Genomic DNA, 110,935 nt, shown 5'->3' with positions numbered 1-110,935 from the left:
GTTTGGTTTCTTCGCTGGCCCCGTTTGGTTTCTTCGCTGGCCCCGTTTGGTTTCTTCGCTGGCCCCGTTTGGTTTCTTCGGGGTTTGCAGGGATCCACCACAATCGAGCCGCGAAATAAGACTAAGATTAGAAAGATAACCGTCCAACCACCACGAGGTCCCTCGAATGCCCCCACTCCAAAACCTGACCCGACGCTCTTTCGTCAAATCCTCCGTAGCACTTGGTACCGCATCTGCCATTCCCACCATTGTGCCTGCGACCGCAGTTGGACGCGACGGCGCGACTCCGCCGAGTGAAAGGATCACGCTGGGCGTGATCGGTATCGGGCCACGTTGCACTTACGATCTGACCGCCATGCTGGGGCTTGCCGATGTACAGTGCATCGCGATTGCGGATGTGCAACAGAGCCGACGTGACGCCGGGAAGAAACTCGTTGACGGGCACTATGGCAATCCATCGTGCAAGTTGTACCGTGACTTTCGCGAGCTACTTGATCGCCAAGACGTTGACACAGTGATCGTGGCGACCGGCGACCGTTGGCACGCACCTGCTTCGATCATGGCGGCGCAGGCGGGCAAGGATGTTTACAGCGAAAAACCATGCGGGTTGACGATCGCCAAGTGTCAGCAATTGTCCGATACGATCAAAGAAACCGGCCGAGTGTTCCAGGCCGGTACTCAGCGACGAAGTGTGCCAAACTTTCAGCAAGCGGTCGAGTTGGCTCATACCGGAAAGCTCGGCAAACTGCATACGTTGTACGCAACCATTTACGAGCCAGGAGTCGAGACGACGTGGCTACCTAGTCAGCCGACTCCCGCGAAAGAGGTTTGTGATTGGAACCTGTGGCTCGGCCCTGCGCCGTGGCGCCCTTACAACGAAAAGTATGTGCAAGGTCGCTGGCGAGGTTACTACGACTTCGACTCTGGTGCAAAGCTGCTCGACTGGGGCGCTCACACGTTAGATTTGTGTCAATGGGCAAACCAAGCGGACGATACGATGCCGATCAAGTATGTCCCAGGCCAAAATGACATTACCTGTCATTATGCCAACGGCGTCAAATTGGTACTGGAATTCTTAAAGACTCCGTTTGGCGAGCGTCCCGGCTGGGTCCAAGAACTGGGTACATGCCCAGTGCGTTTTGTTGGCGACAAAGGGTCGGTGGAAACTGGCGATAGTGGCGGGATCGTGGCGAAGCCGGAGTCGCTGAATAAGCAATTGGCGCCGCAGACAAAGAAAGTTCGGGGGCTCGATGTTTCAGCACACGCTCGCGATTTCTTTGATTGTGTTAAAACGCGAGGACAGACTGCCGCCAATGCCATGGTGATGCGTCGATCCCATATCGCCTGTCATGCTGCGTCCCTATCGTGGCTGTTGGGTCGCACGTTGCAGATCGACCCGAAGACGGAACGATTCATTGACGACGACGAAGCGAATAGTCTGCAAAGTCGCCCCGAACGAGACCCTTGGGCCTATGCATAGTGTTGGGCCCCTGCGCTGACACTCCACACATATCATCCTCCGCGACAAACGATTGATGGCCTGGTTCGCGATGGCAACCAGTTCCCACCTAGCCCGGATTATTCACGAGGGTGCAAACAAAAAGGGCCTTTCTGACGTCTAAGTGTTTAGCTAACAAGCACTTTCGACAAACCAAAAAGGCCCCTCATGAGCTTACAGTCTGCGCAGCAATTTGTCTTCGGTTTTTTTCAGAATCGTCCCATCCAATTTGAGCAAGTCCAGGAGAAGCTATCCTCCGACGGCGGGCTGCTCGCCTTCTCTCAATTGGACCAGAAACTGCGCTGGACCGAGACCTTTACCCACCTGATTTCCGATCCACGCAGTGATCCTCAACACACCGCGCTCTCCATCGTGCGGCAACGCATCTTCGGTATCATCGCCGGCTACGAAGATCAAAACGACCATGACTCCCTCCGAAGCGATCCGATCTTTAAACTGATCGCTGAGCAGTCTCCCGACGACGATGACTTGGCTAGCCAACCGACCATTTCAAGGCTCGAGAACACAGTCACTGCGGGAAACCTCCTTCAAATGGAAGATTGGTTCATCGATCGCTTCGTCGAGTCTTTCGAGCGAGAGCCGACAGAAATCACGCTGGACATTGACACCTTCGACGATCCCGCTCATGGCAATCAGCAACTGGTTCTCTTTCACGGCTTCTACAACCAGTACCAATATCAAGTTCGCGCGATCACTTGTGCCGAGAATGATATGATCGTGTTACCAAGTCTGCTGTTCGGTTCGGCACATGCAAGCTTGGGTGCCGCCGATGATTTGCAGCGTGTAATCGAGAAGATTCGCAAGCGGTTTCCCCGTGTAATGATCCACGTTCGAGCCGATTCGGGTTTCGCAGTTCCCCATATGTACGAAACGTTGGAGCGATGCGACAAGGTTCTTTACAGCATCGGTTACCAAATGAATTCCCGTGTCAAACGCGAAAGCGACGAGCTTTTGCAGCAAAGCGTGGCGGCGTTTCAAGCGACCGGCGAGGGGCAAAGGAATTTTCTGCTAATTGATTACCAAGCCAGGACTTGGTCACAATCACGAAGCATCGTGATCAAGTGCGAGGTGAATTCTCAAGGCACCAATCGACGAGCCGTGGTCACTAATCGTCCAGGCGCAAACGTGTGTCCTGGGGGCGTTTACGAGGAATACTCCGATCGGGGCGAGAGCGAAAATCGCAACAAGGAACTCAAGTGCGAGCTGTGCTGTGATCGCTTAAGTGATCATCGCTACATGGCGAACTTGTTTCGAGTGATGATGCATTCTCTGGCGGCGAACCTCTTGGTTCGGCTTCGTGCCATTGCCGAAATCAAACCGACGATGGAGGAGCCTGGCTGCGACGAAATACCTCTAGAGGCACAGAGGCCGTCTGTGAAACGCCGCCATCACACTCGCCGTCGCCGTCGGGATCCACTTGGTAAAGGCCACGCCTGCACCTGGCGAACTCACGTGATCAAGGTGGCCTGTCGCGTGGTTTTCAGCACACGCCGAGTACGCGTGCAAATCTCTTCAAGTTGGCCGTGGGCCAACCATCTCCGACGAGTGGCCGAAGCGTTGGCAGGGTACCGTCCATCGCTTCTACCTACGGACTAAGTCAGCCAATCGGATGCAAAGTTTCAATGGGGGAAAGGGGGCCTTGCGCCTTGTCGGCGTTCAGCAGCCACGGTTACACCAACTCAACCCAATTCAGTTGCCAATCACCCCGCGAAGCAGCGGCCGTGAATAATCCGGGCTAGGCGGTGTGTATCTCCAATCCAACGGCCGCTGGGTTAAAACAAATCCGAGTCGTTGTTTCGGTTGAGCACTAGGTTGTTGCGATGAACAACGTTCTCGTAAGGACGGGTTCCGAGGATTTCTTCGATGTAGTCGCTTGATTGTCCCAAGATGCGGCTCACTTCGCTTGAGGGATAATTGCACAAACCTCGGGCGATTTCGTGACCACTCGGGTCGACCAACGATACCACCGACCCTCGCTTGAAGGTCCCCGTCACATCTGTGATTCCCACGGCTAATAGACTGCCTCCTTTTTGGAACACCGCTTTCGATGCTCCCTCATCTAAGTGCAATGTTCCAGCCACCGGAGCCGTACCACCAATCCAGCGGCGACGTCCTTTGATCGATCTTTCATGCGGCAGGAACAAAGTACCGATTGGTTCGCCCGCAAAAATCTTGTCCAACACAGTGTCGTCGTGACCAGGGCCGATGATGGCGGTATGACCATGCGAGGTTGCAATCGTGACTGCCTCTAGCTTACTGGCCATTCCTCCTGTGCTCATGCTGCCGGTGTGATCCTCGGCGAGTGCCAAGATCGACTCATCAAGTGTCTCGACAACATGAATCCGCTCGCTGGTGGGCAAATTTGGCGGGCCATCGTATAGCCCATCCACGTCCGACAGAATAATCATCAACGTATCATTCATTAAACCAGCAACATGGGCGGCAAGCCGATCATTGTCACCAAACGTCGTCATCAATTCGGCAACCGCGACCGAGTCGTTTTCGTTAATCACGGCAATCGCGCCGAATTCGTGAAGTTGGGTTAGAGCATTGCGAACGTGCAAATACCCACTGCGCCGACGCAAATCCATTGCCGTCAAAAGAACCTGAGCCGCATGACGACCGCCAGCCGAAAGTCCCAATTCGTAGGCTTGGATGAGCGAGGCTTGTCCAATCGCGGCACATGCTTGTAATTGAGCCAGACCGGATGGGCGGCTTATTAGCCCCAACTTTCCAACACCAGCCCCCACCGCCCCGCTACTAACCATGACAACTTGGCGTCCGGAGTCGGCGATGCGGCACAGTTGTGCGGAAAGCGAATTAATACGATGTTGATCCAAACTGCCATCTGGGGCGGTCAAAACGCTGGTTCCGACTTTCACCACCACACATCGAGATCGATCGATCGCTGCTTTGCGGTGCTGGATTAGAGAAGTGTCAGATTCGGCCATACAAAAATAAATCCATGAAACGAGTCAAAACGCTCGTTTTAATGAGAGTCGGTTACGGTTTTCTTGCTGTCTTCTAAAATAAACAGCGAAGACAAATTGTGGTGGGGAATCGACGACCTTGGAAGCCCCGCGTACATTTCATGCAGCCTTCTTCATCTCTTTGCATCCAAAAACCTGCGAACCATCTGATATGAGCGAACTGCATCACGAGTGTGGTGTTACGGCCATTTACCATCTTTCCGGCCGTGGCCGAAGCCCGATGTGTACCTCCGATGGCCCCCGACACATCTCGCGTCTGCTGCCCCGGATGCTGCTAGACATCCAAAACCGCGGCCAATTAGCAGCGGGCATGACCACTTATGACCCCGACCGACCGTCATTGCTCCGAACGCTCAAAGATGTCGGAACCGTCACCGAAGTATTCCGGCTGAACCACCGCGCCAAATGCGAATCGTTAATGCGACAGCTTGCCGGGCGTGCCGCAATCGGCCACGTCCGCTACGCGACGTGCGGCCAGGACGACCGAAGCTATGCCCAACCGTTCGAACGAATGCATATCCACAAACGGAAATGGTTTAGCTTCTGCTTCAACGGCCAATTAGCCAACTACGGGCTACTCAAAGAACGCCTTCTTGCCGATGGCGATCACCACTTAACGCTCGATACCGACACCGAGATCATTTTGCATGAGTTCGGACGCTTGCTTAGCCAGAGTCAAGAGCGAATTGATTGGATCGACGTATTGCGGAAAACCACGGCGGAATTCGATGGTGCCTACAGCATTGCAGTTCTGACGGCCGAGGGAGAAATGATCGTCGCCCGTGACCCGCTTGGGATCAAACCGATGTGTTACGTCAACGATGGGCCGCTGTTTGCCGCGGCAAGCGAAAGCGTTGCCCTGTTGAACCTCGGATTCTCAGACGAACAAATTAAATCGCTTCCACCAGGCCACGCGATCATCATCGATCCCGAAGAAGGCTTTCGGATGGAGCGGTTTTCAGACCCCCAAACCCCATCGCATTGCTTTTTTGAGTGGATTTACTTTGCGAATGTCGCCAGTACGCTCGATGACCGCAGCGTTTACTTAAGCCGAACGCATTTGGGCGAAGAATTGGCTCGAGCCGAACGAGAACTTGGCCACGTTCCGCTTGACGACGAAGACACGATCATCGTTCCCGTACCCGATACTAGCAAAGCCGCCGCCGATGCGATGGCGTACAAATTGTCAATTCCGTGCCGCGAAGGATTGATCCGAAATCGATACGCCGGCCGGACGTTCATCGAAGGTGGTCGAGCACGAAAAGCAAAAGCCGCCACGAAATACACCCCACTTCGCGAAGTCCTGGAAGGGAAGCGCGTCATTTTAGTCGAAGATTCGATCGTCCGGAGCACCACCATGAATGTGCTACTGGACCGAATCCGCGAAGTGGGCGGGGCGAAAGAAATCCACGTCCGCGTCGCTTGCCCGCCGATCGTTGCGCCCTGCTTCTACGGGATCGACATGAGCACAATCGACCAATTGATCGCGCCAAAATACTTCGGCGTTAGCGGCGAATTGACGGACGAATCTCAACAGAAACTCGCCGACGATCTCGGAGCCGACACGCTGCGATACTTACCAGTCAGTGCGATTGCACGTGCGATCGGGTTGTCGGAAGATCATTTATGCCGAGCTTGTGTGACGGGAACCTACCCCACCGCTTGTGGGCAACATTTGTATCAAATCGCGTTGGATAATCGCGGCAGTAAGATTGATGCAAAACGAACCTATGAACAACTCGCTGCGGCGATGCAGCAAACTTGAGGTGGATTCGATGCAACCCTTCCACGTATATCTGTACGGCCCCAGCCAAGGGCCGATTGCGACGAGTTTTGAAGACGCCGCCGACCGTTTAGAGCAGGAACCTCGACTCCATTTCGAGCCTGATGGATCGTTCGTCTGGTCCCTCGATGCCAAAGAGCAGATCTACGGCATGCTTTATGACGCCCAGCAGCAACTTCAATATGTTGACTTGCAAGGGCATTGCCGGCTGGAAATCTGGCAACGGTTAATTGTCGCAATCGCGGGTGAATCTGCCGACAAATGTGAGGTCATGGTAATTCCGAGCAGGGAATTGAAAGACTTACAAGCCTTCGAGCGTTCCAAATGGGGACCTTTGGACTGAGCCACAGCGGCCCACATTCTTCTTCCTTCTGGTTTTTCCCCCGTAAATCATGGAAAAACCGTCACAAACGCGGCTTTCTTGCGAACTTTCCAGGAAATACGCCAGTCCAAATGGCATGTTTGGCACGCTGATTGCACCCTTTTAGACTTCGTCAACGGCGATGTTCGCCGAAATGACAACAAACAGCTCGCTAGGATGTTTTGGTTGCGCGAAAAAGCCAATCAAAGGCGAATTAAAAACCTTATCAGGAGGGATTCACCCGATGTTAACTGCTACTTTCAAAGAAAACGTCTCGGAATCGGCAACGATGGTTCAAAATGAGACTTGCGTATCAGACCTTGAGGTTTCTCGTCGCGTGATGGCGATCCGCTCGAAGTGGAGCGTTGCCGAACGTATCCGTCGCCGCCGCGAAGCTGAAAAGCGATTTGGCGATTTAATCGACGCGTTGGCTTGTAGCGAAGCGGCCTAACCAAGTCCCTCGCCACCTTCGGGTGGTGAGTCGACTGGTTCACCCGCAATTTCGCCACGATATCGGCATGCTTCGATAAAGGATTCTAGCAGCACAAAGGCTGCGACAGCGTCCATGCGTTTCTTCTTCTTGCTTCGAGTGTAGCCTGCTCCGGCCATGCGGTTTTTTGCGTCGGCCGTTGTGAATCGCTCGTCGAATAGCCGCACCGGCACTGCGGTCTCTTTCATCAACCACTGCGCGAATTCTCGGCACTGCTTGCTCTTCTCACTCTCTCCGCCATCCAAATGGATCGGTAATCCGACGACAAAGCCGACAACTCTCTCGGATTCCGTTAATCGACGGTAATAGCCACCGTCTTGTTGCCAATCGGTCGCTGGATGAACCTCGTACGGACTGGCCAAAATCCGGTCAGGGTCGCATATCGCGATCCCGATTCTTACGCTGCCGAAATCGACAGCCGCAATCCGGCCCGAGGTAGGAAAGTCGTTAGCAGCAAGTTCTTCACTCATAACCGTGTTTGAATCGAAGAAGCGAGAAAACGCAAGCGGCGGCCCTCTTTATTAACACTCGTTCTATGTATAATCGGGCTTCCTACCCTAAACCTCGGCGTTCCCGTCGACGCGATTTCCTACCTCCACCATGGATACTCCCATGCAAAAACTACTCTGTTTCGTTTTGCTACTTGCAGCTTTCCCCGTGACATCTTTTGCAGATGGCAAAACCGACGCCTGGGAACAGAAAAAAGCGAAAACCTTTAAGCCGATCACCGTTGAACAACAAAAGGCGATTGCTCAGGCCGCGCCAGCAAAAACGGCGGTCGAGCCGAAACAGCCTCGACGCGTTCTGGTTTTCTATCGCTGCGAGGGCTTTGTCCATTCCTCGATTCCTCACTGCAATTTAGCAATAGAACAACTCGGAAAAAAATCGGGAGCGTTCGAGGTCGACTTGGCCGACACATATGACGTGTTTACGGAAGAAAATCTGAAAAAGTACGACGCGATTCTGCTGAACAACACAACTCGGTTGCGTTTTGATTCTCCTGCGCAAGCAAACGCGATCATGGACTTCGTCGCCAATGGCAAAGGAATCGTTGGTATTCATGCCGCTAGCGACAACTTTGACATGTACCCCCAATGCCGCGATTTGATTGGCGGTATTTTCGCAGGACACCCTTGGGGTGCCGGTGGCACATGGGCATTCAAGCTCGACGACCCTGACCACGTCTTAAATCAAGCGTTTGAAGGCAACGGTTTTTGGCATCAGGATGAAATCTATCAATACAACCCCGAAACTTACCAAGGCCCAAAAGTGCTTCGGCTGTTGGTCAGTTTGGACATGTCCAAGGACGAAGTTTCCGGACGGATTAACGATGGCCCTCGCGAAGTCGCAGTGTCTTGGCTACGAACAGCTGGCGAAGGACGGTTGTTCTACACAAACTTTGGACACCGTGAAGAAACCTTTGCCAATCCCAAGATGCTTAAGCACATGCTAGACGGGATCCAATATGCACTTGGCGACTTACCAGCCGATGCAACGCCTACTGCGACGTCTTCGCAAAAGCAGCCCGCCCTCGCCCCTGCGAAACCGTAATCACTGCCACGACACCGAAATTCGCCCACGAAAAGGCTCGCTATGTGTTCATGGTTAGGTCGTTGGACTCTATTGGTGCTGCTATTGGTTTGCTCGATGCATTCGGTTGCATTTGGCAATGACAAGGACCGCAAACCCGTTCATTCCCAGCTATGGGGACAAACGGGCGAGCAATGGACACCCACCAGCCGGCTGCCCGATTTTTCGTACGCCGGCTACCATCGTGGCGAGCGTCCCTTGCCAAACACCAAGGCAGACGTGTCGGTAAAGGAATTCGGAGCCGTCGGTGACGGAAAATCGGATGACTCCGAAGCGTTTCAAAAAGCGATCGACGCTTCGGGTGGCAAAACGATTGCTGTTCCGCCCGGTGCGTATGTCATCACAAAAATGCTTTCGGTGAAACAATCATCGACCGTGTTACAAGGTGCCGGACCGGACCGGTCAATTTTGCGATTCGTTACGCCACTCAACGACATCAAACCCAATTGGGGAGCAACGACGACGGGCAGACGAACGAGCAACTATTCGTGGTCCGGAGGCTTCATTGCGGTATCCGGTTCGTTTCCGAGAAAGAAACTCGCCGAAGTGACGAAAGCAACGAAACGCGGTGATACGTCGCTAATCGTTTCAAGCGTGAAGCAGTTGAACGTAGGTGATTCTCTAAGGCTAACACTATCGGAAACCCACGACCAATCTTTGGCTAAGTATCTCTACAGCAATGATTCGGGGAAAATCGATAAGCTTGGCAATCGTGCATCCGTTACGTTTGTCGCTCGCGTGACCGCAATCGAAAAAGAGCTCAACAAAATCACGTTGGATCGTCCACTTCGTACGGACATTCAATTGCGTTGGAAACCAACAATCTATTCAGCAAGAAGTAGCGTCGAAGAAGCGGGCATCGAAGGGCTCGGTTTCGAGTTTCCACCCATTCCGTACGAAGGCCATTTTACCGAACTTGGTTTTAACGCGATTGCTCTAAGCGGAACGCGAAACTGTTGGCTACGAAACCTGCGAATTTTGAACGCGGATAGTGGAATATTCTTGCACGGTATCAACACAACCGCCGAAAATATCGTGTTCGAATCGCAACGTAAAGTCGAACCAAAGCGGAAAGCAACTGGACATCACGGTGTCACCCTCGGCGGACAAGACAATCTGCTAACGTCCTTTGATTTCCGAACGCGTTTCATGCATGACATCACCGTTACGCGAGGGTCGGCGGGCAATGTGGCTGCGAGTGGCCGTGGCATCGACCTCTGTTTTGACCACCATTGTCATGCCCCGCACGCCAATTTGTTCACATCCATCGATCTTGGAAAAGGGTCTCGCATGTTCCAATCAGGCGGAGGCGCGGCGCTTGGACGACACGCGGCATCGTGGACAACTTTTTGGGGTATTCAATCGGCGAAGCTACAATCATGGCCAAAAGATTGGGGACCGGACCAAATGAATATGGTTGGTGTCAAATCAACAGAACCGGCATCCGTCGGACAAGGCCGTTGGATCGAACCGATCAACCCGCAAGAACTAACACCAATGAATCTCTATCAAGCCCAATTGGAACGACGATTGGCGAAGGAATCGAAATGACACTGCGTCACCTATTGGCTCTAACAGCGTTTGCAGCAGCCACCTCGCTTGCGGCAGCCACGTCGGCTCGATGCGACGATAACGTACAACAATCGCTCGCAATCGAAACCAATTACGCTTGGAAAACAAACGACGGATCCGTTGCTCTGTTGGCACAAAAAACTCCGACGCAAAAAGACGAAATTGTTTGGCAGTTTCATTTTGGTGACACACTCACCAAACCATACTTTCACCCGCTTAACCTACCCGGTGGCAACACGCTGACATGGGCTTCACCCGACGATCACCCTTGGCACTACGGGCTTTGGTTTTCATGGAAATTCATCAACGGCGTGAACTATTGGGAAGAAGATCGAGCGACCGGAAAAAGCAATGGAACGACCGATTGGAACGATGTGCGTGTGCAACTCGACAGCGACCATTCTGCTCGTTTTGAAATGGATTTGACGTACCATGTTCCTGATCAAGCACCCGTACTGACCGAGCACCGAACCATTGAAATAGCACCGCCCAATTCGCTTGACGATTACACCATCGATTGGACGGCGACGTTCAAGTCATCAGCCGATGGGGTTGTCCTAGACCGGACTCCTTTGCCCGATCAACCCGGCGGTAAAGCCTACGGTGGCTACGCAGGTTTGTCGGTGCGTTTAGCACGCGATGCGGCCTTATTCAAAGCAAACGATAGCGAGGGGCACATTCAAGAACAACAGTCGCGCCATCGTTTTCGCGCTGATGCAGTCGACTATGCCGGATCGATCGGCGATTCGTCCGGTGGTATCGCGATCCTTTCTCACCCCGCGAATCTCAATTCACCGAGTCACTGGTACGTGATCCGCGATACGTCTGGCCCAATGACTTACTTTAGCCCCGCAGTGATTCAAGATGCACCACGTACTTTGGCCAAGAACGAATCATTCACGCTGCGATATCGCATCATCGTTCACTCGGGCCGTTTTGATGCTGCTGGCTTGAAAGAAATTTCGAGCGAATTTTCTCAAAAGTAGTCAACATTTCCATGTTTCTATCCGCCGCTTCTATCCACCGAAAATCGATCGGTAGATTGAACGGAGCAGCCAAGCGATTACCGCTAATAAAACGACGATCACCACCAGCACCAATCCGATCACCGGCCAAACGCTGCCGGTATGCTCGCCTTCGTCATAGTACTCTCGCATCAATTCCAAGTTGCGATAGTTGGCTTTGTAGAACAGGTCGAACACATTTCCAAGAACCGGAACAGCACCGACGATTGTATCCACCAGGACGTTCAAAAGCATGCGAACGACCAACCGTCCACTGGCCCCCTTCTTTGCCATCGTCGCGATTAAGAGACCGGATAACCCCATGCTCACAACATCGCCAAGACCGGGAATCAGCCCCATGATAAAATCGGCGCCGAAACGAACGCGCGTCCCTGGGATGCGAAAGTGGGTATCGAGCAACCGGCTAAAACTGTCGACCCATTTTAATTCAGGCGACGAATCCCGCTGATCCGGTGTCAAAACCGGCAAGTCCTCTTTCATTTTCCTCAAGGAATCTACCGCCGTTGGTTATGAGGTCACGTTCTGGGGAACCTTTTGCCTATTTTTGAGCCCGGCTCTTGAACCCAGCGCCATGGACACAATCTGCATCGAAACCCAAATCATTCTCTCACCTTTCGGCCGGGCGACGACCACCCTATCCGTCATTTTATTTGGCCGCCTGAGGTTTTGATCCCTACAATTCAAAACGCAGGTCACCTTTGGCGCGCCGCTTGCCTCTTTATAGATGCGAGGAAACGCAACTGTCATTTTGGCAGCTGCTTAATTCCTTCTTATTTGAGTGATTTGACATGGAAACCTTAACGGGAAATTTACTGGTAGCCTCGTCGCTAATGGACGATCCCGTGTTAGCACGCGGCGTCTGTTTGCTAGTCCATGATGACGAGGAAGCCGTGATCGGAGTCATGCTAAACCGCCCAATGCTGCCAAATCCAAAGGCATTAATGTCGATGCTCAGCCATCTTAGTGGGCAATTGGATGACGATGAAGCAAGTCCGTCGAGTGATTCGACGGAAAACCGGCTTGGAAGTGTGACAAAGAGCCAACATCACAGTTTTTCGCCGATGCCCGATCAGTATTCCCCAGCGGGATTGGTCCACTTTGGCGGGCCTCTGAGTGGTCCAATTGTTGCGATTCATCAATTGAGCGAATACGCCGAAGCAGAAACCGGCCATGGAATCTATGTTGCTGCCCAAAAACAGCATCTCGAAGGTTTGGTCAAGAAACAACCAGGGCCTTACCGATTGATCATTGGGCATCTAGGATGGGAGCCGGCACGGCTTCAAGGTGAAATGGACGCGGGACTGTGGCATCTCGTTCCAGCAACGGCCGAGGCGGTTTTTGAAAACTCCGACCAAATGTGGCCAAGACTGATTCGACGAGCCACATCGCGGTCCGTCGCACGATGGGTCGGCATCGAAGATCAAGCCGGCTCTGCGGAACTAAACTGAAAACCAACCTCACAACCAACACAGAGACACCATTCCAATGGGGCGACACGATGACGATGACGATGACGAAAAGAAGATTCCCTATCGAATTCAAAAGCGTCGTTTAGGCACCATTCGTTTTGTGAACCCCGAAGGTGAATTTGGCTTTATCGATGCCGAAGATTATCGCGAAGATGTCTTTTTCCATCGCAGCGTTTGGCAAGGCTGGGATCGCAATTCACAAGAACAAGAAATGCCATTCCAGGAAAACATGTGGGTCGAGTTCGAATTGGACGACGACCAATATGACAAGGATAAGCGACTGCGAGCCAAACTCGTTCGGCTCAGTCGGCGACCTGAGCACAAGAAGCTATCGGGCCGTGATGCTCCGCACTTGGTGATCAAGCACCATCCCAACGCCCGCAAGAAACGGCCTACTTGGCGAGGTTAGTTCTCTCGCAAGCTGTCAAAGTATTGCTGCGCATGTTCTCGCTCGGTTCGCGGAAGCGTTTGATTTTCGGTCGGATCACTCTGCTCATTGAGTGCTGCTTCGATCGATTGTTTCACGTCTTCTTGCGTGATCCCTTTTCGGTTTGGACCGTCTGCAAACCCAGCGATGATTGCTTTTCCCTTTTTCACTTGCCCGCGGACTTGGGTATCGTAAGTATTCGTATCGGTTTCACTTTCGGGGCGATCGCCCTTGCCGGATCCTTTGCCTAGCCCTTCGCCCGGAGGCCCATCGCCAAACCCGTTTCCTTGGCAACTCTTACAACCGCCACCACCACATTTTTCGCAACGCATTTGGCTCTTGGACTGCGAGAGTTCATCGAGTGCCGACTGCAAATCTTCGAGTTCCTCCATCTCTTGTTGCATGTCGCCAAGCTGATCGGCCATTTGTTCAAGTGCATCCGCCGCCTGTGATCCGTTCCCTTGTTGCATCGCTTGGGATGCTTTTCCCATCGCTTCGGCCATCTGCTGCATCCTTTGCATCTGGCCATCTTTTTGGCTCATTTGGTTTAACTTCTGCTGCATCTTCGCAGCGTCTTCGCCACGCCCTTCTCTGCGAGCTTGCTCAATTTTTCGTTCCAATTCCTTCTTGGCTTGCTCATGTTCTTTTACCGCATCTTCGAGCTGCTTTTTCATCTGCTCGACTTGCTTCTTGAGTTGTTCCTTTTCTTGATCAGACAATTTCCCATCGCGAATCTTGTTCGCTAGTTGTTTCACCATATCTTCCGCCTTTCCGAATTCGCCTTTTTCAATTGACTTGGCAACCTTGTCGGCGGGGCCTGATTGAAGTCCTTTCATTTGTGACATTGCTTTTCGCATGCTGTCGGGCGAACCGAGTTGCTCGCGGCGTTCTTCGAGCTCCTTCTTCAGATCATTCAGTGCAATCATCGCCTTTTTGCGATCCATGTTTTCACTTTTGGTGATTTTGTCGAGTTCACTTTCCATCTTTTCGAACATCACCTCCGCTTCCTTCAATCCTTCTGCCTCGGCTTTCCGACGTTGTTGCTGGATCCGTTTCTTCAGCTGCGATGCGACGGTTTTAACTTGATTGACCTCCGCCAAATCGGTCTCCTTCACAATCCCAGCATTCGAATTTTTTGCGGGTTCAACGAGCAACAGCACAATGGCAAGAACAGGAATCATTGCCACAGGCAACCAACCGAGCTTGGCAGGCCTAAGAGAAAATCGTTCGGCGACTTCGAGCTCGGCCGCCTTCGCCTCAGCGTCATTAACGAGCGCTACACCAAAGTCACTCTGGCGAGACTTTGGTTTCAAACTAAGCGAACTACTAAGTCGTTCGCGAAGGCCAAATCGATGGTCAACTTCCGCCGCGACGGATTCGACCGACGGAGCGGTCATGGCTGCAAACAACGCCGCTATGATCACCGCGACGACGACCGAGCCAGTTAACCAACTGTAGGTCCAGCTCTCGAAATTGATCTCCATCGACCGAATTGCCGGAATCGCAATAGCGATAATCGCGACCAGCGAGGCTGCGAATAGAGTCCAACACAGATTGCGGCCGAATTGGGCGAGCATTAAACGGCGACGGGCACTGCGGACGCGAGATTCAACTTGGTTCATGCTTATTTTTCACAGGTTTGGCGTTTTCGATACGCTCGATCAAGGCTTCCCATATTCGATAGTATAGAGCTAGCGAGGGGTTTAGAATGTAGATCACGTTGGTTTTCTCGGTAATTGTCGGTTATCCGAAAGAGCCCTTGCACCTGCGTTCGTTCCGTTTGAGATTCTATGACCTCCGCATCGCACCCATTTCCGGACCCTGATTCGAACCCAGATTCAGATGTCGTCATTTACGACGGCGAGTGCAATTTTTGCCGTTCGCAAGTGCGAAATCTTCAGCGATTGGACCGAATTGGCTCTCGTTTGTCGTACATCTCGCTGCACGATCCACGAGTCGCTGAGCGTTACCCAGATTTGCCTCATGACGATTTGATGAGCCGAATGTATGTGGTGGACACCAGGGGAAACCGGCATGGTGGGGCGGATGCTGTTCGATATTTGTCACGCCGCCTGCCACTGCTCTGGTTGGCTGCACCGGCGATGCACCTCCCCGGCACGGCAGCTCTATGGGGATGGCTCTACAACCAAGTCGCCAAGCGGCGATACAAGTTAGCTGGAAAAAACTGCGAGAACGGATCGTGTAACATTCACCAACGTTGAAAACAGGCGTGGTTACGTCTCTTTTTTCTGCGCATCGACCGGTTTTTCATCCACTAGCAAGCGAACCGATGGCGATTGTAAATCGTCAAACTGGCCTCGGCGGATCGACCAAACGCATGCGATCATGGCTGACGCACCGAGAGCCAAAGCAACAGGAAGTGCGACCATCAAGACACTCATGGTTTGGCCTCCGCATGGAGTGTGACTTGCGTTTCTTGGACTTTGGGCATCGCAAGCGTCATGGTTAAGACCGTTAGCGAACTGATGGGCATAAGGACTGCCGCGATCAACGGGCTAATCACGCCCGTCATCGCTAACAGTGCCGCAATGATATTGTACCCAATGGAGATAACAAAATTCTCGCGAATGCACCGTGACGTTCGCCGAGCGGTTTTGACCAACGTCACGATACCGCCAAGGTGGCTATTTCCGATCAAAATTGGCGCGGCGGCCAAACTGGCGTTCGCGCCGCCCCGCAATGCCACTCCTACATCAGCTGCGGCTAGCGCCGCCGCATCGTTGACGCCGTCGCCGACCATCACCACCGGACCGTGCCCCTTAGCCGCTTGAATGGCAGCAAGTTTTTGCTCCGGCGATTGATCACCCAACGCATGTTCAGCGGCAACCCCCAATTCGCTTGCTACGGATTGGACAATCGAAGGATGGTCGCCTGACAACATCGATACACTCCATCCGCCTCGGCGAAGTTGCCCTATCACATCCCTCGCTTCGCTACGGATCGGATCGCTTACGCCTAACACCGCCGCCACAGCACCGTCCTTCAGAATCACGATCGGCGTTGAACTTAGAGCAAGGATTTCGTCAATCTTCGATTGCTGGGTTTGCGAAGGAGCAACACCGGTTGGTGACAACACTTTCATGCCACCAATCATGTATCGCGATCCGTCAACGGTCCCTTCAACGCCAACGCCCACACGGTTGTTCACGTCCGTCGACGTTCGTGATTCGGCATTTTTTGATTTGGCATACTGAGCGACCGCACGTGCGATCGGGTGAGCGACGTTAGATTCAATCGCCGCGGTCGCCGCCAAAACATCATCATCCCCTAGCCAAGCGGTCATTTGCATACGTCCGGCCGTCAACGTGCCCGTCTTGTCGAAAAAGACAGTCCCTGGTTTTGCAAGTTGCTCCAACGACTCACCAGAACGAACCAAGATCCGGCGTTCTGCTAATCGTCCAACCGCCACGGCAATCGCTAGCGGAGTAGCAAGCGCCAAAGCACATGGACAAGCCACAATCAACAGCGCAACACTATGGTTCAGTGCAACCGATGGATCAATCCGCCACCACACAATCGCCGTCAACGCCGCCAATACCAAGATGACACTTACAAACCAACCACCAATACGGTTAGCCAACTGAACAATCGGCGTTTTGCTTGCCGCGGCAGCAGCGACCGATTGCGAAAGTTCTCCCAACCGAGTCGCTTCACCAATAGCCGTCGCCTTAACTCGAATGTCGGATTCAAGATTATCGGTTCCCGCTTCAACCTGATCCCCAACCGAAACCGAAATAGGACGACTCTCACCGGTCAGCAACGAACGATCGACAAACGAATCCCCCACAGTAATCGTCCCGTCAACCGGAATGCTCTCACCCGGCCCAACTTGAACCGTGTCATCAAGTTCAATTTCGCGAACAGGAACGCGCGTTAATACGCCTCCCTCGTCGACGCGAGTAGCGGCAGCGGGCGTTAGATTCAAAAGTGCCGCGATCGATCGGCCGGCGTGGTGCTGTTGCTGCAATTGAATCCATCGACCAATCAGCAAAAAGAAAACCAAGGTCGCAATTGAATCAAAGTAGATTTCCGATGTTGCGACAAACAACCCGTAAACACTGGCGAGCAATCCGGCCAATAACCCCAAAGCCACGGGCAGATCCATGTGGGGAATCCGCATCCGAAGCGATGCTAGGGCGCCACGAAAGAAAATGCGTCCGGGCACGAGCACCGCTAACGCCCCAAGACCGACACCGACATAGCGCAGCAATTCGCGTTGTGATACGTCGATTCCGGTAAACGCGCCCGCATAAAGAGCCACGGCAATCCACATCGCATTGGCGGCACAAAAACCCGCGATTGCGACATCCACCAACAGACGTCGGCTTTCTTGCTCACTCGCGTTTCGTTCGCTCGAAGTATCAAACGGGCCAACGCGGTAACCAATTTGGTGAAGCAATCGCGCCAGTTCGCTTAACCGCACCACCGAGGGGTCATAAACCAACTGCACCGACCGGGAATGCATCTGAACTTCCGCCGAATACCATCCAATCACGTGATTCGGCGTTTGTTCGATCAACCACGCGCAAGCGGCACAATGCAGTCCACCGATCGAGAGACGTACCTTGGCAAGTTGGACACCATTGGGGCCAACCACCATTTTCACGACCGAAGGGGCAAGTAGTTTCGGATCATCGAGGTCGTCAAACGTACTTTGCTTTTTGTCGGCGAAGGTTTCGGACGGCTCGCAAGCTCGCAACGAGTAAAAATCCTCGAGCCCCCAACCATGAATCAATTGCCATGCGCCGCGGCATCCATTACAGCAAAACGCAGGTTCGGATTCATCACGCGGTCGTGGTGCAGGCAATCCGCAATGGACACATTCGACAGTCTCGCCGGACTTGTTTTCCTGATCCTGTTCATGCGGATCATTTGGGGACATTTTTTTTTTCGACGCGGTATTCATTCCGCAGATTCGACCTCGGCGACGATGTCACCTGCCGTAGAGATTTCGTCCTCCAACTTTTGGACACACAAAGGACATGGGGGCTCCTCCTTGGAAAGCGATTCGCTGTCGACGTCGTCGGCACCTTCAGCGGCACAACATGGCAATGGTTCGTCTGTCAAATCGATCAGCGATGTTGGTGTAATTTCCTCAGCCAATTTCGGAGACACCAATGTCGACACGTCGACTGCGGCTCGACCGGTCACGGTATACAGTCCCGTCACGATCAGTAGCAGACTTGTAGCGATCGGCAGTGCACTGCGTAACTTGGGCGTCAACGATTGGATGCCGACCAACATTGTCGTCAACGCAGGAAGCGTTCCGATCCAAAACGCGAACATCACCACCATCGCCGTGACGACGCTGCCAGTTCCCGCTGCGACCAAAACGAAAAGGTAAAGCCATCCACATGGCAACCATGTGGTAATCAAGCCGCCCAAAAACGCCTTGCCATTGGCACCACGACGCTCGATCAACGGTTTGGCTTTTTGAAGCACTGAAGCCACCGTTGACGGCCCGCTCGATGGCGTCACGAAACCACTCAGCCTCGGATGCAAAAGTGCAAGCCGATAAAGTCCTACCAGAACCAACAAAATTCCTGCAACCTTGGCCGCGGCCGATTGAAAACCGACCATGTCACCACCGAAGGAAACAGCCGCGCCTAGAATACCGGCCGCGACTGCCGCAATCATGTAAGTGGCAAGCCGACCAAGATGGTATGAAGTGATCGTTGCTCGGCTTGCTCCACCACCGGTGACCCACAAAGCGAGCGGACCGCACATGCCAATACAGTGAAGACTGCCAATTAGACTGGCGACAAACACCGCCATCCCGAGAGTGAACACGGCTAGCTCCCTATGCGCACGGATGCGTCAGGCGTTTTTACCATCATGACTTGGGAATTTACAAACCGTTTTCCATTAGCGTCGGTCACATCAAGGTTGGCTTGCCAAAGTCCGTCCTGCGGCAAACAACCTGAAATTCCGAACGTTCCTTGGCTGCTTGGCGGCAACGTAATCTTGTCAATTTGAGATGCGCGCGAATGATGATAAAGCTCGAGCGTTCCCGATGCGATCGAAATGGGTGAACCGTCCCCATCTTTCAATTGCCCTTGAATCCCCGTTTTGTCTCCTTCTTGCATCGCCAGCAGCGTGAACTTCCACCCCAGTTCTCGCGACGCCGCTTCAGCCTCTTTTTGGTTATCCCAATGTAACGCTTTGTCGTAGTAGTCTGGCAGCACAGCGGCGGAGGGGTCGTTGGTTGCCAAAATGATTGCCACCACACCGACGATCACTTGCAGTGTCAGAAGTCCGACAACGAAGCCACCCCAGCGGAGAGCCGCCCTATGGTTCGCGATTCGATTCGATTCACTTTTCATCTTCGTGGTCCAAGGAGTTGCATTTTCAGTATTCGCTCGTTTCCTGCATCATCCGTAACCCGTACTTTCCCATTGGCGTTTCCTGATGGGCCAAATGTTTTCGTTGGGACTTCGACTCGAAACGGAAATCTCGCTTGCTCGTCGATGTCCAACTTCGGCTTTTCCGTGTCAACGTAATAAAGCGACGCCGATTCAGGCTCAATTATTTCGAATGTGTATTCGCGTGCTTCATTCGTGCGATTTACCAATCGCATTAGAAAACGGTTGCTAATGGTATTTTGGTCTTGGATCGTAAACGGACTTCCTTTGTCGCGAAGTGGACGAGCGTCAAATCCTGACATGTTCCACACAACAAGAAACAAAGCGATCCCAACCACTGCCAAGATTGCGGGATAGGCGATGGTCCGCAAACGTAGCAACTTTGGCGGATTCCCCGCCAAAGCGTCTTGAGAACTATAGCGAATCAAACCGGCTGGCTTGTTCACCTTGCTCATCACCGAATCACATGCATCGATGCACTGGGTGCAATTAATGCATTCCAGCTGCAATCCATCGCGGATATCGATCCCTGTCGGACAAACGACGACACATTGGTTACATGCAACGCAATCGCCCGCATCATCATTCTCGGTTCGTCGTCCCTTCTTCCTTGGTTCGCCCCGACCTGGATCGTAGGCCACAATCAAGCTTTGCCGGTCTAGCATCACCGACTGAAACCGGCCGTAGGGACATGCGATTAAACAAGTTTGTTCACGGAAATAGAGGAAATCGAACATCATCAGTCCCGTCATACCGAACATCACCAAGAAGGCAACCGGATGTTGGAACGGTGAACTTTGCATCCATTGGAATAACCGATCGGTGCCGACGAAGTAGGCGATGAAAGTATTGGCAAGCAAAGCGCAAAGCACCAAATAGACGCCCCATCGAGCAAATCGTCGCCAACCTTCGATTTTCTCTTTAGGCTTGCCACCTTTGCCTTTGGTTCCTTCGAACAATCGGTCGATCGGGCGGAACACATATTCCATGTAAACCGTTTGCGGACATGCCCAACCACACCACACGCGTCCGGTCAGCGCGGTAGCGAGCACAATCGACAATAACCCAAACAGCATCGCAAGCGCAAGCGGCAACGTGTCCGTCGCCAAAAACGTATAACCGAGTAAAGTAAAATGGCGCGCCGGGATATCGAGTAACACAGGCGGCAGGCCGCCAATCCGAATATGAGGCAAGACCACAAAAAAAACGAGCAATGCGTACGCGAACGCTCGCCGTCGTTTCCACCAAAAACCCTTTGCCAAACGAGGCCGAAGCCAACGGCGCGAACCATCTTTTTCAAGGGTGCTAAGGACATGCTCGGGAGCTTCGAGCATGGCAGAATGTTCAATATTTTCGCCCGCGTTTTCGCCAGCAATTGGCAAGTCACTTTGGGGCGGAGACGTACTCATGGGAATCGCTTCCTAGCCTAGGAGCGTGATGGATATTGTAGCCCGGTGGTCTTTCACCGAGAGTATCTCGCGCAGAGCGGACGACCACCCTGCTAGGACAGTAATGACCGCATATTAGGTCGTACCGTCACCCGATTCCTCGGATTCGGCATCATCACCTTCGGGAGTCTCGTCCTCCTCGACGGGTGCAGCAGGCCACGGCGCAATTTTGCGACCCTCAGGCTGCTTCGCTGTACCAGGCGTCGTGCCTCTTAGACTCGCTGCATAACTGGCTGCTAACACAAGTTCGTTGGTCGACAAACGGTTCTTCCAGGCCGGCATGGCACCGCCACCGGCTCCATTCTGAAGAACGGTCAGAATATCGCCAATGTCTTTGACATTCTTGTATTCCTCGTCCGTCAAATTCGGGCCGACAATCCCACCGCCATCCGCACCGTGACAGGACACGCAGTTGGTCTTAAAAACAGTCTGGCCGACTCGTAACCAGGACGGTTCATAAAGGAATTTCACGACCGTCTCGCGATCTTCCTTCAGCTCGCCAATTTCTTCGAATTGCAATCGAATGTTGGCAGCCATCGCGTTGTCATAACGATCGTGGACCGTCCGTCCTTCGGCACCACCGTGGTAGAACGCCCAATACGGCAATGCGAATGCGATCGACCCGATGAACATCCACTTCCACCATCCAGGAAGCGGATTATCGAACTCTTGGATGCCATCGTAGGCGTGGCCCGTCAACGGATCATCAGGAACGTGACCAACTACTTCTTTGTCAGTTTGTGGAGCATTCGTTTCGGCATTACTCTTCATTACGGGGTGTCTCCACAGCATCGGAAAGTGGGATTGCGGCAAATCGATCCGTCGCGTTGCGTGACAATCGAGTGGTTGCAAGGAACATTAAACCGAAAGCGAAACAGAACAAGATCAAGGCAAGTTCAGCACAATCGCTGTAGTCTATCCCACGGATTACGTCAGTTAACATGAAGGCTCGCTTCTTTGTTTCATCTTTGCGGAAGTCCCAGGGACCTCCATGTTTTTATCGTAGCGGAAGTCTTAGAGACATCCGATTGAAGTACCAAAGTCTCCGCGACTTCGGCTACGTTGTTTCTCAAACTAGCGGCTAGCGATTTCGGCTTCGAGCTCTGCCGCAGGCGTTTCCTCGGCAGGCGTTTCTTCTGCCACAGGGGCGGCGACCGGCTCAGGCGTGGCAAAAATGTCGATTCCCACTCGCTGTAAAAACGCAATCAACGCCACCGCCTGCGAGTTGAGCGTCATCACATCACTTCGCGACACGGGACCGCCTTGTGAAACAATGTCCGCAGCGATCTCTTCCGCTTGCTTTCGCGCCAGCGCCGGAGCTTCATCGAGTTCAAAGTCATAAGGTGCTCCAAGGGAACGAGCAGCCCAAACACGATCCTTAACACGCTCGAAATTGATTTCCGTTTCCAATAAATGGATGTAACTTGGCATCACACTGCCTGGCGAAACTTGTTCAGGATTCTCAAAGTGCAACCAATGCCAAAGACTACTTTGTTTGCCACCTTCACGGGCCAAGTCGGGACCAATTCGGCGGCTTCCCCATTGGAACGGATGATCGTAGATCGATTCGCCTGGCTTACTGTATTCGCCATATCGTTTGGTCTCGGCGACGAACGGCCGAATCATCTGCGAATGGCAGTTGTAGCAACCTTCGGCAACGAAAATATCACGTCCGGCGAGCTCGAGCGGTGTATATGGTTTCACCGTTGTGATGGTAGGAACATTGCTGCGGATCAAAAACGTCGGAATGATCTCAAACAAACTGGCGATAACCACCGCCAACGTGGCCAGAATCGTGAAACGAATGGGCAATCGCTCCCAACGTCGGTGCCAACCCATTCGCGACCAAACGTCCAATTTCCGAGCCGCATCGAGCACAGGCACCGAATCAAGATCGCTGCTCGAATCGATCGCCTCTTCTTCGTATTGGGCCGCCAATCGAGGCGACGAATAAACGGGCACTTCGTAAACCGCAGGACGTGTCAACCAAGTCATGAACCAGTTCACAGCCATCAGTAAAATCCCGCTGACAAACAAACCTCCACCGAGGACTCGCAACCACCACAGTGGGACGATTTTTTGAATCGTTTCAATGAAGTCCGGATAGACAAGGTTGCCCGTATCGTCCATCGCGCGCCACATCAAACCTTGCATAAGACCCGCGGCATAAATGGGGACGATATAGAGAAGAATGCCGATCGTTGCGATCCAGAAGTGCGCCGACGCGGCCTTGGTGCTCCAGAGTTTCGTTTGGAACAATCGCGGCATTAACCAGTAAAGCATCCCGAAGGACATCATCCCGTTCCACCCCAGTGCACCGGAGTGAACGTGAGCGATTGTCCAGTCAGTATAGTGGGTCAATCCGTTAACGCTTTTCACACTTAATACAGGGCCTTCAAACGTCGACATGCCGTAGAAGGTGACACCAACGACAAAGAATTTCAGAACCGGGTCGGTTGCTACTTTTTGCCAAGCGCCTCGCAGGGTCAGAAGTCCGTTGATCATCCCGCCCCAAGATGGCATCCAAAGCATCACGCTAAAAAGCATCCCGAGCGTCGACGCCCATTCGGGCAATGCCGTGTAATGCAAATGGTGAGGCCCCGCCCAGATGTAAATGAATACCAGAGACCAAAAGTGCAAAATCGAAAGTTTGTAACTAAAGACCGGACGATTGGCCGCCTTGGGCAGGAAATAATACATCAATCCAAGAAAGGGTGTCGTTAAGAAAAACGCCACCGCATTGTGGCCGTACCACCACTGCATAAATGCGTCTTGAACCCCTGCATAAACGGGATAGCTTTTTGCAAGGTTGATCGGAATAACCAAATTGTTGAATACATGCAGTACTGTCACAGTGACGATCGTCGCGATGTAAAACCACAACGCAACATACATGTGACGTTCGCGCCGGTTGATCAAGGTCATCAAGAAATTGCCACCAAAGAACCCAAGCCACACAACAGCGATTGCCAAGTCGATCGGCCATTCCAATTCGGCGTATTCTTTACTTTGGGTAATACCGAGCGGCAACGTAATCGCTGCAGCGACAATGATCGCCTGCCAACCCCAAAAATGCAGTCGGCTGAGCGTGTCGCTCCACATCCGGCATTTGCACAACCGCTGAGTGCTGTAGTAAACGGCCGCGAAAATGGCGTTCCCGGCAAAGGCAAAAATTGCGGCGTTGGTATGTAAAGGGCGAAGGCGTCCAAAACTGAGCCATTCCAAACCGCCCAACGCCTTCGGCATGACCAAAAGGACCGCGACAATCAACCCAGCAAGTGTCCCAACAGCAGCCCAAACAAGCGTGGCGGTGGCAAATTTGCGGACGATATCGTCGTCATAGGAATAGGTCTCGAGTTGTTCCTGTTGACGGGCCAGTTCAGAGCCAGAGGGCTCGTTGGATGGTGACAAATCGGAGGGGGTCTCGATTGACAACTTTTTCTTCCTTATTGGTCACAAATGAAAAGGTGTGAGCTAAGACCTGTAAGCTTATTGAATTTTTCAAGCCACGGGATCGAATGCACGCGCTAAAACCATCAGCAAAGACGAGTTCTTGATAAAAATGGGCGATTGCGACACTTTTTCCAATGCGGCGATATGTCGCATGCGGCAAAGTGGCCCCAATTAAATGGGGAATTTACGAAAAAACCCGCGAAACGCATAGCGGGTTTCGCCGCTAATCGGAGGTTCGATGCCGTAGAAGTGCGATCGCATATTCCACAAAACGGCACAACTTAGTGCGGATACGCCCACTGCGGGCAGTAAATGTCGACGTTTCCCTCTGACTGATTCCACTGGAAAGCGTTTCTTTGAGGAAAGCACCGACCGATATTGAGAACTTGTATTGATTTTGATCATTGTCGCATGAGCTCGGAAAGATACGAACGACTCAAGTGCCTGTTGACGATACCCCTCCTTCAACAGGCGACTTGGCGGTTGAAGCAGGAACTTTGACCTTCCGAAAAGCCACGACAACAAGATGGTTCAGGAAGGACAGAAGAATGAGACGGTTGGCTGTGGGATTCGTGGGGCTGATGGCTGCCTCGCTAATTTCTCCGAGTGCACAGGCACTCGATTGGTTTGGCTCACTTGGTTGTGACTCCGGATGTGACGCGTGTTGCGACGTTGCATGTTGCGATTCGGACATGGGCTGCTGTGACAGCAGTTGCGATTGTGGCTGTGATTCATGTGGACTCGGATGTGGCGCAACAAGTTGCCTCGACGATTTGTCGCCCTTGAATTGGGTCAAGCCAAGCGACCGCTGCTTCGACGACTTCATTAGCCCAATGATTGACTTTGTTCATTTCGAAGATCCACGAAACCTCACCGAACTTCGGCCGATTTTTGTTACGCACCAATTCCCAAACACGCTTGGGCCAGCGAACATTCCTGCGGGAGGCAGCATTCAACTTTTCGCACTTCAATTCCGCCTCGCTCTGACCGATCGCTTGAGCTTGATCGCTGTCAAAGACGGCTACATCATTGACAACACCGAAGGTGCCCTCGATGGGTTGATTGCATCGGGTTGGGCCGATGTGACCGCTGGTTTGAAATACAACTTGGTCCGCAACGTACAAACGGGCACATTGCTGTCCGGTGGTTTCACTTATGAAATTCCACTTGGATCCGAACAAACGGGCCAAGCGGTCGGCGACGGACAGTTCCATTTCTTTGCCACCGGTGGCCAGCGTTTGCTTGATGGCAACGCTCACGTCCTCAGTTCGGTAGGATTGCAACTACCCGTCGATCAAGATGTCCAAAGCACCACGGTTCACTGGAACAATCACTTGGATGTGAAGGTGACTGACAGCGTTTACCTGCTTACCGAAAACTCGTGGTGGCACTGGGTTGACGATGCGGGAGTTGGAGCACCACTGGGCGTGTCGGGCCAAGACCTTCTTAACCTCGGTGTAACCAATGTGGAAGGTAATGACTTAGTTACGCAGAATGTTGGCATGAAATACAAGCCGCGCCGCAACTTTGAAGCGGGCGTTGCTTACGAGTTTCCTTTGACCGACTTCAAGGATGTCATCGAAGATCGTGTGATGGTCGACATGATCTTCCGATACTAATCCGCCAACCGAGACAGTGGGTTTCGAGTAGAACAAGTCTTCACGACCAGCCATCGACAGTCGGACTGTCGATGGCTGGTTTCGTTATATTATCGGGGACGCATTCGGACCGATAAAATAAAGGTCAAACTGACAAACCCAGGAAAAAGCGATCTCTTATGCCAACTGTCGAAGAAGTGCTCGCCCACGGGTGGCAACTCCATCAATCAGGCAACATCGAGGCCGCTGTGGACCTGTATCGCCGCGTGCTTGCGCATGCACCGCGAAACGCGAACGCCTTGGTATACCTTGGTATCGCTCAGTTTGACCAACGTGATTTTGATGCATCCGCATCGCTTTATCGCAAAGCGTTGTCGATCCAATCTCGCTTTCCTATTGCCTGGAACAATCTGGGCAATTCACTACGAATGCTCGGGCGAGTCGACGAAGCAGAAGCAGCCTTTGCGACCGCACTGGAACAACAACCTGGCTATTTATCCGCACTGCTGAATCGCGGCACTCTGTGGATTTGGAACGGCGATATCAAACAAGGGTTGAAGTGGTATAGCGAAGGATTGAAAATCGATCCCAACCACGCCGAACTGCATCGAAATCTCGGAGTCATCCACCTGCTGCTTGGCAATTACGAGCTGGGGTGGAACGAATACCGATGGCGTTGGCAGATGCCGGGAACCTATCGACCACGCGTGTCAGCGCCGATATGGCAGGGAGAATCGGTCGACGGCAAATCGATCTTGCTCTATCCCGAACAAGGTCGTGGTGACGCAATCCAATTTATCCGCGTCGCTTCGGTACTTAAGCGTGCAGGCGCGACTGTCTATGTGCAAGTCGATAGCGAAATGATGCCACTCTTTTCATTGATGACGGGAATCGACATGCTACTGCCGACCGGCTCCGTCGTTCCGCCAATTGATTATCACGCATCGTTTATTGATGTGGTCGATCACTGGTATGGCCGTACGGGCGAGTTGCCGTACGCAGGCGATCTGTTTTCGGACCAAGAAGGCTACTTGAACGCCAATCCAAACTTAGTGACTCATTGGCGTGGTTGGCTCCACAGGCAAATACCAAGCGGGCAAATACCAAGCGGGCGTCGTGTCGGGATCAATTGGCAAGGCAACCCGGAACACCATGCCGATGTCTACCGTAGCATCCGGCTCGAGAGCCTCGCACCGCTCGGCGCGATCGAAGATGTAAGTTTAGTCAGTCTGCAGTTTGGCGTCGGTACCGAACAAATCGATTCATGCTCGTTGGCCGATTCGATCATCACGCTACCAAACGGAATCGATACCGATGCATTCACAGACACCGCCGCGATCTTGAAATCGCTCGACGTTGTCGTGACCAGCGACACGGCGATAGCGCATTTGGCCGGTGCACTTGGCATCAACGTATTGGTGATGCTGGGGAAAGTGCCCGATTGGCGATGGTTAACCGAAGGCGACCAAACGGCTTGGTACCCGACAATGAGGTTGGTTCGCCAAACGGAATTGGGCAATTGGGCCGAAGTGGTCCGACAAGTCCAAAGGCGACTACGCGAGGAGCCTTTCGCGGAACAGTCCAGACATTAAGATTGTTACCTGATCGCGTCTGGTCGGATGACTTCTCGTCGGATGACTTCGATTCTCGGATCACGATACCAATTCTCATTAGCCTTTCTTTTCATCGCCCGGAGCCATCCGTGATCGAAACGATCAACGAATCTATTTATGACCATCCCAAGTACTACGACCTCGTCTTTGGTGCCGATTGCGCTGCGGAGGTGAAATTCATCGAGGGCTGCGGCGAACAATGGATGAACCGCAAACCCAAACGCCTCCTTGAGCCCGCGTGTGGAACGGGGCGACTTCTGTATTTGCTTGCAAAGAAGGGCTATGAAGTCGACGGGTTGGACTTGAATCCCAAAGCGGTGGCATTTTGCAACGATCGTTTTCGGCGACATGGACTACGTGAATCGGCTTTTGTCGCGGACATGTCCGACTTTACAATGTCGCGTAAATGCGATTTGGCGTTCAATACGATCAACAGCTTTCGGCATCTTTGCAGCGAACGGGCAGCTCGCGACCATCTGCAGTGCTTGGGTAAGGTAATTCGACCAGGTGGACTTTACTTGCTTGGCGTTCATTTAACACCAACGGCAGTCAATCCAAGCGAGTCGGAATCATGGTCAGCTCGTCGCGGCCATCTTTCAATCAACACGCATATGTGGACGGTCGACCGCAATACGAGAACCCGGATCGAGCGATTTGGGATTCGGTTTGATGTACATCGCCCAACGGGAAGCTTCCGAATTGAGGATGAGCTGGTCCTTCGCAGCTATAAAGCCAAACAAATGGACCGATTGATCGCCTCATCGGAGTGTTGGGAAACGATCGCAACCTATGATTTCGGGTACGACCTAACCGACCCGATCGACGTCGATTCGACGACTGAAGATGTCATCTACGTTTTGAAGCGGAAAAAGTAAGTAGTCGCATCGCCCCTCTTCTTGTGGGGGGGATGTCTACTCGCCCAAGTGTCTTCTAGGTGCTTGGCGTTGGCGATCGCCACGATCGAGCGACAAAAATCGTTCCTAACACCGCCAACAATAAGATGGTGGAGGCGACCATGGCGATGCGTCCCCAATGGTCCTTTTCGTCCTGCGTGACTTGGTAGCTATACGGCTGAATTAGCTCCAATTCGTTCTTTTCCATGTCTTCGTATTCGCGGATCAGCTCCGCAGAGGAGAGCATCGGATAGTTCTCGCGAAGCTCCGAGAGGTGGGATTCGGTCGAGTGCTCCACTTTGACCAAAGCCCAGCGAAGACCGGTGTATCCGGCTGTCAGAAGAGCTGCGGTGGCGATCAGCCCCAAAACGACCAACCCCAACCGTGGGGCAAGCCCCGTTTCATTTCGCGAAGCAAGCTCCTCGCCCGAGGCCGGTGCATCATCCACGAGCGCCAACTGGCGAAGATCCCCGAGCTTTGGAACTTGAACGGACTGGTGGCACGATGAACACCTCACCTGGTCACCTGCTTGGGAGGGAGAGACCTCAATGATCGCGTCACAGTGGGTGCATGGGAGTGAATACATAGGACTTAAATGATTAAGATTTGAAGAGGAACCGGGTGGACCGCAGATGTTAGGTGACTAGAATCTATGTGTGCAAACGGCGCCACCGCCAAACCAAATGCTGCTCCCGCCAGTTTGGCTGAGAAGCGTGGATGATAACGAAAGTTTCCTGTGGAAATTGCAATGTTGTTTTCCTTCTTTCTCAGTCCCGAGCCGGACATCCTTGCCTGATGAACCGCGGCACCCACAGCGAACTGTTTTGTTCGACAATTGTGAACCGAATGATTCGAGCTTCACAACCAAGAGTGGCCATTTGCCCAATTCTGCCACGACGGCAAGTCAGAGCACGTTGGTGATCAAACGCCCAAAGGCCATACCAAAGGCTTTGAATCGTTCGGACCGGGGGAAACTCTTGATTACGGCATCACCAGTGTGTTGGTTCACAGTGGCGCTTTCTCGGAATCAGATTATTCGGCGAGACCGTTGTGCCTTCACTAAGGCGTGATCTTTCACCAACAAAAATAATCCGCTTACCCAGAAACTCTTTCCAATTAAACTACGGAAAGCGAAAAGGGTTTAGCGTGGTGTAGAGTTAGTAAGCACACATGATGTAATCACTGCCTGATTTTGTCTGCCGTTTGAACTGCAATTTTTATTTAAGTCACTCATACCGTATCTGCCAGGAGTTTCACTTTGTTCGACACACTATTGGACGAATTTGACGATGTCTCCGTCCAAAGCACCGAAGCCGTCACGGGTGGTTTTCGCAAACTGCCAGTGGAGGATAATGACGACAACGATGCTGCTGTCGCAATGGCCTCGGCTGCCGATGGCGAAGTCCAACTTGATAGCCCCGATGAACTGCTCGCTGGCGACGAAACCGAAACGTGGTCCGACGATCCGGTACGCATGTACCTAACGCAAATGGGTGAAATCCCCTTGCTGACGCGGAAACAAGAAATTGAACTCGCCAAACGCATTGAAGAAACACGTCGTCGTTTCCGCACCAAGCTACTCGAAAACCACTACGTCCTCGTCGAAGCCTATAAGACGCTGAAAAAAGTTTATCGTGGGCAACTGCCATTCGACCGAACGGTACAAGTTTCGGTAACCGATTGCCTTGAAAAAGAACAAATCGTCGGTCGCTTGCCGCATAACTTACGTACGCTGCAAACACTGCTTCGGCGTAATCGTCACGATTGGAAAGTTGCGCTTAGCAAGAGCGCTTCCCAACGTCGTCGAGCCGAAGCATGGCGAGCCCTTGCCCGTCGTCGTCGCCGCGCCGTCCGTTTAATCGAAGAATTGGGCTTGCGAACCCAGCGGATTGAAACGCGGATCGAATTGCTTGAAAAGTTTTCGCAGCGGTTGACCGAAATCGAGATGCTCGTCGAAGACCAAAAGCGAACCAAACATGGTCGCGAAGTCCGCGAACGCTTGCTCCACGAACGTCGCCAAATTTTGACCGCGTGCCAGGAAACGCCGACCTCGCTTCACAATCGCGTGATGATGCTCAAGAAGGTGTACTCCGAGTATCAACAAGCGAAACGTGAATTAAGCGAAGGAAACTTGCGTTTGGTCGTTTCGATCGCCAAAAAATATCGTAATCGTGGTTTGTCGTTCTTGGACTTGATCCAAGAAGGTAACGCCGGCCTGATGCGAGCCGTTGATAAGTTCGAATATCGCCGTGGCTTTAAGTTCTGTACTTACGCGACCTGGTGGATTCGCCAAGCGATCACGCGAGCGGTTGCGGACCAAAGTCGAACGATTCGGATTCCGGTTCACATGGTCGAAACAATGAGCCGCGTTCGAAACGTCGCTCGTCAATTGCTGCAAGAATTGGGGCGTGAACCGTCGATCGAAGAAACCGCTCGCCGAGCCGATGTGACGGTCGAAGAAGCACGCCGCGTGTTGACGATGAGCCGGTTCCCGATCTCGCTCGACCGACCGGTCGGTAACAGCGAAGACAGCCAATTCGGCGACTTGCTGCCAGACGGTGCAGCCGAAAGCCCACAAATTGGGGCGACTCAAGAAATGCTTCGTGACCGCATCACCAACGTGTTGAAGTCATTATCGTATCGAGAACGAGAAATTATCAAGCTTCGCTACGGACTTGGTGACGGCTACAGTTACACGCTCGAAGAAGTAGGCCACATCTTTAAAGTGACCCGCGAGCGAATTCGCCAGATCGAAGCCAAAGCAGTTCGCAAGCTGCAGCAACCAAGTCGCAGCCAAGACCTAGTCGGCTTCCTCGATTAAGCATCGCAACGTTGACCGCATCAAATACGAATGGCGGTGTGCTTGTCAAAAGCACACCGCCATTTTTCGTTTTACAGTGGACCGGAAAAACAGCGGCAATGGCGATCGCTTTGACATGGTGATCGCTTTGACATGGCGATCGCTTTGACAAAGAGTAACGCTCGTTCATTTTCATCGTTGACGTGAAATCTTCGTAGGCCAATAGAATCCTCGTAGGCCAATAGAATCCTCGTAGGCCAAAACCTGTCCAGTTGCCGCATTGCAGGACTGGTTCGGGCAAACTTCAAACTTAGACATGCTCTTAACGCTCTCTACAAGAGTCAAAGAAAGGTTGGGGAAAGTGAGGAAGATCATTGCAAATCCCACGACGACCTTTGCCGTGAAGTGACTCGCTTGAAATCGTGCATACGGAATCTTCGCCGCTCACAAAATTCCCCTATAGCCAAACCAAATAATCCCTAGAACAGATATAACCCCTCGTTCCCTAGGAGCTCAAGGCAATCATCTAATCAAAGGTTGCCTATCAGTCGGCATCAACGATTCATTGCTACAGCAGGTCCGATTCGTGCTGTGCAGTCGCGTTTTTCGATTTTCGGCAAGCAGTACTATCTTTCCGTGTTGAATGCATAATTCCGAACAAAACAGTATTTGGTGAGTCTAACGGGGGGCGCCGGCAAAGAACGTATGCTAGTTTTCCAGTGGGGCGTGTTAGAGACAAAATCTGGGTTCTCTTTCGTGACACCTCATCACGCAATAGTAGATTTGGAAGGACATGTTTTGAACACGCTCGATCGCTTTCATGGATTTACCAACTTCGACGCAGCATCCAAAAAGGCACTGCGTTACCTCCACGAAAACTATGGTTTCGCACTTTGGATGGTGACACGAACCGAAGGGGATGATTGGATTGTCCTACAAGTCGAGGATCATGGCTATGAAGTCAAATCCGGCGATGTCTTTCGCTGGGCCGATTCCTTTTGCTCGCAGATGGTATTGGGCAATGGCCCTTGCATTGCTCCCGATTCACAAGTGATTCCTGCCTACGCAAACGCATTGATTGGGACACAAGTTTCCATCGCTGCTTACGTTGGGCTACCGCTGACGCGTCCTGACGGCAGCCTGTTTGGAACGTTGTGTGCAATTGACCCGAGTGTTCAACCGGACAACATCGTAAACGCGCTGCCGCAGTTCGAGTTGATTGCTCAGCTTTTGACGACGATCCTAGAACTTGAAATCCATTCCGAAAACGAAGTACGGCGTGCCGAGCGTGCCGAAGCAATCGCCGAATCGGACCCCTTAACTGGACTATTCAATCGTCGTGGCTGGGATCGACTACTCAAGGCCGAAGAATCGCGATGCAGGCGTCTGGGACATCCCGCATCGATCATTTCCATTGACCTCGATGAGCTCAAACAGATTAACGACTGTTATGGACACGGCAAGGGCGACGAGCTACTAGTGAAAGCCGCTGAGCTAATTCGATCCAACTCTCGTGAGTACGACACCGCTGCCCGCTTGGGCGGTGACGAATTTTCCATTCTAGTGATTCACGACCAAGACCAAGAAGCTCTATCTCTATCCGATCGACTCAGAGAGAGCTTTACCTTGGAGGGACTGAATGCGTCAATCGGAGTAGGACGACGCAAACCAAACGGCTCGCTGCAAGAGGCATGGCAATGCTCCGATGCATCGATGTACGAACAAAAGCGGAGTCGCAAGAAGCAATCCCAGCAGATCAGCTAAGGCGAATCCACACTATTCTTCCGAATCCTGCGATCAACGCGACGTGATGAATCGTCAAACTACCAACGATAACCTTACCGCTTTGGTGTAAGGTGTCGGCGTGTAAGAACCAGATTTTCAAGCTGGAATCACCGCTAGAGCATTGCCATCATTGACGTGGGATCATCGTAGCCAGGACCTGTCCTGGCGGCGCAATGCAGGACAACTCCGGGTCGACATCAAACAAAAAATGCAATGGATGCATTGGCACCGATTGTTTGGCCCAACTCATTGTTTGGCGCAACTCATTGTTTGGCCCAACTCATTGTTTGGCCCAACTCATTGTGCTTAAAAAGATCACCCAATAGGGTGCCATCGCGTCGCGGCAAACATAGTCGAACTCGCATATTTTTGCGGGATAAGCTCGACCGCACCGAAACCTACACAGAATGGTATTGTTTAAAGAAATGCCTCCAAGTGAGCTTCTTTTCTTCTGCGTAGGATTTTTGCCATGAGACCGTTTGCCTCGTCTTTCACTATTGCCTGCTCAATCTTAGTCGCCAGTGTATGCCAAGCTCAGGCTCCCATTGGCCCTGGCGGGCAGCGGAAACCCCATGCGAATGGACAACTTCGCATGGAGGGAATAAAACGACCAGCAAACTTTGTCCCAGAGCGAGATCCGGCAAAGATGGTCGCCCGATTAATGAAGGAATTCGACCAGGACGGCGATAAAAAACTGGACTCAAGTGAACTGATGGCACTGTTGAAGGCAATGCGTGAGCGACGTTCTGGACCGATGGCGCCGGGGGCAAAAGAAGGTCCATTGGCACGAAAGTTCGGAAGGGATACCCAACAAACGCCAGCCACAAATCGACAAGCTCGTCCGTTTGGAAAAGACGACGCCGCTAACCCGGGCGGTGACGTTCCGAGACGTCCCTCCGCTGAGTAAACCTGATCCGCTTACGCCCAGCTGCTACTTCTTATCACTCGAAATCTTATCATGGCATTTTACCGAACCACAGCAATTTTGCTGCTGTTGTGTGCTGCACTTCCGTGCCGAGCCGATCAACTCACAGCTGACGAATTGAGGTTTTTTGAAACGAAGATTCGGCCTGTCCTGATCCGCGAATGCTATGGGTGCCACTCCAACGAAGCGGGAAATGTTCGTGGTGGGCTTCGTCTGGACACAAAAGAACTAATGCTTATCGGTGGCAGTGCCGGGCCTGCGGTCGTTCCGGGGGACGTGGAACAGAGCTGGCTCTACAACGCCATCACGCACCAAGACTTCGTGATGCCACCCAAACGGAAACTTTCACCGACGGTGATTGACGATTTTCGACAATGGATTGAAATGGGCGCGCCTGATCCCCGCGCAAGCAACATCGTTGAGATTCGCTCGACCATCTCGGAAGCGGACGTCCAACAAGCGCGAGAAACTTTCTGGGCCTACAAAAAGCCTGTGGATCAAACCCCACCCGATGTCAAAGACATCCATTGGCCACGAACCGATATCGATCGGTTTGTCCTCGCCAAACTTGAACAAGCAGACCTACAACCCACTGCGGACGCAGAAGAATACAAAGTTCTGCGCCGGATCTGTTTTGATCTTATTGGATTGCCACCAACTCCAGAGCAAATCACGTTCTTCACTGAGAAGTGGGAAAACGATCCCGATCAAGCCGTATCCTACGTCGTTGATAAGCTGCTAGAGAAGAAGCAGTTTGGTGAACGCTGGGGACGCCACTGGTTGGACGTCGTGCGCTTCGCCGAATCAACAGGCCGAGAAGTCAACATGACGTATCCACATGCATGGCGGTATCGCGATTACGTGATTGACTCGTTCAACGATGACAAGCCATTTGATCAGTTCGTACAGCAGCAAATCGCCGGCGACCTGCTACCCGCAAAGACAGACGAAAAGTGGGCCGAGAATTTGGTTGCGACCACTTTCTTGGCGATTGGCCCGAAGAACATTAACGAACAAAATCGGGTGCAGTTTGCTGCCGACTTGGTCGACGAACAGATTGATGCAACCACACGAGTTTTTCTCGGAACGTCGGTGGCATGTGCTCGCTGCCACGATCACAAATTTGATGCCATTCCGCAAACCGATTATTACGCGATGGCTGGCATCTTTAGAAACATGACAACCTACTTCGGGAATCCACCTTCCGACTTTGGCAATTTTAGTGCAGCTCAAGCGAAACAGAACAGCAGTCTGATGATTCTGCCGATTGACGATCCCAATCCATACGACAAACACTACACCAAGCTGGAATTACAGAGCTTGCGTGACGAGATCACCGAGAAAATGGGGGAAGTGAAGCAGCTGCGCCGCGCCAATATGGGCGACGGTAACGCGGCCAATGCTCAGCGAAATCGAATTCGGCTTAACAACGAACTCGCCACATTGTCAAACAAGTTAGCGGTCGTGGACAAAAACGGTATTCCACGAAGTTACTGCATGGGAGTGCAGGAACGACGTTCACCAACGAATGCCAAGTTGCTTTTGCGAGGCGAGATCGATCAAGCGGCGCAAGTCGTCGAGCGTGGCTTTCCACAAGTTCTCTGTTCCGTCCTGCCGACGATTGATAACCAATCGAGCGGTCGCCTCGAACTGGCGAGCTGGATTGCCAGCGAACAAAACCCATTAGCTGCCCGCGTCATGGTCAACCGCATTTGGCAATACATGATCGGCCAAGGCATCGTCACATCAACCGAGAATTTCGGGACCACAGGCCAACCACCTAGCCACGAGGAATTGCTCGATCATTTAGCTCGTCGGTTCGTCCAATCGGGGTGGTCAATCAAGTCGGTTGTTCGCGACATCGCAACGTCTCGCGTTTATCGAATGAGCACGACTTTCGATAGCCAATCTCACCAATACGACCCCGACAACGCACTTCTTTGGCGTGCAAATCCACGACGATTAGACGCCGAGGCGATTCGCGATGCAATGCTTAGCATCAGTGGCGAGATCAATTCCGATCGGCCACGCGGCTCGGAGGTTGCGCAAGCGGGTTACACACGAGTCCAAGGCGGTGTACTGGGGAATCCACGCGATATTGCTAGAAGAGCGTTTGGGACAGTAGCGAGAAATTCGAGGAGCACTCGTGGAATGCAGCGTGGCCGAATGGACCGGTCTCTGCAAGATGTTGCTCGCGCGGTAACGGGACAACTGGACCAGGAAAACTCCAAGTTCCGAAGCATCTACCTACCGATTGTTCGCGACGAAGAACCTCGTTCGCTGGATGTCTTTGACTTTGCGGATTCCAGTGCAATTATCGGCACTCGAGAATCGTCCAATACTGCAAACCAAGCGCTTTACATGATGAATAATCGATTCGTAATCCAGCAAAGCAATGTGTTTGCAGATCGTGTTCTCCAACAACAAACGACTCCGACCAAACAGCTCGAATTTGCTTTCCTACTAGCCTACGGGCGTCCGCCGACGTCTGGTGAACGTTCCGCAGCTACTGCGTTTATCCGGCAATTTGCTCCGACGACAAGTTACCGCTCACGTGGCCAAAAAACCATGAGTGCATTTTGCCAAAGTTTATTCGCATCTGCCGAGTTTCGGTACATCGATTGATTTCTAGTCACTGCTACTGCTCTTTTGCGAATTGAGCAAATCCAAATTGGAAAACGCCATGTTATCTCGACGTCAAATCCTTCAACGTGCATCCGCCGGTTTTGGCTATCTCGCGTTCGCGGGACTATACGGCACACAGGCGGCAGAACAGTCCGCCACCAACAATCCGCTTGCGTCTAAGTCACCACACTTTTCGGCGCGCGCTAAGCGAGTGATTTTTCTGTGCATGCAAGGTGGACCGTCGCACGTGGATACGTTTGACTACAAACCCCAGCTCGCCAAGGATCATGGTAAAGGTGGCAAGTATGGCGGGTCGCTGCTGAAATCTCCTTGGAAGTTTCGCCAGCGAGGTGACAGCGGATTGTGGATTTCGGATTTGTTTCCTAGCGTGGCTGAGCACGCGGATGATCTTACTCTGATTCGTTCGATGCAGTGCGATCAGCCGGTTCACCCCGGTGCAATGACTCAAATGCACACAGGCACCGCTCAATTTATTCGCCCTTCGCTTGGCGCTTGGACGCTGTATGGTTTGGGAACGGAGAACGACAGCCTGCCCGGATTCGTCTCGCTCAATCCCCCCTCGGGCAGCTCTCGTAATTACGGTAGTTCGTTCTTGCCGGCGATTTATAGTGGCTCCAAAGTTGGACGTGCATCCCGCTTTGCGCGTGGCGGTCGTGGCGAGAGCGTCCCGGATATTAAAAATCCCGTGCTTTCGGAAAAGCAACAACGAATTCAACTCGACTTGATCCAGCAGTTCAATCGTGAAAAACTCGGTCGCGAGAGTTATCAACCAGGTATCGAGGGTGTGATTGAGTCCTACGAGTTGGCCTTCCGTATGCAAGATGCAATGCCGCAGTTGATGGATACTTCAAATGAGAGTCAAGCGACCTTAGAAATGTATGGAGCCACGGGTGGTTCCACGGAGAGTTTTGGCAAACAATGTTTGCTCGCGCGACGCTTCGTTGAGGCGGGAGTGCGATTTGTTGAAGTCACGCATGGTAACTGGGATCAGCACGCCAATCTTTCGGTCGACCACAAAGTCCGTGCCGAGGCTTGTGACAAACCGATCGCCGGATTGCTTCAAGACCTGAAGCAGCGAGATATGCTAAGGGATACGCTCGTAATTTGGGGAGGCGAATTTGGACGCACTCCAGCAGCCCAGGGGAGCGATGGTCGGAATCACAATAACAAGGGCTACACAACCTGGATGGCCGGAGGGGGCGTGAAAGGTGGCTTCAGTTACGGCGCGACCGATGAACATGGATACGAGGCGATCGAAAACAAATGCCACATCCATGACTGGCATGCCACGATCCTGCATTTGCTTGGTCTGGATCACGAGCAATTAACCTATCGGTATGCTGGACGCGACTTCCGCTTGACCGACGTGCATGGCAAAGTTGCCAAAGAGATCATCGCTTAAACGATGGTCTGTGCTAAGGGAGAGATTGCGGGGATGACAGCCACCCCGATGTAAGTCCAAGTTTCGGATCGGAATGCTACTGCGGTTCTTGTAAGCCAAATAGTGGCTCGCGATTCATCGAGAATATTGAAGGATCCTTTGCGCGGTAGCACATCGCATTCTCCTTTTGATTTCATGCCCAATCGGTATCGGTCGCGTGCCAAAAACCGGGGCCAAAAACCGGGGCCAAAAACCGAGTAGCAGCTTGACAAGAGCCACTATTGAAGACTAGGGTGAACAGGCCTACCCAAGTGCCTATTATCCCTCCCATTTTGGATCCTATCCAATGACACAATCGCGGCTTTCCCGACGTCAATCTTTGCAGCTTGCTTCAGCAACGATTGCTGCACCTTACTTCGTTCGCCCTTCTGTATTGGGCGCCGCCGACACGCCTGCCCCAAGTGATCGCGTAAAGGTTGGACTGATTGGCTTAGGTGCAAGATGCCGTGATATCGCTCGGTCCGCACTCAGGATTCCTGAAATCCAAATCACGGCGGTGAGTGACTGCTTTAAACCGCGAATTGATGACATGATTGCCAAGGAAGGAAAAGGGCAAAAATGGACAGGCTATGAAGACTTTCGCGAGATGATCGAGAAAGAGAAGCTTGACGCGGTGATGGTCGAAACCACGACGCATGCCCGAGCGTGGGTGGCGTGTCATGCAATGTCGATGGGTGTCGACGCTTATATCGAGAAACCAATGTCACTGACAATCTCCGAAGGGCGACACATGGTCAACATCGCTCGTAAATACAATTGTGTGACTCAGGTTGGAACGCAGCAGCGATCAATCCCTCTGAACAACTGGGCGAGCGACCTAGTACAAAACGGAGCGATTGGCAAAATCAAAACAGTGCTGGCGCCTAACTTTGTTGGCCCTGTGATCTGGACACCCCAAGCGGCACAGCCAATGCCAAAAGGTGGCAGCGACAATTGGTGGGATATTTGGACGAATCAAGCAGAAATGCGAGGCTACCATGCCAACTTGCAATACGGATGGAATCGTTGGCGAGATTATGATAGTGGCGGTCGTTGCTTTGGCGTGACCGGATGGGGAACACATAGCTATGACCAAATTCAACGCGGACTTGGTACCAGCGAAACTGGACCAGAGGAAATTGTATTGGACGAACCAGTCCGCGACGAAAATTGCGGCAAGTTCGATCCTCGCAAGGCGACCGATGACGAAACGGGAGCCCAGTACTACCATATGGCCCGCAACGTGATTGGCCCTCGTGCCAAAGTTACGATGCGTTACGCCTCCGGCACTCAGCTCAATTTGCACCTCGACGGTGATAGAGGACCGGGACTTGGGTGCATCTTTATCGGGGAAAATGGCAAAATTGAAATCAATCGTGACAAAGTTGCTGCGAATCCGAAAACGCTCGTTACGGGCCCGGAAAATCCTGGCAAATTGAAGGTCGGTGAGAACGAACCCCATATTCAAAACTGGGTCGATTGCATCAAGTCACGCCAGCGGTGCAATGCCGATATTGAATATGGACAACGCAGTTCTTCACTATGCTATTTGGTGAACATCGCAAGAGAAGTCGGTCGTGTTGGCGAGACGCTCAAATGGGATCCAGCCATGGAGCGATTTACCAACTGTGACGAGGCCAATATCCTCCTTTCTCGTCCCCGACGTGATGGATACGAACTTCCTTCGTAAACGTCTTCCATTCATCGCGTTAGGCAACTCGCTATGTTCGCCTAGCACGTTCAATCTGTATCCGGCTGTTTGCTTACCAAGAGTTGATCTCAAAATATGTTTGCTCAAAGAGTGCTTTTAAGTTTCGCGTTGATGTGCATTGTCAACGCAGCACCGGTAACGCGAAATTCGTTTGCGGATGATAACGTGGGCCAACCAGAAGCAGGCTTCGTTTCGATGTTCAACGGCAAGGACTTGATGGGCTGGAAAGGACAAGAAGGAGTTTGGCGAGTCGAGGACGATACAATCACAGGAGAGAGCGTAGCGGGACCAAATGGTTCCATCACGCAATACCTCTATTACGAGGATAGCAAACCGGCTGACTTCATCATGCGGTTTGAGATCAAACTGAGGAACAACAACTCAGGAGTGCAGTTCCGTAGTGAGACACGTCCGAATTTTGATACCAATGGCTACCAAGCGGATTTTGATGAAACCAACGAGTGGACCGGTTGCTTGTTCCAACATGGCCGTGGCGCTGTCGTCACACGAGGCGCGCGAGCGGTAACTTCGGAGAATGGAGATCGTCAGGAAGAACGTTTTGCAACGATGCCGTCACTATTGTCAGCGATAAAAACAGGCGAGTTTAACGACTACGAAATCGAAGCTCGTGGCAGCAAAATCAAATTGCGGCTCAATGGAACCTTGATGTGCGAAGTGGACGATCGTGATGCAAAATGGGCTCGGCGAGATGGCATCATCGCCCTGCAAATTCATCAAGGCGATCCAATGAAAGTGCAGTTTCGGAACCTACGGATGAAGGTGATTTCCGAAGACCCCGTGATCACTCGCGACGCAGACGCGAAATAGTACTGTTTCGGAGACTAGCCCAACGGCATCACTTTGCCGATCGCCCTTTTCCCAGGCTTCAACCGACGGTCAATGTGCTCAAAAAAACGCTTGGGTCGCATCAAATAAAATGAGCACGCTCAATCGACTTGGGGTTGCTAATGAAAAACCTGCTGCGAAATGCAACAGGTGATGCAAACGGCATCACACCAAATGAGACACTCGTGGCCGACGGATCGGCGTATGGAATGATTAAAAAGTCAATGCGGGTGGCGTGCTTCGCCTCGCGCGCGCGCCCCCCGCACCGACGGAATTGCCACTTTTCATCGCCAATTCTGCACAAAACAGACTGTCCTGGGGAAAGGTCAGCCGCTTCGATGCGGAACCGGCAAAGTCGCAAATAGACCGATTCGGCGTTCAAGCCGTTCGATCCGATTCGATATAAATGCATCTCTTGGGCCAATTCCGATAGAGACGATCGCTATTCCGCTTTGCCGTAATGCCACTCTAAATGATCGCGATCAATTTCAAACATTCCGGTGTGCTCAGTCCCCGATGAATCTTGCCAAGTTAATGTGGCGACAAACGGGGTGTCAATTTCGCCGTGCCGAGTGTAGGTTCCCGCAATCACGCGTCTCACGTCGCCACGATCGTTACCGATGTCTCCCTCGAAATTGAGATATTCGATACGGTGGTCAGCGAGCGGTTTTGCGACAATCGTCCAATCGCGGTCAAATCGCTCCAACGTTTCGGTCGCCCATGTCAGTAACACGCCATGGTCTTCGAACATCCAATCGAAATGGACTCGCTGCGTTCGCTGGTGCAAGATACCCGGCGAGTGTTTCAGGATCGCAAATCGTTGTTGCATTGTTCGCTTCCCTCTAGTCGTTGGACGTGGTTGAACCAGCGAAACGTCGGTAGCGGTCGGCCAAGGATTTGTCTTGGGGTGGCTTGGTCAATAGGATGTACTTCGCTCGCCGCCTGGCTTGATCCGGTTCGCCAATTCCGTTCAATAGCGAGATCGCCTGCAATTTTGCTTCGTGCCAACCGGGATCACCGACAGGCAACCCCACAGCAAGTCGATCCCATAGCTTGATCGCTTCGTTTCGAGCTTGCTGGTCGTCCATTTCCCCGAGCATTGTTGCTGCCTCGGAAATGGTGCCACCTTGATCAGCGGCGTTTACGATTGCAGTGTTGACCGCCTGAATCGCAGCGTCGGATTCACCGGCCCAAACCAACAATTTTGCTTTATCAAGCTTGTCGATATCTCGAACGGACCAATTCAAAATCGTTTCAGCGATTCGCTTTCGGGACGCCGCATTTTGTTCTCCGTCACGCATCAATCGCCACACAACCGCATCGCTGAGCTCATTCGGCGGTGCATCAATGGGAATGGCAAAATCGTCATGTCGCCGATATCGCAAAAATGCATTTTCGAAATCGGAGTTGGAGGTTTTATCAGACTCCTGTTCCTTGGCTAAGTCACCCTTATCGAAATAGTAGAGGGAAAATTTGCGATAGTGTGCGTTGATTAATTCGACCTCGCGAAGTTTCGCGAACGCTCCACCCAATTGGTTCATGATTTCGCGAAAAGACACCTCATCGCTCGCATTCCGTAGCGATTGTTTCCAAAGATCCATTGTCGCATCTATATCGCCAGCATCCGCGTCACGATCAAGAATTCGCGTCGCGATTTCAGCAGCATCAACGATTTGGTTCTTGCCCGACAACAGCTTCACCAGCCATTTGCCGGCCTTCAGGGATTCGTTACTCTCGGGCCAGCGGTTGATTGTCTCGTTAAGCAGACGAATCAATTCCGATTCGCTGGCTCCCGCTTCTGCAAACAACATTGCCGATTGCAAGTGCGACGCTGAGGCGCCAACGGCCTGCGAGTGTTTTTGAGCAATGCCTAGCAGAATACTGGCCGCATCCGCCGAATTTCCTGCGGACAAAAACGCTGCTGCCGACTCAATCGACAAAGCCACCGCTTGGTCACCGTCCATTTCGGCGATGGCTGCTTGTGCCAACATTTTGGCGGCCCTCTGTGTGTCGCCTTCGCGTAGATATTGTCGTCCTTGGGCCGCGACAATCGATGCACTATCATTGGTAGACGATTTTCCTGTTGCGCGAAGCATTCCGATCATCACCACTTCTCCACGGCGACGTCCGTATGCTCCATGCCGCGATTGAATCTGATCGATCCACTCCGTGATTTTTGCTTGGTTAGGTTGCGATTCGGAAAGCAGGCTTTCAAGATATGCTAAATCCATCTCTAGCAAAGGCGGCACGGCTTTCCTATTCGATTCGTAGAACTGACCAAGCCGCCTTTTCGCTTCCTTGATCTGCCCGTCTCGCAAATCAATTCGCACTCGAATTGCTTCTAGACGTAGGTCCTTGAGGGACAATGATTCCTTCGCCACGCGTTCCCATTCACGACGTGCTCGATCAAAATCGTCACTCCGCTCGATCCCAATCAGACGCAATCGTTCGATTTCGCTACGCGCTTGACATTCGCTCGGCAATAAAGACAAAGCTTCGTCGGCGGCACTTTCGGCAGCAACTGCTGCGGCCAAGCGATCACGACTGGCGACCGGAAACAACTCGGTACTCATCAACTTGTTACTGACTCGATTGACCAGCACTTGTTGGGCAAGTCGCTGAAGATCCCCAACCAAACCATCCGAGCGATCTCGGGTCGCAACCGACAGCAAAACGGTTCGGGCCGTTTTCGTTTCTTTGTAAAGTGAATCGAGTTCGCTTGCAATGCGAGTCAGACGCCGCAAAACGCGTTGCGAGCGGACGTCATCCGAGGGATTGACCAACACCGCCAACAAATCGTGCTCGGCAGCAGCAGCATCAACATCGAGCAATGCCGACCGAAGAAACAGCGTGCGAGAATGATCGGGGTAAGCCGAAAGCAAATCGAGAATGGGACGCTTGATTGTCTCGATTTGGTCGTCGTCAAAATCTTCGATCGTCCGTCGTTTCGCAGTCTCGATCTCTGCTTGACGAACGATCCACACGGCGTGCTCGTCACTCAGTGGTGAAGCGGTTCCAAGGCCAGTTTCCGCAATCGCACTGGCAACGTCCAATTCACCACGGCGGATTAATTCAGCAACCAAATCGGCATCACGGTCGTTCGTTGTCCGCTGAACAGGGCTTGTCCGCTGAACAGGGCTTGACCGCTGAACAGGGCTCGGATCACGAGCAGCAGCGATCTGCGATTGAAAAGTGAAAAGGAGAACAGCAATGAAGTTTAACGGTGACGGAACAGTCATGATTCAGCCTTTGCGGCAAACAGCACGCGATCCGCACCAGCGGCTCTTGCGATGTCGTAGACTTTGACCGTTTCGGCCATGGTTATGCTTGGATCAGGATCGACGATCACAGGAGGCTGAACGCCAAGTTCGAGAATTTCCCGAAGCCGTTCCTGCAATTCTGAGATATCCGCAATCGGTTGACCATTGAACTCAATCGCAACCGCGTCGCCACGAGAGATCAAGCGAATGACAATTTCGTCAAAAATCTCGATCGGCGGTGTGTCGGTCGACTCCGTCTTGGTGCCAGACGACGGTGGCTCAGCAATGGCACTGGGCAAATCAAATTCGGGCAACTCAAAGCTACTGGTCCAAACAAAAAAGACAAGCAGCAAAAAGACGACATCGATCATCGGCGTCATTTTCACTTCAAGGGAACCTTGTCGGTGCGGAATCGGTACTCGCATTATCGTTCCCCCTCGCGTACCGCGATGGTGATGTCGCTAATGCCAGCGATAGCGGATTCGCGGAGTATCGGTTCAATGAACTGATAAGGCACGGTACCGTCGGTTCGAAGCCGTACCGAGGCGTTATTGCCGGATTCATTTCGATAGTTAACCAGGATACTTTTCCATTGCGATTGATCAACGATATCACCACCGACTCGCCACCGCGTTTCCGCATCGACGGTGATCGTCAGCGACGTTCGTTCAGGATTATCAGGCAAAAAAGTTGTCGCCACTGGCAGCTCGACCGGCAACCGGTTTTCTTGTCGAGCCAGATGACTAGAGACGAGAAAAAAAATAATCAATAAGAAAACAACATCGATCATCGGCGTCATATTGGCACCGACTTCGCTACGACCGCTAGCTTGAGGAACTTTCATATCGCTATCGTAGCTGACGACGGGGTAACTTTTCGATACCCTTTAGCCATGAAAGAGACATTCACCTTCCTGAGAAATTTCCTTCGCCATCCCACCCAAGTTGGCGCGATCGCCCCGAGTAGTCCCGGTTTGGTCAAAGCAATGGTCGACGGATTCGATTGGCAATCGGCGCGAAATATCGTCGAATTTGGACCGGGAACTGGTGTTTTCACCGAAGCGGTTCTTGATCGGATGCACGCTGACGCGAAATTCTTCGCTATCGAACGTTCAGCGGAATTGGTCGAAGCGACGCGTGCTCGGTGCCCCAATGCGATCGTGTACGAGGATAGCGTCACCAACGTGGCCGAGCTTTGCCAGCGTGAGTCGATGGATGGAGTCGACTCGGTAATTTGCGGTTTGCCGTGGGCATCTTTCTCGCAGGGACTACAAGATGAAATCATGGACGCGATGCTCGACGTTTTGCAGCCCGGTGCCAGGTTCTCGACGTTTGCGTATTGGCAAGGATTGGCTTTACCAGCAGGTCGGCGGTTCGCAACTCGACTTGACCAAACATTTTCGAGCGTACAACGAAGTCATACGGTTTGGCGGAATTTGCCGCCTGCATTTATATACCGGTGTGTTTGCTAGTTCACGGCATCGGAACCGTATCGAAGTCGTCAAACGTTACGCCGGTTTCTTCGTCGGTTTCAAACATACGGACTCGGTAGCCCCAAAGATTAGCGACATGACGCATCGTGCGAAGGCGTTGTTCCTTTTCAAGAAACTTACCATCACGCACACGATGGTTCAGCACCAAACGGCGGTTCCCTTTCAAATCAGCATCCAGCACCTCAATGTGCGGCTCCTGTTTTGACAAATCGTACTGACTCGCTAAGTGTCGCCGGAGTTCATGGTAGCCCGATTCATCATGAATAGCATCGACCGTCATCACCGCCGAAGAAGCACGACTCGAAACCAGAAACAGCCGCATCTCTCGCATCAGATGTGGACTGAGAAATTGAAGCACAAAACTTTCGTCACGGTATTCCGCCCAAGCCGTTCGAAGTGTCGCAATCGCATCCCCGGATCCAGCAATCTCGGGAAACCAATCATGATCTTCTTTTGTAGGCGACTCGCAAATTCGTTGAATGTCCCTCATCATCGCAAACCCCAGTGCGTAAGGATTCATTCCGCTAAAGCCACGCGAATCATAGCTAGGCTGGGAAACGACCGCGGAGTGCATATGCAAAAATTCCAGCATCGCCCCTTCGTCAATTTGACCTCGTTCATACAACCGATTCATGATCTCGTAATGAATGAACGTCGCACATCCTTCATTCATCATTTTAGTTTGTCGCTGTGGATAAAAGTACTGGGCCAAGCGACGCACGATTTCTAAAACTTCACGCTGCCAATCTTTCAATTTGGGTGCGTGCGCGGCAAGGAATGCTAACAAGTTATCTTGAGGCAATTCCAAAGCGGTTCGCTCAAGCTCGATATCATTCTCTTCATCCTTTGCGGCTTGATGACGGCTTTCTGGGGCGGTCGGCAAGGTGCGGTACAAGTCATTGTAGGTAGCTTCAAGATGTTCACGACGCGCTTTGACCTTTTCTTGTTTGGCGGACGCCGATTGACGCTTCGGCGCATAGCGATCAACCCCTTGAGGCATCAACGCGTGTGCGGCATCGAGCAAGCTTTCGACCGCCTCGAAACCATATCGTTCTTCACATTCCGCCAGATAATTTTTTGCATACGTCAATTCATCGAGCACACGATCGGCACGCGTCCATTGCCGAAACAGATGGTTATTCTTGAAGAAATGGTTGTGACCGAATGCGGCATGAGCAATTACTAGCGTCTGCATCGTTGCCGTATTTTCTTCCATGATGTACGAAACACATGGATCCGAATTGATCACCAACTCATACGCTAGCGATTGGGCACCCTTGCGATACAGTAGCTCTTCACGAACGAATCGTTTCCCAAAAGACCAATGGCGATACATCAGCGGCATACCGATCGCAGCATAGGCGTCGAGCATCTGTTCGGACGTGATCACTTCCAATTGGTTGCGGTAAACGTCGAGCTCAAGTTCCTCGACCGCGATTTCTTCGACGGCATCGTGAACATGCCTGAGCAAGTCGAAATCCCATTCCGAGCCAGTGTAGAGAAGTGATCGGTTAGCCATGCGAACGAACCCCGTCGCTTGCGAACAAATCGTGGAACACCGAGAAAATCTCCGATGCCTCGATCACTTCTGCTCTGGAAAAATTTTTGTGCCGCTGAATCACCGACGTGTAGCCTTCCCACAACACACTGCCTCCTGGGAAGATATCGTCGCCCACTTCGATATAGGCATAGTATTGGCAAAGCGGCAGGATCTCTTGCTCTAGCAACTGCAGTGTAAGCGGCATGTCATAGTCAAAGTTATGACCGTCCGATGCTTGTGCGGCATAGATATTCCAATCCTCTACCGGATAACGTGCCTTGATCACGTTGACCATTTCTTCCAGGGCCGACGAGACGATCGTACCGCCCGAATCACGCCCATGGAAAAAGGTATCTTCGTCGACTTCGGCAGCCGTATAGGTATGTCGAATGAAGACCATTTCGACGGCACGATAGTGACGCTTCAAGAAAAGATGCAGCAGCATATAGAAACGTTTTGCCAAATCCTTTAAGTCCTCGGTCATCGACGCGGACGTATCCATCAAGCAAAACATTACCGCTTGCGTTGTTGGTCGAGGTATTTGCTCAAAGCGACTGTATCGCAAATCGACCGTATCCAGAAATGGAACTCGTTGCATTCGAACTCGCATCGACGACAGAAGGTCGCGAATACGATCCGCTTCAGCTTCGTTGCCACATTGAATCGCCTCCTCAAGTTCGCTCTGAAGTCTTTCGCATTCTGACTTCGAAGGTCGACCAAGAGCGATACGACGTGACAGACTTCGCCGCATTGTTTGTTTCAAATTCATCCGCTGGGGCGCACCATCCTTCGAATAGCCAGCGCGAACACGAGCGGGTGAGACCATCGATTTGAGCTTCTTTTTGGCTAGATTTGGAAGTTCAAGGTCCTCGAAGAAGTAATTCAAAAACTCATCGCTGCTTAGAACAAAGGCAAAGTCGTCTTCGCTGTCACCATCCGGGCTGCCACCCGATCCGCTACCGCCATCGGATTTCGGTTTGGGAATTTTGTCTCCCAGACGATACTCACGGTTTCCGGGCAGAACGAATTCGCGGTCCCCTTTTTGACCATCATGATGAAAGGTTGGCTCTTGTAAGTCCTTACTATCGATCGAAATCTCTTGGCCTCCTTCCAAATCTGCAATGTCACGCCCACGAATTGATTGCTTGACTGCTTCACGAATGTGCCAATTCATCCGGCGCAGGAACCGTTGCCGGTTCCCCAGACTTTTGGATTTCGGATTTTTTCGACGATCAATGACGTGCATGATGAAAGAGTGCCGAGTGAGAAGTGAAGTTCGAAAAGTAGGGGATTAGCCAGACTTGCTGACGCGCATGTACCAATCGACAAGCCGACGAACTTGACGTTGTGTGTAGCCTCGACCGGTCATTCGTTCGACAAACTCGTTATGCTTCTGCTCTGCATCGCTGTCCTTCTTGGCGCCGAAGCTGATCACCGGCAAGAGCTCTTCGATTTGGCTGAACATTCGCTTTTCAATCACATCACGGATCTTTTCGTAAGACGTCCAACTGGGGTTGTGCCCATCGTTCTTCGCACGGGCACGGAGAGCGAACTTGACGACCTCGTACCGGAAGTCCTTCGTGTTGGCAATTCCTGCTGGGTGCTCGATCTTTTCGAGTTCCCCGTTCAATACGTCGCGGTCCATCAATTGCCCGGTGTCGGGATCTTTGAAATCTTGGTCATCGATCCATGCGTCCGCGTACGAGATATAGCGGTCGAATAGATTTTGCCCATAGCTGTGGTACGATTCCAAATAGGCTTTGCGAATTTCGTTGCCAATAAAATCGGCATAGCGACTCGCTAGTTCTTCTTTGACGAATTCCATGTATCGCTGCTCTGTCTCTTCGGGCAACTGTTCACGACGGATCGATTGCTCAAGCACGTACATTAGATGCACTGGATCCGCTGCGACCTCGTCGGTATCGAAGTTATAGGTTTCCGAGAGGATCTTATACGCAAAGCGTGTCGAGACACCTTCCATTCCCTCGCTGACACCCGCCGCGTCGTGATACTCTTGAGCGGTGCGAGCTTGTGGATCGGTGTCTTTGAGTGATTCGCCGTCGTAGACTCGCATCTTCGCATAAAGCGACGAATTTTCATGTTCGCGCAAACGCGTCAAGACCGAGAAGCGAGCCATCATTTCGAGTGTGTCGGGGGCGCAAGACGCTTGGCCAAGTTTGCTGTTTTGAATCAATTTGTCATAGATCATTTTCTCTTCGGTCACTCGCAAACAATAAGGGACCTTCACGACACAAATACGGTCCAAGAACGCTTCGTTGTTGCGGTTTGACTTAAAACTTTCCCATTCCGATTCGTTCGAATGAGCAACGATAATACCTTGATAGGGCATGGCACCGACGTTCTCAGTGCCCACGTAAGTACCGTCTTGGGTTGCCGTTAACAGGGGGTGTAACATTTTCAACGGCGCTTTGAACATTTCGACAAATTCAAGCAATCCTTGCGTTGTCCGGTTCAGTCCGCCGGTGTAGGAATAGGCGTCGGCGTCATCTTGTCCGAAGTGTTCGAGCTTTCGAATATCAACCTTGCCTACCAATGACGAAATATCTTGGTTGTTTTCGTCACCCGGTTCGGTTTTGGCCACACAGATCCGTCGCTGTTCGGATGGCATGATGCGCACGACCGAGAACTTTGAAATATCGCCGCCGTATTCATCGAGCCTTTTCACCGCCCAAGGTGACATGTAGCCGGGAAGTCGCCGAATGGGGATCTTGTATTGTTCTTCGAGCAGCGTGCCCATCGTCGCCCGATCGAATAGCCCAAGAGGGCTTTCTAGGATTGGGCTAATCTCGTCACCGGCGCACAATACATAGACGGGCTCTTGTTCCATCAGCCCCTTGAGTCGTTCGGAGAGGGAACTTTTTCCGCCACCAACCGGCCCCAACAAATATAGAATTTGCTTGCGTTCCTCTAAGCCTTGCGCAGCGTGACGAAAATAACCGACAATCCGCTCGATCGTTTCTTCGAGGCCGAAGAAATTCTCAAATGAATCGTACGTCTTGATCGTCCGATTCATAAATATCCTTCCCAACCGCGAATCCTTGGACGTATCAACCAAGGTCGGCTCACCAATGGCGGCGACCATCCGCTCCGCAGCTGACGCGTAGAGAGTGGGATCCTTCCCGGCAGCCTCAAGGAACTCTTTTAGCGAAAGCTTGACTTGCTTGCTTTTCTCGTACGTCTCACTGTAGAGACTCAAGATGTCTTTTGTATTTGTCATGATTCGCAGAATTGTGACTAAAGAATATGGTCGCAGAAACAGTACTCACATTATAAGAACACGCTTCGAGCGCCCCCAAATATTTTGGCCTCGCAGAGGACATCCAAGTCGAGCGTAAGTCTAAAGAGCAAAACACTTTGAAGAAAACGAAGAAATGTCGATTTCGTCTTCGGGTGGGTACCCGAACGGGTCGGGAAAGACTATTTTCATTGCTCTTAGGTTCACGACACAAACGATGGATTGAAAAGCAAGCAAACTGTCCTCCCTATGGCGATTCTTGGTACATCTTCGAACAGTCTCGGCTCTCATGGGCCCGGCGAACCTCCGATAGCGGGGATCATTGGCAATTCGCCAGCGATGCAGGAGGTGTACCGGATCACGCGACGTGTTGCAGGTAGCAATGCGTCCGTTTTGATTTTGGGCGAAACCGGCGTCGGCAAAGAATTGATCGCCAGTGCAGTGCATCGATTAAGCCATCGAAGTGGTGGCCCGTTCGTCCGAGTTAACTGTGGCGCGTTGAGTGAAAGTCTGCTCGAAAGTGAATTGTTTGGTCACGTTCGCGGTGCGTTCACCGGAGCGGTCGCCAACCGTGCCGGTCGGTTCGAAGCGGCACAAGGAGGCACGATTTTTCTTGACGAAATCAACAGCACGACGTTAACCCTTCAAGTCAAACTGTTGCGAGTGCTTCAAGAAAAAGAATTCGAACGAGTCGGTGACACCGCAACGCTGAACACCGATGTGCGAATCATCGCGGCGAGCAACCGTGACTTGATGAACGAGGTTCGCGAGGAACGCTTTCGCGAAGACCTTTATTGGCGGCTCAACGTGGTACCGATTGAAATTCCGCCGCTTCGTCGACGTCGCGAAGACATCCCCGCACTCGTTTCGTTTTTCTTAGAACACTACAACGAAGTGAACGATCGCTATGTGGTTCATATCGCTCCGGGAACGCTCGAAGCGTTGCAGGACTATCATTGGCCCGGTAACGTCCGCGAACTGCAAAATTATATCGAACGCTCTGTCGTGATGGCCGAGACAGACGAACTAACGCCAAGCCTACTGCCTCAGTGCGTCACAAACAGCGAAATCCCCGCTGGCGACGAAAAACCAACGGGCGATATTCATTCACTAACTCGCGAAGTGGTCCTTCAAGGACTAGGCGAAGCGAATCTCGAAGAAGGGGGTGTGCACGGTCGAGTGGTCGACCGCGTCGAAAAAGAACTCATTGCGCAAGTCTTATCCGTATGCGGTGGAGTGCAAACCAAAGCTGCGGCAATGCTTGGAATCAACCGCAACACGTTGCATAAGAAGATCAAAGACTACGGGCTAGATGAATCGGATAACTAAACAATATCACCATTCGCAGCGCAACAGGCGGCAATGATTGGTTACCGCATCGTCGGCGGGTCATCATTCCATCGCTTAAGAATTCCATCATACGCATCGATCCGGCGGTCTCGCAGGAACGGCCAATGCGTTCGGACGACATCGATGTCATCTAAGCAACAATCCGCCAGCAGAATTCCCTCGGATTGATCTCCTTCGGCGACGACTTCGCCACGCGGGGACACGATGATACTCGACCCCCAAAATTCCAATCGCCCTTCAACTCCGACGCGATTGGGCGCACCGAGCCAAATTCCGTTGGCGATCGAATGGGCGCGCATCGTCGTTTGCCATGCATCTCGTTGACCATGACCGAACTCCTCTTTCTCTTCGTCGATCCATCCTATTGCCGTCGGATATAACAAGATTTCCGCTCCCGCGAGAGCGAATAATCGCGCGGCTTCCGGATACCACTGGTCCCAACAAATACCAACACCAAGTTTGGCGAATTTGGTTTGGATTGTACGAAAACCGAGATCGCCCGGAGTGAAGTAGAATTTTTCGTAAAACAGCGGGTCGTCCGGAATGTGCATTTTTCGGTAAACGCCCGCTATACTGCCGTCGGCGTCCATCACCACGACCGTGTTATGGTACAAACCGGGGGCTCGTCGTTCGAACATCGGGACGACGATGACGACACCTAACTCGGCAGCCAACTTGGCCATCGCTTCGGTCGACTCGCCCGGAATCGCCTCGGCGAGATCGAACATCCGATGATCTTCGCTTTGGCAAGGGTACGGCCCGTTGAACAATTCTTGCAGACAGATAATTTGGGCGTCTTGAGCGGCCGCATCACGAATCCATTTTGAAGCATTCTCGATCATCGCGGATTTCGTACCCAGATCCTTCATCTGTACAAGTCCAAGTTTGACGCTGCGTGCCACGATAGCAATTTCCTAAAAGAGAAAACGAAACACTAATGAATCAATCCGAAACTCAATCGGCAAGTCATCAACAAGCCCGCCGATTATTCATTTCGGGAACCGACACCGATGTGGGAAAAACCTTCGTCGGTTGCCTGCTTGCTGAACACTTTCGATATTCTGGCAAGCAAGTTGGCGTCTACAAGCCGGTTGCGAGTGATTGCCGCACTGAAGGTGACGAAATTATCGCCGAAGACGCTCAGAGTCTCTGGATTGCGGCAGGAAAACCGCGAACGCTCAAAGAAGTATGTCCACAGAAATTTTTCGCTCCCGTCGCGCCTCCACAGGCAGCTCGGGCTGAGAACAAGACCGTCGACCAAACACAATTGGTGCGAGGGATCGACTGTTGGAACGACCAATCGGACGTCCTGATCGTCGAAGGTGCCGGAGGACTCTTTAGCCCATTGGCCGACGGATTTCTTAACGCCGACCTCGTCAAACAGCTCGGTCCGATCGATGTGTTGATCATCGCGGCGAACCGCTTGGGAACGATCCACCAGACGCTGGCAACCTGCATCGCTGCCAAATCGATCGGAATCACGCCGATCGGAATCGTGCTAAGCGACGTCACCAAATCGCTGGATCAATCAACCGAAGAAAACGAATCCGAAATCGCTAAATACTCGGATGTCCCGGTATTAGGCCGAGTGGGCTACGATGAAACTCATGATCAGGTTGCCGAGTGGGCCAGTCGGCTGTTGTAGTCTGCTAAGAACACCGCCCACTTTTAGCGATTCGTCAGGCCCCAGACTTCGGGGCCCTCAGAAAAAGAAAAAGTGGGCGGGTACGTGCTCAGCAATTCGCCGCGTAATGAAATAACAAAAACGCTATTTGGAGGGGCTTGCCGGTGGGCCCATTTCACTGGTTTTGCTTTCCATCGGCTTCGGGTTTGGCGTTAGCATAAACTTATCGAACTCGAAACCATCCTCACGCATCGAAAACATGATGGTGTGCAGGCCTGGCTTATCGATATCAAGCCAAATTTGGCCTAACACGCCCGTGTGAACCCGCTCGGTGCGTTGACGCGAATCCCACTGCCACTGACCGGACTTGCCGGTGAATTGGAGCCGTGCACCCGACTGGGGCCATGTGCCATCGATGCCAACGTGCAGTCCGTTATCCTCGGAACCGGTGCAACAAATCCGAGCCCAAACATAGTAACGGCCTGGCTTTTTGATGATCACTGGATAGTACAACACGCTACATTGACCCGGTACGTTGCTAAAGCTAACACCGTTGACCAACGGATCAGCATGCGTGACACGAGTGTCGGGAAGAATTTCCAGATACGCTCCGCCACTGGATCCTTCCGCATGATTCGGATCGGGATCGGGCTTCACGTTCGGGTTGATGTCAGCGGTGGTCAGATACCATTTGCGGTGGTCTTGGCGATCGACAGCATCAAAATCTTCGGCTTCGATAACGACAATGTCGTCTGACTGCATGTGAACTTTTTTCGCCTTGGCTGGATCATACGAATACACAAACGGCGTTACGACCACTTCGGCCAGCGCCGGTTTCTTAGCTGCCTTCTTCTTTTGCTTGATCGATGCACCCGGTTTGAGTATCGCCACCGATCGCCAACGTCCTCGAGAGAATGCAAACCCGTCGCCTTCGGGAATCTTTCCATTGGAAGCCGAGTTGAACTCGACACGAATCGTGTCTCCTGGCTTCAATTCCACACCATTAAAGCGATGCGTGACGGCTTCATAGTCGTGTCCCGTTGCGGGATTTTGGACTTCGCCGAGCTTCTTTCCGGCAACCAGCAGACGATAGGACGATTCCCCATCCGTCTCGGTGAGTGTGGTGAGGACGAGATCGTAGGTTCCCGCAGCGTCTTGAAACTTGGATTCCGCGGCGGCGAACTTAGCTTGGTACTTGGCCGCGTTGATAGCCATAGCACGTTGGTTTTCGTCTTTATAACCCGGAACAAAATCACCCGAGACGACAAATTTGAAGTCAGTCATTGCCGTCAAGACCGGCGATTCATCCCCTTCCTCTACCTGGCCAAACTTGGCATAGAGTCCATCAGGATCCTCATAAGTGATCAGAAGCTCGGGCCCCGCACCGGTGCCAGTCGCACCAAACCAGATATCGTCTCCGCCTTCGTCGAGTGTTACGATCACCGTGTAGATGCCGTCTCCCTTGATCATCGGCAACACGGAAATCTTAACCGAATCGCCTGAACCAACACTGACGGATTGCTTTCCAAGCAGCTCGGCCTGTTTCGGCGCCGATTCCTTTTTCATCGTGACGCCCGTCCAATCGGAGTGCGAACCGCGAGACACTCGCAGCGTGCCGCCACCCGCATCACCGCTTCCGGTCAAACGGAGTTGTGCGTCGAGGATATTCGGCGGAAGACCTTGAAGGTCAAACTTGATCAGTGCGATTCGTCGCTTGCCTTCGACTTTGAGGTACGTATCGCTAAGCACATTAGCGCCTTCGATATAGGCATCATCAATCGCATTCAAGCTCCGCGTCACCTTCGACTGAAAGGGTTCAACGTTAATGTTCACAGTGGCCTTGGCGCTATGCTTTCCATCACTTGCAGCCAAATTCAAAACATACATACCGGCGCCTTTCAGGGTCACTTTGGTGTCCTGAATCGTCGCATCCGCAAACGTTGCTTTTCCGGGACCGCTGATCTTGGTCCACTCCGTGGTCAACATCGCCCCCGGTTTTCCATCGTCGCTAACATCACCCTTCAGATCTACCGTGACCGTGTCACTGCTGCGTGGCAACATGACCGTGATGTCCGCCCCTGCGCTGACTCCCGGTGGATAGTCTTTCTTTGGATCGCCGGGCCGAACAACAGCCAACCAATCCTGGCCAGGTTCGCTAGGCGGAATACCAAGGACGACCTTGCCACCGGCATTGACCGCCGCAGTAGAACCACCTTGAAGTGCTCCGCCTGTGCGTGGATTGAACCACAGAACTTCGAAGACACCCTTTGCATCGGAGAGATCAAGTGTTATCGGTTCGGCATGTTTCAGATAGACCAAATACAGCTTACCGCTTTCGCAGAGGCAATACGCGTCTTTGCTGTCAAGTTTTTCATCGGCGCCGGTCATGTTCCAAAATGGAATCTGGTGATCCGCGAAGAAGGAGAGAGCCGTTCGACATTGCTTCCACATCGTTTGACGCACACGATAGTCTTGGCAGGTCAAATCGCTGTGCGCGTGTTTGTACCCGAAGTACCATTCGACTCCGGCGCCACCCGCCATGATGTTCCCCCAAAGAGCATTCTTTCGAGCGTTATCACGCGTCGGATCCTCGTCGTCGGGAATCAAAGAATGCTGAGCATCACCGGGTTCGTCACAAGCGACCACCCACGGTTTTCCCGCCTCGACACTGCGACGGATGTAGTTGCGAGTCGCGTTGTGCACGTTGCGAAAATCGGCCTGGTTCGTCTGCAACGAGAAGCCGGTTAGCGTGGATCCTGGTCCAAGCAAGTCGAAATGATTGTTGCCGTTGTGAATCACGATGTGGTGCTGGTAGGGATCGTGAGTCCAAAAGTACTCGGCCCAATCCTTCTTCTTCTGCGTACTCACGTCGTGCCCCAAACCAACCTCTTCTCCGAGATTCCAGTTGAGTGCCAAATGGTGGGCAAACCGCGCGATCAGTTCGCGATAGTACAACTTGCGTTGTGGTCCCATGTGGCCGTCATCGAGGAGGTTCACATTCTCGGCTTCCAGCGTCTTGAAGTGCAGGTACATGCCCAGGTTCGTGCCATGCGCAAAGACCGTCTCCCATTGATCCATGCGTGAACAATCAATTCGTCCTCGCTCGTCGTATGTTGTATAAGGAAAAACGTTGCGATCATCGCCTTCGATATTAAGCGTCAAAAACGAGAAAGAGTTCAACCCCTGTGAGGCCAAGTAGTTGACTGCCCCGATAATCCCCTTGCCTTTACCACTTTGCCAAGTCGGGTCGCCGGGATGCCAATCCTGGACGTGTGGTGCCCAATCCTTGACGAGGTTGTCCTTTTTACCGTCTGTTTTGAAATCGCCGTCAAAATCTTTATACGCCAGAAAGTTCTCAGGAGCGTCGGCACCAGCTTTGAGAAAGAATTCGTTTGTGCCGGCGAACTGTAGGTGATGTTTACCGACATAGTTCAGCCGCCCTTTGCTTCGGAAGTCACGTCCGCTCTTATCGGTTTTCGAAATTCGGAATGTCCCCTTCAAGTTGTCGATACCGCTAACGGAAGTTCCCGCTTCGGGGGCATCGGAAATCGCAACACCGGTCCCTTTGCGGAAAGAAACCGCGTAAGTCCATTGTCCCGAGTGATCCGGTGAAAGATGGGCTCGCCATTTGTCCCCGGAAGTGGCTGACGTGTTGGCCGCATCGCCGTCGGCTGCGAAGTAGCCGGGAACAACATAGGTGAGTCCCGTAGCGGGGTGGCGGAACGTCACTTGCATTCGATAATCGAGAAAGGGATTCGGAGTCCCGTCTTCGGAGGCCTGAGGACCGTCAAGCGTCAACGTGACCTTGTGCCACTGCTGAAGCTCGCCGGAAATAGTTGCCTTTGCTTGCTGTTCCGGCGGCGAATTGTCTGCTTCCGCTGGTCTTGCCACCAACAAGATGGTTCCCAACAAACAAGCGCCCAAACCGACAATACGTATCATCTTTATCTTCTCCGAGTTGTAATAATCTGTAACAGCATAGGGCCGATTCCCACCGGCCATTTGGATTGGTGTGTGGTCCAATCCGCAAAATTGGCCGGTGGGAACCGACCCTACTTTTTCGCTCGATACTAGCGATTGACGAAATTTGCAGAACGTGCACAGGAAAAACGAAAATTTGTCCCTAAAGTCCATTCTTATCTGTGTACGATATGCGATTTTCAAACAACAACTATTCAGATACACAAGTCGGTCAATCCATGGCAGAAAAAAGTGGACGATAACACCTTTCGGTCGTTTCTGAGCATCACCGAGAACCGGTCTCGCATCCTTGCCGTGATCGTGACAATGGTGCGTGACTTTGAAGTCGCCGAGGACCTTTTCCAAGAGACCGTGATCGAGATCCTTAAGAGCGAGGAACGATTCGATCCTTCTCGAAATTTCGTCCCTTGGGCTTGCGGGATCGCTAAAAATGTCGTGCATCAGCACTGGCGACATCAGAAACAGATTCCTTCTAGCGGGCTATCGGAGATGATCGCTGACCTAGCCATGGTCGCGGTAGAAGGAGACGATGATCTTTGGCGACGAGAACGGAGTGCGCTGCGACGTTGTGTCCAAAAGTTACCGGATCGGATGCAAAAATTATTGGTTTTGCGGTATGGCCACAACGTGAAGGGGCGAGAATTGGCGGAGTCCGCTGCGTTTCGCCAGGGATCGATCCGCACAACATTGGCACGCTTGCGAGGCCAACTGCGTCAATGCATTCAGACGAAAATTTCACCAAGTTGCGGCGAGGCGAACTAGCGATGACTGACAAACGGTTTGACGAATTGTTGGCAGCCTACCTCGAAGCAGACATCTCCGAAGAGGAGTTGGCCGAATTTCACTCGGCGGTTCATGCGTCGGAGCCTTTGCGTCGACGGTTCCAACAGGAGACTCGATTGAATGTTCTGCTGCGCGAGACGCTAATGGAACAAGTGGAACTGCAGTCGCTTCAACAAACGGTGACTCTGCCTGCCAAAACCAACTCCCAATCTTGGCGCCGTTTACTGGTTGCCGCAGCCGCAGCAGTATTGGTCATTTCCGTGGGAATCAGTTATTCAATCTATCGTCGCGGCGCGGATGCCAACCGCGAAATGGGAATCTGTATGAGCATCTCTGGAAGCAGCGAATTGTCCGTCCAGCGGGGAAAGCAGCGTTATCGAGCTACACCTGATTTTCGGCTCCATGTTGGGGACGAAGTGACCTGCGACGCGGATACTCAGGCGATGCTACGTCTGTCCGATGGGTCAATCCTTTCCATGGAGTCGGGAGCACAACTTGCGTTGGATTCCGATTTACCGAAAGTGCGACTCCTGCAAGGAGAGGCCTTCTTCGAGATTGCTCCACGTCGTGAAGGTATGCCTGCCTTTCAGGTGCTCACCGGACATTCCACGGTGGATGTCATGGGCACTCTGTTTTCGCTCGTCGCTACTGGCCATACCGAATTAAAGGTGTACGAAGGCAGCGTGACGATGACGCGACATAGCGATAAAGCCTCCGTCGAAGTAGGCTCTCAGCAAATGGCGAATACCCAGACCGCGAACCTCGCAGCAGAAGAATTATCACGGCCATCAATGGAGATTCACAAGCTGCATCCAACGGACGACGTGACTCTCGATCGCGGCCAACGCGAGGCAAATCAACACTTGAAGGTCGAAGGCAAACGCCGCATTGTCTATCTGCGTTTTGATATACCCGATGTAAAAAGCTTGCGTTCGGCAAAGCTTCGCCTGACACAAGATATCGACGCGGGTGCGGGGACACTTCGTTTCTTTGTCGGCGACCACAGCGATTGGAACGAGGGTAACCTGACAAAAGACTCGGCGCCAAAGACTCTAGCCGAAGTGGGGCAACGCCGTGGCGTAGTCCGCCGAGACCAAATCATCGAAGTCGATGTGTCGGATGCGGTCCAAAATTCGGGCCCAATCACCATAATCATGACGCTGGACCGATCGAATGAAAACGACATCTGGTTTGGATCCAGAGAGAGTGAAATTCCCCCTCAATTGATCCTGACTTCCCTGGCGCAACCGACTTCGACTCAATAGAATTTTTTTGCCACCAAACCACCCACTTGGACTGCGCCATCGCCATCGTACACCGGCGTGGTTCGTGGAATTGAGTTCTCGGATACAAAGACGGTCAAAATCTAAAAGCGACGAGCTTTTATTGCCAAGATCACGGGCTCTCGAACGAATAGTTGTCTATCCTGCACATTCTAATTCTCGAAAGGCTGTTTCGATGAAACTCTCTGGTGTCGCAACTCACGCGACGATTTTTACTTTCATGATCGCCTGTTCTGGATGCGGGTTTATACCGGGTTTGAGGATGGAACAAGCGAAACGTCACGAAAGCTTAAGCGTTCCAATCCCCGCTTCGGGAGAGTGCTCGATCCGAACCCAAAACGGAAACATTTCCTGTGTCACTGGGAACGTGGACAAAATTCAAGTCGAAGCTGACTACATCGCGAGAGGCTATTCCGTCGAGGAAGCTCAAGAAGATGTTAAGGAAATCAGTCTCGAGCACAACGATCGCGATGGGATTGCAGAAATCACTGTAATCATTCCCAAAGGGATCTCTGGTGGTGCCTCGCTTACCGTCACACTACCTCGGTCGTCGGCGCTAAACTTGGCCACATCCAATGGAGCCATCGATGTCGATGGTGTTAGTGGCGGAGTTCAAGCCAAATCCAACAATGGCTCCGTTCGTGTTGTGAATGCCACTGGGGAAATCAACATTCAAACTTCCAACGGAAAATTAACCATCGAGGGAAATGCTCTAACCAACGTACGAGCCAAAACCAGCAACGGTTCCGTCACGATGACTGGCCAACTGAGTGCTGGTGATCATGAGATCCGAACCAGTAATGGTTCGATCGAAGTGGAACTACGCGGAGGTGTAGCGGAGGTGACCGCAAGCACGAGCAATGGGAAGGTTACGGCAAATGGCGAAAAAGTCAAATCGGGCTCTTCGTTCCGATTGGGTTCTGGGGACGAACCTGCTAGGTTGTTGCTCAGCACTAGCAACGGGGCAATCCGTACGACCTCGGTTGAAGTGATTCAAGTTACTGCGGAAAAGTACTGAAGTTGGGATCCTCCGATGCCATTATCGAGATTGAATCGGTTAGCAAACGCTACGGTGCAATCGATGCGCTCCGTGACGTATCGCTGCAAATTCCGCCAGGCGTCACGGGCCTACTCGGCCCCAACGGTTCCGGAAAGAGCACCCTGATCAAAGCACTATTGGGGTTGCTACACGTCCAATCCGGTCAGGGCCGCGTGCTCGATTATGATTGGCCTCGCGATGCCCGAATGATTCGTGACCACGTCGGCTATTTGCCCGAAGACGATTGCTATGTTGCGGGGATGGCGGGTATCGAATCGGTAGCGTTGATGGCTCGCTTGTCAGGTCTGTCGGGACGCGAAGGACTACGGCGTTCCCATGAAATGATGGACTATTGTGGGTTTGGCGAAGAACGCTATCGCGACGTCGAATCGTATTCAACGGGCATGCGACAGAAACTGAAATTTTCACAGGCATTGGTTCACGATCCATCACTATTGATTTTGGATGAACCGACGACAGGCTTGGACCCGGATCAGCGGATTGCGATGCTTCGCCGAATACGCAACCTTGCTACGGAACATGGCAAGTCGGTGATTTTGTCGACGCACATTCTGCCAGACGTCCGTAGTGTTTGTGATCATGTTGTTATTTTGGTTGATGGAACCGTCCGCGTCGTCGACACACTCGACAATTTGAGCCGACCGATCGAACCGACGATCCTTGTGTCAATCGTCGGCGATGCAACATTGTTTGCCGAGCAATTAACCCGTGCTGGTTACACCGTGAATCCCGATCCGGAAACAAACGGTTTGCGAGTCGAGGGCATTCAAGCGCATCAAGCCGATCAACTTTGGCGTCTGGCGGCGGAAACAAACACATCGATCCGACGTTTGGAGCCTGCGCTCAATTCGCTCGATCAAATTTTCATGGATGTTGCGTCCGGAAAATCGATGGCGAAGTCGGACATTACCCCAAACGCCATTTCACGCGGGGCCGGTCATGCCAATTCATGATCTCGGTTACCGCAACTGGCAAGAGGAACGGACTGCACGGTTCGTGCGACCTTGGGTCATTGCCCGCACTGGCGTTTCTTTGATTTGGCGACGGCGTTGGCTACGCAACGTATTGATGTTGGCATGGTTGCCGATTGTCGTTCCCGCCTTGGGCATATTCGCCTTTGAGTATTCCTCAACGGATCCCGAGCTGCAACAGTTCATAGCCCAGATCGTTCGCAAGCCATTAGCGCAACCTGAGCTTGCTAGTCAAATCGTTAATGACCCCGAGGCCGCCCGGCATCAACTTTGGTCGACGCTGATCTTGGCATTTTTTCGTTACCCTCAACTGTTCGCCATGGTGGTATTGATTGGTTTGATCGCGCCCAAGTTGATTTCGTATGACCTACGGACGAAGGCCTACTTGATGTACTTTTCGCGGCCGCTTTCGCCGTTTCAGTATATTTTGGGCAAATCGGCAGTGATCTGGTTTTTCTTAGCGATGATTGTGACCGTGCCAGCGATGTTGGTCTATTTGCTCGGTGTATTGTTGTCACCCGATTTGTCGGTGGTGATGCAAACATGGGACATCCCTCTTCGGATTTTGGCTGCATCCGCCGTATTGATGATCCCGACCACCGCATTAGCCGTCGCCTATTCATCGCTGTCGTCCGAAAGCCGCTATGCGACGTTCGCTTGGTTTGCAACATGGGCAATGGGTTTCGTCGCCTATCAAGTGTTGACTTCGACAACTGCCGTCGTAGCATCAGGTGGCGATCAAGGCGGACATCGAGGCGGCCGAGGCAACTGGGAAGACTTGGATATCGATTTTGATCGCTGGCGATTACTATCACCGTACCATACGTTGGGCAAAGTCCAATCGTGGGTATTTGGACTGGATACCTCGTCGTCGACGGTTGTTCCAGCGGTTTTGGTTCTGGTAACAATCTCGGTCCTTTCCTATTGGATCATTCGAAAACGCATCATCGCGAGGCTGAGTATTTAAGCGATGATTGAACTGAACCATGTTTCCAAAATGTATGGCAACGTCGTGGGCGTTAACGATTTGACGCTGCGATTGCCCATGGGAGCGTACGGGCTGATCGGTCCGAACGGCTCTGGTAAAACGACATTGATCAATCTACTGATTGGTCATTTCCGCCCCACCATCGGCAGCCTGCGGGTGCTCGACACGTCGCCCTCGAGCGATCGGCAATTGCTACGACGAATCGGCTTGTGCCCAGCATCGGATGTGTTGTATCCAAACGTATCAGCGTTGGAATGGGTCCAGTATCAAATTCGGCTGCACGGAATTCCGCGGCGTGATTGCCGCCGCTTGGCCGAAACAGCACTCGAAATCGTCGACATGACCGACGCGATGCGTCGACCAATGGGAACCTACTCGTTAGGTATGCGCCAGCGTACAAAAATCGCACAGGCGATCGCTCACCAGCCTGATCTTTTGATCTTAGATGAACCCTACAACGGTCTTGATCCCGTTGGTCGCAACGACATGACTCGAATGTTGAGGGATTGGACACAATCGGGTCGTGGGTTGATCTTCGCCAGTCACGTGTTGCAAGAGATTGAGTCGGTAACTCCATCGTTCCTGCTCATTCACGGTGGCCGGTTGTTGGCGTCGGGCACGGCGGCAGAAATCGAATCGATTCTGGCGGATACTCCTCAAGAAGTTCGCCTTGTTGGAAAAGACGTGGCAAAGTTGATTCACCGGTTAGCCGACGTGGATTGGGTTGAATCCTTACAGTTAAACCATGTCAAACATGAACTCAAAGTTTCGCTGCGCGAGCCGATCGAATTCTATCGCCAAATTTCGACTTGGATTCGAGATGACAACTTGGTGATTGAGCAGTTGCGAACGCCCGATGGAAACTTAGAAGCCGTGTTCGAGTCGCTCCTTCGTCGTCACCGAGGAGATGTCACATGAACCGTCTAACGATGCCATGGGATGTAGTGCGGTTTGAACTGCGTCGCTCGTTCACACCCGCGCGGATGGCAATGTGGTTGGTACTGGTTGCATTTCCCATTGCAATCATCGCAACGATGCGCACGATCGCGAACGCACACTTAGCAGACAAACTTGACCCAGCCGACTTTGTCGAACCGTTTGGCGTCACGCTCTACTTTTTAGTACCGGAGGTGACGTGCTTGCTAGGACTGCTGCTCTGGGCAACTCCCGCGATCAGTACCGAAATCGAAGGGCAAACTTGGGTCTATCTAGCACTTCGCAGGTCTGGTCGACGGATGGTGTTATTTGGAAAGTACCTCACCGCTGTCATCTGGACTTTATCTGCGGCGCTCGTCGCCATTTCGGCATCCGTGTTCCTGATCGGCACGGACGTAATGCTGCGAATGTGGTTGGTGATGAGTGCGCTCGCTGTGTTGTCCTGCTTGGCTCACGCAGCGATTTTTCTCTTGATCGGTGTTGTCTTTTATCGCCGAACGATGGTCGCCGCCGTCTTATACACCATGGTCGTTGAGTATGGACTGTCATTCGTGCCGGCACTGGTGAACAAGTTCACCGTCAACTATCGGTTGCGCGGACTGTTAGCGACTTGGATGGGATGGGAAGACGTTCGGTCTAACGCCGAAAATATTTTCGGTAGCGAACCCGTCTCAACACACCTGCTCGTCCTGGCGGCAATCACGATCACCTTGCTGGGTGCTGCCCTCTATCGAGTTGAAAACGCCGAGTATCCAACCCAACAAGAGGGTTAGAACATTACATAATAAGGAAACCTTAGGTCAGATTGGCCGATCTGCGGCTGAGCAACTATGATTGGCCAATGTTCTGCTATTTGCCGATCCTACTAGGCTTTGGCAACAGCGCGAACTCCACTCGATCACGACGTGCCCGATCGAGGCCGTTGGGACGATCCCACCTTATTTAACGCATGGAAAATATGGCAATGCAACGATTCCTTTTCGGCGTGCTGACATTGATTTGTTTCTTGACGGTTATCGATTCGACTCAGGCCGAGAATTGGCCACAATGGCGAGGCCCTAGCGGCGACGGTATCGTCGGCGAAACGGCATTGCCAATTGCCTGGAGCGAGCAGACGGGGGTCAAGTGGAAGTGCCCGTTGCCACAGTGGGGCGATAGCACGCCCGCAATTTGGGGTGATGCTGTGTTTGTGACAAGTTGTGTCGATGAACAAACACTGACACTCTTAAGAGTCAACAAACAGACGGGAAAAATCGAATGGACGCGCGAAGTTGGCGAGGCGACCGCGAAGCGAGTTAAAGTGCTGAGAAAGTTGCCTGACATGCGGCGGCATCAACAATTTCACAACTCGCATAATATGGCTAGCCCATCACCAACCATCGACGGAGAAATCGTGATCGCTCATTTTGGCAACGGCGACTTGGCCGCCTACGACTTCCAAGGGCGTCAACTTTGGAAACGCAACCTGCAAGAAGATCACGGTGATTACACGATTTGGTGGGGACACGCAAACAGCCCCGTCTTGTATGGTGATCTGGTGATTTCGGTCTGCATGCAGGACTCGTGTGCTGATCTAGTCGGTGAGGTTTCGCCCAGCTACGTTGTTGCCCACGACAAGAGAACGGGTGAACAGAAGTGGAAAACGATGCGAATGACCACGGCAACCCGAGAGCACTGTGACGGGTATACCACGCCCATCCTCCGCAATCATGGCGAGCGATCCGAATTGATTGTGATGGGTGGTCAGATGCTCGATGCCTATAACCCCATGACTGGCAAGCAGTTATGGCACTTGCCCGAATTGGAGGGCAACCGCGTGATTCCCAACCCCGTTGTTGCGGATGGCTTGATTATCGCCACACAGGGCATGCGGCAACCCATGTTGGCGATCCGCCCAAGTGGTGAAGCGAAATTGTCTCGCCAGGATATCGTCTGGTCATTCGACCAAGGCATCTCAGATAGCCCATCGCCCGTGGTGTGGGACGATTTGGTTATCTTTGTTTCCAACAATGGCATCATCCGATGCCTCGACTTGCATACTGGCACCGAGTATTGGAAGGAACGACTTGCGGGCGAGTATCGCGCATCGTTAATCGCAGCAGACGGAAAGGTATATTTGGTGAATACGGATGGCTTGGCAACGGTCGTGTCAGCGTCGAAGCAATATGATCATTTGTCCGAGAACCAACTCGATGACCAAACGTTCGCGTCGCCAGCGGTTTCCGATGGAGAGATATTTATCCGCGGCCGGAAATCGCTGTACTGTTTGAGCAACTGAACCACAGCGACTGCATTTGATGCATGGACAAACGATCGAGATCACTTTACCGGTGTGAGTGTTAACGTCGTCAAGTTGAACGGACGCCAACCTTCCTTGACGGCTTTGATCGCAAGTGTCGCCTTACCGGTGGCAAGATTGATCTCGCCAAGTGTTACGTTTTTAAACTTATCGTAACCGCCTGTACGAGGCGCTTTCGCTCTGAGTTTTTGATCACCGACGATGATCTCAAACGTGCCACTCGCTTCGGCCGCAATTCCAGCTGTGACCGCGAACTTGCCTGCCTGGCTGATTTTAATAGGCCACTCGACCGAGTCAGCAGAGTGGAGCCAAAAGCCGATGTTTGGGTGTTGGTGTTTTCTTTCGAGCCTGAGTTCACCCAGCAAAACCGCCTCGGTAGCGTCCAATTTCAAAACGCCGTCAGCGGATTGGAGTATTGGTTGCGCCGAAGGAACGATAACGTCCGGCTCGCCCGCAATTTCAGTAACGACGACGGTAGCGATTTGGTCAGAGGATTTAGCGGGCAACGAGATGATTTGACCATTTTCCGTGCTTGTGACGGTGAGTGCTTTGTCCGGAGCGCTAAGCAGATAGGCTTTGCGGATGGTGTTTGTCATTGGGACGAGTAATTTGCCGTCCGCAGGCCAATCAAAGACGTGGAAGTAAAGGTTGCCGGGCTTGCAGGTACAGCGACCTTCGAACGGCAGGTTCTTAAACGGGCTGGCCGTTGTGCCGTAGATGGCCTCGCCGTTGGTGTTCATCCATTTGCCAATGGTCCGCATCGACTTAATGCTTTCCTCTGGCACACTCCCATCGCCTTTCGGCCCGATGTTCAATAGATAATTACCACCTTTGCTGGCGATATCGATAAGGTTACGGATCAGTGTCTCGTCAGATTTCCACGCATGATCGTGATCGCTGAAACCCCAGGTCGTGTTCAGTGTCATGCACGTCTCCCAATCAATGCCGGGCATCCCGGTCGCCGGAATATGTTGCTCGGGCGTAATGAAATCGCCGTACTTCGAATCGAGTTGCGGGATAAATCCTGCGGTTCCCATTCCGGACCAACCGGCCTCCGGAGTTCGAAACAGTCGGTTGTTCATGATAATGCCGGGCTGTTTCGAGCGGACAAGTTCCATCAACTCGCTGGAACGCCACGCCTGGTCACCCTGAAAATCCAGCGAGCTGTAATCCCACCAGAGTACGTCCACGGGTCCGTAGTTGGAGACGAGTTCGGTTACCTGTTGGTGAAGGTAGTCTTGATACTTGGCGTGATCACGCGGTCCATTCGCGTAGGCTTGGCCCCGAAGCGGATGTGGCAACTGCTTTGACTTGTTGTACGTGTATTGATCATGATGCCAGTCAATGACCGAATGATAGAAGCCGACTTTTAAACCTTCGGCATGACATGCCTCAACGATTTCCTTGACAAGGTCACGGTTCAAAACGCTGCCGGCGTTGTAGTCCCCGGCTTTCGAGTCAAACAATCCAAAACCGTCGTGATGCTTGGTGGTAAAAACGAGATACCTGCAGCCCGCTTGCTTGGCAAGCGTAGCCCACTGGCGTGCAAAATCTGCGGTTGGCTTGAACTTTGGGATTGCCTCTTTGGCGTACGTGTCGGTGTCGGACTTGACGCGTTGCTGAATCCATTCCATGCCGCCACGTGTTGCGACTGGTTTACCGTCCCACGTTCCAGCCAAGCCAGAATAGAGTCCCCAATGGACAAACATGCCGAAGCGTGCTTCACGCCACCATTGCATGCGGGCATCATGCTGCTGTGCGGTTTCCGGCAATGGACTGACAGTGGATTTGTCGTCCTGTTCTACGAGTTGCTCCGAAACGATGTCTTGCGCTGAACCTCGGCTTAAACTGCCGATCAAAGTCAGCAGCACAACAATTCCTATAACTATTCGCGGACTCATGCGGTTTGCCTTTTGTCTTTTGTTATTCCGGATGCATTTAGCGTCGTATTCTGAAACCAACAGTTTAGTCGACAACAATCCTACTCGCACCAGCTCAAGCGTCCAAACTCTGCCGCCCGTTTATTGGATTGTGAAAGCGTCGCCATTCAAAATGTCTTAGGTGAGCAGAGTGTTCTCAAAAGCCGATCAAGAGCTAAATAGTTACTTCGCGTACTACCACCGCGAAAGAAAACACTCCGGTATTGGGTACCGAATACCACACCAATTCGAAATGAACCACGCCGGTCGAAAAAAAGAACCACTCGCCCCGGACTTCGGCACCACCTCAGTCACCCTTGCGATCTGTTGCCGCGCGCGTGTCGATCGGAGTATGAATTTACACTAATCGGAACACTGCGTTTAGTAACAGCACACGTGCGAATGCGCGCGAAATGGCACGCTAAACTTCGATGTTTGCACACCTCACACAGCAATAGCCTTCAACCACAGAGGGTTTTTCGTGACATTCCCTCACAAATATTATCAGTTTGCCAGACGATTTTAATGGAGCCGGCAAAAACGCAAACCTTATACCGATTGGACCGGAATGTGCAACAAAAGCTAGCGGCATTTCGACAAGACCATTGAGTTTTCAAAAGCGCGGATCCCGATCAAGCGCGAAACAAAACGGTTCTGTCGATACAGAACCATGAGCTTTACTTGAAAGCCCGAACTGGATTCACCCGCCCGAAAATAGGCGAAAAAAGCCAACCCCTGAGTACAAAAAATAGGAATTGGTGGTGAGTTCAAATTGAACCAAATTCCTCTATCACAGGACGAAACCTTCCATGACAAGCCAAGAAAAGCTGGTCGCGGAACTTATCCGTGGCCTTAAATTTGAACGTGATGAAGTGAAACTCCAACTTCATCTTGCCGAAAAAGATCTACAAGATCAGTGGGACGACCTTGACCGGAGACTCGACGAGTTAGATGAGCGTTACGCGCCAGTCAAAGACTCAACCAAAGAAGCACCGGAAGACGTCTTGGACTCGATCAAACTGCTTACTAGCGAAATCAGCGCTGGATTCGATCGCATTCGTAAGGCCCTTTAGAACGTCGCAACTGAAGAAGCAATCGCTTTCGCTTTTCATGCCATCAAGTAAAGGAACGCGTCTTCGGCCTTGTTCCGCTGTGTCTCCTCTTCAATAAAACGTGTGATAGCGTGAAAGCCATAGAATGTCTTAATTCGATGTGTCAACAACGCTTCGTCACGCTTTAGTTTCCCGTCCCAATACCTTGCGTCTCTAGGGTCGTACATCGCCTTGACGACAGCACCGAGCTCTTCTTCGACATCGGGCAACGATCTCCACAGTCGAATGTGCTGGTGATGTGCTGGCAGCGCACTCATAGCGACTTCTTTATAGCCAAAGCGATTCAGCTCTGTGATCGCAGCAGCATGGTTAATGATGTGCCACAACCCACCAAATCCTTGTCGTTTGATCGCAGCACTTTCGATTAACTCGTCGATGGTTACATTCACCATTTGCTGAATTGACTTGTACTTTGGAAAATCATTTTCCGCAGATAACTCAACCTTGTCTCCCATCACCCAGCCAAGTTCCTTTCCGTAGTAACCGCGTCCTGAAGCCGCTCCCTTGAACCTTTCGATCAGTTTCCGAATTCCCGTAACAATTTGAGGCGTAGCATAGTCCTCATGATCACGAAGTGCACGAACAGCAATCGATGCGAAGATGACATTGTGTCCGGATTGTTTAAGTGTGCCAACGCTCTTGTGAAGGGCCACTACGATTGACTCAATGGTTTCTGCATTGGCTGGTTCGTCTGGAAAAGAATCAAACAACGTCGTTGGCGTTACTCCTGCTTTTTTTGCGTCAAACCAAATGGCTTCTTCACCCGAGATCACTCGTTCCATTTCACCCTCGATCCCCTGGCATACTTCATCTGGCAATTCACTTTGGTCTTCGCCAATGAAATAGCCTGCAACAACAGCAGCTCCCAAGTGACCTGCCATCGTTCCGGCCCTATGAGCATGGGCGAGTCCACAGATGCCTTTGTAGAGATACGAAAAATCGATCATTTAAGTACTCGCTATGTTGGGTGCGAAAGCGTCATCAATGACATTTTTCCATTCTAAGCAAGTTCATGCCTTCAACCGTCGTGCGATCGCCCTACGCTGGATGAGTCAATTTGCCACAGATCTGCATTATGTCTCTGAAACGCATGTAGATCGATATCCGATTCGAGGGCAAAGCACAGGAACCTTCCAAGTCAAATGCATGCGAATCTGTATGGCAATACAAATAGGTGTATTACGTCGCAAAAGCTGGCATCGGATCTTCCGCCGTGATAGTATGGACGTTCCTCGGTGGCTTGAACTCCCTCCTACTTGAAAGCCTAGTATGCCCATCATACTACTAGTTGATGATTCGGAAGTTGATCGCGAAGTAATGACGGGGCTGCTTGCTGCGGATGTGGATTGGTTGGTTTCGCACGCGAATAATGGTGCGGAGGCGTTGCGGATGATTGCAGACGCGACGCCCGATGCCGTCGTAACGGATCTGCTAATGCCCGAAATGGATGGAATGGAATTGGTATCACGAATATCGGATTCCTATCCCGAAGTACCCGTTGTGGTTGTGACGAGTCACGACGATGTGAAGATGGCGTTCAAAGCGTTGCGCAAGGGTGCAGCCAGCTACGTCCCAAAGGCTCAGCTAAACGAAAAACTTCTCGACACCGTCGAACAAGTTTTAGCCCTTAGTGACATGGATCATGTTGATGAGCGAATTATCGAGATCACAACCAACACTCGTTATCGATTCACGATGGAAAACGATCCGACATTGATCGCTCCGCTGGTGGACCGCGTTCAACTTGGATTGAACAGCATGCATCTTTGCTCCCCCACGCAAAGAATGCACGTTGGCATCGCTCTTGAAGAAGCATTGATCAATGCGATGTTCCATGGAAATCTTGAGCTGCCGACGAGTCAATTAGCCGAAGTCCGGCATTGTCTTCACGAAGGCAAACCCTCGGCGTTGGTGGAGGAACGTCGACAACAATCGCCATACAAGGAACGAAAAATCCATGTGGCGGCGGACCTAACGAGAGATCGGGCCCAATTTGTTGTCGTGGATGAAGGGGCCGGCTTCCCCGTCGAGACCATTCGTCCTAAATCGATCGATGACATTCTAGATGGTCATTGCGGTCGCGGGCTTATGCTGATCCGGACTTTCATGAACGAAGTTATCTTCAATGAGAGCGGCAATGAAATTCGCATGATGTTGAAAGACCTTCGCGCTGTCCCGTCAACGGACGAAGAAGAAAAGACGCATGCCTGACCGATAACCGCATGCGAAAATGTTAAGCTGCATCGTTGAATAGACGACCGCCACCGTGTTGTCGACTTTCATTGCCCGCAGCAGATGATCGGTAGGTAGGTGGCGCGTCAGTTCCCGACAACATCCGTACGATGTCGCCCGAGAAATTGGCTAAATGGTATTGGCACACGAACAGTGAAAGAGCGTGTTGGTGAGCCGTCGAGACAATCGCTGACACTTCCTGGCATCGATTCATCAAAACGGTATCGGCTTGACTACGTGAGCTAGCCAATTTTTCGACCAACGTTGTCCCTTTCGACGGAGCATCGTCAGCGGCCAGTAGCGTTTCGCGGCTGGCGACCATTGATTCCAACTGGCCGACCGCTGTCACCAACTCGATTTGATTGTGATTCACGCCTGGAGCGTCGAGTTCAGTGGTGACGATTCGAGTTTGGGATAAGATCATTTCGATCGTCTCAGCGACTTGTTCCAATTCGTCGACATACTTCGTCACGCGTTGTGACCACGTTGCGTTTGTCATTTCGTCAAGGTCTTCGGTTCATTTGGAAAAGGTCAAACATTGGATCCGCAATCGTGCTAGCTGACGATTCGGTCAGGTCTTCCACGATCAATTGATCGAGCTGTTTCTGAAACACTTCTTCGGTTCGTCCGCCATGAAAGTATGCGGGCTTGCCTACGGTTTTTCGCATCGACGATAGCATGCTGCCAAACATCGTCTCTCCGACAAATTTCGTGAACGCTTCTTTGGTCTCGTTTTCGGTTTCGCCGCCAGGCAACTTGGGCGTTTTGGTTCGGTCCAGTTGTGACTCGATCGCATCGAAAGACGCTGACGGTTGAATGTTCATATAACGAATGCATCACGTTTGGAATTTACGAAACTATTGAAAGACGACTTCGCCATACAAGTCGCCTTTGCGTTTAAGCGTTTTGATGATCGCAATCAAGTCGGAGGTTGGGACGTCGAGTGCATTAAGCGCATCTGCCAAGTTCTTCAATTTTGCGGTATCATTCTCGTTCGCCTTGTCATTGACACCGACAAGCCCTGCAACGCCCCCTGCTTCGATGCGCAGACTTCGATGCGTAACCAACACAGGAGCGATTTCAACATCTTTGCCGATCACCACAATCCCTTCTCGCTCATTGATCACCACTCTCGATGAATGGCTTGCCAACTGGATGGGCAGATTCAACAGCAACGAAATGAATTTAATTGGACTATCACGGTAAAGAGAAGGAATTTCCACTTGGACATGCAACTGGTCGATCGCTTGGGCGCGTGGACGGTCAGAACCCGAAAATCCACCACCTGAAAAACGACCTGAATCTCCCAGCGTTAACGCGGACAAGCTATTAATTTCGTCTTCGATACGTTGGGTGTTATCAAAACTGGCAAAATCCCCATCGAGCACCAACGTGATAATCCCGTCGTCATGAAACGCAGCCGGAACGGTTGCTTCCATTTTTGCGCCGCCTTGAATCGTTGCACTCGTTGCGGCGCCATCCACCGACAAACGAATCGAACCTTGGGCAATGGCATAGACGGTTGGATTGTCTGCTCGCGGGCCTAGCAGCGGCGTCATCATTAGATAACCACCTTCAAGACTCTTGGCATTGATTGCATTGACCGTTACGTCCATTAAGTCGCCGTTTTGTGCGCCAACCGCCGGGATCTTTGCAGTAACGAAGACCATCGCAACATTTTTTGCTTCAGCCACGTCTTCAATATCGAGTTGTCCTAGCGAGTCGACCGCCATCGGTCCGCCCATCAGCTGCATCATTCGAGACAGTGCCCGGGCCGTTGGCGCGGCATCGTTGTCGCCAGTACCTCGAAGACCTACGACCAACCCAAGGCCTTGTAGCGTATTGATCTCCTGACCCTTCAAACGACACATGTCACCTAGTTTCAAACTGGCGGCGTCCGCAGGTGCACTCGCCACCAATGATGCGACGACCATCACAACAACCACGACGGGATGTTGGCAATCGAAACGGTGAAACTTCATTGGCGAGATCATTGATTTCAAACCTTGGCTTACCCCCAGAAGGAGAAAGTACCTTTTGAATAGTCGATTAAAATGGCTGTACGCGATCGAACCAGCGGCTGAACCAGCCACGTTTGTATCCGTCTCTCAAATGTCCTTGATCTTCCTTGCGAATTTCAAGATCAATCACGTCGCGACTCAGAACGGTATTGTCCGGCGCGATGTCCTCGGCTCGGCAAACTCCCGATAGCGAAGTCTCCCACAAATTGTCATTCACTCGAATCGTCTTGCGTGCTTCGAGCACAAGGTTTCCATTTGGACGAATGTCGACGATTGTCGCCGCAATATTGAACGACATCGACTCACGTGATTCGACCGACGCCTCGCTACGAAACTGGTTGTTCGATTCGCCTGCTACCGTCGGGTCACCATTGGCTTGAGGGTCCGGCCGGAGTCGCAAATCCGTGATTCGAATCCAATCGCTCAGAACCGCTTCGTACAACGTCTTTTTACGACTATCGGCACTCCCTTCGGCCATCATTCGAGTGATTTCGTCGACCCGAATCGCGATAATGTCGTTGATTTTGAATCGCCGCAATGACGGCGGTGGTTGATACGTCCAACTCACGCCACTAAGAACCGCAGGCGCATTGCCCGAGAGACGTCGCCCCGAATATCCCTGAGCCGATTGGCCCTGGCCCCAATCACCTTGTCCCGTGTTACTTTGGCCCATCGGCTGTGAAGGCGTGTAGCCATCGCCGGGCGATTGCAGCGGTTGCAGCGTCGCCGTCCGACCGGGCGCCACATCCTGAGGCAACGGTTGACGCAGCAGTGAACTGTTTTGGGCGTCAGCAGCGGGTGACGACAAAATTCCCCATGCCGATACCAGACAAAATCCGATAGCGAATACCCTGTTGTGCATGCGACTGCTCCCTTTGTTCTTAGTTGGTTCGTGGAGCACGTGTGACAATTTCGACCAAACCGCTGCGAACCACTCTTGCGACAAGACGTTTGCGAGGCTCGAGCGTTTCAATTTCGATTAAGTCGGATTCCGCTCCGTCGCCCTGCGCTTTTGCGTTCGTTGTAACGCTGATTGCTCCATTGATCACGCGAACTTCAAGCAAGTCTCCCCGTCGAATCAATGTCGGTTTTCCAACGCTCCCGCGATGAATTGGCGCGTCGGCACGCAAATGAGCTTTTGTTTCGGTGCCAATCAATTCCGAGGCATCGCTAAAGAACGAGTCGTCCCAATCGGCCGGCGAAATCGGTCGCTCCGTCAAATCAGCAGAACGAATCCGTATACCCATCCGCAACATTTTCACAGGAACGACTGCAATGGGATTGGCAGTCAATTGGGCGACCAGTACCGTTTCGATCGGCCCTTCCAAACCACGCGAAACAACTCGCAGTGGACACTCTCCATCTTTCACGCCGTTCACAAAAATCGCTTGATCGACACCGCGGGCATGTTCCAAGGCGTGCATGGCGTTTTGGTTTGGATCGATCAAAATTTCGTAACGCTCCCACAAATCGCGGTCGTCCCGTTGAATTGCATACTCGATCCAACGAACGATTCGCTCAGCGAACTCTCGGTCGATTGGGCTTCGTCGTTGCCCGGTGGGCGAGTAGTACGCTGTTTGCTCGATCGATGACGCTTTTGGCTTTGATGTCGCCGCATAGCGAACCGTCGAACAAGCGGCTCCGACCCAGCGGATGTCGCGCGGTGTGGCTTCGGCTTGCACGATGACCCTAGCCAATCGTTCACGGTCGACTTTCATCGCAGTTCCATCGACCGGCACCAAACCTACTGCGGTGCGGGCCAACCGAGCCCATCCGGGCATATTTGGGTCGAGTGGTACAATGACATCGCTAAGTCGGACAATCGGTGTATCAATCGCCACGTCTTGCTTCATGCGAAACATCCATGACGTTTGCTCATCGATCGTGGCAGAGACCGCCGTCGTGCGCGTCATGTTCGCGGCCGAAGGACTACGAACCGGAATGATTGCACCGGATTGAGCACATACCATCGACGCATCCACGACGGCCACGAATAGGCCGACGAGGAACATCATTTGTCGTGCATGAAAGACCGATGCAAAATTCAATCGAGTTGTCCCATTTTTATTAGGTTAGAATCTACGTAGGTTCGAAATGTTCTGCATCACTTGGTCACCCGCTTGGATCGCTTGACTATTGAGTTCAAACGCCCGCTGAGTCGTGATCAAGTCGATCAATTCTTGGACGGGTTCGACATTGGATGCTTCCAAATTGCCCTGCACCAAACCTCCCAATCCTTGTTCGCTCGGGTTGCCAACTTGAGCTTGCCCAGATGCATCGGTTTGCAGATACATATTTTCACCGACCTTAAGCAAGCCATCCGGGTTGATAAACTGGGCCAGTTGTATCTGACCCACAGTCGATAATTCTGTATTCCCGGGTTGGCGAACCATCACTTCGCCATTGCCGTTGATGACCATCGCTGTCGAATCTTGCGGGATCGTGATCGGCGGATCTAACAAACGCCCGGTTTGCGCGGAACCGATCACCAATTGGCCGTTTGCATTGATATCGAGGTTGCCCGCTCGCGTGTACATCGTGTCCTGTGTCGAAGGGTCGACTGTCTGCAAATAGCCAGATCCGCGAATCGCCACGTCGAGCTCACGGCCGGTTTGTTGTAGCGTGCCTTGACGTTGATCGGTTTGCGTACTGGTCACGCGTACGCCCAAACCGATCTGGGTTCCCACCGCCGTTGGATTTTGCGTTGCATCTTTCACGCCCGGGTAAACTTCGGTTCGGTAAAGCAAGTCTTCAAAATTGGCGCGGTCTTTCTTGAAACCCGTCGTGTTGATGTTCGCCAAATTATTGGCGATCACATCCAACTTGGTCTCCATCGCCTGCATGCCGGTGGATGCGGTATATAGCGATTGAACGCTCATCTGGAACTCCCTTTCCTATCAGGAAATGTAGCACGGTGGTCCTCCACCGCGATTCACGACGGAAACCGCCTTGTAACTCTCTGTTTTTGTCGTTACGACTGTAAGACTCGACTAATCAACGAGCCCATCACACTGTCTTGATTTTGGATCATTCGCACGTTCGCTTCGTAGGCCCGCGAAGTCTCGATCAATTCCATCATCGCCATCGTGGGACTGACCGACGATTGCTCTAACTCCCCTGCTACTACCTTTCGTTGGTCCCCCGGGACAAGATCAAAGTCCGCGAGCGGTTTGAATAAATTGCCGCCAACATGCGCGAGATCCCCCATGTTTTTTGGTTTTGCAAGCATAATCTCATGGCGATTGCCCCCTTGATGAATACGTCCTTCGGGCGCGACTTGGTAAGGAATCCCCGATTCAATCTGAATCGTTTGGCCGTCGCTGCCGAGGACTTGATCGCCCGTAGGCGTGATCATTCGGCCACGCGAATCAAAGATAAACTCGCCAGCTCGCGTCAGAAATTGTTCGTCGCCGCGTTGGACCACGAAGAAGGATTCTGCGTCGTTGATAGCAAAATCGGTTTGGTTCCCAGTCCGTTTCAGCGGCCCTTGGTCGAATTGGGTTTGGGCATGCTGTATCGTCACGCCGCCACCGATATCGTCTGCACCACCGAGTCCCGGTTGAACTTCGCCTTCTTCAATCAATTCCGCAAATCGAGCCTGCAAAATGGTTTGCTGTGGCTTGAAACCAGGCGTTTGCGTGTTAGCAAGATTGTTACTGAGAACCTGGAGTCGGTGGCTTTGAGCGTGCGCGCCGGACGCCGATAAGTAAACACCGTAAGGCATAAGTCACCAAAAGAATCGAAGCGGGAGAACCTGTTTCCTAAAGCCCCCAGTACTGTCGGTAACACTTCGCCAAAGTGAAAAGCAAGGTCAATTGGATCGCGACTATCTGGTCGGCCCCCGGCGGAGCGGGAATGCTGGCACTTCGGGGCGACCTGATCAGCGACGATGATCGCCTGAACAAGTTCCTCGCCCAGTTCACCGCCCCAACCGACGGCACACGGCAATACAACACCGCCGCCTAATCGCTAGACTACAAACCGCGATATGCCCCCCCCCAGTAGCCGCCGGCAATAGGACAGTGACTCGTCGATTTCGCCGAGTCCCGCCGCCAAGGATGTCGCCTCGAACAAATATTGGCGGTGATCCGGCGCGATTTCCGCCAACCGACGTCGTAGCGGCAACGCTTCAAATCTGCGGTTCGCCTGTTGCAAAGTGGTGTAGGGAAGCAACAAAATTGCGTTTCGGATTCCACCGACAAACGATCCGCAGAGCGGCAAAGGTTCAGCAGCACATCGGCGGCTTCATCGGCCTGTCCGATCCATCGCAACGCTTCGGCCAGTCGGAGTTGTGCTGCCGTATCGCCCAGATCTTGCTGGACCACCAGCCGCCAATGCTCCGCTTCGCCATCCCAATCCTTGCTGTGCGACGTCCGAGAACTTGTCGATTCTACCCACCAGGAGAATCGATTGCGTTTGCCAACGCCGCATTGGTTCCGGCAACGGATAGCCCAAAAGTTCCAGCGTCACGTAAAAATCATCGTTGTCACGTAAGCGATTCCAAGTCTCTTGAGTGACTGGTCGTCGTTCGCTCGGTTCAATCCCACCACGTTTGACGCAAACTTCTTCACCGGTAATGTTCGTGTAGCTGTTCCATTGTTGTTGCCACGCCGGGTCGTAAGGAATCACCAACGCAGCACACAGCTCGCGAAGTATCGTCTTCGGCGCAGCCAAGAAGTCCTCAAAGCGAAACCAACACATCTGCTGGATCGCTTCGGCAAACAAGCGAGTTCCTCGCCAAAACACCTCGTCGTTCCATGAAGGTTTCAACGCATCCAGGTCCTTGCAGCGAAGGTATTGACCCAACGGATGACAAACGGTTGCTACACGAGGAACGTTCCAATCTCTTTTGCCGCTGTCATTCGACGTGACACAAAGATCATCCCAAGAAGACCGCAGCGGAGGTTTTTCCACAAATGGAAAACCAATCCAATCCAAGTTTGCCCAGTCGCGGATCACCAGCCGCAGGTCGCGCTGCGTGGCCCGGGCTTCGATCAACTCAATCGCCTTACGAAGCCCTTTGCAATCGCCGTCCTGTAACTCGCAAATCTCTGCTTCCTCGACAAACCCATACCACGGAGCGGCTTGACGAAGGGGATGAAAACTCGAATGCCCCAGCGGATGGATTTCGATCAGAAAGCAAACACCCCCCATGGAAGCCAAGCAGCGAGAAATCAACGTCCCACCGGAACAAGCAAGGTGGTGAATCAAGGGGCATGAGTAGCTATTTCCGTTTGGATGAATCACCTATTTATCAATTCCCTGACTCAAACACCCGCTTTCATCCAAACGCTCGCAAGTTTGTCGGTGGAGTCGCAAACCGGTGTTTGTGGACAAGGTTGTCCATTTGCTGGTTCGAAGGGAAACACACCCGGCGATACTCGAAAAGGCATTTCTTCTATAACGTAGGACTGAGTTAGGCTGCGAGCATCACCCATTCTCACAAGTGATTCAGCCGAGGCAAAACCGTGCCGATTCAGAGCACAGCAAATCGGTCCTGCACGTTCGTCTCGTTTATTTATCGGCATCATCCAACCTCGGTTGTAACCCGCGACGCCGAACGCATATAGTCGAATCTCCCTCATTCGTCCCGTTCTGTATTCAACCCTCGTTCTTCCATGCTCTCTTTTCTCCTCTTGTCGTCTTCCTCAAGCCAAGTCAGTAGTTTCTCGTACTCTTCAATCATCCCTGAATTGGGATCGATTCGTTATCGCGACTAGAAATCGCATTGCATGCCTGGAGCGCGGTTGGAGATTGAAAAAAATCTTCCGGCACCCAATGTTCGAATTCGCGATAATTCCGCGGTGGGTGATTAATTAACTGATTAAGGTCCTTGGCGAATTCGACGACTTCCGCTGTGTCACGAGCTAGCTTCGCCGCTTTCTGCACGCGTCTGACGACGAACCACGCAAAGAAGCTGAGCAGACAGGCCAGCAATAGTTTTGTTCTTAGTTTCGACATAATAAAGTTCCATTTGGAATTGCTATGTGGCCCCCCAGGCAATCGCATGTTCAAAGGCCATCAAACCTAGAGTAAATTTGATCGAGCACCGTGTCATCCCATCCTGCTCGTAGTCGTTTGCCTCGAACATTGTCTTTCACCGTAGTGTCCTTGTGCAAAATATTTAGAGCCATGCGGCGAAAAGCAGCTGAGATATCGGGTGAGTTGCCAATGCGAATTCGGCTCGCGTCTTCTAAAGATGTTACATCAAGAACAGAGTGTTCGCTGTTTTCAATTCTCCAATGGTCGCGAATCCGCCGGCTCCGCTGCTTTACCTTCGGCGGCAAACTGCTGAGGAAGAAAGTGGTCTCATCATGCTCAGCCACGCCGCCGCGATTTCGATAAACCATTCCAATTGACTTGATGCCTTCCCATTCGGAGAACAGCGGTTCATCGGGAACTGCGATCGTGTAATCGTCGCGACGTTCTTTTCGGCTGTGTGATTTCTCTACCGTTGCATGATGGCGAAGTCCTTCGATCAAATAGTTCGCTTCTCCATATTCGACATACAGTTCAAGCATGCCTTTAGCGAGCTTTCCTTGATTGCCTTTGACCGTCAAAACAGAATCGGCGTTTGCTGCAATGATGCTCTTGAAAGTTGCCTTTTGACGGTGCATCGCATCGGTGTCACGACGACTCCGGAAAGATTCATCCATTTGAGAAGTTCAGGAACAGCCGGGATTTCATTGCTCTTGTCATCGACCAACATTTGATCTAATACCAGTCGAGTCTCCGTTGCAAAGGCCGTCATTGTGAAGCGGTCAGGGCAATGAAAACCATTTCGAGCAAGTCATGGTTGTGCCCACGCTCGACACGAGGGTCTGTAACATTTACAGAGTTCTTTGAAATAAGTACTGCGGGGCCGGTCATCGGTTAAAACCTCCGTGCATGAATTAGCCGCTCAACGTCCAAGCGACTTGACAAATGGCCATTCAGTGCAATCCTTAGACAGAAACGAATTCAACGTGCGATTGCCCTGATATTGCGCCCTTGGATCGAACCAATAGTCGTTGATGTAAGACTTGGTTGCACCGGTGACTTTGCCGGTCCCACAGCCACTTCCTGAGCCACTTCCTGAGCCACTGCCGGTTCCGGTCATGGTTCCCCAACAGCCAGTGGATCACAATTTTCTGTTGCTTCTCCCCATCGTCGCAGCGTCGGCTTGCAGTGCGGCGATGGCGGCGTCGAAATCGTTGCCGTCAACTTGTTGGTCTTGATTGATGGCGGCGAACGGGGCTTGCACGACCTTGAGCCACGCGTTGACCGCATGGATGAAGAAAAAGCTCGATGATTTGGTTGCGCAGCCCCATACGCTGCGAATCGCTTGTAAAGCTTGCCAGCGAAAGGTCCGCATACACCCCGATTCGCTCGGCATCAAGGTTCACTGCAAAAGCGTGACAATATCCAGTTGACTGATCGGGCGGATTTCGAAATGGACCTGATTTAAGTTGGTCGCGGCCTTTGCGGTGGGTTGTACAAACAACAATCGACCGGACAGACATCGTGCCATGGTCCCAAGTTGCCCAGCGCAGGTTTCTCGGCGGACGGGTTCAATCGTTCTTCGACCAATTGTCGAATCATGGTTACAAACTTGGGTGCTGTGCCAGCGGTTGCCGCGCGAGCCATTTTGATGTTTCTGGCTTTACAAACGTCACTCGCTTCGTGGTCCAAATCGAATAGGACTTCCATGTGATCGCTAATAAAGCCGATCGGAACGATAATCAACGAATCCAGTTTTGACGCTTTGTCCATCGACTCAATCGAATCACAAACGTCCGGTTCAAGCCAAGGTTGTTGGGGTGGCCCCGAACGACTTTGGTACACCAGTGACCAATTCTCAGCGCCACACATCTCGGCGACTAAACGACACGTTTCCATTAACTGCTTCACGTAATCCGAATTCTCGGCCATCAACATCGGAATACTGTGCGCCGTAAACATCACCGGCGTCTTTTTCACATCCGCTCCGATCGACTCGGCAGCCGCTTTGACGCTATCCGAAATCGTTTCGACAAACAGCGGATGATTGAATCCCATCCGGACTTTCTCGACCGACGGTGCATTCCCGCCAACTTCAGCGCATGCCTCGGCTAGATTTTCGCGGTATTGGCGGCACCCGCTGTTACTGCTGAACATACTGGTGAAAAACGCTAACGTCCGTTTGCGTCCGTCGGCTTGCATTTGCCTCAACGTATCCGCAAAGTAAGGATCCCAATTGCGGTTCCCCCAATAGACTGGCAACTCGATATCGTTTGCTTTGAATTCATCTTTGATCGCGACCAGCAATTGCCGATTTTGTTCGTTGATCGGGCTAACGCCACCAAATTGTTGGTAATGCTCCGCCACTTCCAACATCCGCTGGCGCGGGACTGGTTTACCACGCAACACGTTCTCTAGAAACGGCATCACGTCATCGGGGCCTTCGGGACCACCAAAGGAAACGAGCATAAAAGAATCGTAAGGCGGCCGAGTATCCGTCATTTGCACACACATCGTTTGAGGGAAGAATTCAGTGGTGCATTATTGTAGCGAATCAAGTTACTTCAGCGAAGCATTCCGAATTCGCGTCTTCGCTGCGGCAGTCGCCCATGCCGTTTTTCCGGAAACAAACGCTCGAACCGTCAGCGGTCCGCGAAACGTATCGGGAACTTGAACCTCACTACGGTTGAGTCGATCGGCGGAAACCAATTGTGTGATCGAAGCAACCGCCGTGGCATTCGGGTCCTCTTGGTCATCTGAATCACTACCAAGCGGCCGATGCAGCGTCACGGTTAACTCCCCGTCGATTGGTGATGTCGCGTCGATCGAGATCGTCTCTCCTGGATTGAACCCGGTAGCAACTTCAAGCGAAAGTGATTGTGGCGGATGCAAGTGTAGCGCAGGGTCACCTAAAAGGTTGTAAAGCCGAACATGCTCGCGTCGTTCGTCCACCAATTTACTTCCCGCCGGACTCATCAGAGTCGCTAATCCATCGATCATCATCCGGGCGGTCGATTGGTCTTGGATCACATCGCTTTGCATCTGAACTTGAGTACGCAACCAAGCATCGCCAAGTCGGTTCATTTTTTTGGCATAAACGCCATCGATCAACCCAATCGCGACGTTCGCGTTTCCATACGGCATGGTCACGCGGCTTCCTGCGAACACGGCGATCGGCCCGCCATCGGTTAATAGCATCCGCTCGGCCAAACAATCCTCGGGTGCATCGGTCGCGCCGGTGTAACAAGCTAACAACAGTGCGATCGGGGAACTCGATGCTGGACGCTGCAACTTGCATACACTTTCGCAATCCAACACCGGTCGGCCTAATAGCGTTGCAGGGACTCGGTCGAGTTCGGTGATATAGCCGTGACCGGCGTAAACCCAAAAACGCGATCCGCGCCGGTAATCCTCAAGTACCGCTTCGGTAAACGGCAAGTGCTTTGGACAAAATCGATGGTTGGGGCTCGCATATGCCACAAAGGTCCGCGTCTCTGGGGGCAAGACCCCTGTCACAACCGTCCGCGTGACCGATTCGATCGCGGTATCGATCATGCCGCCAAATCCACCAAGCCCACCAACCAATTGGACATTGCCACGCCACAAACCAAAATCAGGTTGACGTTCATAATGGACGACGCGGTCGATCAACTGATCAAGCTCCGTCGTCGTTTTTACGGGCATACGCCCTACTGCAGCATTCGGGGTGCCATCCCCATCAAAATCGCCAAACGGCATGTCGGTGGACATCGTTGGCGGTGATCCAAATTGAGCGGTCACCGTCGTTCGACAGTAAACAGTTGGAACCTCACATGACGGATCACAAGGGGTACCAATGGCGGGCGTTGTTCCGACCAAAACGACATAGCGTGTTTCCGCAGTCGCAGCGTCACGAATTGTTTGTTGCACGGTTTCGGCTGATCCGAAGCTGCGCACAACCGACACACTCAGTCCGTCTTGTTCCCGATGCTCGATCCAAGGGGTGATCGAAGCACGAAAGGCGTCGGGACAAACCGCAACGATATCGGCGCCAAATGCCGAATGCAGCAGGCCGGTTGCCCAGAAACCGAGAAAAACGATCTTTCGGAAATGACCAGTCATTTATAAACCAAGGAGTGATCCGCTAAGTTACGTGTGGTGTATTGTAACCGTATCACAACCAAAACACGTTTTTGACGCTAGAGCAATGTCGGACTCTCCCCCCAGAAGGCTTCCTCGAATCGCGATTTCGGTCGGCGATGTTGCTGGAATTGGGCCTGAATTGTCCATCGCCTGTGCAGCCGATCAGGCGGTAAAAGGCGTCTGTTTTCCAGTTTTGTATGGACCGGCGGAGGTTCTCAGACGAATTTCGGTTCAGCTCGGCTACGCCACTGCCGAAATGCCGCAAATTGTTGATGTGCCGATCGAGCAACCTGAATCCGTCATCGCAGGACAATTTTCTGCCGCGACCGGGCAAGCTTCGTTCGATGCCGTCAGCCGAGCAATCGATTCGACGATGGCAGGCGAATCATCAGCCATCGTCACTGGTCCGATCCAAAAAGAAGCCTGGCACGAAGCCGGAATCACGTTCCCCGGACATACTGAACTTTTGGCCTCGCGAACCGCTGTGGACCAATTTTCGATGATGCTCACCAGCGAAACGATCTCTTGCGTCTTAGCGACCATTCACGTTCCTCTAGCCGATGTCCCTTCGCTTTTGTCGGTGGATTTGATCCTCCGAGCCATTCGAAACGGAGCCGATGCCTTGGCCCGCCGACTTCGCCGTCCAGCACGAGTCGCCGTGTGTGGACTCAATCCACACGCTGGTGAAAACGGATTGTTCAGTCACGGCGAGGAAGCGAACTTGATTGAACCTGCGATCGCACAAGCACGAAGCGAAGGAATCGATATCATCGGTCCGCTGCCGCCCGATACTGCGTTTACTCCGCGGATGCGAGAGCAGACCGATGTCTATATTTGCATGTATCACGACCAGGGATTGATCCCGCTAAAAGCATTGTCATTTGACGATGCCGTCAATGTGACGCTTGGTCTTCCAATTGTGCGAACCAGTGTCGATCATGGAACGGCGTTGGATTTGGCTTGGCAGGGAGTCGCGAGCCGACGCAGCATGATGGCCGCCATCCGGATGGTGATTGATCTAACGGAAAAGCCATGATGGATTTGGAACCTACGGAATCAAGAACAAACCACTACCAAGCCTTTGTCAACGTGATATTGCTGGTTGCTTTGTTCTTTATCTATGCCGGCGACGCACCGCCGATGGTCAACGAAGCGCACTACTTGGTCAAAGCGAAAAACTTTTGGCAACCTGATTGGTGTGCTAATGATGCTTTTGCTGCATCGGGAAAAGCCCACACCACGTTCTATGTTCTCTTTGGCTGGCCGACCCTTTTTCTATCGCTAGAAACAACCACATGGATCGGCCGCATTGTCGGATGGATCCTCATCGCGATGGGGCTTGATCGGTTAACTCGTCGCTTAATCAAAGTACCGTGGGCACCGATTGGTGTTGCGGTGGTTTGGATTGCCGCGGTCGAGTATGCCAACTTGGCTGGTGAATGGGTCATCGGTGGCGTCGAAGCCAAAGTCCCTGCGTATGGGTTCGTGTTGCTCGCTATTGCCGATATAGTCGATCGGCGATGGAACCGCGTTTGGGTTTTGCTAGGCATCGCCTCTGCGTTGCATGTCCTCTCGGGTGGTTGGTCGGTCATTGCAGCAAGCTTTGCGTGGTGGTTGACCGAGCGTAATCAACCGAACCGACAAGCGTTTTTCACGCGATACCTTTTCGCCGGAGGTGCGATCGCCTTGTTGGGAATCGTCCCGGCGGTCTGGTTGACGCTCGGCGTTAGTCCAGCGGATTCGGCGATGTCAGCAAAGATCTACACCTACTATCGACTGAGCCATCATTTATTGCCAACCGGATTGAATCTGATTTGGTACCTGCGGCACGGCTTGCTCGTCGTTGCGGCAGTCGCGTTCACCCAATTGGCTCGAAACCAACGGGACGACATGCGATGGAACCGGCTCGGCGGTTTTGCCTATGGCGCCATTGCGATTGCGGTCGTCGGACTGTTGCTCGGATTTTTGCCGATGATCGATCGCGATTTGGCCGCGAAATTGCTTCGCTACTATTGGTTTCGACTCAGCGATGCCGTCGTGCCGCTTTGGTTTTCGCTGTTAGTGATTCGAGCGATTTGCGAACTTGATGCGAAGAAAAAAGAGTGGAAGTTCGCATCATTTGTCTTGTTGGTCGCCACAGTACTGTTTGGCTACAGCAGTTGGAACTCGATTCGATTGCCTGTTCCACCGTCGGCCAGTAACCGGTTGCTTGGTTGGGACGCCGATGCACCGGTGGCGGTCCAGCAAAAAGTGTATCGCGATTGGCTAACGGTATGCCAATGGGTCCGCACGACTACCGATCCCGATGCCGTGTTCTTAACCCCTAGACATCAACAAACCTTCAAATGGTATGCCGAGCGAGCGGAGGTGGCGAATTGGAAAGATGTTCCACAAGACGCAAAGAGTTTGAAGGAATGGTACACACGGATTCGAGACATCTATCCACAAAGGCTGGGGACGATCCGGGTCACGCTCCAATACGATGCGTTGATTGAATATCGAAAGAAGTACGGAGTCGACTTGATCGTCGTGGATCGCCGCGTCGTCGGCCAACACTTTCCACTGGTCCGGTATTATCCGACCGGCGAGGAAGTGAACGATACCTATGCGGTCTACGAACTCCCGCATGCGTTGCCTTAGTCAAGCATCATTGATCGCTTTGCGAAAGCAACCATTGGTGAACCACCCAGACAACAGCAGCCAAGGATTCTCCGCTGCAATTTTCGGGGATGTCGTGCTCGGTGTGCCAATACGACGGCGCTCCAAATCCAGGTCTCGGGTAATCAAAGTCGATCAGGTCCACAGTGGGAATCTTAGCGATCTCGTTTAATGGCAAGTGATCATCCTGGATCGTGTGGCGTGGGCGCGAGACAAACGCGCGGACCCTTAATTTTGCGGCGACTTTCCATAGGCTCACGGCCACGCCACGGGCATACTTTAGACTATTGGTTTCATAGTAGATTTTAAGTTCTTTGTCGCCGATCATGTCGAGTAAGATCCCCGCTTGGTAAGGATTCGGCGGTGGCTCCGCAGCGTATTTCTTTGCGAAAAATGTCGAGCCAAGAAAATAGTCGTCGCGTCCTTGGTCGAACACGAATTCTTCGCCGTCAAGCATCACAATGTCAACGCCGATATCCGATGGCAACTCCGTAAATTGGTTCGCAAGTTCCATCAAAGCCGCAGTGCCACTGGCACCATCGTTGGCTCCGACAAACCGGCCACGAGGATTCCGGCGGTCTTGATCGGGATAAGGACGAGTGTCGTAGTGAGCGCAAAACAGGAATCGCTTCGACTGATCGGCATTCCAAGAAGCAACGAGATTTGCCAATTCGACATCCGAACCATCTTCGGGATGCCGAATTTGAAAGGTTTGTAGCGATACCTCCGCACCACGATCACGAAAAAATCGCGTTAACATTTCTTGCTGTTTTTGCATCCCCGTTGAACCGGATGGTCGCGGTCCGATATCGCAAAGGTCAACCAGATAACCCATGGCACGGTCGCCATCATACCGGCTGGGAATCGAACCAATCGCGGGACTCTCGATTTGAGCGCCCCCCCCTCGGTCGAACCATCCCAAAGCGATCGCGATGACAAACATAGCGATGAGTAGGCCAAAGAACAAAATGATGCCATAAAGCCAACGACGCAAAGCCTGATCGGGACGAGCCGATGCGTTGGGCGTCGCATCCGATTTGGTTTCGTGCGTAGGCCGCTTACTTACCGAAACAGAGGGACGATGTTGGTAACGAGACTTGGTGGTTTCAACCATGACGAAACGCCAAATAATTGCATTGTGGATGGGATTAATAAACCATTGTTACCGATTACATCGGTTTGGCCTACAGGGAAATGCATGATCGTTTTCCTACTCAACCTAACTTAGCAGCCCAAACAACGTAATAACAATCGAGAAGACGACAACACAGAAGACAATCCGTACCAAGAAAGGCTGAATCAGTTCGATCTTGGCCAACAAACTAGCACCGGTATCATCCGAGATACGTGCAAACGCTCCATCCAACGTGCCCGACAAATCTCCGACTTCAATCGTTCCTTTCTCTTCCAAGGTCAGAACCGTTAAACCTTGAAAGGCGGACGAAATTGCATGACCTTGCTCGATCGCATCAGCAGCATTTAGCAATTCGGATTTCGCTGCATGGTTACCTACCGTTTCTGCGGCAGTGTGGATCATAACCTCCACCCTTTGCCCACTCACCGAATACAACAACGCCAGTACACGAAAGAATCGGTGCAAAGCGATCTCTCTCTCCAACGCCCCAATCCATGGAAGCGATAATCGAAATTGATCGAACATGGATCGCAAGGGCGTCATCATCACGACCATGAGTATCAATATAAGTTGAAGCCATGAAATCACTTCTTGCATTAACATTCCAGCAGCCGCGCCAATCGATCCCAGGTATCCAGTCAACAGAACCTTGAGCACGGATCCCATCAACATGATTGCCACCGGAAACACCCACAAATTGCGTATCGCCGCAGCCGGCCCAGACAACAAACGGCAGTGACTTTCTAAGAACTCCAACGCTTCATCGAGTCGTCCTGATTGTTCGCCTGCCTTGATTACCGGCAAAAAAAATGCTGGCAAGTAGTCGGCTCCTCCGCTCAGTGCATCGGACAAAGATGAACCGCGGCGGACCGCGTCCGGTGCCCCTGACCAACAATCACCAAGCCGAGTTCGACAAAAGGCTTTTAAGCACAACTCCAAACCGCGAACGATATCGACGCCCGAACGGACACAGGTACCGAGGTCGTGTGAGAACCTCGCCAACGCATCATACGAAGGAGCCTTGGCGAGACACGACAAGCGATTAAGATTGCTCCTCAGTTTTTGTAACACCCACTGGGTCAGTTCGTACTCCGGTGACGGCTTTCGGCCATTGGTCGCCACGGTCCTAGCGTTGGAATCATTCATCGTCGTCGGTTCGCCTTCGCCGTTTGATTAACAAGAGCAACGACGACGCTGCGCCGCCTCGTCCATTGCTGGTAGAATCGATTCGCTGACAAAAAAGGGATGCCATCTTTCTTGACCAGCAAACAGCAACCGTCAAAACAAGCTGGTGATGGCTTCGTCGTGGGCTAGATCTTGGGCATCGTCGTTGTGGCGGTCACTGTGACTATCATTGTACAGCGGTATCCAAGTCGGCGTTGCTACCTCTTGCTGTGGGATGGGGGCCGCATTTCCCAAGGCGATAGGATTATCCCATTGCTTCGAAGGACGAAAATCGTACGACTCGATCCGCTCGCCTGACGGAGGATCATTGTCGCTTCCCTTTAGCTGATTGATGACTTGTAGTGCATCGAGTGCCGTAATTTGATCGTCACCATTGACGTTATAGCGGTAGTTCGCCAACAAAAATTCTGGCGATTCGACGGAGACCGGTATGCTGTCTCCGTATTGATTCAGCGCGTTGATAATTTCGAGCGCATCCAAGGCAGTCACGCCCGATTCTCGATTGACATTGTATTGATCAAGGGGGTCATGGAAGGAATTAAACACGGTGAACGAGAGTTTCTGAGAGTCGAAATTTCCATTTGCGTTCGACGCCGCTTGCACTCCGACAAAGATATCGAACGTTCCCGTGTAGTCGACGAAAGGGGTTAGCTCTAAAAGGCCGGTTGCTGGATCAAGGCTTCCCGAAACATTCGTTGAATCGGTGCTAGCTAGATAGACAACCGCGTCGCCTTCTAAGTCAACCGACTGAATCGGCACCTCGATATTGGCACCCGACGCAACTTCGAATGACTGCGTGATCGGTTGCAAGAACGGTTGCGCGTTGGCAAAATCGGGAGTTAGATCTACCGTCACGGTTTCGCTCGACGCATTGCCCTGCATATCGGTAATCGTGAACGTCACCTCGGTACCGCCCGAATCGGCGAGAGCACGAAGCATCACGACGGAGTTTTCGGTATCGCTAAACAAGGTTGCATGTCGGATAACGACATCGCTTTCGGGCTTCTCGTCTTCGTCGACTGGTACAGAACTGATCAATTCGCGAACATTTTCACCTTCGGTGAGCTGACCAAACACGGCATGATTAAAGTCGAGAAAGTGGGTGTCGGTTTCGGTAATAAAGAACTGTGAATTATTGGTGTCATCGGACGTCTTGGCGAACGACAAAACACCTCTACCGCTATGCTGTAAATCAGCGTGAAATTCATCATCGAAAGCCCCCAGGTCCGACCCACTGCGACCGGTACCAGTAGGATCACCAGCTTGCAGAACGAATCCATCATCGACGCGGTGAAAAAGGATCCCGTCATAGAATCCGCTCTCTACAAGCGTCGCGATCCGCTCAGTCGTACGCGGCACTCGCTGCTCAAACAATTGGAAAACCATGTCACCATAGTCATCCACTTCCAAACGTACCGACCGATTTCCGCTAAGCACCGTTGCTTCGACCAACAACGGATCCTCAACGCTAACGGTAACCCGCAGCGGTCCGCCGTCTAAGTCGAATCCATCCACGGGAACGTGCAACGGACTTCCGCGCATCAACGACAAGTCTCCAATCGGTGCAAACGTAGGAATCGCCCCCCCTTCGCCCATAGCTGCCCCGGTTTCTACCCCGGCAGGCAATCGAATGGTGCCAAACGGTTCTGCCGCCAGCAATTCACGACGTTCGAGTGATTCAAGACGTAAGTTACGCAACTGTTTATCGCTACGTGGTTCGGCAAATTTACGAAATAATGCCAACATTGACGGCAAACTCTTCAAGAAAAACAATGTGTCTCTGTTCCGCTCGACAATCGAAAATGGGGCGGAATAAGGTAGTGACTTTCAGTATAGCTAGCCGAAGCGTGTTGTCTCCATATTTTTGAAAGTGACAAGTGGTGAGATGGCCCGAACCTATATAAGTTATCGCATAAATTGATGTTATCATGACACGATTCTAGCGGCCAACAGGAGCGGTCCAGCGCAATCCGAGCGGTCGCTCGCTTCGCTTGCGGTCGCACTGCACCGCACTGCACCGCACTGCACCGCACTAGGCAAATCCCCATCGCCGGCGAAGTGTCCACTCAATGATCAAAGCGGTGGCGAACAGGGCAAATAGGATCCACCCGGTTAGCGGATCGTCGCCAAGAGTAAACTTTTCAACCACCGGTGCTTCGGCTTGTTTTCGACGTTTCGCGATGCGTTCGATCAAGTCGTCTATTTGCTCGTATGAAAATGAACCACCGCCATGTTCAGCGGTGATATCGGCCAGTTGTCGCAAATAAACCGGATCGGCCATCGGCATCGTCATTTCACGACTCTGATCGACCACTTGGAATGCCAGATTCTCGCTATTCAGCTTGGACGCGGTATCACGGGGGCCAACTCGCAATCGATAGTAGCCGGGAATGAGCTTGGGAATTTTGCCGGTCACCGTTTGTGAATTGCCTTCGGAAGTGTCTGCCAGATCCGTGACGGGCGTGATTGTATTGGACTCGTCAAGAATTTCCGCAACAAAATCGATGCTTTGGTTTTCCGCAATGGACGTCAAAGTGGCTCGAAACCCAACATCGGCATCGACTGCAAATCGGCGTGCGTCGAGCTCAAGATTGATTTGCTCGGTGGAGTCCTCTTCACGCGACAGCAGCCACAAAACGACCTGCCGCCAAAACCGGCGATGGGCCTCGCTTTTTCCCTCTCGCCACCATTGCCATGTCGAATCAAACGCCGATGCCACTGTCCTGCCACGGCCAAATTCGCCGACAACCAATAGCGGTGCCCCATCGGTCGTTTCCAACAGGACTTGCACACCGGGGGCCACTTTTGGTCCGACAAAACGATTCGCCCCGAGCAATCGAGGAAGCGTTTTCCATACACGCACCGGATCGGCGCCACCCAAATCCGTGACTGGATGTCGACGCGCCGGTTGCACTGATATCGGACCTGCAATTTGGTCCGGTGTATTAGGTTGTATTTCCGAATTAATATCTCGTCGGCGTGATGGGTCCATGCGAATAGAAATCACGTCGGCCAATGGCGACGATGCATAGCCACCGGCGCCGTACGTATGATATCCGCCAAGCGTGATCAAACCGGCACCGGCCCCGACCGTTTCCGCGAGTTCAGCTAATTGTTCGCGTCCGATAGCGTCGGCGTCGACATCGCCAATGATGTAGATGTCGAACCGCCCTTTTTCGAACCAATCACCGAGATCAACGGGCCACCGGGACGCAGTGTCACGAGGGATCCACTGATACGTTAGGTCCAAATCGGGAAATCGACGCAGCGCCATTCGCAAAAATCGCTGCTCGTAAAGTGACTCGCCTTCAATGTACAGAATTCGGCCGCCTCCTTCGCGAACGTTAACGAATGCCGTCTGTAGATTGTTTGTGGTGACAAGCTCGCCAGCTTGCGTTTCGACTTCGACATTCAACCGATAGGTCCCCGGCGCAGGCGCAATCAAAGGGATCGAAACATCACCGACGGAGTTGGCGGTTTCGGACAATACCCGACGTTGAGCCGCTAAAGTTGCTTTCCCGTTCTCGTCTATCCAAGTGATTTGAACTGGAACGCTTATTCCTGCTAAACCTCTCAATGGAACTTGAAAGCTGACTTCAAATTGGTTGCCAGCAAACAACTGATAACTTTCTGGTAATGCATCGATGGCGGCGTCACGATTGGCTGACGGTCCGCTCGCCGGTCCAATTGGCACCGACCATAACGGCACGCCCCATGCCTTAAGTGTCTGAGCCACGCGTTCGGCACCGTTCCCTTGGATCGGTGCGGTTTGTGTACCGTCGCCCATCATCACAACCCCAGCAAGCGGTTGCCCTTGAGCGATGGCGATTGCTCCTGTCGCGGCTGCGGCCAAATCGGTTAGTTCGCCATCGGGAACAACGATATCCAAAGTTGCCGGAGTAGGATTGGGTAACTCGGCCGTCGTTTTTCCATAGCTCAACAAACGAACATTCATCGAATCCGCAAGTGGTTCCAAACCTTCGGCAAGTGATTGCCATGCCTGCTTTTGGTGCGTCCATCGATCGGATTTTTCATCATCCGGCAGTGTCATACTTCGCGACACATCGATCGCCACCACCAATGTCGCCTCGGCCGCGCGCGTATCGGTTCGCACTACCCCAGGTCGGAACATCGCCACGACTAAAACCAAACCGGCAATGGCTCGCAGTAGCATCAACCAACGACGTTTCTGTGGATCCTCGGTGGGCGGAGTGACCAAAATCAGAACGGCGACGATCACGACCGACGCTGCCAACGCAACGAGCGAAGAATCGTATATCGGTTCGATGTGAAACGAATTCACGCACCCGCTCCTACGACCGAGTGACCATCAGTATTTCTGCGACGATAGAAACGGTTGCTCAGAAGTTGCTCAAGCAAAAACACCACCAACGCAAGGAGCATTACGGGCGAATGCAACGGCACACGTTGCCCCTCTTGATCAGCGCTCAAATCAATTTCGTCTTTCGTCACCGCCATGTGGAACCGTGCACTCGACATCAACGTTGCAAAACGCTCGGCATCGACGCGTTCAAGTCGCGTCGCGGATGGAGCGATGTTTGCCGAAAAACCGGTGCTGAAACCTTTGCCACGTAGCCAGTAAGTCCCCGGTGCGTTGACACGCATCACCGTGACATCTCGAGAAACACTATCAATATCGATCGGCACTGCGGTCGATTGGTCCGGTGCAAAAAGTTGAATTCGATTGGCAAGACGATCCGATGCTTCTTCTTTGTCGTTGGTCGCAGTATTTGATTCGACGGTCGATTGGGACTCGGGCAAACCGGACTCGGGCAAAGCGACGGTATGCGGATTCCCAACATTCGCGATCCCTGAATCACTGCTTCGGTTGGTCAGATAATCCGCTATTTGGCGGACGAGTAGAAATGCTGGCCACGCTTCGGAACCACCAAAAAAATCGTTCCACGACCGAGTCTGATCAGCCAACGCGGGAAGCGGCGTGGTTAGAAGCAACAATCGGCCAGCCGTGCCGCCGGTGGCTTCATCGCCCGATGCAATGCGTTCCAGCAAAGCAGCATGCTCTCTTCCCGCGAATCGTGCCAGTTCTCGGAAAGAGGAATCGGATTCAAATTGCCAATATTGGTGAATTCGAAAATCGGTCCAAGGCACGCCGCCAGGCAACTCCGCTAATGGCGAAAGGACCGGGTGCATCGATTGCGTAAACTGCAAAAATGTTCCTGGATCGGGGACGCGCCAACGACGTCGGGGCCGTGGCAAAAGCTTTGACGGTTCACCCTGCGTTTCAAACGCAGGCCCTAACGCAACAAGCAATCCCCCACCGCTGCGCACATAGGAAATCAATCGCTCTTGTGAAACAAAATCGTTGTGCGGATCGAGCAATAGAACCGCTTGAAAATCCATCAGCCGAACCGCATCAAAGTCACGATAGCCGATCATTTCCACGCGATATTCGGCATTCGGATCATCAATCAAAAAGGGAGTAGTAATCGTTTGTCCGATCACACGCGCTTCGTCTTCATTATCAGCTACCACCAGAATAGGCGATTGATGCAGCACTTCGAGTGTAAAGTATCGAATGTCGTCGAGCGTCAATGGATCGTCACCGACGAGTCGAATTTGGCCGTGGTGCGTACCGACGCTCAGCGGCGGAACATTCATCAACATCTCACTCGAACCATTGCCTCGAATCCGAACACTCACTCGGTCCACGACGTCGAGCAGCGGCAATTTTATATCACCGTCACGAACCAAGGGCAGCGCCGTGTCCGGTTTGTAAATCCTCAGCTCCGCCGTAACCGATTGTCCATCCGGTTTTGATTCTCCGTCGAACTCGACCATCGTCGAGACGGCCACCGGCGCAGACGCTGGGGGCGTCGAATCCGAAAGACTCATTGCAGACAATCGCCGGTTGGTGCCACGAAATGCACCAAGGTCAAAAAGGGTAACATTGACCGCCGGATCGGCCGCAAGTAATTCATCGAGAGCGGTTCCCTCAAGGGTTTCATTCCACGTATTTTCGCTCAAGTCGCTGACCACGATCACCGCTCGGCTAGTCAATTCGCTTGAACGAACCAACCGCACCGCAGCTTCGATTCGCGACTCGATCGGCTGGACAACCGCTAATGGGTGCACTTGTTCGATCTGCGAAATGGCACTAGCGGCATCCAACGCAAACGATGCAGGCGTCGCGGAACGGTCGAGTACCGCGATACGACTTGTTCGCGGGACTCGCGAAACAATCCAATCAGCCAAGTTGTGAATCCGCGTAATACGATCGTCCTCGGCCGTCTTCCACTGGCTGGTTGGCGAGTTGTCGATCACGATTGCGATCGCAATGGGCGACGCAATATCGGTTGTTGGCCGCGGACCGCTCGCATAAGTGGTCGCTCCCCAAACGAGTGCGGACAACAATGCAATCACGGCGACACCGACAAGCGAGTACCGCAGTGCCGCCGATTGGCTTCGCGACGCAGCGATGCCTGCCAATAGCAGAACCGCAATACCACCAGCGGCAAGCATTCCAATCGTGACCCACGTCAGCGATAACGATTGATGGATCACGGGCCGCGCAAAGGCGAACGCGACGGCGGCGATTGCGGCGACGCGAAGTGCTAGTAACCACCACCGGCGGATACGAAGTCGGCTGCGATTGGTTTCAAATTTTTGAGTTAGAAACCGCAGCGACGGAAACACCACCTTCTTCGGCTCACGCCTCGACAACAAGTGCAACACCACCGGCGCAGCGGCCGCTAGCACTCCGAAGATCAAGGTGGCGTTTAAGAATGACACGATGTTGGAAAGAAACGTATGTGAGTAATGAAATAGAAGGACAGGAAGAACTTCGTAATCAGAACCGTCCTTGTCGCTGTAGCAAGTATTCCGTCAACGCTTTGTCAAACGGCATACTGGTGTCGAGCGGCACGTAGTCAATCCTCAAATTGCTGCACTTCTCACGATACGATTCGCGAAATTGCTCGAGTTGGGTTAAGTAGCCTTCACGAAAACCGGTTGCATCGACAGTGATTGTCTCACTCGTTTCGCTGTCCTCAAATTGCACAGGTCCCTCGTATGGAAAATTGACTTCGGCTTCGTCCAAAATATGAAACAAGATCACATCGTGACCGCCGTGCCGTAATCTTGCCAGCGAAGCGAAAACCTTTTCAGGTTCGTCTAGCAAATCGGAAAACAACATCACTAGCGAGTGATGCTTCAACATCGCCGCAATTTGCGTCACGCATGCCGCCAAGTCTGTATTCCCGCTTGGCTTCATCTGGGACAACCGGGCCATCACGTCACCGAGATGGCCGCGACGACTTCGAGCAGGCAGCTCCGCGTTGACTTTTTCGCCGAGCGTCAACAATCCAACCGGGTCCTGTTGCATTGTCATCAAGTAAGTCAGTGACGCGGCCAAGCAAGTTGCGTATTCGAACTTGGTCATGCTTTGGCTTTCGGTGAACCCCATCGACTTGGACAAATCGATCGCCAAATAGCCGGTCAAATTCGTTTCGGCTTCGAATCGCTTGATGTAATATTTGTCGGTTTTCGCGTAAACCAACCAATCGATTAATTTTGGATCGTCGCCGCGGTTGTAGCGACGATGTTCACTGAATTGGACCGAAAACCCATGAAAGGGACTGGTATGAAGCCCTTGCAAAAAGCCACGAATCACCATCCGAGCTCGCAGGTCGAGCCGTTTGATTTGTTGCAGCGATTCGGGGGAAAGTAACGCAGACATCGATTCGCCTTTACGATTTCGCCATCTTCTCAGGCTCCGGCTCGGCCACGTCTTGGAGTAGCCGTTCAATGATTGCGTCGGTATCCATGCCTTCGGCTTGCGCTTGAAAATTGGTTGCGATGCGATGCCGAAGCACGGGCGCGGCGATTCGCTGAATGTCTTTTGTATCGACACTAAATCGGCCATTCATCGCTGCAAGTGCCTTAGCGCCATTGATCAGGTTTTGTCCTGCGCGTGGTCCCGCCCCCCAATCCACCAACTCGCGGACATACTGTGGCGCGGTCTCGTCTTTCGGACGCGTGGCACGGACTAATTGCGAAGCGTAACGGATCACCAACGGATTGACGGCAATACTCGAAACCAATTTTTGGATGTTCAAAATCGCTCGCGACGAAAGGACCTTGTTGACGTTTTGCGATTCGCCTCGCGTCGTCGCAGTCAGAATTTGCTCTTCTTCGCTCGCCGAGGGATAACCGACTTTGATGTTGAACATGAATCGGTCAAGTTGGGCTTCGGGCAGCGGGTAGGTACCCTCTTGCTCAATCGGGTTTTGTGTCGCGATGGTGAAAAAGGGTGCAGGGAGCGGATAAGTTTGCGGTCCAACCGTAACTTGACGTTCTTGCATCGCTTCGAGCAGTGCCGCTTGGGTCTTCGGAGGCGTTCGGTTGATTTCGTCCGCTAGCAGGATATTGGTGAAGATGGGACCTTCGACGAAACGGAAACTTCGCTTCCCTGCGTCGTCTTCCTCTAAAACTTGTGTCCCCGTGATATCCGAAGGCATCAAGTCGGGTGTAAACTGAATACGCTTGAACGAGACATCTAAAATGTCGGCCAAGGTGCTGACCATCAGTGTTTTAGCGAGCCCCGGGACCCCTTCAAGCAGGCAGTGTCCGCGGGTAAAGATGGCAACCAGCAGTTGCTCAATCGTGTCGCTTTGCCCCACAATGACCTTGGCAAGCTCGGCACGCATCGTTTGTTGGTGCCCAGCGAATTCGCGAAGCACGTCGCCTAGATTCCGAGCGGGCTGGTTCGAAGAAGGAGGAGAGGGAGGATTGCTCATGGTTGAAAACTTACATTCCGTTGTGATGGACTTTGGTTCCCATCTTAAACATCGCAGGCCGATCGCGGGAGGATGCAGAGGACGAATGCCCCGTTTTACGATCGGACTGGCCTTTCTTCTGTTGCCTATTCTGCTTATTCAACCAGCACGCGGCGACATTGACCCCGCTACGGTGCAAAGGGCGATTGATCGAGGGATCACCTATTTGCGAAGTTCTCAGAACACGCGTGGCGGATGGAATGAATATGGTGGCCAATCGTGTGGCTTATCGGCGCTGTGCACATTATCCCTGATGAACGCAGGTGTATCGCGTGAGGATCCTGCGATCGCCAAGGCCATGAAGTACCTCCGCTCGTTCGAGCCCAATGAAACCTATTCGGCGTCGCTCCAAACCTTGGTTTATTGTCATCTTGGATCGGCCAGCGATTTGCCTCGAATTCGACGTAATGTCCAATTTTTGCTCGACACACAAAGTGACGAATCTGCGGGCCAAGCACGATCGGGCGGATGGAGTTACGGCCAACGAATCGGCAGCGGTGACCCATCGAATTCGCAGTTCGCATTACTGGCCCTCGGCGCGGCAAAGGACCGAGGAATCGAAATCGACTCGAAAGCTTTTGAGTTGGCACTGGACTACTGGAAAAGTCGCCAACGAACCAATGGCGGGTGGGGTTACGGCCGCAGCCAACCGGTCACCGGAAGCATGACCTGTGCCGGAGTCGCCTCGATAATCATCTCTCGGGGTGGTGTTTCGGGGGCGAGCTCCAAAATTGTGGGTGACCAAATCCGATGCTGTGGCATGGACACCGAACCCCACGATCCGGTCGAAGCGGGATTGACTTGGCTTGGCAATCGCTTTTCGGTCGACGTCAATCCAGGCGGCTCGCCGACGACGTTCTACTATTACCTTTATGCACTCGAACGGGTCGGACGGTTGTCGGGGCGACGGTTCATCGGTGGACACGATTGGTATCGCGAAGGAGCCGAACAACTGCTTGCACAACACGACCAATTCCAAGGCTTTTGGTCGGGTGCAGCACCCATGGAAAATAATCGCGACATCGCTACCTCGTTTGCCCTGCTGTTTTTGAGCAAAGGGAAACGGCAAGTCGTTGCCGGTCAATTGCAATATCCAAGCCCACAAAAAGGCGAGTGGCGATCACACCCCGAAGGACTCAAAATGCTCGTCCGCCAAGTCGAACGGGATTGGGGACGCGACTTGACATGGCAAACCATCGTCGGTCAGTCGCCTGATGGACAAGTCGTTTCGGTAGAAGACCTATTGCAAACCCCCGTATTAATCATTCGTGGACAAAATGCGCTGCCATTTTCGGAAGCATTGATCGAGCATCTTGGAATCTATATCGAACAAGGTGGAACGATTTTATTTGAAGCGGACGGAGGGGATGGATGTGGCGATGCATCTGCGTTCGAAGCCAGCGTCCGTAAACTATGTAGTCAATGGTTCGAAGGTGCGTCGCTAGACCGTTTGCCCCCATCCCATCCCGTCTGGTTCGCAGAACGCGAAGTCGCTCCAAATTCCATCCCGTTAATTAGTAAAGATTTTTGGGTGTACGGTGTCCAAGCCTGCTGTCGCACCGCAGTCTTCTACGTTCCCAATAGCCTGTCATGTCGTTGGGAATTGAGCGACAACTTGATCGGTCGCAACGACGTACCGAACAAGGTTCGAGGTCAAATCGACCTAGCCGTTCGGATCGGTGAAAATGTCATTGCCTACGCGACCGGACGTGAACTAAAAGATAAACTTGAAAAGCGAAACATCTTAGATGCAGGCAATCTACAAGAGCCAACGCGAGGGACAATCCAAATCGCCATGCTGTCGCTCGGGGCCGGTGGCGAAGAAGCCCGCCGAGCGATTCCGAATGTCGCGGCATTGATCCGTCAACAAGTCAAGATCGACATTATTGCGGGGAAAGAACCGGTCGGTCTTGACGCATCGAGTCTCAGTCGTCTGCCGATCCTTTGGATGCACGGACGAACCGAGTTCCAGCTAAGCGAAACCCAGCGAGACGAATTGCGAGAGTTCCTTCGCAATCAGGGGATGATTTTCGCGACGTCGGTCTGCGGCAACGACGCCTTCACAAAATCATTTCGTCGCGAAATGAAGGCGATTTTACCGAACGCGCCGCTTCAGCGAATGGAAGCGAACCATCCGGCACTTACCAACGCCTATGGCGGATTCGATATCACAACCGTGACGATTCGGAACCCCACCGACCGAGGCAGCAGTCAAGTTGTGGGCACGCGCACGGCGCCACCCGAAATCGAATTTTCCATCGTCGACAATATGGCCGGTGTCTTCTTTTCGCCGCTGGATGTGAGCTGTGCGTTAGAGAGTCAAAACTCGGTCCAATGTCCTGGATATCCGACCAGCGATGCCGCCAAAATTGTGGCAAATATGATTCTGTTTGGCTTGAACCAATAATGACTCGCTTAGGCGTTTGGTTGAACAACCACCTTCATTTGTTCTGCATCACCGGCGTAGAGACGCTCAAACCATGCGGGCGCGTCTCGTAGTGGGATTTTTGCCGTGATCAGCGGTTCAACGTTAATGATGCCGCGATTCATCAAGTCGATACACTCCGGGTACTCGCCATTGCAGCCACACGTACCACGCAGTGTGATCTCTCGAGTAACAACCGATTGCAACGGCAGTTCGATCATCGGCGAGACGTTTCCAACAAGTGTGACGTATCCTCCTTTTCGTACCGACTCGATCGCAGTTTTGATCGTTGTGGTGGCACCGACAACTTCCAGCGCGATATCGGCACCACGACCACCCGTCAATCGTCGAATTTCCGCCGGCACGTCCACTTGATCAGCTCGCAGCGTCACATCTGCGCCAAGCTGTTTTGCCACCGACAATCGTTTTTCATTCAAATCGACCGCGATAACTTGACTGGCACCTGCTGCCCGAATCGCTTGCAAGGTTAATAGTCCGATCATTCCTGCACCAACAACCACCGCCGTGTCACCCAACTTGACTCGCGTCACGTTTGTCGCATGGACTGCAACGGATACGGCTTCCACCAATGCCGCATGTTCAAACGGCAACGACTCCGGCAGAGTATAGACGATACGACGCGGAACGCTGATCCGCTCGGCAAATGCACCGTGACGTCGATAGTCACCACACGAGACTCCCAAAACCATCCGATGGTCGCAAAGGTTCTGGTCCCCGCTTCGACAAAAATCGCATTGGCCGCATGAAACCATCGAATCAAAGGTCACTCGCGAGCCAATAGGGATATCGGTTACGTTATCACCCACGGCAACCACAGTACCGGCAGCTTCATGCCCCATCACCAATGGCGGAATGCGCCGACCGGTGCTACCGTCGTAACCATGGATGTCGCTTCCGCAAATTCCGCATGCTTCGACTTGCACCAAACAATCGTCGGGGCCAACATTGGGTTCCTCGACGTCGGTCACTTGCATTTTTTTGTATTCGGTCAGCAGTGCAGCTTTCATGGCGTTCTCGAACAAAAAAGGGTTTTGGGGTTAGCCAGTTCGTTAGTGTAACAAAAGGACTTCGGTTTTGAATGATGACGAAACATTAACCGCGTACCACGAAGCGGGTCACGTGGTCGTTGGTTACCTTTTGGGCGCAACAATCGACGAAGTGCGTCTAGGATGCATGATCGAAGACTCGCTGCCGACTCAATTCGGCGACTGCATGATCAATTGGGGACCAGTCGATTCGCATTGTGATTGGCAGCGACAGCGAGAAATTCTTACGGTTTTGGCAGGCCCGGTTGCCGAGATGATATACCAAGGCGAGCGACCACACCCGGCACACTTTGGCCCTTGGCAATCCGATTGGGCACAAGCGGCCGAGCGGGCTGCGACCAGCTTCAGGGATCTCGAAAAACGCACGCGTTTTTTAGAAGCCACCATCATGGTGCTTCACGAGAAAATGTCCGATGAAAGGTTTTGGGCAGCCATCGCCGCAGTCTCCGATGAATTATTAGCCCACGAATCCCTCGAACACGAAGACATCGCCCACGCCGTCTCCTTTTGGCTCCGCTAGCCGGGCGAACTACGGTCACACGGGTGTTAACAGGGCGTTGCAAACAGAGATGATGTGACACCGGCAAGAAGCGAAATGTAAAAATGCATAGTAAAAAAATGTAAAGTCAATCGACCAAAAATCGCTCCACGTCCGAAACGCATGCCATTGAACAACCGCTCAGGAGCATTTGCTTCAAATCCGTTTTGCCATTTCAATTTCGCTCAAAATCCCACTTCAAGGGTGATCCATCCTTGATCGATTGGACAATCGATTCAACAAAAGGGATTTGTTCATCAGCGGCAAACTCGATTGCCTTGTCACCATGCGTGAGCGCTTCATCGTGTTCATTGGAAACGCTCAATGCCATCGCCATCAGTAACTTCCCAAACCAATCTTCGTCGCCGCTAAGACGGTCAACCAACGTCGCTTGTTCTTTCGCCTTAAATGACGCACTGTTTATTTCTTTGGCTTGCAGCGAGTAGATCACTGCAAGCATGCGACGGGCATCAAGTTCAAGTTCCGGCGATTTCAACAAGAAATTTGCTTCCTTCTCGGCACCGTTCCAATCTTCTTTTAAAGTGTAGTACCTCGCCAGTTGAAAGCGTATATATGGATTCAACTTATCTGCCTTCACGGCGGCGAAAAGCTCGACTCTTGCCTCCCTCGTTTTACCGAGCGACTGCTGAACCATGCCACGAACGGCACGAGCAACAAAATGCATCGGCGTCTGAGAGTGAACCACTTTGTTGATACTTTCCAAAGCTTGCGTACTTTTCCCGAGACGTTCTTGCAAAAGCGATTGCGCAATAAGGCTAGGATAGGTTTCCAATTCAACCTCTTGAAACGTCGCCAGCATTGCTTCGCACTGAGCGACGGTCCATTGCCGACTCGGATCGGTAAAACGCCAATAGCGATCAAAGTAACTCGGGCCATCTTGAATCCAACTCGCGAACGATTGCTGCCATGTGACACTATCTTGAAGCGTTTTCGTGCGACGCTGCAAAATCAACTGAGATGCTGCATTGAGCTGTGACAATTGAATTGATTCACGGATCTGGCCTTGATTCGCAGAAAAGAAATTCATTTGCGTCAGGTGCCGATCCAATTTCAGAGGATAGCCACTCCGCGTGTTGATCGTTGCTCCTACGCCCCCATTTTCATTGGAGCCCCCCCTTGTGAATAGGTTCGCTTGGTCTTGTAACGCTTCGCGACACTCACGCTCTCTTTGCTGATACACCATTAGATTGATTTGTTTTTTCAACGCTTCTTGGCGAACCACTTGCATATCTTTTTCGGTTTCATTCAGTGCTTTTTCGATTCGCTTGAGTTCGTCCGCAAGCAAAACCTTTTTCTGGCAATACTCATTCAACTCGCGGTGGATCGTTTGTAACGCTTCAACTTCCTGGAATTGGTTGCCAGGGTTGTCTGCCCACGCGGCCGTTGGCAAGCCAAAGGAAGTGAAGAGAAAGAGGCCGAAAGAGATAACTCGACCGCAAACACGAGGGCAAACACGAGGGCAAACACGAAAATCCTTGTTTCCTGAACGGCTTATTCCTATACTCCAATTGGCGATACATGTCGTCATTTTGGGATCCGCATCTCTTCTCGGTTTAGGGGGTACACCACGATGCTCAGCCGACCTCTGTTCAGATTAGCGAGTCGTCGTTTCAGGGTCAATGAAATGAGGTTCCTTTGTGGCTTGATTCTGCTTTGCATTGGCGACGCAGCGGAAGCTTGGTCCGTTGATTTGAGCTCCCTGAAAGATCCGTTGCAGGCCACGTTGCAGGCAGAAGCTCGCGGTGAGATCACCGATCGATCCGTGTTGAAGGCGCATCACGACGCGGCACCGATTGGCGCCTTTGCTCGCTGGCAAGCGGGACAAGTGTGCCTCGATGACACATGGCTAGGTGTTGATGAATTGAATTCCGATCGCATGACGCCTTTGCTTGAGGAGTACGATCAGGAACGTGGTGACGGCCCGTTGAATCTGAATGATCATCGCCGCCTCGCCAATTGGGCAGAGCAACACGGATTAAAGGACCAAGCCAAAGCGCATTGGTACGGGGTGCTAGCAGCACGATCCGACGATCGAATGGCGCGTACTAAGTTGCAATTCGAACGAATTGGCGACCAGTGGCTAACTAAGGATGAAATTCGTGAAGCCAGGCAAAAGTCGAACGAATTGGTGAAACAGACAAAAGCATGGATGCCGCAGATGAAGAAATGGGCGGCCTCGCTATTGGGATCGAAGACCAAGGAAAAGATCAAAACACTCGATGCGTTAGACGAACTTCAAGATTCAACGGCTATCCATGCCTTGCAACTCACCGCGCTGCAACTACCTGGTAACACAGCACTACCGTTCGTTGACGCAATTAAGAATGTGCGGAGCCAAGAGGCATGCGACGCATTGGTCAAAATCGCAATGTCCGAGCTTACATCCAAGCGAGGGCAATCCGCGATGAATGGGATCAAAGAATATCCCATGGTGTTTTATGTTCCTGGTTTGCTCGAAATGCTCTCGACAGAAACGGAAGTGAAACACCTGGTTTTCCAACGAGCCAACGGTGAAAGAATTCTGCGACTTGCGATGTCCCAGGAACTGCGTGATTTGGAGCAAATTGCTGTCGTTGACAAAGTGCTTTACAAGCCCAATCGGTTGACGGTAGCACGTATGTCGCGTCCACGAAGTGCTATGCCAGCGGGTATGCAGCCAGGGCAAACATTAACCATACCTTTTTCGAAAAACGCGGTTGCCCAGCAGATCGTTGATCAATCGACACAAAGTGAAATCAACCGAGCCATCAAGAATAATGACGCCAATAATTTCACAAAAGCGATTGCTCAGGAACGTGTGTTTGATCTTTTGCAGGCCGCGACCGATGCCGAGGTCGACCGCAACACCAACGCATGGTGGGGTTGGTGGGACCGCTACAACGAACAATTACACTACGGTGAGAAGAACCGTGATCGTCGCTACTACGAGGACCGCAAAGACATTGTCTATGCATCTCAGCCAGTTATTATTCTCGTTTTGATTAACCGCGAATGCTTGATTAGGGGCACCCAAGTTCAAACCGAATATGGCCTGCGAAATATCGAGAGCATTCGAGTGGGCGATCGGGTGCTCTCCCAAGACGTTGCGAGTGGCGAATTGAAGCTAAAGCCGGTGCTAAACACCACGCACCGCCCGCCGGCAAAAACTTTTGTGTTTTCCACCCAAGAAGGAAAAATCGAAGCGACACTCGGACACTATTGGTGGGTCTCCGGTCGCGGATGGCTGCGTTCGAAGGAACTTGAACCTGGAATGGTTTTGCGTCATGCAACGGGAACGACCGCTATCGAAGCCGTCGAACTTGCCGAGGAACCTGTCGAAACCTTCAACTTGATCGTTGCTGACAATCACACTTACTTTGTGGGACCCGAACGTATCCTTTGCAGCGATGCAACCGAGATTCGCCCCACGTTGCAAGTGGTACCAGGCTTGCCAGTAAACGTACTTGCTGTGCACGCGAAATAGCCCTCACGGAAAGTCTGCAACCGCCCGTATCTCGTTCGGACCAGCGAGATACGCGTGTTGAAGAATGGCTCGCCGTTTTCTTTAAAGAACAGACGTTGTTCTTTTAAGCACTTCGCGACTGAGCTGATTTGCTTATTCTCAGGATTCAATCAGGGAGAAAATTTTCACGTCATCCACGACAGCGCTCCGTGGGACAGCTAACCGCAACATCCGTTTCGTCGGATGAGCGAAGCCCTGCGATGAAAAACTTGCAGTCTCTTTCCCATCAATCGAAGCGGTCACTTTATCGCCCACGATTTGAACCATGAGATCATGCCATTGGCCAACCGCTAGTTTCGCGGGAACTTTCTTTTTCGTCGTGCTTAGAAATGCTTTCTGCTCATCGGTAAGGCTCTTTGCCTTCTTCGCCGCGTGATACTTCATGTTCATATCACCAAGCTTCATATCGTGTATTTGAACGTACTTGGCTGCGACAGTGACCTTGAACAGGTGGCCCGCATGAACGTCTTTGAACTTTTGATCCGCGAAATCCAGCCCCAGAATGTCCTTTTCGCCTTCCAACTTGAATCGCAGTTCGACCGAACCATTTTTGAACTCAGCCTGATGTGTAACAGAGACCGCGTGATCTGCTTGGGGGTGCATCTTGATGTGCATCGCACCGTCTTTGAGATCGACCTGTTTATTACCCGCTGCCCGCGATTTGCTATTCGTGTTCCATCCGTTGCCAACCTCATCGGTCTGTTCTTGCGATTCATTGCGTTCGAACGAATCCTCGAAAATCAGTTTCCCGCGTTGATCAGCCAACAAAACGGAGGAAAAGGCGAACTGAAACAAAATGGCAAGGGCCAGGGTATTCTTAGTCATGATAGGATTTCCATTGTAGGCCGTCGGCGTAGACCTTGGGCGGAGTTCAGGGAGTTCACATTTTTGGTGGTCGCTGTGCGGCGACGAGTAGGTCGCGAGCAGTTCGTTTGACTTTAACGCGGTATGTTGCTTGAGCCATCCGTGCCCCTGATTTTGTCGCCGCGAATGGCGTTCAGGATATCATAAAGCTCCCGTTCCTTTGCCAATGCAGAGGGCGTCGGATCGTGATTGTCGTTGGGGTTGGTCGAATCGTCGACCAGCAGATTGTCACGTTCACCCGGATCGGTTTTCAAATGAAACAGTTGGCGTGGCGTCCCACGAATCACGCCCGACGCTCGCGTTTCGCGATTATCCGCGTCGCATGTCCGCTTGTTTCCGCCTCCACCCGTACCATCAATCAATTTCCACTCTCCGCTTTGGTCAATCAGAGCGAATTGTCCTGAGGATGAATGCTCGATAAATCCTGCACGACGTTCTGTCGGCATCGGATTCCCGAGCAAAACGGGCAAAAAGCTTTCGGCGTCAGGGGCTTCATCCTGGCGAAGATCATAATGTAGTACCGCGGCCATGGTCGCAACAAAGTCTCCCTGCCAACACGCATGGTCCGTTGTGCCCGGTGCTATTTTTCCTGGCCAACGTAACATAAAGGGAACACAAGTACCTCCTTCGTAGTTGTCGCGTTTTCGGCCAGCCCACGGGCCATTGGCATCATGGTTCAACTGAAGACTCGATGTATAAGCTTGATTTTCGGGTCCATTGTCGCTAGTGATGAACACAATTGTATTGGCTGCGACGCTCTTCGGATCGTTCAGATCACCAAGTGATTTTAGAATTTCGCCTGTGTAGTAATCCGTTTGGACAACGTAATCGCCGTATTGGTAACCCGCACAACCTTGAAAGCTTTCTTGTACTGCATGCGGCGCGTGCGGTGCCGGCATGGGAACGTACATCATGAACGGCTTATCGTCTGGTTTGCGATCTTTGATCAGGTCGACTACTTTCGCGGCCTGGATCTGCAAATAGTCTGCAAAGACAAAGGTAGGGTCCTTGGCTCCATCACGTGCATGGATTCCATAGGTTTTGTCAAAGAGGACGAAATCGCTATTTCGCGCCACACGAGCTTGGCTGAAGTCAACGTTACCATCCGCGACAATCCCACCTTGGTACAAAACATGAACCTCTCCCGTCTTGGAATCCGATTCTAGCCATGCGTAGGGAGGCATGTCCAAAGATGCGGGCGTTCCAAACCAGTAGTCAAAACCACGATGAGCGGGGGTGTCCATGACAGGTTTCGACAGATCAAGTTTACCGAGCACGTTCTTATCGTTGCCTGTAATCTTTACTGCCGCTTTGCCATCCATCCGCTGAAACTCCATTCCAATATGCCATTTCCCAATCATGGCAGTTGTATAGCCATGCTTGCGAAACAGCTCGCCGATCGTAAAACGATCCGCATCCATAAAAGTCGAACTGTATCCGCCCGTCACACCTCTCTTCAAACGGGTGCGCCACGAATAATGGCCCGTGAGTAGTGAGTAGCGAGACGGCGAACAGACACCATCCGCAGAATGCCCGCGAGTGAAACGCAGCCCCTGATTCGCAAATCGATCAAGGTTCGGAGTCAACGTCCTAGCAGCAGGATCAAGGTACTTTGAGTCCACAGGTATGCTCAAACCACTCGGCCCGTTAGCCCCCATATCGCCGTAGCCCATGTCATCAAAGTAGATGATCAAAACGTTCGGCTTGTCGGTATCGAGATGCGAAGCGACAGATACGTTAAGTAGACCGACAACAACACAAACGCCCACCGTAAATTTCAGGAGCGTTAATTGCAGCAACGTTGCATTTCGATTCATTCGTTTCACAATCCGTTACTCACTCAAAAATCGCCAAAATATCATGTTGGATTCGTCCGACTGCGTATCGATCGATATCGAAAGTGACTTCCAATTCGTAGCCTTGACAAAAATCGTCCGCCATCGAATCGCTAATCAAATCGCGAAAGCGATGAATCCCAGTATAGCCGCATACCATTTGGGAAGGTGACTAGGCCCCAGAACCCTCGTATCGAACACGGTTTTGACTAGGTATCTCAAAAACCATGCTTGACGGCTATACTCTTGGTATTGATAGTCAATTTGGCCTAGACGCTGGAGCGCGATTCTCGTTGGCCGCAATTGCGATGGCACTCGTGCTGCATTGGTATCTTATTTGAGTTCCCTGTTTCCCTCTATTTTACGGCACCACGACTACCAACCATTGGTATGCGTCCTCTTGACACTACTCGTCTCGATTGCGTCGAGTGGTGCCTTAATGATGCCTGCACCGCTTGTCGCATCTCGAGACAGCTTGGACGAGCGTTTCCCCTGCGAAAATTGCCCGTGTGGTTGTGCAACGGCTGAATTTTGCTGGGACACTTGCTGTTGCTTTAGCGACGAGGAAAAACTTCGATGGGCGTCCGATGCAGGTGTGAAGCCGCCCGATTTCCTGGTCGACCGAGTCAACGCGAAAAACAACGTTTCGAAGCTTTCGAATCACTGCTGCTGTTGTTCCACCGGCGTTTCAACATGCGAAGTTTCGGAACCCGCCGGCACGGCGGATGACATGCCGGTGGCAAGCCGAACGAAGACCTCGGTCGTTCTGTTTTGGAAAGCTGCCCAGTGCCGCAACCTCCGTTTAATGTGGACATTGTTGGCACAAGCGTTCGTCGACAAAGACGACCATCACGTTGTCGCCCCAATGGAGTGGCCGATGCACTGGCTAAGGTTGTCGGATGAATTTGCCGCTTCTCGCTCGGTTTCACCCGAGCCGCCCGTCCCCTAGGGTCGGCCTCTTTCTTTTAACTACTTGATATTCGCCAGGCTTTCTCGTCTGACGCAATGCATGTGGAGTCAGCCAAAAAACGCTGGCGTCCTTTCGTGACGACGCCATTGGCGAGCGAGTTAATCGCTGCGCTAACGGCGGTTCGTTCGCTTCGACTATCAGACACTATTTATCAAGACACTATTTAGCAACATGAAAACTCTTAGACGCGATCCATGCCCGGCTGCATTTACGCTGGTCGAACTTCTTGTCGTCATTGCCATCATCGGCGTACTCGTTGGTTTGCTTCTGCCAGCTGTCCAAGCTGCTCGTGAAGCGGCGCGAGCCACGTCGTGCAAAAACAATATGAAACAAATCGGTTTGGCAATGCATATGTATCACGACAGCAACCGTTGTTTACCCCCTGGTTGGCAAGCCATGCACCCTGCCAGCAGGAAACCCTACTGGCTTGGCAAACCAGGATGGGGATGGGCCGCTCGGTTGCTGCCATTTTTGGAGCAAAGCAATGCCCTCGACAACCTTGTTGACTTGGATGTTTCGATTTCCGATCCAATTCACGAAGGCGCGCGGACAACCACAATTCCCACCTATTTATGCCCCTCGGATTCCTCGCAGCCTCTCTATCTCCTAGAACCCGGTCCCATGCCGAAGCCGAACTATGACCCAGGATTCACGGCCACAATGGTCCCTACAGCTAACTACATTGGCAACTTCGGGACCATTCAAATGGCACAAGCTTGCACCGGAGGGAAGGATTGCGTCGGCAATGGAATGTTGGTGTTCCAACGCGCGTTCCTATTGCGTGACGTTCTCGATGGACTCAGCAACACCTATATGGTGGGCGAACGCACAAGCGAGTTTTCGCCATCGACATGGTTAGGGGTTATCGCAGGTGCCGCTCATGCCCCGGGACGAATCACCGCAGTTGCCACAACGCCACCCAATTCGGAAACAGGAGCACCGTTCAACTTTTCCAGCTACCATCCCGCCGGATCTCACTTTGTTCGAGCCGATGGTTCCGTTGAATTGGTAACCGAGTCAATTGATATGGAACTCTACCGCTGCCGTTGTACGCGTGCTGATCACGATCAAGTGTTTGAGTAGATAAGGTGGGCGTGTTCTGAAAAACGCGGTCTCGTTAGCGAGGGCGTTGGCGCATTCCGCGTTGCGGTGGCCCTTGATGAAGTGGACTTTCGCTATCCATGAGGTAGCCGTCTTTGTTCACGTCGTGACGATCGAATGCCTCGGCAGGGCCATCGAACTCCTGTCGAGAAACTTTCCCGTCGCCGTCACGGTCGAGCCTGGGAACGAACGCGAGAGGGCGCCCCTCCATCGGACCGCGTGCGTCCATGCCGCGCGCCCCCATGCCGCGTGCCCCCATGCCTCCTGGTCCTTGGCCCTGTTCTAGTGCTCGGCCAGGGCGAATAGTTCGTTTGGGTAGCAACTCCGGTCCACTTTCCCGAATGCTCACAGATCCGCCGCGTACCGGTCGGACCATATTGTAGATCGCGATCACATCGCCTTGCGGACCACGGCCTCGCGGGAATCGTGACGGATCGCCAGCCTTGGGGTCGCTACGTTGAGAACCCGCGCCATGGACATCCATCAGTTTGTATTGCCCGCCGAATCTTGACATCCATCCCTGGGAGCGACCAAATGCGACATACACTGCAGCCTCGCCACCACCGGTTCTCTTGTGCGTTGAACTCGTCCAGTAGAACGGGTAGTTCACTTCGCCCAGAGCATCATGGATTGGCGTTACCTTGAACATCGGATCAATCGCAGCCGATCCGGTCGTATCAGGCGATCGAGTGTAGTCGACGATGCTTTGCAGTTCCTTCGCGTTAGGCAGACGCCAATCCGAGTGTCCGGCGAAGTTCAAATCTTCGGCCCAACCGAGTGCCTGCTGCCAATTTAATTTTCCGTCATTGTTCTCACCCGCCTTGAGATGCCCGCTGTCAAGTTGCAACCAATTCAACCCGGTCGCTTTGTCGGTGATGGTTTTGTCACCATTATCGTGAAAATCATTGTTTCCATAATTAGGATTACGACGGACATAGAAAACGTAGAATCCTTTCTGTGGCCTTCCGGGACGCTCATTGCCCGTTGGATAACCCTTGATACGACCGTCCGCGAAATTGACGCCGAACATCGTTTCGTTGCCATCCATCGTCGTGCTGACATACTTGGTTGACGTCGCCATTTGCGAATCAATCACCCGTTCGCCTTTTGCCGGGTCGCCGTAAACGAAGTCAAAGTAATCGGTGTCTATGAAAGGAGTTCGATTCGACGTGCTTGTACTTTCGATATCGATGTCTTCGCCGCTGAATCGAATCAGCGAGTAAAGTTCCTTGATATTTGGTAGACGCCAATCATCGTATCCACCAACGCTGCAAGCAACCGCACCGGAGACTGCCTGGTCGTACGTTTTTTTTGGGCCAGGTTCCTTTTGCCACATCAAACCTGTGACCAAATCGGATACGGTTCCATCACCGTTATCCTTGTAGGCTGGCGCATTCGATTGGTAATGAGCATCTTGACCAAAAAAGGCCTCACCTAATGCCGGGTAGACAATCTCGTCGCGGTTGTCGTAGCAACGCAGTTGACCGGTATCCACTATTCGGTAGGTCTGGGCGATACATGGCAAACTGCAAGACGCAGTCATCAACGTCATTAAGATTGAGAGCTTCATCGTATTGGCTCTTTAGGCAATCTTCGCTGACCGCTCCGTCGGTCAGCGAGGATACAACAGGTGAATCCGCATTGATTGGGCGGAGCGATCAACGACAAACTTGCGAGTCCTACTCAGCAGCAGGACGACTTCGGCGAGACGACCGATCGCTTAGACTATCTTCGGGTCGACGGTCGCTGACTCGACGATCATTGGGGCGATCTCCCGGTGGTTGACGTTGTGCAAATTCAGTTGCGAATTTAAGCAACTCTTCTTTGCTTAACTTGCCATCTTTATCAGCATCAAATTGCATT

General features: G+C 52.3%; 92 protein-coding genes. 42 read left to right on the top strand and 50 right to left on the bottom strand.

Annotated features, from left to right (window positions below):
- Nucleotides 1-166: 166 nt before the first annotated feature.
- Entirely contained in the window at nucleotides 167-1,480 is a 1,314-nt protein-coding gene (locus CA13_RS19190) for a Gfo/Idh/MocA family protein (RefSeq protein WP_419194571.1), read from the top strand.
- Between the two features lie 186 nt (nucleotides 1,481-1,666).
- Entirely contained in the window at nucleotides 1,667-3,115 is a 1,449-nt protein-coding gene (locus CA13_RS19185) for an IS1380 family transposase (RefSeq protein WP_146399087.1), read from the top strand.
- 176 nt (nucleotides 3,116-3,291) lie between these two features.
- On the opposite strand, the gene proB is transcribed toward CA13_RS19185, so the two are convergent.
- On the bottom strand, nucleotides 3,292-4,470 hold the full coding sequence (proB, locus tag CA13_RS19180; protein ID WP_146399334.1) for a glutamate 5-kinase: 1,179 nt from the start codon (nucleotides 4,468-4,470) through the stop codon (nucleotides 3,292-3,294).
- Between the two features lie 190 nt (nucleotides 4,471-4,660).
- Between proB and CA13_RS19175 the strand changes: the two genes are divergently transcribed.
- The 3 genes from CA13_RS19175 to CA13_RS19165 all read left to right on the top strand — a co-directional run bounded on the left by CA13_RS19175 (nucleotide 4,661) and on the right by CA13_RS19165 (nucleotide 7,104).
- The gene (locus CA13_RS19175) at nucleotides 4,661-6,274 is read left to right on the top strand and encodes an amidophosphoribosyltransferase (protein ID WP_146399332.1); all 1,614 of its coding nucleotides are present in this window, start codon (nucleotides 4,661-4,663) and stop codon (nucleotides 6,272-6,274) included.
- Nucleotides 6,225-6,635: a hypothetical protein gene (locus CA13_RS19170; protein ID WP_146399330.1), complete on the top strand. Its 411-nt coding sequence runs from the start codon at nucleotides 6,225-6,227 to the stop codon at nucleotides 6,633-6,635. Before CA13_RS19175 ends, CA13_RS19170 begins: the two co-directional genes overlap by 50 nt.
- A gap of 262 nt (nucleotides 6,636-6,897) precedes the next feature.
- Nucleotides 6,898-7,104, top strand: coding sequence for a hypothetical protein (locus CA13_RS19165; protein WP_146399328.1), 207 nt, complete (start codon nucleotides 6,898-6,900; stop codon nucleotides 7,102-7,104).
- Here CA13_RS19165 and ruvX read toward each other — a convergent pair.
- Nucleotides 7,101-7,613, bottom strand: coding sequence for a Holliday junction resolvase RuvX (gene ruvX / locus CA13_RS19160; protein WP_146399326.1), 513 nt, complete (start codon nucleotides 7,611-7,613; stop codon nucleotides 7,101-7,103). The genes CA13_RS19165 and ruvX overlap by 4 nt on opposite strands.
- Before the next feature lie 142 nt (nucleotides 7,614-7,755).
- Between ruvX and CA13_RS19155 the strand changes: the two genes are divergently transcribed.
- Genes CA13_RS19155 through CA13_RS19145 form a run of 3 tightly spaced genes read left to right on the top strand, consistent with a single transcriptional unit; the run spans nucleotide 7,756 to nucleotide 11,291 of the window.
- Nucleotides 7,756-8,694, top strand: coding sequence for a ThuA domain-containing protein (locus CA13_RS19155; protein WP_419194570.1), 939 nt, complete (start codon nucleotides 7,756-7,758; stop codon nucleotides 8,692-8,694).
- A 42-nt stretch (nucleotides 8,695-8,736) separates the two neighbouring features.
- Nucleotides 8,737-10,284: a glycosyl hydrolase family 28-related protein gene (locus CA13_RS19150; RefSeq protein WP_146399322.1), complete on the top strand. Its 1,548-nt coding sequence runs from the start codon at nucleotides 8,737-8,739 to the stop codon at nucleotides 10,282-10,284.
- Nucleotides 10,281-11,291, top strand: coding sequence for a DUF6807 domain-containing protein (locus CA13_RS19145; RefSeq protein WP_419194569.1), 1,011 nt, complete (start codon nucleotides 10,281-10,283; stop codon nucleotides 11,289-11,291). The genes CA13_RS19150 and CA13_RS19145 overlap by 4 nt, the downstream gene beginning before the upstream one ends.
- Nucleotides 11,292-11,321: 30 nt before the next feature.
- On the opposite strand, the gene CA13_RS19140 is transcribed toward CA13_RS19145, so the two are convergent.
- Entirely contained in the window at nucleotides 11,322-11,810 is a 489-nt protein-coding gene (locus tag CA13_RS19140; RefSeq protein ID WP_146399318.1) for a DUF4112 domain-containing protein, read from the bottom strand.
- Nucleotides 11,811-12,118: 308 nt separating this feature from the next.
- Between CA13_RS19140 and CA13_RS19135 the strand changes: the two genes are divergently transcribed.
- Together CA13_RS19135 and CA13_RS19130 are read left to right on the top strand one after the other, a co-directional pair.
- Nucleotides 12,119-12,778, top strand: a complete 660-nt coding sequence (locus CA13_RS19135) for a YqgE/AlgH family protein (RefSeq protein ID WP_146399316.1) — start codon at nucleotides 12,119-12,121, stop codon at nucleotides 12,776-12,778.
- 37 nt (nucleotides 12,779-12,815) lie between these two features.
- The gene (locus tag CA13_RS19130) at nucleotides 12,816-13,208 is read left to right on the top strand and encodes a cold shock domain-containing protein (protein ID WP_146399314.1); all 393 of its coding nucleotides are present in this window, start codon (nucleotides 12,816-12,818) and stop codon (nucleotides 13,206-13,208) included.
- Here the strand turns inward: CA13_RS19130 and CA13_RS19125 are convergent.
- Entirely contained in the window at nucleotides 13,205-14,848 is a 1,644-nt protein-coding gene (locus CA13_RS19125) for a hypothetical protein (protein ID WP_146399312.1), read from the bottom strand. The genes CA13_RS19130 and CA13_RS19125 overlap by 4 nt on opposite strands.
- A 168-nt stretch (nucleotides 14,849-15,016) precedes the next feature.
- Between CA13_RS19125 and CA13_RS19120 the strand changes: the two genes are divergently transcribed.
- Nucleotides 15,017-15,448 (top strand): thiol-disulfide oxidoreductase DCC family protein, encoded by a 432-nt coding sequence (locus CA13_RS19120; protein WP_146399310.1) that lies wholly within the window; start codon nucleotides 15,017-15,019, stop codon nucleotides 15,446-15,448.
- A gap of 12 nt (nucleotides 15,449-15,460) precedes the next feature.
- Here the strand turns inward: CA13_RS19120 and ccoS are convergent, their stop codons facing one another.
- From ccoS to ccoN, 8 genes are all read right to left on the bottom strand, one after another.
- Complete coding sequence (ccoS, locus tag CA13_RS19115; protein WP_146399308.1) at nucleotides 15,461-15,628, bottom strand: cbb3-type cytochrome oxidase assembly protein CcoS; 168 nt, start codon at nucleotides 15,626-15,628, stop codon at nucleotides 15,461-15,463.
- The gene (locus CA13_RS19110; RefSeq protein WP_419194568.1) at nucleotides 15,625-18,129 is read right to left on the bottom strand and encodes a heavy metal translocating P-type ATPase; all 2,505 of its coding nucleotides are present in this window, start codon (nucleotides 18,127-18,129) and stop codon (nucleotides 15,625-15,627) included. The genes ccoS and CA13_RS19110 overlap by 4 nt, the downstream gene beginning before the upstream one ends.
- A gap of 20 nt (nucleotides 18,130-18,149) precedes the next feature.
- A complete protein-coding gene (locus CA13_RS19105; protein ID WP_146399304.1) occupies nucleotides 18,150-19,037 on the bottom strand; it encodes a sulfite exporter TauE/SafE family protein in 888 nt (295 codons plus the stop codon).
- 2 nt (nucleotides 19,038-19,039) lie between these two features.
- A complete protein-coding gene (locus tag CA13_RS19100) occupies nucleotides 19,040-19,570 on the bottom strand; it encodes a FixH family protein (RefSeq protein WP_146399302.1) in 531 nt (176 codons plus the stop codon).
- A complete protein-coding gene (ccoG, locus tag CA13_RS19095) occupies nucleotides 19,567-21,018 on the bottom strand; it encodes a cytochrome c oxidase accessory protein CcoG (protein WP_146399300.1) in 1,452 nt (483 codons plus the stop codon). The genes CA13_RS19100 and ccoG overlap by 4 nt, the downstream gene beginning before the upstream one ends.
- A 114-nt stretch (nucleotides 21,019-21,132) precedes the next feature.
- Complete coding sequence (locus tag CA13_RS19090; protein WP_146399298.1) at nucleotides 21,133-21,828, bottom strand: cbb3-type cytochrome c oxidase N-terminal domain-containing protein; 696 nt, start codon at nucleotides 21,826-21,828, stop codon at nucleotides 21,133-21,135.
- Nucleotides 21,818-22,000 carry a hypothetical protein gene (locus tag CA13_RS19085; RefSeq protein ID WP_146399296.1) on the bottom strand — a complete coding sequence of 61 codons (183 nt, stop codon included), beginning with the start codon at nucleotides 21,998-22,000 and terminating at the stop codon, nucleotides 21,818-21,820. Before CA13_RS19085 ends, CA13_RS19090 begins: the two co-directional genes overlap by 11 nt.
- A 131-nt stretch (nucleotides 22,001-22,131) precedes the next feature.
- Nucleotides 22,132-24,468 (bottom strand): cytochrome-c oxidase, cbb3-type subunit I, encoded by a 2,337-nt coding sequence (ccoN, locus tag CA13_RS19080; protein ID WP_419195126.1) that lies wholly within the window; start codon nucleotides 24,466-24,468, stop codon nucleotides 22,132-22,134.
- A gap of 590 nt (nucleotides 24,469-25,058) precedes the next feature.
- Here ccoN and CA13_RS19075 point away from each other — a divergent pair.
- The 3 genes from CA13_RS19075 (at nucleotide 25,059) to CA13_RS19065 (ending at nucleotide 28,596) form a co-directional block, all read left to right on the top strand.
- A complete protein-coding gene (locus CA13_RS19075; protein WP_419194567.1) occupies nucleotides 25,059-26,129 on the top strand; it encodes a hypothetical protein in 1,071 nt (356 codons plus the stop codon).
- A 158-nt stretch (nucleotides 26,130-26,287) separates the two neighbouring features.
- Entirely contained in the window at nucleotides 26,288-27,700 is a 1,413-nt protein-coding gene (locus tag CA13_RS19070) for a tetratricopeptide repeat protein (protein ID WP_146399292.1), read from the top strand.
- Nucleotides 27,701-27,702: 2 nt separating this feature from the next.
- Nucleotides 27,703-28,596 (top strand): SAM-dependent methyltransferase, encoded by an 894-nt coding sequence (locus CA13_RS19065; protein ID WP_419194566.1) that lies wholly within the window; start codon nucleotides 27,703-27,705, stop codon nucleotides 28,594-28,596.
- Nucleotides 28,597-28,651: 55 nt separating this feature from the next.
- On the opposite strand, the gene CA13_RS19060 is transcribed toward CA13_RS19065, so the two are convergent.
- A complete protein-coding gene (locus CA13_RS19060) occupies nucleotides 28,652-29,131 on the bottom strand; it encodes a hypothetical protein (RefSeq protein WP_146399290.1) in 480 nt (159 codons plus the stop codon).
- A 741-nt stretch (nucleotides 29,132-29,872) separates the two neighbouring features.
- Between CA13_RS19060 and CA13_RS19055 the strand changes: the two genes are divergently transcribed.
- The 7 genes from CA13_RS19055 (at nucleotide 29,873) to CA13_RS19025 (ending at nucleotide 40,729) form a co-directional block, all read left to right on the top strand.
- A complete protein-coding gene (locus CA13_RS19055) occupies nucleotides 29,873-31,435 on the top strand; it encodes a sigma-70 family RNA polymerase sigma factor (RefSeq protein WP_146399288.1) in 1,563 nt (520 codons plus the stop codon).
- Nucleotides 31,436-32,212: 777 nt separating this feature from the next.
- Nucleotides 32,213-33,178: a sensor domain-containing diguanylate cyclase gene (locus CA13_RS19050; RefSeq protein WP_419194565.1), complete on the top strand. Its 966-nt coding sequence runs from the start codon at nucleotides 32,213-32,215 to the stop codon at nucleotides 33,176-33,178.
- 490 nt (nucleotides 33,179-33,668) lie between these two features.
- The gene (locus CA13_RS19045; protein WP_146399286.1) at nucleotides 33,669-34,106 is read left to right on the top strand and encodes an EF-hand domain-containing protein; all 438 of its coding nucleotides are present in this window, start codon (nucleotides 33,669-33,671) and stop codon (nucleotides 34,104-34,106) included.
- Between the two features lie 51 nt (nucleotides 34,107-34,157).
- Nucleotides 34,158-36,749 (top strand): PSD1 and planctomycete cytochrome C domain-containing protein, encoded by a 2,592-nt coding sequence (locus CA13_RS19040; protein WP_146399284.1) that lies wholly within the window; start codon nucleotides 34,158-34,160, stop codon nucleotides 36,747-36,749.
- Between the two features lie 58 nt (nucleotides 36,750-36,807).
- Nucleotides 36,808-38,172, top strand: a complete 1,365-nt coding sequence (locus CA13_RS19035) for a DUF1501 domain-containing protein (RefSeq protein ID WP_146399282.1) — start codon at nucleotides 36,808-36,810, stop codon at nucleotides 38,170-38,172.
- Between the two features lie 325 nt (nucleotides 38,173-38,497).
- Nucleotides 38,498-39,880, top strand: coding sequence for a Gfo/Idh/MocA family protein (locus tag CA13_RS19030; RefSeq protein ID WP_146399280.1), 1,383 nt, complete (start codon nucleotides 38,498-38,500; stop codon nucleotides 39,878-39,880).
- 96 nt (nucleotides 39,881-39,976) lie between these two features.
- Nucleotides 39,977-40,729 (top strand): 3-keto-disaccharide hydrolase, encoded by a 753-nt coding sequence (locus CA13_RS19025; RefSeq protein WP_146399278.1) that lies wholly within the window; start codon nucleotides 39,977-39,979, stop codon nucleotides 40,727-40,729.
- A gap of 460 nt (nucleotides 40,730-41,189) precedes the next feature.
- On the opposite strand, the gene CA13_RS19020 is transcribed toward CA13_RS19025, so the two are convergent.
- From CA13_RS19020 to CA13_RS19005, 4 genes are read right to left on the bottom strand one after another with little or no spacing between them, the layout of a single operon-like run.
- Complete coding sequence (locus CA13_RS19020) at nucleotides 41,190-41,576, bottom strand: DNA polymerase ligase N-terminal domain-containing protein (protein ID WP_146399276.1); 387 nt, start codon at nucleotides 41,574-41,576, stop codon at nucleotides 41,190-41,192.
- A 13-nt stretch (nucleotides 41,577-41,589) separates the two neighbouring features.
- On the bottom strand, nucleotides 41,590-43,986 hold the full coding sequence (locus tag CA13_RS19015) for a tetratricopeptide repeat protein (RefSeq protein WP_146399274.1): 2,397 nt from the start codon (nucleotides 43,984-43,986) through the stop codon (nucleotides 41,590-41,592).
- Nucleotides 43,983-44,432: an ExbD/TolR family protein gene (locus CA13_RS19010; RefSeq protein WP_146399272.1), complete on the bottom strand. Its 450-nt coding sequence runs from the start codon at nucleotides 44,430-44,432 to the stop codon at nucleotides 43,983-43,985. Before CA13_RS19010 ends, CA13_RS19015 begins: the two co-directional genes overlap by 4 nt.
- Nucleotides 44,432-44,851: an ExbD/TolR family protein gene (locus CA13_RS19005; protein WP_146399270.1), complete on the bottom strand. Its 420-nt coding sequence runs from the start codon at nucleotides 44,849-44,851 to the stop codon at nucleotides 44,432-44,434. The genes CA13_RS19010 and CA13_RS19005 overlap by 1 nt, the downstream gene beginning before the upstream one ends.
- 48 nt (nucleotides 44,852-44,899) lie before the next feature.
- Between CA13_RS19005 and CA13_RS19000 the strand changes: the two genes are divergently transcribed.
- Nucleotides 44,900-45,478, top strand: coding sequence for a class I SAM-dependent methyltransferase (locus tag CA13_RS19000; RefSeq protein ID WP_146399268.1), 579 nt, complete (start codon nucleotides 44,900-44,902; stop codon nucleotides 45,476-45,478).
- Between the two features lies 1 nt (nucleotide 45,479).
- On the opposite strand, the gene CA13_RS18995 is transcribed toward CA13_RS19000, so the two are convergent.
- The 3 genes from CA13_RS18995 to CA13_RS18985 are packed head-to-tail and all read right to left on the bottom strand — an operon-like array spanning nucleotide 45,480 to nucleotide 50,277.
- Complete coding sequence (locus tag CA13_RS18995; RefSeq protein WP_146399266.1) at nucleotides 45,480-47,018, bottom strand: SpoVR family protein; 1,539 nt, start codon at nucleotides 47,016-47,018, stop codon at nucleotides 45,480-45,482.
- Nucleotides 47,011-48,285 carry a YeaH/YhbH family protein gene (locus tag CA13_RS18990; protein WP_146399264.1) on the bottom strand — a complete coding sequence of 425 codons (1,275 nt, stop codon included), beginning with the start codon at nucleotides 48,283-48,285 and terminating at the stop codon, nucleotides 47,011-47,013. The genes CA13_RS18995 and CA13_RS18990 overlap by 8 nt, the downstream gene beginning before the upstream one ends.
- A gap of 45 nt (nucleotides 48,286-48,330) precedes the next feature.
- Complete coding sequence (locus CA13_RS18985) at nucleotides 48,331-50,277, bottom strand: PrkA family serine protein kinase (RefSeq protein WP_146399262.1); 1,947 nt, start codon at nucleotides 50,275-50,277, stop codon at nucleotides 48,331-48,333.
- A 267-nt stretch (nucleotides 50,278-50,544) separates the two neighbouring features.
- Here CA13_RS18985 and CA13_RS18980 point away from each other — a divergent pair, with 267 nt between their 5' ends.
- Entirely contained in the window at nucleotides 50,545-51,624 is a 1,080-nt protein-coding gene (locus CA13_RS18980; protein ID WP_146399260.1) for a sigma-54 interaction domain-containing protein, read from the top strand.
- A 41-nt stretch (nucleotides 51,625-51,665) separates the two neighbouring features.
- On the opposite strand, the gene CA13_RS18975 is transcribed toward CA13_RS18980, so the two are convergent.
- The gene (locus CA13_RS18975; protein ID WP_419194564.1) at nucleotides 51,666-52,547 is read right to left on the bottom strand and encodes a carbon-nitrogen hydrolase; all 882 of its coding nucleotides are present in this window, start codon (nucleotides 52,545-52,547) and stop codon (nucleotides 51,666-51,668) included.
- 35 nt (nucleotides 52,548-52,582) lie between these two features.
- Between CA13_RS18975 and bioD the strand changes: the two genes are divergently transcribed.
- Nucleotides 52,583-53,290 (top strand): dethiobiotin synthase, encoded by a 708-nt coding sequence (bioD, locus tag CA13_RS18970; protein WP_146399256.1) that lies wholly within the window; start codon nucleotides 52,583-52,585, stop codon nucleotides 53,288-53,290.
- 123 nt (nucleotides 53,291-53,413) lie between these two features.
- Here the strand turns inward: bioD and CA13_RS35380 are convergent, their stop codons facing one another.
- Complete coding sequence (locus CA13_RS35380) at nucleotides 53,414-57,211, bottom strand: DUF5060 domain-containing protein (RefSeq protein ID WP_419194563.1); 3,798 nt, start codon at nucleotides 57,209-57,211, stop codon at nucleotides 53,414-53,416.
- A gap of 270 nt (nucleotides 57,212-57,481) precedes the next feature.
- Between CA13_RS35380 and CA13_RS18960 the strand changes: the two genes are divergently transcribed.
- The 8 genes from CA13_RS18960 (at nucleotide 57,482) to CA13_RS18925 (ending at nucleotide 65,549) form a co-directional block, all read left to right on the top strand.
- Nucleotides 57,482-58,012 carry a sigma-70 family RNA polymerase sigma factor gene (locus tag CA13_RS18960; protein ID WP_146399254.1) on the top strand — a complete coding sequence of 177 codons (531 nt, stop codon included), beginning with the start codon at nucleotides 57,482-57,484 and terminating at the stop codon, nucleotides 58,010-58,012.
- Nucleotides 58,013-58,014: 2 nt separating this feature from the next.
- Entirely contained in the window at nucleotides 58,015-59,298 is a 1,284-nt protein-coding gene (locus tag CA13_RS18955) for a CBM96 family carbohydrate-binding protein (protein ID WP_146399252.1), read from the top strand.
- Nucleotides 59,299-59,491: 193 nt separating this feature from the next.
- Nucleotides 59,492-60,334, top strand: a complete 843-nt coding sequence (locus tag CA13_RS18950; RefSeq protein WP_146399250.1) for a DUF4097 family beta strand repeat-containing protein — start codon at nucleotides 59,492-59,494, stop codon at nucleotides 60,332-60,334.
- 2 nt (nucleotides 60,335-60,336) lie between these two features.
- On the top strand, nucleotides 60,337-61,329 hold the full coding sequence (locus CA13_RS18945) for an ABC transporter ATP-binding protein (protein ID WP_146399248.1): 993 nt from the start codon (nucleotides 60,337-60,339) through the stop codon (nucleotides 61,327-61,329).
- The gene (locus tag CA13_RS18940) at nucleotides 61,316-62,314 is read left to right on the top strand and encodes an ABC transporter permease subunit (RefSeq protein ID WP_419194562.1); all 999 of its coding nucleotides are present in this window, start codon (nucleotides 61,316-61,318) and stop codon (nucleotides 62,312-62,314) included. Before CA13_RS18945 ends, CA13_RS18940 begins: the two co-directional genes overlap by 14 nt.
- Nucleotides 62,315-62,317: 3 nt before the next feature.
- Nucleotides 62,318-63,253 carry an ABC transporter ATP-binding protein gene (locus CA13_RS18935; RefSeq protein WP_146399246.1) on the top strand — a complete coding sequence of 312 codons (936 nt, stop codon included), beginning with the start codon at nucleotides 62,318-62,320 and terminating at the stop codon, nucleotides 63,251-63,253.
- Nucleotides 63,250-64,044 carry a hypothetical protein gene (locus CA13_RS18930; RefSeq protein ID WP_146399245.1) on the top strand — a complete coding sequence of 265 codons (795 nt, stop codon included), beginning with the start codon at nucleotides 63,250-63,252 and terminating at the stop codon, nucleotides 64,042-64,044. The genes CA13_RS18935 and CA13_RS18930 overlap by 4 nt, the downstream gene beginning before the upstream one ends.
- A gap of 191 nt (nucleotides 64,045-64,235) precedes the next feature.
- Nucleotides 64,236-65,549 carry an outer membrane protein assembly factor BamB family protein gene (locus tag CA13_RS18925; RefSeq protein WP_419194561.1) on the top strand — a complete coding sequence of 438 codons (1,314 nt, stop codon included), beginning with the start codon at nucleotides 64,236-64,238 and terminating at the stop codon, nucleotides 65,547-65,549.
- A 41-nt stretch (nucleotides 65,550-65,590) separates the two neighbouring features.
- On the opposite strand, the gene CA13_RS18920 is transcribed toward CA13_RS18925, so the two are convergent.
- A complete protein-coding gene (locus CA13_RS18920; RefSeq protein WP_146399241.1) occupies nucleotides 65,591-67,471 on the bottom strand; it encodes an alpha-L-fucosidase in 1,881 nt (626 codons plus the stop codon).
- A gap of 827 nt (nucleotides 67,472-68,298) precedes the next feature.
- Here CA13_RS18920 and CA13_RS18915 point away from each other — a divergent pair.
- On the top strand, nucleotides 68,299-68,562 hold the full coding sequence (locus CA13_RS18915; protein WP_146399239.1) for a hypothetical protein: 264 nt from the start codon (nucleotides 68,299-68,301) through the stop codon (nucleotides 68,560-68,562).
- A gap of 35 nt (nucleotides 68,563-68,597) precedes the next feature.
- On the opposite strand, the gene CA13_RS18910 is transcribed toward CA13_RS18915, so the two are convergent.
- Nucleotides 68,598-69,548 carry a hypothetical protein gene (locus CA13_RS18910; protein ID WP_146399238.1) on the bottom strand — a complete coding sequence of 317 codons (951 nt, stop codon included), beginning with the start codon at nucleotides 69,546-69,548 and terminating at the stop codon, nucleotides 68,598-68,600.
- A 322-nt stretch (nucleotides 69,549-69,870) separates the two neighbouring features.
- On the opposite strand from CA13_RS18910, the gene CA13_RS18905 reads away from it, so the two are divergent.
- Nucleotides 69,871-70,812, top strand: a complete 942-nt coding sequence (locus CA13_RS18905; RefSeq protein WP_146399236.1) for an ATP-binding response regulator — start codon at nucleotides 69,871-69,873, stop codon at nucleotides 70,810-70,812.
- A gap of 22 nt (nucleotides 70,813-70,834) precedes the next feature.
- Here CA13_RS18905 and CA13_RS18900 read toward each other — a convergent pair whose 3' ends face one another.
- The 7 genes from CA13_RS18900 to CA13_RS18870 all read right to left on the bottom strand — a co-directional run bounded on the left by CA13_RS18900 (nucleotide 70,835) and on the right by CA13_RS18870 (nucleotide 76,578).
- Complete coding sequence (locus tag CA13_RS18900; protein WP_146399234.1) at nucleotides 70,835-71,332, bottom strand: hypothetical protein; 498 nt, start codon at nucleotides 71,330-71,332, stop codon at nucleotides 70,835-70,837.
- Nucleotides 71,333-71,336: 4 nt separating this feature from the next.
- Nucleotides 71,337-71,657, bottom strand: coding sequence for a rod-binding protein (locus tag CA13_RS18895; protein ID WP_146399232.1), 321 nt, complete (start codon nucleotides 71,655-71,657; stop codon nucleotides 71,337-71,339).
- A gap of 33 nt (nucleotides 71,658-71,690) precedes the next feature.
- Nucleotides 71,691-72,815 carry a flagellar basal body P-ring protein FlgI gene (locus CA13_RS18890; RefSeq protein WP_146399230.1) on the bottom strand — a complete coding sequence of 375 codons (1,125 nt, stop codon included), beginning with the start codon at nucleotides 72,813-72,815 and terminating at the stop codon, nucleotides 71,691-71,693.
- A 67-nt stretch (nucleotides 72,816-72,882) separates the two neighbouring features.
- Nucleotides 72,883-73,716 carry a flagellar basal body L-ring protein FlgH gene (locus CA13_RS18885; protein ID WP_146399228.1) on the bottom strand — a complete coding sequence of 278 codons (834 nt, stop codon included), beginning with the start codon at nucleotides 73,714-73,716 and terminating at the stop codon, nucleotides 72,883-72,885.
- A gap of 19 nt (nucleotides 73,717-73,735) precedes the next feature.
- On the bottom strand, nucleotides 73,736-74,902 hold the full coding sequence (gene flgA / locus CA13_RS18880) for a flagellar basal body P-ring formation chaperone FlgA (protein ID WP_146399226.1): 1,167 nt from the start codon (nucleotides 74,900-74,902) through the stop codon (nucleotides 73,736-73,738).
- A 24-nt stretch (nucleotides 74,903-74,926) separates the two neighbouring features.
- A complete protein-coding gene (gene flgG, locus CA13_RS18875; RefSeq protein ID WP_146399224.1) occupies nucleotides 74,927-75,733 on the bottom strand; it encodes a flagellar basal-body rod protein FlgG in 807 nt (268 codons plus the stop codon).
- A 92-nt stretch (nucleotides 75,734-75,825) separates the two neighbouring features.
- The gene (locus CA13_RS18870) at nucleotides 75,826-76,578 is read right to left on the bottom strand and encodes a flagellar hook-basal body protein (RefSeq protein WP_146399222.1); all 753 of its coding nucleotides are present in this window, start codon (nucleotides 76,576-76,578) and stop codon (nucleotides 75,826-75,828) included.
- A gap of 74 nt (nucleotides 76,579-76,652) precedes the next feature.
- Here CA13_RS18870 and CA13_RS35375 point away from each other — a divergent pair, with 74 nt between their 5' ends.
- Nucleotides 76,653-76,820 (top strand): hypothetical protein, encoded by a 168-nt coding sequence (locus tag CA13_RS35375; protein WP_419194560.1) that lies wholly within the window; start codon nucleotides 76,653-76,655, stop codon nucleotides 76,818-76,820.
- 279 nt (nucleotides 76,821-77,099) lie between these two features.
- Here CA13_RS35375 and CA13_RS18860 read toward each other — a convergent pair whose 3' ends face one another.
- The 6 genes from CA13_RS18860 to CA13_RS18835 all read right to left on the bottom strand — a co-directional run bounded on the left by CA13_RS18860 (nucleotide 77,100) and on the right by CA13_RS18835 (nucleotide 82,934).
- Nucleotides 77,100-78,101, bottom strand: a complete 1,002-nt coding sequence (locus CA13_RS18860; RefSeq protein WP_146399218.1) for a hypothetical protein — start codon at nucleotides 78,099-78,101, stop codon at nucleotides 77,100-77,102.
- 435 nt (nucleotides 78,102-78,536) lie between these two features.
- The gene (locus CA13_RS18855) at nucleotides 78,537-78,815 is read right to left on the bottom strand and encodes a hypothetical protein (RefSeq protein WP_146399216.1); all 279 of its coding nucleotides are present in this window, start codon (nucleotides 78,813-78,815) and stop codon (nucleotides 78,537-78,539) included.
- Nucleotides 78,816-78,865: 50 nt separating this feature from the next.
- Nucleotides 78,866-79,510, bottom strand: coding sequence for an ISAs1 family transposase (locus CA13_RS18850; RefSeq protein ID WP_146399214.1), 645 nt, complete (start codon nucleotides 79,508-79,510; stop codon nucleotides 78,866-78,868).
- A 464-nt stretch (nucleotides 79,511-79,974) separates the two neighbouring features.
- The gene (locus tag CA13_RS18845; protein WP_146399212.1) at nucleotides 79,975-80,229 is read right to left on the bottom strand and encodes a hypothetical protein; all 255 of its coding nucleotides are present in this window, start codon (nucleotides 80,227-80,229) and stop codon (nucleotides 79,975-79,977) included.
- Nucleotides 80,230-80,297: 68 nt separating this feature from the next.
- Complete coding sequence (locus CA13_RS18840; RefSeq protein WP_146399211.1) at nucleotides 80,298-81,335, bottom strand: ferrochelatase; 1,038 nt, start codon at nucleotides 81,333-81,335, stop codon at nucleotides 80,298-80,300.
- 57 nt (nucleotides 81,336-81,392) lie between these two features.
- A complete protein-coding gene (locus CA13_RS18835) occupies nucleotides 81,393-82,934 on the bottom strand; it encodes a C25 family cysteine peptidase (protein ID WP_146399209.1) in 1,542 nt (513 codons plus the stop codon).
- Nucleotides 82,935-83,019: 85 nt separating this feature from the next.
- Between CA13_RS18835 and pdxA the strand changes: the two genes are divergently transcribed.
- Complete coding sequence (gene pdxA, locus CA13_RS18830; RefSeq protein WP_146399207.1) at nucleotides 83,020-83,991, top strand: 4-hydroxythreonine-4-phosphate dehydrogenase PdxA; 972 nt, start codon at nucleotides 83,020-83,022, stop codon at nucleotides 83,989-83,991.
- Nucleotides 83,988-85,595: a DUF6798 domain-containing protein gene (locus CA13_RS18825; RefSeq protein WP_419194559.1), complete on the top strand. Its 1,608-nt coding sequence runs from the start codon at nucleotides 83,988-83,990 to the stop codon at nucleotides 85,593-85,595. The genes pdxA and CA13_RS18825 overlap by 4 nt, the downstream gene beginning before the upstream one ends.
- A gap of 7 nt (nucleotides 85,596-85,602) precedes the next feature.
- On the opposite strand, the gene CA13_RS18820 is transcribed toward CA13_RS18825, so the two are convergent.
- From CA13_RS18820 to CA13_RS18790, 7 genes are all read right to left on the bottom strand, one after another.
- The gene (locus CA13_RS18820) at nucleotides 85,603-86,727 is read right to left on the bottom strand and encodes a M28 family peptidase (RefSeq protein ID WP_419194558.1); all 1,125 of its coding nucleotides are present in this window, start codon (nucleotides 86,725-86,727) and stop codon (nucleotides 85,603-85,605) included.
- 105 nt (nucleotides 86,728-86,832) lie between these two features.
- Nucleotides 86,833-87,894 (bottom strand): type II secretion system F family protein, encoded by a 1,062-nt coding sequence (locus CA13_RS18815; RefSeq protein WP_146399205.1) that lies wholly within the window; start codon nucleotides 87,892-87,894, stop codon nucleotides 86,833-86,835.
- 132 nt (nucleotides 87,895-88,026) lie between these two features.
- The gene (locus tag CA13_RS18810) at nucleotides 88,027-89,631 is read right to left on the bottom strand and encodes a peptidylprolyl isomerase (protein ID WP_419194557.1); all 1,605 of its coding nucleotides are present in this window, start codon (nucleotides 89,629-89,631) and stop codon (nucleotides 88,027-88,029) included.
- Between the two features lie 334 nt (nucleotides 89,632-89,965).
- On the bottom strand, nucleotides 89,966-92,236 hold the full coding sequence (locus CA13_RS18805) for a glutamine amidotransferase (protein ID WP_146399203.1): 2,271 nt from the start codon (nucleotides 92,234-92,236) through the stop codon (nucleotides 89,966-89,968).
- Nucleotides 92,233-94,704, bottom strand: a complete 2,472-nt coding sequence (locus CA13_RS18800) for a BatA domain-containing protein (RefSeq protein ID WP_419194556.1) — start codon at nucleotides 94,702-94,704, stop codon at nucleotides 92,233-92,235. Before CA13_RS18800 ends, CA13_RS18805 begins: the two co-directional genes overlap by 4 nt.
- 58 nt (nucleotides 94,705-94,762) lie before the next feature.
- The gene (locus tag CA13_RS18795; RefSeq protein ID WP_146399199.1) at nucleotides 94,763-95,650 is read right to left on the bottom strand and encodes a DUF58 domain-containing protein; all 888 of its coding nucleotides are present in this window, start codon (nucleotides 95,648-95,650) and stop codon (nucleotides 94,763-94,765) included.
- A 10-nt stretch (nucleotides 95,651-95,660) separates the two neighbouring features.
- The gene (locus CA13_RS18790; protein ID WP_419194555.1) at nucleotides 95,661-96,710 is read right to left on the bottom strand and encodes an AAA family ATPase; all 1,050 of its coding nucleotides are present in this window, start codon (nucleotides 96,708-96,710) and stop codon (nucleotides 95,661-95,663) included.
- Nucleotides 96,711-96,795: 85 nt separating this feature from the next.
- On the opposite strand from CA13_RS18790, the gene CA13_RS18785 reads away from it, so the two are divergent.
- A complete protein-coding gene (locus CA13_RS18785; protein ID WP_146399197.1) occupies nucleotides 96,796-99,156 on the top strand; it encodes a DUF4159 domain-containing protein in 2,361 nt (786 codons plus the stop codon).
- Between the two features lie 8 nt (nucleotides 99,157-99,164).
- Here the strand turns inward: CA13_RS18785 and CA13_RS18780 are convergent, their stop codons facing one another.
- Nucleotides 99,165-100,202 (bottom strand): galactitol-1-phosphate 5-dehydrogenase, encoded by a 1,038-nt coding sequence (locus CA13_RS18780; protein WP_146399195.1) that lies wholly within the window; start codon nucleotides 100,200-100,202, stop codon nucleotides 99,165-99,167.
- A 67-nt stretch (nucleotides 100,203-100,269) separates the two neighbouring features.
- On the opposite strand from CA13_RS18780, the gene CA13_RS18775 reads away from it, so the two are divergent.
- The gene (locus CA13_RS18775) at nucleotides 100,270-100,761 is read left to right on the top strand and encodes a cell division protein FtsH (RefSeq protein ID WP_146399193.1); all 492 of its coding nucleotides are present in this window, start codon (nucleotides 100,270-100,272) and stop codon (nucleotides 100,759-100,761) included.
- Nucleotides 100,762-100,954: 193 nt separating this feature from the next.
- On the opposite strand, the gene CA13_RS18770 is transcribed toward CA13_RS18775, so the two are convergent.
- Nucleotides 100,955-102,190: a tetratricopeptide repeat protein gene (locus CA13_RS18770; RefSeq protein ID WP_146399191.1), complete on the bottom strand. Its 1,236-nt coding sequence runs from the start codon at nucleotides 102,188-102,190 to the stop codon at nucleotides 100,955-100,957.
- Nucleotides 102,191-102,424: 234 nt separating this feature from the next.
- Here CA13_RS18770 and CA13_RS18765 point away from each other — a divergent pair, with 234 nt between their 5' ends.
- On the top strand, nucleotides 102,425-104,263 hold the full coding sequence (locus CA13_RS18765; RefSeq protein WP_419194554.1) for a polymorphic toxin-type HINT domain-containing protein: 1,839 nt from the start codon (nucleotides 102,425-102,427) through the stop codon (nucleotides 104,261-104,263).
- Between the two features lie 138 nt (nucleotides 104,264-104,401).
- Here the strand turns inward: CA13_RS18765 and CA13_RS18760 are convergent, their stop codons facing one another.
- Nucleotides 104,402-105,127, bottom strand: a complete 726-nt coding sequence (locus tag CA13_RS18760; protein WP_146399187.1) for a 3-keto-alpha-glucoside-1,2-lyase-like domain-containing protein — start codon at nucleotides 105,125-105,127, stop codon at nucleotides 104,402-104,404.
- A gap of 113 nt (nucleotides 105,128-105,240) precedes the next feature.
- Complete coding sequence (locus CA13_RS18755; protein ID WP_146399185.1) at nucleotides 105,241-106,983, bottom strand: sulfatase family protein; 1,743 nt, start codon at nucleotides 106,981-106,983, stop codon at nucleotides 105,241-105,243.
- A gap of 418 nt (nucleotides 106,984-107,401) precedes the next feature.
- Between CA13_RS18755 and CA13_RS18750 the strand changes: the two genes are divergently transcribed.
- Both CA13_RS18750 and CA13_RS18745 read left to right on the top strand, forming a co-directional pair.
- Nucleotides 107,402-107,950: a hypothetical protein gene (locus CA13_RS18750; protein ID WP_146399183.1), complete on the top strand. Its 549-nt coding sequence runs from the start codon at nucleotides 107,402-107,404 to the stop codon at nucleotides 107,948-107,950.
- Nucleotides 107,951-108,142: 192 nt separating this feature from the next.
- A complete protein-coding gene (locus CA13_RS18745; RefSeq protein WP_146399181.1) occupies nucleotides 108,143-109,054 on the top strand; it encodes a DUF1559 family PulG-like putative transporter in 912 nt (303 codons plus the stop codon).
- Between the two features lie 34 nt (nucleotides 109,055-109,088).
- Here CA13_RS18745 and CA13_RS18740 read toward each other — a convergent pair whose 3' ends face one another.
- Nucleotides 109,089-110,642, bottom strand: a complete 1,554-nt coding sequence (locus CA13_RS18740) for an Lcl C-terminal domain-containing protein (RefSeq protein WP_146399179.1) — start codon at nucleotides 110,640-110,642, stop codon at nucleotides 109,089-109,091.
- Between the two features lie 109 nt (nucleotides 110,643-110,751).
- Nucleotides 110,752-110,935, bottom strand: a 184-nt coding sequence (locus CA13_RS35370) for an EF-hand domain-containing protein (protein ID WP_419194553.1), incomplete at its 5' end; no start/stop codon positions are given.

This window comes from Novipirellula herctigrandis, from assembly GCA_007859835.1.
GTDB classification, from domain to species: domain Bacteria; phylum Planctomycetota; class Planctomycetia; order Pirellulales; family Pirellulaceae; genus Novipirellula_A; species Novipirellula_A herctigrandis.
This window is presented reverse-complemented; position numbering and strand designations above follow the sequence as displayed.

What these genes read in the sequence shown, in the direction of transcription:
- CA13_RS19190 (WP_419194571.1), top strand. Translation starts at nt 167, where the DNA reads ATGCCCCCACTCCAAAACCTGACCCGACGCTCTTTCGTCAAATCCTCC.
- CA13_RS19185 (WP_146399087.1), top strand. Translation starts at nt 1,667, where the DNA reads ATGAGCTTACAGTCTGCGCAGCAATTTGTCTTCGGTTTTTTTCAGAAT.
- proB (WP_146399334.1), bottom strand. Translation starts at nt 4,470, where the DNA reads ATGGCCGAATCTGACACTTCTCTAATCCAGCACCGCAAAGCAGCGATC.
- CA13_RS19175 (WP_146399332.1), top strand. Translation starts at nt 4,661, where the DNA reads ATGAGCGAACTGCATCACGAGTGTGGTGTTACGGCCATTTACCATCTT.
- CA13_RS19170 (WP_146399330.1), top strand. Translation starts at nt 6,225, where the DNA reads ATGCAAAACGAACCTATGAACAACTCGCTGCGGCGATGCAGCAAACTT.
- CA13_RS19165 (WP_146399328.1), top strand. Translation starts at nt 6,898, where the DNA reads ATGTTAACTGCTACTTTCAAAGAAAACGTCTCGGAATCGGCAACGATG.
- ruvX (WP_146399326.1), bottom strand. Translation starts at nt 7,613, where the DNA reads ATGAGTGAAGAACTTGCTGCTAACGACTTTCCTACCTCGGGCCGGATT.
- CA13_RS19155 (WP_419194570.1), top strand. Translation starts at nt 7,756, where the DNA reads ATGCAAAAACTACTCTGTTTCGTTTTGCTACTTGCAGCTTTCCCCGTG.
- CA13_RS19150 (WP_146399322.1), top strand. Translation starts at nt 8,737, where the DNA reads ATGTGTTCATGGTTAGGTCGTTGGACTCTATTGGTGCTGCTATTGGTT.
- CA13_RS19145 (WP_419194569.1), top strand. Translation starts at nt 10,281, where the DNA reads ATGACACTGCGTCACCTATTGGCTCTAACAGCGTTTGCAGCAGCCACC.
- CA13_RS19140 (WP_146399318.1), bottom strand. Translation starts at nt 11,810, where the DNA reads ATGAAAGAGGACTTGCCGGTTTTGACACCGGATCAGCGGGATTCGTCG.
- CA13_RS19135 (WP_146399316.1), top strand. Translation starts at nt 12,119, where the DNA reads ATGGAAACCTTAACGGGAAATTTACTGGTAGCCTCGTCGCTAATGGAC.
- CA13_RS19130 (WP_146399314.1), top strand. Translation starts at nt 12,816, where the DNA reads ATGGGGCGACACGATGACGATGACGATGACGAAAAGAAGATTCCCTAT.
- CA13_RS19125 (WP_146399312.1), bottom strand. Translation starts at nt 14,848, where the DNA reads ATGAACCAAGTTGAATCTCGCGTCCGCAGTGCCCGTCGCCGTTTAATG.
- CA13_RS19120 (WP_146399310.1), top strand. Translation starts at nt 15,017, where the DNA reads ATGACCTCCGCATCGCACCCATTTCCGGACCCTGATTCGAACCCAGAT.
- ccoS (WP_146399308.1), bottom strand. Translation starts at nt 15,628, where the DNA reads ATGAGTGTCTTGATGGTCGCACTTCCTGTTGCTTTGGCTCTCGGTGCG.
- CA13_RS19110 (WP_419194568.1), bottom strand. Translation starts at nt 18,129, where the DNA reads ATGTCCCCAAATGATCCGCATGAACAGGATCAGGAAAACAAGTCCGGC.
- CA13_RS19100 (WP_146399302.1), bottom strand. Translation starts at nt 19,570, where the DNA reads ATGAAAAGTGAATCGAATCGAATCGCGAACCATAGGGCGGCTCTCCGC.
- ccoG (WP_146399300.1), bottom strand. Translation starts at nt 21,018, where the DNA reads ATGAGTACGTCTCCGCCCCAAAGTGACTTGCCAATTGCTGGCGAAAAC.
- CA13_RS19090 (WP_146399298.1), bottom strand. Translation starts at nt 21,828, where the DNA reads ATGAAGAGTAATGCCGAAACGAATGCTCCACAAACTGACAAAGAAGTA.
- CA13_RS19085 (WP_146399296.1), bottom strand. Translation starts at nt 22,000, where the DNA reads ATGTTAACTGACGTAATCCGTGGGATAGACTACAGCGATTGTGCTGAA.
- CA13_RS19075 (WP_419194567.1), top strand. Translation starts at nt 25,059, where the DNA reads ATGAGACGGTTGGCTGTGGGATTCGTGGGGCTGATGGCTGCCTCGCTA.
- CA13_RS19070 (WP_146399292.1), top strand. Translation starts at nt 26,288, where the DNA reads ATGCCAACTGTCGAAGAAGTGCTCGCCCACGGGTGGCAACTCCATCAA.
- CA13_RS19045 (WP_146399286.1), top strand. Translation starts at nt 33,669, where the DNA reads ATGAGACCGTTTGCCTCGTCTTTCACTATTGCCTGCTCAATCTTAGTC.
- CA13_RS19040 (WP_146399284.1), top strand. Translation starts at nt 34,158, where the DNA reads ATGGCATTTTACCGAACCACAGCAATTTTGCTGCTGTTGTGTGCTGCA.
- CA13_RS19035 (WP_146399282.1), top strand. Translation starts at nt 36,808, where the DNA reads ATGTTATCTCGACGTCAAATCCTTCAACGTGCATCCGCCGGTTTTGGC.
- CA13_RS19030 (WP_146399280.1), top strand. Translation starts at nt 38,498, where the DNA reads ATGACACAATCGCGGCTTTCCCGACGTCAATCTTTGCAGCTTGCTTCA.
- CA13_RS19025 (WP_146399278.1), top strand. Translation starts at nt 39,977, where the DNA reads ATGTTTGCTCAAAGAGTGCTTTTAAGTTTCGCGTTGATGTGCATTGTC.
- CA13_RS19020 (WP_146399276.1), bottom strand. Translation starts at nt 41,576, where the DNA reads ATGCAACAACGATTTGCGATCCTGAAACACTCGCCGGGTATCTTGCAC.
- CA13_RS19015 (WP_146399274.1), bottom strand. Translation starts at nt 43,986, where the DNA reads ATGACTGTTCCGTCACCGTTAAACTTCATTGCTGTTCTCCTTTTCACT.
- CA13_RS19010 (WP_146399272.1), bottom strand. Translation starts at nt 44,432, where the DNA reads ATGCGAGTACCGATTCCGCACCGACAAGGTTCCCTTGAAGTGAAAATG.
- CA13_RS19005 (WP_146399270.1), bottom strand. Translation starts at nt 44,851, where the DNA reads ATGAAAGTTCCTCAAGCTAGCGGTCGTAGCGAAGTCGGTGCCAATATG.
- CA13_RS19000 (WP_146399268.1), top strand. Translation starts at nt 44,900, where the DNA reads ATGAAAGAGACATTCACCTTCCTGAGAAATTTCCTTCGCCATCCCACC.
- CA13_RS18995 (WP_146399266.1), bottom strand. Translation starts at nt 47,018, where the DNA reads ATGGCTAACCGATCACTTCTCTACACTGGCTCGGAATGGGATTTCGAC.
- CA13_RS18990 (WP_146399264.1), bottom strand. Translation starts at nt 48,285, where the DNA reads ATGCACGTCATTGATCGTCGAAAAAATCCGAAATCCAAAAGTCTGGGG.
- CA13_RS18985 (WP_146399262.1), bottom strand. Translation starts at nt 50,277, where the DNA reads ATGACAAATACAAAAGACATCTTGAGTCTCTACAGTGAGACGTACGAG.
- CA13_RS18980 (WP_146399260.1), top strand. Translation starts at nt 50,545, where the DNA reads ATGGCGATTCTTGGTACATCTTCGAACAGTCTCGGCTCTCATGGGCCC.
- bioD (WP_146399256.1), top strand. Translation starts at nt 52,583, where the DNA reads ATGAATCAATCCGAAACTCAATCGGCAAGTCATCAACAAGCCCGCCGA.
- CA13_RS35380 (WP_419194563.1), bottom strand. Translation starts at nt 57,211, where the DNA reads ATGATACGTATTGTCGGTTTGGGCGCTTGTTTGTTGGGAACCATCTTG.
- CA13_RS18955 (WP_146399252.1), top strand. Translation starts at nt 58,015, where the DNA reads ATGACTGACAAACGGTTTGACGAATTGTTGGCAGCCTACCTCGAAGCA.
- CA13_RS18950 (WP_146399250.1), top strand. Translation starts at nt 59,492, where the DNA reads ATGAAACTCTCTGGTGTCGCAACTCACGCGACGATTTTTACTTTCATG.
- CA13_RS18940 (WP_419194562.1), top strand. Translation starts at nt 61,316, where the DNA reads ATGCCAATTCATGATCTCGGTTACCGCAACTGGCAAGAGGAACGGACT.
- CA13_RS18935 (WP_146399246.1), top strand. Translation starts at nt 62,318, where the DNA reads ATGATTGAACTGAACCATGTTTCCAAAATGTATGGCAACGTCGTGGGC.
- CA13_RS18930 (WP_146399245.1), top strand. Translation starts at nt 63,250, where the DNA reads ATGAACCGTCTAACGATGCCATGGGATGTAGTGCGGTTTGAACTGCGT.
- CA13_RS18925 (WP_419194561.1), top strand. Translation starts at nt 64,236, where the DNA reads ATGCAACGATTCCTTTTCGGCGTGCTGACATTGATTTGTTTCTTGACG.
- CA13_RS18920 (WP_146399241.1), bottom strand. Translation starts at nt 67,471, where the DNA reads ATGAGTCCGCGAATAGTTATAGGAATTGTTGTGCTGCTGACTTTGATC.
- CA13_RS18915 (WP_146399239.1), top strand. Translation starts at nt 68,299, where the DNA reads ATGACAAGCCAAGAAAAGCTGGTCGCGGAACTTATCCGTGGCCTTAAA.
- CA13_RS18910 (WP_146399238.1), bottom strand. Translation starts at nt 69,548, where the DNA reads ATGATCGATTTTTCGTATCTCTACAAAGGCATCTGTGGACTCGCCCAT.
- CA13_RS18905 (WP_146399236.1), top strand. Translation starts at nt 69,871, where the DNA reads ATGCCCATCATACTACTAGTTGATGATTCGGAAGTTGATCGCGAAGTA.
- CA13_RS18900 (WP_146399234.1), bottom strand. Translation starts at nt 71,332, where the DNA reads ATGACAAACGCAACGTGGTCACAACGCGTGACGAAGTATGTCGACGAA.
- CA13_RS18895 (WP_146399232.1), bottom strand. Translation starts at nt 71,657, where the DNA reads ATGAACATTCAACCGTCAGCGTCTTTCGATGCGATCGAGTCACAACTG.
- CA13_RS18890 (WP_146399230.1), bottom strand. Translation starts at nt 72,815, where the DNA reads ATGAAGTTTCACCGTTTCGATTGCCAACATCCCGTCGTGGTTGTTGTG.
- CA13_RS18885 (WP_146399228.1), bottom strand. Translation starts at nt 73,716, where the DNA reads ATGCACAACAGGGTATTCGCTATCGGATTTTGTCTGGTATCGGCATGG.
- flgG (WP_146399224.1), bottom strand. Translation starts at nt 75,733, where the DNA reads ATGAGCGTTCAATCGCTATATACCGCATCCACCGGCATGCAGGCGATG.
- CA13_RS18870 (WP_146399222.1), bottom strand. Translation starts at nt 76,578, where the DNA reads ATGCCTTACGGTGTTTACTTATCGGCGTCCGGCGCGCACGCTCAAAGC.
- CA13_RS18855 (WP_146399216.1), bottom strand. Translation starts at nt 78,815, where the DNA reads ATGTCGAAACTAAGAACAAAACTATTGCTGGCCTGTCTGCTCAGCTTC.
- CA13_RS18850 (WP_146399214.1), bottom strand. Translation starts at nt 79,510, where the DNA reads ATGGATGAATCTTTCCGGAGTCGTCGTGACACCGATGCGATGCACCGT.
- CA13_RS18845 (WP_146399212.1), bottom strand. Translation starts at nt 80,229, where the DNA reads ATGCCGAGCGAATCGGGGTGTATGCGGACCTTTCGCTGGCAAGCTTTA.
- CA13_RS18840 (WP_146399211.1), bottom strand. Translation starts at nt 81,335, where the DNA reads ATGACGGATACTCGGCCGCCTTACGATTCTTTTATGCTCGTTTCCTTT.
- CA13_RS18835 (WP_146399209.1), bottom strand. Translation starts at nt 82,934, where the DNA reads ATGACTGGTCATTTCCGAAAGATCGTTTTTCTCGGTTTCTGGGCAACC.
- pdxA (WP_146399207.1), top strand. Translation starts at nt 83,020, where the DNA reads ATGTCGGACTCTCCCCCCAGAAGGCTTCCTCGAATCGCGATTTCGGTC.
- CA13_RS18825 (WP_419194559.1), top strand. Translation starts at nt 83,988, where the DNA reads ATGATGGATTTGGAACCTACGGAATCAAGAACAAACCACTACCAAGCC.
- CA13_RS18820 (WP_419194558.1), bottom strand. Translation starts at nt 86,727, where the DNA reads ATGGTTGAAACCACCAAGTCTCGTTACCAACATCGTCCCTCTGTTTCG.
- CA13_RS18815 (WP_146399205.1), bottom strand. Translation starts at nt 87,894, where the DNA reads ATGAATGATTCCAACGCTAGGACCGTGGCGACCAATGGCCGAAAGCCG.
- CA13_RS18795 (WP_146399199.1), bottom strand. Translation starts at nt 95,650, where the DNA reads ATGTCTGCGTTACTTTCCCCCGAATCGCTGCAACAAATCAAACGGCTC.
- CA13_RS18790 (WP_419194555.1), bottom strand. Translation starts at nt 96,710, where the DNA reads ATGAGCAATCCTCCCTCTCCTCCTTCTTCGAACCAGCCCGCTCGGAAT.
- CA13_RS18785 (WP_146399197.1), top strand. Translation starts at nt 96,796, where the DNA reads ATGCCCCGTTTTACGATCGGACTGGCCTTTCTTCTGTTGCCTATTCTG.
- CA13_RS18780 (WP_146399195.1), bottom strand. Translation starts at nt 100,202, where the DNA reads ATGAAAGCTGCACTGCTGACCGAATACAAAAAAATGCAAGTGACCGAC.
- CA13_RS18765 (WP_419194554.1), top strand. Translation starts at nt 102,425, where the DNA reads ATGAGGTTCCTTTGTGGCTTGATTCTGCTTTGCATTGGCGACGCAGCG.
- CA13_RS18760 (WP_146399187.1), bottom strand. Translation starts at nt 105,127, where the DNA reads ATGACTAAGAATACCCTGGCCCTTGCCATTTTGTTTCAGTTCGCCTTT.
- CA13_RS18755 (WP_146399185.1), bottom strand. Translation starts at nt 106,983, where the DNA reads ATGAATCGAAATGCAACGTTGCTGCAATTAACGCTCCTGAAATTTACG.
- CA13_RS18745 (WP_146399181.1), top strand. Translation starts at nt 108,143, where the DNA reads ATGAAAACTCTTAGACGCGATCCATGCCCGGCTGCATTTACGCTGGTC.
- CA13_RS18740 (WP_146399179.1), bottom strand. Translation starts at nt 110,642, where the DNA reads ATGAAGCTCTCAATCTTAATGACGTTGATGACTGCGTCTTGCAGTTTG.